Source organism: Pseudomonas sp. R4-39-08 (assembly GCF_003852275.1).
GTDB lineage: Bacteria > Pseudomonadota > Gammaproteobacteria > Pseudomonadales > Pseudomonadaceae > Aquipseudomonas.
Window position 1 is genome coordinate 3,593,745 of sequence record NZ_CP027733.1, and the last position, 115,343, is coordinate 3,709,087.

Consider the following 115,343-nt stretch of genomic DNA (forward strand, 5'->3'; position numbering starts at 1 on the left):
CCCCCGAGGAAGTGCCACGGGTCATGCAACACTTTGGCGTACGCACCCTCGTTCACGGCCACACCCACCGCCCCGCCATTCATAAGCTGCAGATTGGTGACCAGGCGGCCAGGCGCATTGTGCTGGGGGATTGGGACAAGCAAGGGTGGGCGTTGCAGGTGGATGAGCAGGGCTTTCAACTGGCGGCGTTTGACTTCGTCAACCCACAGTTGGCATTGCCTGGCGCCTAAACGTCAAACACCACCTATTGATTTAAACAGAGATCAAAATGTGGGAGGGGGCTTGCTCCCGATAGCAGCGGGTCAGTCAGCCAATCTGTAACTGACCCACCGCTATCGGGAGCAAGCCCCCTCCCACATTGGATTGCATTCCAACCTCCGCGGGTCAGTGCCCGGACGCCTCCGGCCCGGCCTTGGCGCCAAACGGCGGTTTGGCCAGCCACACCAACAGCATCAACCCCACGAAGACCCACCCCATCAACGTGAAGTAATCCACGGTAGACATCATGTACGCCTGGCTGGTGAGAATCTGGTCCAGTTGCGCATAGGCCTTGTGCCCTGCCCCACCCAGCGCCTGCACGGCATCGCGCGTGGTCGAGTCATAGACGGTCATGTTCTCGCTCATGTAGGCATGGTGCTGGTCCGCCCGGCGAATCCAGATCCAGGTGGTCAGCGACGCCGCGAAGCTGCCGCCCAGGGTCCGCAGGAAGGTCGCCAGACCGGCGCCGTCGGCAATCTGTTGCGGCGGCAGGTCGGACATCAGGATGCTCAAGGTCGGCATGAAGAACAGCGCCACGCCGATACCCATGAACAACTGCACCAGGGCGATGTGCTGGAAATCCACCTCGTTGGTGAAGCTCGCACGCATGAAACAGCTCAAGCCCATCGCCAGGAATGACAGCCCCGCCAGCAGGCGCAGGTCGAACTTGTGCGCGTACTTGCCCACGAACGGCGACATCAGCACCGGCAGAATACCGATCGGCGCCACCGCCAAGCCGGCCCAGGTGGCGGTGTAGCCCATCTGGGTCTGCAGCCATTGCGGCAGGATCAGGTTGATGCCGAAGAAACCCGCATAGCCGCCGACCAACACAATGGTGCCGATACGGAAGTTACGGTAGGCAAACAAGCGCAGGTTGACCACCGGGTGCTTGTCGGTCATTTCCCAGATGACGAATACCGCCAGGGCGATCACCGAAATGGCCGCACCGATGATGATGAAGTTGGACTCGAACCAATCCAGGTCATTGCCCTTGTCGAGGATGATCTGCAAGGCGCCGACGCCGACGATCAGGCTGAGCAGCCCGACGTAATCCATCGGTTGGTGGCTGGTCTGCACCGGGCGTTTCTTGAGCTGCGCACGCACCACCATCACCGCAAAGATGCCGATGGGCACGTTGATGAAGAAGATCCATGGCCAACTGTAGCTGTCGGTGATCCAGCCGCCGAGGATCGGCCCGGCAATCGGCGCCACCACCGTGACCATCGCCAACAGGGCCAGGGCCATGCCGCGCTTGGCCGGCGGGTACACCGCAATCAGCAAGGTTTGCGTCATCGGGTACAGCGGCCCGGCAACCAGGCCCTGCAGCACGCGAAAGCCGATCAACTCGGGCATCGAGGTGGAAATACCGCACAGGAACGACGCCAGCACGAACAGCAGGGTCGCCCACAGAAACAGCTTCACCTCGCCGAAGCGCCGGCTCAACCAACCGGTGAGCGGCAAGGCAATGGCGTTGCTCACCGCAAACGAGGTAATGACCCAGGTGCCCTGCTCCGAACTCACGCCCAGGTTGCCGGAAATGGTCGGCAACGCCACGTTGGCGATAGTGGTGTCGAGCACCTGCATGAAGGTCGCCAGCGACAGCCCGATGGTGGCCATCACCAGGCTTGGCGGCGTGAACGAGGCGTTATTGCTCATCAGCGTTGCGCAGCCTTGGGAGCGGCGACGCTGTTGTCATGGATCAACTGGTTGATCATGGCATCGGCTTCGGCCAATTGGCGGTCATACACGTTGGTGGTAAACGAGGCCTTCTGCGGCGCCTGTTGCGCCAGCACCGGGCCGCTCTGGTCGTGCAGGTCCACGTTGACCACGGTACTCAAGCCGACCCGCAACGGGTGCTTGGCCAGCTCTTCGGCGTTGATATGGATGCGCACCGGTACCCGCTGCACGATCTTGATCCAGTTGCCGGTGGCGTTCTGCGCGGGCAGCAAGGCAAACGCGCTGCCAGTGCCGGCGCCCAGGCTGTCGACGGTGCCGCTGTACTTCACATCGCTGCCGTAAATGTCCGATTCGATATCCACCGGCTGGCCGATGCGCATATCACGCAGCTGGGTTTCCTTGAAGTTGGCATCGATCCACAGCTGGTCCAGCGGAATCACCGCCATCAGCGCGGTACCCGGTTGCACGCGCTGGCCCAGTTGCACGGTGCGCTTGGCCACATAGCCTGTGACCGGTGCGATCAAGGTGCTGCGCGCATTGGCCAGGTACGCCTGGCGCAGTTGCGCGGCGGCGGCCTGCACATCCGGGTGGGACGAAATCACCGTGTCATCCACCAGGGCATTGCTGGTTTTGAGTTGCTGCTCAAGGTTGGTCAAGGCGTTTTTGGCGGCGGTCAGGCTGTCACGGGCGTGGGACAATTCTTCCTGGGAGATCGCCCCGCCCTGAGCCAGGGTCTTACGCCGGTTGTAGTTGTCCTGGGCGGTCTGCACGTCCGCTTTCTGCGCGTTGACCTGGGCTTTCATCCCATCGACATTGCTGTACAAGCCGCGGACCTGGCGCACGGTGCGGGCCAGGTTGGCCTGGGCACTTTGCAGGCCGACGGCGGCGTCGTTGGGATCGAAGTTGACCAGCACCTGGCCTTCATGGACCAGGTCGCCATCATCGGCGCCGATACTGACCACGGTGCCGGTGACCAGCGGGGTGATTTCCACCACGTTGCCATTCACATAGGCGTCATCGGTGCTTTCGTTGAAGCGCCCGTAGAGCTCGTACCAGGCCCAGACGCCGACGACACCGAGGATGACGATCAGCGCCAGGCCGATCAGCATGACTTTGCGTTTGCGCGGGTTGTTGTCTTTGGTTTGTTCGGGTGCGGTGTTGCTGTCGGCAGTGGCCATGACAAATACCTCAAATTATTCCGTGCGGTTGGCTGGGGTGGTCGCGGCCACGTTGCTGGCGTTGAACCCGCCACCCAGGGCCTGCATCAATTGAATCGACAGATCGATCTGCGCAGCATTCAAGGTCGCCAATTGACGCTGGGCCTGCAGCAATTGCTGCTCGATGCTGAGCACATCCAGATAGTTACCGATGCCGGAGCTGTAACGTTGCACCCCGGTGTCGTAAGACTGCTGGGCGATATCGGCGGCGTGTTGCTGCGCCTGGATCTGCCGCCCGGTGTCGCGCAGTTGCGACAGGGTGCTGCCGATGTCGCCCAGGGCTTGCACCAGGGTTTTGTTGTACTGGGCCACGGCCAGGTCGTAATCGGCGTCGCGGGCGTCGAGGTCGGCGCGCAGGCGGCCACCGTCGAAGATCGGCAGCGAAATCGTCGGCGCGATATTGAAGAAGCGGCTGGCCGAACCGAACATGGCGTCGCCCAACAACGATTCGGCGCCGGCGCTCGCGCTCAGGTTGAGGTTGGGGTAGAAACGGGTCTTGCTGGCGGCGATGTCCTTGCTCGCAGCTTCTACCCGCCAGCGCGCGGCGACCAGGTCCGGGCGCCGGCCGAGCAGCTCGGCGGGCAACACCGACGGCACGGCGACCGCCGTGGGTTTCAATACATTCGGGCGCGCCAGTTCGTTGCCACGGTCCGGGCCTTTACCGAGCAGCACGGCCAGGGCGATCTTGGCGCTTTGCAGTTGTTTTTCCGCATCGATCAACTGCGACTGGGAGCTGGCTTCCAGGCTTTCGGTTTGCTGGTATTGGTATTCGCTGTCGATGCCGGAACTCAGGCGGCGCTTGCTCAGGTCGAGCATCTGGCGGGTGCGCTTGAGGTCGTCGGCAGCCAGGTCACGCACGATATGCGCCTGGCCCAGATCGCTGTAGGCCTTGGCGACGTTGGCGGCCAGGGTCAGGCGCGCAGCCTGCTGGTCGACTTCGGCGGCGCGGGCCTGGCCCAGGGCGGCTTCCCAGGCGGCGCGCTGGCCGCCCCACAGGTCGAAGTTGTAATTGAAGCTGGCGCCGATGTTGCGCACCGTCGAATAGGCATCGCCCTCCCCGCGCGGGTCCTGGTCCTTGGCCAGCCGCGAACGGCTGACACCAGCGCTGGCATCCACGGTGGGCATGCGCGCGGCGTTGGCGGCATAGGCCGCAGCTTCGGCCTGGTGCGCACGGGCACTGGCGACCTGCATGTCGGGGCTGTGTTGCAGGGCTTCCTGGATCAGGCCGTCGAGCTGTGGGTCGCCGAGGCTTTTCCACCAGTCGGCGGCCGGCCAGGCGGCGCTGGACAGGCTGACACCGCTCAGGGATTTGCCGGTGTGCAAGCTATTGGCGTCGAGGCGTTTGCCTTGGGTATCAAGGCCGCTGTAGTTGGCACAACCGGCCAACGTCATCGCCATCAGCACCAGGCTGAATGCGCGTGTGTTCATCATTGTCCTACCCGCTGAAGGGTGATGGGATCACCCGCAGCTATCAGAATTTTCTTGAGGATCCGCTCCAGGGTTTCCAGCTCGCCCGCCTCAAGCACACCGGCCAGTTGGTTAAGGGCCTGGGCACCGATCTGCGGCAGCATGTCTGCCAGGCGCTGGCCGTCGGCGGTGAGCACCAACTGCACCTGGCGGCGGTCCAGGTCGGAACGCTTGCGGCTGAGCAGCTTTTTCTGCTCCAGCCGGTCGAGCATGCGCGTCATCGAGCCGCTGTCCAGGGACAGGTTGCGACATAGCTCGGCCGGTGTGTCGACACCGAACTGGGCCATGATGATCAACACCTTGAACTGCGCGGCGGTAATGCCGTGGGGTTCCATATGGGTGTCGATGATGCGGTCTTTGAGGATCGCAGCGCGGCCCAGCAACAGCCCGAGATGGCAGTTGTGGAAGTTTTCAGGGGTGAAATGCGGCATCGGAAGTCACCTTATTACTGCCTAGGCAGTGAATGTGTGACGAGATATTACTGCTTAGGCAGCGAATGTCAAATGGAATAGTTAGGTTGCTTGGTAACTGAATGGAATAAATTCCAATGTGGGAGGGGGCTTGCCCCCGATAGCGGTGGGTCAGCTGCAGATAAGCTGACTGACAGGCCGCTATCGGGGCATAGGTATCTACACAACTTTGGCGTAGCCCTGAACCTGTGGCGAGGGAGCTTGCTCCCGTGGCGACCTGGCGGCCTATAGCTATCTGACTGATGCCGCGCGATCCAAATGTGGGAGGGGCGGTGCGACGATTCGACTTGCCCCCGATGGCGGCCTGACAGCCGACCAGGATGTTGGATCAGAGCGAGTACATATCCGTTGCTGCGGTAACGGCGGCTTAGGGTTCCGCCCTTACGGCGTCTCACTTTTGAAAAGCGCAAAAGTAAGCAAAACGCTCTTGCCCCACCACTCGGCACCTCGCTTAGGCTCGGTGTGCCCGAAATCCGACAGTGATTTGGGGGGCCGCCGCCACGCGCCATCCATGCCGCGGGGCGGCTAAACCGGCATCCCTGCCGGTTTACCCCCCAAATCACTATCGGATTCCGGCCAGCGTGGTTTAACGGGGCGCCTAGATCAAAAGCAAGATCAAGAGCGACTCGCTTCGCATCGTGGTTACCGTAGGCTGCTACAAAGTTGTGTAGATACCAATGGCTATCGGGGGCTTGCCCTAATGCCAGTCAGTTAAGAAGTAGCAGGAGCGAGAACTAACTTGTGGCGAGGGAGCTTGCTCCCGCTGGGGCGCGAAGCGGCCCCAAACAATGGGACTGCTGCGCAGTCCAGCGGGAGCAAGCTCCCTCGCCACAGGTTCGGTGTCGCCTTAACTGACTGGCATTAGGGCAAGCCCCCTCCCACATTTTTAACCGAGTAGGGCTTAGAAATCGCGCTTGTAGAAGATGTCCAGCGAACTGGCGACGCCCGTGGCTACTTCCAGGTACACCTTCTTGCTCAGCAGGTAGCGCAACGCGATGGTGTTGGCCGGTTCGAACACCCCAACCCCGTAACGCAGGCTGAGTTTTTCGTTGATCTTGCCGCTGGCCACCACCGCCGTGCTGTTGCCGCTGCCTTGGGTATCCAGGTCGAAATCCTGGATGCCCAACTTGGTGGCGATGTCCGAGGTCACTCCGGCGCTGCCCATCAGGCCCAGGCCCAGGGCGGCTTCGGCGAGCATATTGTTGTCTTCACCGTTGTTGGTGCGCGAACGCCCCAGCACCAGGTAGGACAACGCGTCCTCCTGGGCCATGGCGGGCTCGGAGAAGATCTGCGTGGTCGGCTGCTCGGCACTGCCGCTCAACCGAATGCCGGCGGTGACCGTGCGGGAGGACTCGGTGGTCACGCGTACCGCCTCGATATCCAGGAACGGCTGATCCAACGGCCCGGCGAACAACAGGCGCGCACGGCGCACATTCAGGCGCTGGCCGTAGGCCCGGTAACGGCCATCGTTGAGCCACAGTTCGCCACGGGTGTCCATGTTGTCGCCGATATGCACGTGGCCTTGCACTTTGGCGGTGAGGCCGAAGCCGGCGAAGTTGAGTTGGTCTTCGCCCACCTCCACGTCGATATCCATGGCCATCGCCATCGGCGGCTTGCCCTCTTCGGTCTGGCTGCCGACGATCACCGTGTCATCGGACACCTTGACCGTCGACGGCGGCAGCTCGCGCACGGTGATATCGCCGCGCGGGATGTGCACCTTGCCGGCAATCGCCAGCTTGTCGTCCTTGAGGCTGATGTTCAGGTCGGGCGCCACTTCCAATACGGCATAGGGCTCGACCGTCACTGGCAGTTGCGAACCCTTGAGGCTCAGGTCCACCACCAAGGCGCGGCCCCAGTCGATCTGGCCCTTGAGGCTGCCCTGCCCGGCCTTGCCACTGTGCCAGGCGCCATTGAGCTGCACGCTTTCGCCGGCAATCAGCGCTTGCACGTTCAGGCCTTCCAGGCTCACTGGCAGCTCGGGCCCGGAGATTTCGCCATCGACCAGATTGACGCTACCGTTGACCTGGGGTGCGAGTAGGCCGCCGGAAATCCGTCCGTTGCCATTGAGCTTGCCGCTGAGTTTTTCCACCATCGGCACAAACGGCCGAGCCACCGCCAGGTCCAGCCCGGTGAGGCTGAAATTGCCGGTGATCAGCTTGCTGGCCGGCAGCGGGTTGATCTGCGCCTGCAACAGCAACTCGCCGAGCTTGCCGCCACGGAAGTTCAACTGAGTGTCGATGCGCTTGGGGTTGAGGGTGGTTTCCAGCTTGAGGGTGTCGTACGGGAAATCCAGCCACTGGTGCTTGTCCTTGACGCGCAGGGTGCCGCCACCGGCGTCCACCGACACCACGCCTTTGGGGCCGCTGGCCGGCAGATCGAGTTGCACGTCGGCATTGAGCCTGCCCTGCCAGGCGAAGTCTTTGGGCAAAAAGGCCGCGAGGCTGTCGAGGGGGAATTGCTTGAGGTGGTAACGCAGCTTCGGCTCGGGCATCAGGCGCTGGTCTTCGCCGCACAGGCTGGCGCCACCGGACACCCAGCAATGGGCGGCAAAGGTCAGCTTGCCATCGGCCAGGCGTTCGATTTTCGCCGGGGCTTGCAGCCGCCAGTCCTGGCCACCCGCTTGCACGTCACCACTGGCCAGGCGCCCGCGCCAGTTGCCTTTATCGAGGTTGCCGTCCAGGGCCAGGGCCAGCTTGAGCAAAGGACCGGCCAGATCCAGTTGGACCTTCTGGCTCTTGATATCACCCTGGGCGCTGGCGGTGAGGGTACCAACCTGGGTCTCGCCGCTCTGGATGCCGCTGCCCTTGAGGTCGATCCTGGCGCGCTGGGCGCTGTCCAGTGTCGCGTCGAGGCTGAGGTTTTGCAGGCGATTGTCGGCCAATGCCAGTTGCTGGCCCTTGAGATCGAGTTTGCCTTGCGGCGCCTTCAAAGTGCCGGTGACATCGACGCGGCCGTTGATCTGCCCACGCAGTTGCGGCCAGAGCTGGGCCAGGCGGGCCAGCTTGATGTCGATCTGCCCGGCCAGGCGTTGCTGCAGGCTACCGCTGCCGTTGATGCGGTTGTCGCCCAGGCGGATGTCCAGGTTGGCGAGGGTCCATTGTTCGCCCGCGCCTTCGGCCTTGGCGGCCAGCACGGCGGTTTGCCCGCGCAGACGGCCCTTGAGGTCAAGGTCGGCGTTGAGCTTGAGTTGCCCGTTGTTGAATTCGCCTTTGCTGCGCAGCGGCCCGGCCAGGGTGCCGGGCAATTCGGCGACCCAATAGGCCGGGTTCAACGCGGTCAAATCCAACGCGGTGTCCCAGGCGATGCCGTCCGCGAACTGTACGTTCAAACGGCCTTCGGCCTTGCCCTGGCCGGCCGTCAGCTTCAGCTCGGGCAGGAAGATTTGCTTGAGGTCGCCACTGAACGGTGTAACCACGTTGAACTTGCCCGCCGGGCCGTCGAGATCGGCCTTGAGGTTGCCCAGGTAGTTGCCGTCTTTATAGGAAACTTCACCGTTGAAGGTGCGCAAGGTCACCTGCGGTTCGTCGATCAGCGGGTACAAACGATGCCAGGGGAAGTCCAGCCAGGCGATTTTGGCCTCGGCGCTGAAGCCTTGTTGCCAGTCCAGATTGGCGCTGAGCTTGAGGCTTTGCTGGTCGCCAGCAGTCAGGTCCAGGCCGGCGATCTGCGCGCCCTTGGCGTCGACCTTGCCTTGCAGCAGCAGGTCCACCGGGCCTTTTTCCGCCGGTAACAGCGCTTTGCCCAGCAATTGGTAACCGTGTTTCAGGTCGCCCTTGGCGCTCAGGTCCAATTGATTGAGTTGCAAGGTGTCGGGCAGGTCGGCGCTGGGTTTGAAGGCGTCAGCGGTGATGCGCAATTGCGCCGGCAGATTGTCCACCAGCGGCTGCAACTCGCCACTGAGCTTGGCCGGCAGATAGCCGCTGCTGTCGGCGTCGAGCTTGAGGGTCTTGAGCAGGTCGCCATCGACCTTGAGGGCCACCGTCCACGGTGCGCCGCCCGGCGCGTAAGGCAGGCTGAGATTACCGCTGGCCGTCAAAGGCCAGTCGCCGACAGGTTGCAGCAGGCCGGCGAGGTCCAGCACCAGGCCGTCCCGTTGCAGGTGCACGGCGTCGATCTGCATACCTGCGGAGGTCCAGTGCGCAGCCAGTTGCAGGCCCTTGAGTTCTTCACTGCCGTTGAACAACAGGCTACCGACGCGAACGTCGCCCAACTGGATGGCCAGCGGCAGTTTCAGGTCGGGCAACGCGATGGGCCCGCCGCTGCTCGCTTCGGCGCTGGGGGGAAATTGCAGGCTGACCCGCTCCACATCCAGGCGATCGATACACAGGGTCATACGCAACAGGCACCCCGGCGACCACTCAAACGTGGGCGCATCAAGCTCGACGCGGCTGCTGTCTTGCTGCCATAGCAGGTGATCGGCGCTCCACTGTCCGCCCAGGCGCCCCTGGAAGTTCTCCAGGCTCAAACCCGGCACTTGGCCCAGTGCCCAGCGACTGCCCGCCTGGGTTCCCAATACCGACCACAGCGCCAGGACCACCACGGCGAGGATGGCCATCAGGACCAGCCCCGCTATTTTCAAACCACGCATCACAGCTCAGGCCCCATGGAAAAGTGCAATCGAATGCCGCCCGGATCTTCCAGCGCATGGGCCAGGTCGAGGCGGATCGGGCCAACCGGCGAGACCCAGCGCACGCCCACACCGACACCGGTTTTCAGGCTGGGCATTTCCAGGGTATTGAACGAGTTGCCCTGGTCGATAAAGGTCGCGATCCGCCATTTGTCGGCGATGGAATATTGATACTCGGCACTCAGCGCCACCATATAGCGGCCGCCGATGCGGTCACCGCGATCGTTTTCCGGTGACAGGGTCTGGTATTCATAGCCGCGCACGCTCTGGTCGCCACCGGCAAAGAAGCGCAGCGACGGCGGCACCGACTTGTAGCCGTTGGTGGCACTGCCGCCCACCTGCGCGCGGCCCAGGAACCGGTGGTTATCCCACAAGGTGGTCAAGCCCTTGATCGTGGCCGTGCCGTACAGCAGATTGGTGTCGGAACCGAGCCCTTCCTTGGCGACCTTGCTGTCGAACATCAGGCGATAACCGTTGTGCGGATCGATGCGGTTGTCGCTGCGCAGGTAGGAGTAGCTGATCCCCGGCATCACCAGGTTGCTCAGGCCCGAGTCATTGCCCAGGCGGTACTCTTCACGCTGGTATTTGAGCGAGATAACCCGTGTCCAGCCACTGGGCAATTTACTGTGCCATTCGGGCCCGACGGTGAGCAGCTTGCTCAGGGTGTCGGTGTTGGCCAGCTCTTCATTCTGGTAACCGCCGGCGAAGCGCAATTTGTCGGTGAGCGGTGGGTCGAGCGGAACGTCATACCACAGGCCGACGTTCTGCCGTGGCGCCGAAAGCTCGGCCTCCCAGCCATAACTGTGGCCCTGGGGATTGACCCAGTGCCGCGTCCAGTTGGCCTTGCCGCGCGGGCCGACATCCGTCGAAAAACCCAGGCCCAGGCCCATCGTGCGTGGCTTGCGCGTGTCCAGTTGCACGGCCACCGGAATTACGTCGTTGGTCGAGGCCGTGGGGCTGGCGTCCACGCGCACGCTGTCGAAGAAGCCACTGCCTTGCAGGTTCTGGTTGAGTTCGGCGATCAGTTCGGAGTCGTAAGGGGTGCCACTTTCAAAGGGCACCATGCGTTGCAGCAGTTCTTCATCGAATGGAGTGTCGCCGCTAAAGCTGACCTTGCCCATGCTGTAGCGTGGGCCGCTGTCGTAAACCAGCTCGATATCGGCGACGCCCGCCTGGGGATCGACGGAGAGTGTCTGACGCGTAAAGCGCCCGCTGAAAAAGCCGTAGCGCGAGGCCTGGTTCTGGATCAGACGCTTGGCATCATCGTAATGGCCGTGGTTGAGCACCGCGCCGGGCTTGAGATCGTCACTGGCAGGCACGCGAAACGCCTTGAGGTTCGCCGCCGGGCCGTCGACCCGCAGGGTGACGTTGCGCAAATGCACGGGCTCGCCGGGGTCGATGGTGAGAATCAGGCGCGGGTTCTTGCCGCCCTGCACATCGCTGGCGATCTGTGGCTGATAGAAGCCCAGGGCCTGGGCCGCTTTGCGCGCCTGCTCCTCGGCGCCGCGGCTGAACCGCAGCAGCGCTTCTTCATCACGATCGCCCACCCCGCCGATGTAGCCTTCGATGTTGGCTTTCAGCGCGTCGTTAGAGGGCTTGATCCGCACGTCCAATTCGCTTTGCGCCCATGCGCCGCAGCTTGTGAACAGCAGGATCAAGCCGCTGGTAAATCTTCCTGGAAACTTCATAGGCGCGGATGCTACACGAGCGAGAGAGGAACTTTGAACCCGGATTTGTCTGAATAATTCTGTCTCAAGTCGCTGCAGCACTTAACGGCTGGGGGTTGGGATGGAAAAACACATGCTCCAGCACAGGTCCTACGGCAATTTCACCGATTTCCTCATAGCCCTGGCGCTTATAGAACTCCAGGTAACGGGAATTGCCCGTGTCGAGCACCACGCCCGATGAGTGCGGGTCTTCGGCGCACCAATTGTGAACCGCTTCAAGCAATTGTTCGCCGTAGTGGTGGCCCTGCAATTGCGGGTGAATGCCCAGCAATGGCAACACATGCACCGACTCGCTGGGCAGGCACGCCAGGACGGCCTGATGGTATTCAAGATAACGCCGCGTGCCGCGTACTCCGGTGCTCAGCCACATGCGGATTTGCCAGGCCCAGCTCTCGGTGATGCCCAGGCGCCGTTGCGGCGGGGCGATCAGGGCAACGCCGACCAGACGGTCGTCGACGAACAGGCCAATGGCCGGAAGCTTCTGGAAAAAATGCTGCTTGACCAGCTCGCGCACGGTGGCGCGCACCCGCTGTTCATAACCGGGGCGCTCGGCTTCGAAGATGTAGGCGAAGGTCGGTTCGTGACGGTAGGCCTGGTACAGCAGGGAACGCGCTTCGCGGGAATAGCCGCTATTGAGCACACGAATTTCGGCAGCGGCCGTCGAAGTGTCAGGCATAACAGTCAATCTCCTGGACGCCACTCAAAAAGGTGGCGTTCTTATGGGTACGAACCTGCGCAGCGCCAGTCGTTCCCAGACATTAGCAGTGCATACGCCCTACCGCCACGCTGGCCCCCGTCCGACTTGTCGGCTAGCATCGCCCTTTTGCCAGACTGGACCGCCGACCATGAAAATCGTCTCCTTCAATATCAACGGGCTGCGTGCCCGCCCTCATCAGCTGGCGGCGCTGATTGAAAAGCATCAACCGGATGTCATCGGCCTGCAGGAAACCAAGGTCCACGATGACCAGTTCCCGTTGGCCGAAGTCCAGGCGCTGGGCTATCACGTTTATTACCATGGCCAGAAAGGCCACTACGGCGTGGCCCTGCTCTCGCGCAAAGAGGCGTTGAGCCTGCACAAAGGCTTTGCCAGCGATGAAGAAGACGCCCAGCGCCGTTTCATCTGGGGCACCTTCGCCGACGAGAACGGCCACCCGGTCACTGTCATGAACGGCTACTTTCCCCAAGGCGAAAGCCGTGACCACCCGACCAAATTCCCGGCCAAGCAGCGTTTCTATGAAGACCTGCAACAGCTGTTGGAGAGCCAGTTCAGCAATGACCAGGCACTGGTGGTGATGGGCGACGTGAATATTTCCCCGCAGGACTGCGACATCGGCATCGGCGCCGACAATGCCAAACGCTGGCTGAAAACCGGCAAGTGCAGCTTCCTGCCGGAAGAGCGCGAATGGATGGCCCGTCTGAAAAACTGGGGCCTGGTGGACAGCTTCCGGCACTTGAACCCTGAGGTGACCGACCGCTTCAGCTGGTTCGATTACCGCAGCCGTGGCTTTGAGGATGAGCCCAAGCGCGGGCTGCGCATCGACGTGATCATGGCCTCCACCGGCCTGGTGCCTCGGCTCAAGGACGCGGGAGTGGATTACGATTTGCGCGCGTTGGAAAAACCGTCGGACCATGCGCCGATCTGGTTGGAGCTGAGCTGATTTCTCTGACTCTACCCCCTCCCACATTTTGACCCATGGTGTGTCAGTCACATTGCTGCAATCCAACTGACTTAATCTCGCGGCACTCCCTTTGGCTGACGAAGGTGTCGGCATGATGCTGCGCGTTCTATTACTGCTGGCCCTTTTCCCTTTCTTCGCAGTGTCCGCCCCGCTGCCCCTGCCTGACCAAGGCCCGGCATTGCGTATCCAGGGCTCCAACACCATCGGCGCGGGTTTGGTCCCGGCATTAGTCAGGGGCTTGATGGAGCAGCAGGGTTTGCAAGGCGTGCACAGCGAACCCGCCGAGCGCGCCAATGAACAGCGTGTGACCGGCAAGACCCGTGAGGGCAAGACCGTGAGGGTCGACGTCGCCGCCCATGGTTCCAGCACCGGGTTTGCCGCGCTGAAAAACCACAGCGCCGACCTGGCCGCCTCGTCCCGCCCGATCAAGGACAGCGAACGGCTAGACCTCGCGCCCCTCGGCGACCTGAAAAGCCCCGGCGCCGAACACGTGATTGCCATTGATGGCCTGGCGATCATCCTTAACCCGCGTAATCCGCTGAACAGCCTCAACACCGAGCAACTGGCGCAGATTTTCAATGGCGAGATCAGCACCTGGGAAACACTCGGCGGCAGTGGCGCAGCTATTCATCTGTATGCGCGGGACGATCAGTCCGGCACCTATGACACTTTCAAGGAGCTGGTGCTGAACCGACGCGGCAAACCGCTGGCCGCGTCAGCCCAGCGTTTCGAGTCCAGCGAAGCGTTGTCCGATGCAGTCAGCCAAGACCCCCAAGGCATCGGTTTTATCGGCCTGCCCTACGTACGCCAAGCCAAGGCCGTGGCGATTGTCGATGGCGACTCGCAACCGATGCCGGCGCTGAACAGCCTGATCGCCACCGAGGATTACCCGCTGTCACGGCGGCTGTACTTTTATCTGCCGCCGGCGACGCGTAATCCTTGGGCCAAAGCCTTGGTTGACTTTGCCCAAAGCGATCAGGGCCAGGCGATCGTGGCGGCCAACGGCTTTGTCGCCCAGCACGTGCAGGCGATTGGCGTAGCCCCGCGCGCCTCGATGCCCGAGGCGTATCAGGCGATTGCGCGCAACGCCCAGCGCTTGACGGTGAATTTTCGCTTCGAGGAAGGCAGCGCCAGCCTGGACAACAAGGCGCGCCAGGATGTGCAGCGGGTGGTGGCGTATCTGCAAAGCCACGGCAAACTGCACAAGCAGGTGACGCTGGTGGGCTTTGGCGATGCCAAGAATGATCCGCAGCGGGCGGCCTTGCTGTCCAAGTTGCGCGCGATGGCGGTGCGCAGGGAACTGGTGAAAAGCGGCGTGGTACTGCGCGATATTCGCGGGTTTGGCGCGCAGATGCCGGTGGCGGCGAATACCGAGGATGAGGGACGGATCAAGAATCGGCGGGTGGAGGTTTGGGTGTACTGAATCTTGGGGTTTGTGGTGCTTGGACTGGCCTCATCGGGAGCAAGCCCCCTCCCACATTTTGACTGTATTCACAAATCTAAGTGTGGGAGGGGGCTTGCTCCCGATGGCAGGCGACGCGGTGCTACTGCCCGCCGCGCATCAACTCCTTGGGCACATACTTGCCAATCTCGAACTTGCCGATCGCCGCGCGGTGCACTTCGTCCGGGCCGTCGGCCAGGCGCAGGGTGCGTTGCATGGCGTACATATAGGCCAGCGGGAAGTCATTGGACACACCGGCACCGCCGTGAATCTGGATCGCACGGTCGATCACCTTCAGTGCCACGTTCGGCGCGACCACCTTGATCTGGGCGATTTCGCTTTTCGCGACTTTATTCCCCACGGTGTCCATCATGTACGCCGCTTTCAAGGTCAGCAGCCGCGCCATATCAATCTCCATGCGCGAGTCGGCGATCTTGTCGATATTGCCCCCAGGCGCGCCAGCGGCTTGCCGAATGCGCTGCGGCTGACCGAGCGCTTGCACATCAATTCCAACGCGCGCTCGGCCATGCCGATGGAGCGCATGCAGTGGTGGATACGGCCAGGGCCAAGGCGACCCTGGGCGATCTCAAACCCACGGCCTTCACCCAGCAGTACGTTTTCGTAAGGCACGCGCACGTTGTCGAACAGCACTTCGGCGTGGCCGTGGGGCGCGTCGTCGTAGCCGAACACCGGCAGCGGGCGCAGGATTTTTACGCCAGGGGTGTCCACCGGTACCAGAATCATCGAATGCTGTTGGTGGCGTGGCGCATCCGGGTTGCTCAGGCCCATGAAGATCAGGATCTTGCAGCGCGGGTCGCAGGCACCGGAGGTCCACCACTTCTTGCCGTTGATTACCCATTCATCGCCCTGGCGTTCGGCGCGGGCGGCCATGTTGGTGGCGTCCGAGGAGGCCACGTCCGGCTCGGTCATGGCGAAGGCGGAACGAATCTCACCGCGCAGCAGCGGTTCAAGCCAGCGTTGTTTCTGCTCTTCATTGGCGTAGCGCACCAGCACTTCCATGTTGCCGGTGTCGGGGGCGGAGCAGTTGAACGGTTCCGGGCCCAACAGCGAGCGGCCCATGATTTCGGCCAGCGGTGCGTATTCGAGGTTGCTCAGGCCGGCGCCCAGCTCGGATTCCGGCAGGAACAGGTTCCACAACCCTTCGGCTTTGGCCCGGGCTTTGAGTTCTTCCATGATCGCAGTGGGCTGCCAGCGATCACCTTCGCTGACCTGGCGTTCGAACACCGGCTCGGCCGGGTAGACGTAAGCGTCCATGAATGCGCTGACGCGTTCACGCAGTTCCTGAACCTTGGGCGAATAGGCGAAATCCATGAGCAGCTCCCTTCTCTGAGAGGTTGTTTAAGTCATGCAATCGATGCTAGAACAGCGCTGATAATTTACCTAGCCTATTCTCGGCGTGTATTAACATTCATCACCGATATATGATCGGCGCATGAATACCTAACAATAAGAGTGCAACGACATGAATCTGAGCAAGGTCGACCTCAACCTCTTTATCGTCTTCGACGCGATCTATACCGAAGCCAACCTGACCCGCGCCGGGCAGATTGTCGGCATCACCCAGCCGGCGGTGTCCAATGCGCTGGCACGCCTGCGCGAGACCTTCAACGATCCGCTGTTCGTGCGCACCGCCCAGGGCATGGTGCCCACGCCGATGGCACAGAACATCATCGGCCCGGTGCGTAATGCGTTGTCGTTGCTGCGGGTTTCAGTGCAGGAAAGCCGGATTTTCAATCCGCAACAGGCGGCCAAGACCTATCGCATCAGCATGACCGACCTGACCGAAGCGGTCATTCTGCCAGCGCTGTTCCAGCGCCTGCGTCGCCTGGCGCCGACGGTGGTCATCGAGAGTTTTTTGTCCAAACGCCGCGAAACCACCAAGGAGCTGGCCGCCGGGCGCCTGGACTTTGCCGTGGATGCGCCGCTCAACACCGACCCGCAGGTGCGCCACGTCAAGCTGATGGAAGACCGCTACGTATGCGCCATGCGCAAGGGCCATCCGATGGCAGGCAAGGACAAATTCAGCCTGGATGACTACCTGTCCCTGACCCATATCCATATTTCCAGCCGCCGCAACGGCCTGGGCCATGTCGACCTGGCTCTGGGCAAGATGGGCATCCAGCGCAAGATCGCCCTGCGCTCCCAGCACTACCTGATGGCGTCGCAGGTATTGCAGCAGACCGACATGGTCATGACCGTGCCCGAACGCTTCGCCCGCCGCCATGAACTGCACTGGTTCAACCTGCCGGTCAATGACGTGCCAGCGGTGGAAACCCACCTGTACTGGCACGAAAGCACCGACCAGGACCCGGCCAACCGCTGGATGCGCGAGCAGATGATCGAGTTGTGCCAGCAGGTAACGGCCCACGAAAAAAAGCTGGATAAACAACAAGCCTGAGGTGAAGGAGTTCCCCTGTGGGAGGGGGCTTGCCCCCGATGGGCTGCGCAGCAGCCCTTGACGTTTACGTCAACCTGCAATTAGCTTAGCGTCAAGACCTTCTCGAGCACCGCCATGAGCACCACCTACAGCATCTCCGACCTTGCCCGCGAGCTCGATATCACCACCCGCGCCATTCGCTTCTATGAGGAACAAGGCCTGCTGGCCCCGGAACGTCGGGGCCAGGAACGTATCTACTCGGCGCGGGACAAGGTCAGCCTCAAGCTGATTCTGCGCGGCAAGCGCATCGGCTTCTCCCTGGCTGAATGCCGCGAGCTGATCGAACTCTATGACCCCACCAGCGGCAACCACATCCAACTCAACAGCATGCTCGCAAAAATCGCTGAACGCCGCGAGCAGCTCGAGCAACAGTTGCTGGATATCGAACAGATGAAGCTGGAACTGGACACCGCCGAAGAGCGCTGCACCCAGGCCCTGGCAACTACCATGAGCCAGGCCGGCCATTGATCAGAAGGTAACCGTCATGTCCCTCCCCTCACACGTACGCCTGGTGGAAGTCGGCCCGCGCGACGGTTTGCAGAACGAAGCCCAGCCGATCAGCGTGGCCGACAAGGTGCGGTTGGTGGACGCCTTGAGCGGCGCCGGCTTGAGCTATATCGAGGTCGGCAGTTTCGTGTCGCCCAAATGGGTGCCGCAGATGGCCGGCTCCGCCGAGGTGTTCGCGCAGATCCAGCGCAAGCCTGGCGTGACCTACGGTGCGCTGGCGCCGAACCTGCGCGGCTTTGAAGATGCGCTGGCGGCTGGGGTCAAGGAAGTCGCGGTATTTGCGGCGGCGTCCGAAGCGTTTTCCCAACGCAATATCAACTGCTCCATCAGCGAGAGCCTGGAGCGGTTTGCACCGATCATGGCGGTGGCCCGGCAGCATGGGGTCAGCGTGCGCGGGTATGTGTCGTGTGTGTTGGGTTGCCCCTATGAAGGCGAAATCGCCGCGCAGCAGGTCGCGGCGGTCGCCCGCGAACTGTATGCCATGGGCTGCTATGAAGTGTCCCTGGGCGACACCATCGGCACCGGCACGGCCGGCGCGACACGGCGGCTGTTCGAGGTGGTCGGTGCACAGGTGCCGCGCGACAAGCTCGCAGGGCATTTCCATGACACCTACGGCCAGGCGATCGCCAATATCTATGCCAGCCTGCTGGAAGGTATCCAGGTATTCGACAGCTCTATCGCGGGCCTCGGCGGCTGCCCTTATGCCAAGGGCGCGAGCGGTAACGTCGCCACCGAGGATGTGGTGTACCTGCTCAATGGGCTGGGGATCGACACGGGTATCGACCTGGAGCGCTTGATTGACGCGGGCCAGCACATCAGCCAGGTGCTGGGACGGGCGAGCGGCTCACGGGTGGCGAAGGCGCGTAACGCCGGTTGAGTAGCACGGATGTGACAATGTGTTACCGCACGCCGACACAGCGGGTAACGAGGGAACAGAATCCGTCGCGTTTTTTGAAAGATATGACGTGCTAAAAAATCAACTGCTTGATTTTAAAGGAATTTAAAAAGTTGGCACGGCTTCTGCTATCTCTACTGCATAACAAAAATAAAAAGCGCCAAACCTAATAAAAATAAGACGAAACGACTCTGACATAACAAAAACAACACGGCAGAGACGCAGCTAACAGATTTTTTTGGAGAAGATGTGCTTCGCAGGGTACGGCATGCCGAAACCCGCAACCGGTCAGAGAAAAATAAAACTACCTCAGGTAGCTACCCACTGGTTGGATCGTTTACGAAGAAGCAGATCAGCGTTCAAAAAAATACGTTTGCTCTTGACCCCGGATGGGGGTCGCCAAAACAGCGGTAAAGGGTAACGGTTGCCAAAAACAACAATAGACCGCCCCTCAATAATAAAAAAAGAGCACGCAACGACAAATTAAAGGGGACCTTCGGGTCCCCTTTGTGCTTTCTGGCTGATCATTCCCACGCTCTGCGTGGGAATGTCTCCTGTGACGCTCCGCGTCGCGCCAGCCGCTGCACGTTTCGGCTACTGCGCTAAGGTGACGCAGAGCGTCAGGGGCTGCATTCCCACGCAGAGCGTGGGAACGATCTATCGGGCAGGTCGACCCGGCCATGATCCCGGTACGCAAGCTGGATAAGTCGAATTCGCCAAGGCGCGGGTGATCGAGCAGCGCAATGAACATGGTCGGCACGCCGTACAAGCCCGTGGCGCGTTCTTCGGCGACGGCGGTAAGCGTGAGCAGTGGGTCGAAGCCGTCATTGGGTAGATCATGGTAGTGCCGTGGGTGATGCAGCCGAACGCACGGGCATGCACTTCCACGGTCTCGGCCAGTTGCCGCCAGGTGTAGCGGCAGTGCTGATGACGCACCACCAGCTTCACCCTCGGGATAACGCGCGACAGTCCGATCAAAGGCCTGGCCAATGGTCTCGGCCAGCAAGGTCTTGTCCTGGGAGCCACGGCTGTAGCTCAGGTTCGGTTGATCCGTAACGGCCCCTGTTGTCTTTTTTGTAGGTTGACGTAAACGTAAACTACGATTGACAGCGCCTCAACGCAAGCTTACGTTAACGTAAAGGTGAGCGCCCTCCTCCGCGCCTCGCCGACACAACAACAAAAGCTCACATTAAGGTGCCTGTCCATGAGTTACCCGTCCCTGAACTTCGCCCTCGGTGAGACCATCGACATGCTGCGCGACCAGGTGCAGGCCTTCGTGGCCAAGGAAATTGCTCCCCGCGCTGCCCAGATCGACATCGACAACCTGTTCCCCGCCGACCTGTGGCGCAAGTTCGGCGATATGGGCCTGCTGGGCATCACCGTGCCGGAAGAGTACGGCGGTGCCGGCCTGGGTTATCTGGCGCACGTGGTAAGCATGGAAGAAATCAGCCGTGGCTCGGCCTCGGTGGCGTTGTCCTACGGCGCTCACTCCAATCTGTGCGTCAACCAGATCAACCGCAACGGCAGCCACGAACAAAAGCTCAAGTACCTGCCCAAGCTGATCAGCGGCGAGCACATCGGCGCGCTGGCCATGAGCGAGCCGAACGCCGGCTCCGACGTGGTCTCGATGAAACTGCGCGCCGACAAGCAGGGTGACGCTTACGTGCTCAACGGCAGCAAGACCTGGATCACCAACGGGCCCGATGCCCACACCTACGTGATCTACGCCAAGACCGACCTGGAAAAGGGTGCCCACGGCATCACCGCGTTCATCGTCGAGCGTGACTGGAAAGGCTTCAGCCGCAGCAACAAGTTCGACAAGCTGGGCATGCGCGGCTCCAACACCTGCGAGCTGTTTTTCGATGACGTGCACGTCCCCGAGGAAAATATCCTCGGTGTGCTCAACGGCGGCGTCAAAGTGCTGATGAGCGGCCTCGACTACGAGCGCGTGGTGCTCTCCGGCGGCCCCACCGGCATCATGCAGGCCTGCATGGACCTGATCGTGCCCTACATCCACGACCGCAAGCAGTTCGGCCAGAGCATCGGCGAATTCCAGTTGATCCAGGGCAAGGTCGCCGATATGTACACCCAGCTCAACGCCAGCCGCGCCTACCTCTACGCGGTGGCCCAGGCCTGCGAGCGCGGTGAAACCACGCGCAAGGATGCGGCCGGGGTGATCCTCTACAGCGCCGAGCGCGCCACGCAAATGGCCTTGGATGCGATCCAGATCCTGGGCGGCAACGGCTACATCAATGAATTCCCCGCGGGGCGCCTGCTGCGGGACGCCAAGCTGTACGAAATCGGCGCCGGTACCAGTGAAATTCGACGGATGTTGATCGGTCGCGAACTGTTCAACGAAACCCGCTGAGGAGCGCGCCCATGGCCACCCTGCACACCCAGCTCAACCCACGCTCGGCGGAATTTATCGCCAACAGCGCGGCGATGCGCCAACAGGTCGACGCGCTGCACAACCTGCTCGCCCAGGTCCAACAAGGCGGCGGCGCCAAGGCCCAGGAACGCCACACCTCACGCGGCAAGCTGCTGCCGCGTGAGCGCATCGATCGCTTGCTCGACCCGGGCTCGCCGTTCCTCGAATTGAGCCAGTTGGCCGCCCATCAGGTGTATGGCGAAGACGTGCCGGCCGCCGGAGTGATTGCCGGCATCGGCCGCGTGGAAGGCGTCGAATGCATGATCGTCGCCAATGATGCCACCGTCAAAGGCGGCTCCTATTATCCGCTGACCGTCAAAAAGCACCTGCGCGCCCAGACCATCGCCGAGCAGAACCGCCTGCCGTGCATTTACCTGGTGGACTCCGGCGGAGCCAACCTGCCGCGCCAGGACGAAGTGTTCCCGGACCGCGAGCACTTCGGGCGGATCTTCTTCAACCAGGCCAATATGAGCGCCCAGGGCATCCCGCAGATTGCCGTGGTGATGGGCTCGTGCACGGCCGGTGGCGCGTATGTACCGGCGATGGCCGACGAAGCGATCATGGTGCGCCAGCAGGCAACAATCTTCCTCGCCGGCCCGCCTCTGGTGAAGGCCGCCACCGGCGAAGTGGTCAGCGCCGAAGACCTCGGCGGTGCCGATGTGCACTGCAGGATTTCCGGCGTGGCCGACCATTATGCCGACAACGATGAACACGCCCTGGCCCTGGCCCGTCGCAGCGTGGCCAACCTCAATTGGCGCAAGCTGGGTGAGTTGCGCCAACGTCCGTCAGTGGCGCCGCTGTACAACAGCGAAGAGCTTTACGGCGTGATCCCGGCCGATGCCAAGCAGCCGTTCGACGTGCGCGAAGTGATAGCCCGGCTGGTGGACGGTTCGGTATTCGATGAGTTCAAGGCGCTGTTCGGCGCCACCCTGGTCTGTGGCTTTGCGCACCTGCACGGCTATCCGGTGGCGATCCTGGCCAACAACGGGATCCTGTTCGCCGAAGCCGCGCAGAAAGGCGCGCACTTTATCGAGCTGGCCTGCCAACGCGGGATTCCACTGCTGTTCCTGCAGAACATCACCGGCTTCATGGTCGGCCAGAAGTACGAAGCCGGCGGTATCGCCAAGCATGGCGCCAAGTTGGTCACGGCGGTGGCCTGCGCCAAGGTGCCGAAGTTCACGGTGATCATCGGCGGCAGTTTCGGCGCCGGTAACTACGGCATGTGCGGTCGCGCCTATGACCCGCGTTTCCTGTGGATGTGGCCCAACGCACGCATCGGCGTGATGGGCGCCGAACAGGCGGCGGGCGTGCTGGTGCAGGTCAAGCGCGAGCAGGCAGAGCGCGCAGGCTCGGCGTTCAGTGCCAGCGATGAAGCGGCGATCAAGCAGCCGATCCTCGACCAGTATGAAACCCAGGGCCACCCCTACTATTCCAGCGCACGCTTGTGGGATGACGGCGTCATCGATCCGCTGCAGACCCGCGATGTGCTGGCCCTGGCGCTGTCCGCCGCGCTGAATGCCCCTATCGAGCCGAGCCGCTTCGGCGTGTTCCGCATGTAACCTGTAGGAGCGAGCTCGCTCGCGAAAAACGTCCAGTCAACGCGTGCATCCTGGATACCCGCGTTATCGTTGACGACCTTCGCGAGCAAGCTCGCTCCTACAGGAGGCCTCTCATTTTCATGGAGCTTCTTGCATGAGCGAATTCAACACCCTCGAACTGATCACCGACAGCCGTGGCTTCGCCACGCTGTGGCTCAGTCGTGAAGCCAAGAACAACGCGTTCAACGCCCAGATGATCCGCGAACTGATCATCGCCCTAGACCAGGTACAGGCCGACCCTGCCCTGCGCTTTCTGGTCCTGCGCGGGCGCGGCAAACACTTCAGCGCCGGCGCCGACCTGGCCTGGATGCAGCAGTCGGCCGAGCTGGATTACCACACCAACCTGGACGACGCCCGTGAGCTGGCCGAGCTGATGTACAACCTGGCCAAGCTGAAAATCCCTACGCTGGCGGTGGTGCAAGGCGCGGCCTACGGCGGCGCGCTGGGCTTGATCAGTTGCTGCGACATGGCAATTGGCGCCGATGACGCGCAGTTCTGTCTGTCGGAAGTGCGTATCGGCCTGGCGCCAGCGGTGATCAGCCCGTTCGTGGTGCAGGCCATCGGTGAACGTGCGGCCCGCCGCTATGCCTTGACGGCCGAGCGGTTTGGCGGCCAGCGCGCGCGCGACATCGGTCTGTTGGCGGAAAGCTACCCGGCCGATACGTTGGACCAGCGGGTGGATGAGTGGGTCGCCAACCTGCTGCAAAACAGCCCGGCGGCGATGCGCGCCAGCAAAGACCTGTTGCGTGAGGTGGGCAACGGCGCCCTCACCCCGGCGCTGCGCCGCTACTGTGAAAACGCCATCGCGCGTATCCGGGTAAGTGTCGAGGGCCAGGAAGGCTTGCGCGCATTTCTGCAAAAACGCACGCCGAGCTGGCAATCCCGGGAGCCGCGCCCATGAGCACACTCACTACCGTGCTGGTGGCCAACCGGGGCGAAATCGCTTGCCGCGTCATGCGCACCGCCAAGGCGATGGGGCTGACCACCGTGGCCGTGCACAGCGCAATCGACCGCGACGCCCGGCACAGTCGCGAAGCGGATATTCGCGTCGACCTGGGCGGCAGCAAGGCCACTGACAGTTACCTGCAAATCGACAAACTGATCGCCGCCGCCCACGCCAGTGGCGCCCAGGCGATTCATCCGGGCTACGGCTTCCTCTCGGAAAACGCCGGGTTCGCCCGGGCCATCGAGGCAGCGGGCTTGATCTTCCTCGGCCCGCCCGCCTCGGCGATCGACGCCATGGGCAGCAAGTCGGCGGCCAAGGCGCTGATGGAAACCGCTGGCGTGCCGCTGGTGCCGGGCTATCACGGTGAGGCCCAGGACCTGGAGACCTTCCGCGAGGCCTGTGCGCGCATCGGTTACCCCGTGCTGCTCAAGGCCACGGCCGGCGGTGGCGGCAAAGGGATGAAGGTGGTCGAGGATGCCAGCCAGTTGGCGCAAGCCCTGGCCTCGGCCCAGCGTGAGGCCCTGTCGTCATTCGGCAACGGGCAGATGCTGGTCGAGAAATACCTGCTGCAACCGCGCCATGTGGAAATCCAGGTGTTTGCCGATCAACACGGCAACTGTCTGTACCTCAATGAGCGCGATTGCTCGATCCAGCGGCGTCATCAAAAGGTCGTGGAAGAAGCCCCCGCGCCGGGGCTCGGCAGCGAACAACGCAAGGCCATGGGCGAAGCGGCGGTCCGCGCGGCGCAGGCGATCGGCTATGTGGGCGCGGGGACGGTGGAATTTCTGCTGGATGCGCGCGGTGAGTTTTTCTTCATGGAGATGAACACGCGCCTGCAAGTGGAGCACCCGGTCACCGAGGCGATTACCGGCCTGGACCTGGTGGCCTGGCAGATTCGCGTGGCCCAGGGCGAGGTGCTGCCGATCACTCAAGCGCAGGTACCGCTGATGGGGCATGCGATCGAGGTGCGGCTGTATGCCGAAGACCCGGCCAATGATTTCCTGCCCGCAACCGGACGATTGGCGGTGTACCGCGAGCCCAACCCCGGTCCGGGTCGGCGCGTGGACAGCGGCGTCGAGCAAGGCGACAGCGTTTCGCCCTTCTACGACCCGATGCTCGGCAAGTTGATTGCCTGGGGCGAGGACCGTGAGCAGGCGCGGCTGCGCTTGCTGAGCATGCTCGACGAATGTGCGGTGGGTGGGCTCAAGACCAACCTGGGATTTCTGCGGCGCATCATTGGTCACCCGGCCTTTGCCGCGGCTGAACTGGATACCGGATTCATTCCGCGCTATCAGCAAGAGCTGCTGCCGGCGGCCGGCGCGCTGGACGATGAGTTCTGGCAGGCAGCGGGATCGGCCTTTATGCAGAGCCTGCCGGCCGGTGACGGGCCGTGGGCAGACACCCGGGGCTTTCGTGCGGGGTTGCCGGCGCAGGTTACACTGCATTTGAGCTGTAACGGGCAGGATCGCCTGGTCACACTGGCCGGGCAATCGTCGCAGCTCACCGGCGAGCAACTGGTGATCGAACACCAGGGCGTGCGCCGCTCCCACCTGGCCGTGCGCGATGAAGGCACGGTGTATCTGCGCTGGGACGGCGAGATGCAGGCGGTCAGCCTGTTCGACCCGATTGCGGCGGCCGAGGCCAGCCACTCCCCTCAAGGCGGCCTCACCGCGCCCATGAACGGCAGCATCGTGCGCGTGCTGGTGGAGGTCGGTCAACGCGTCGAAGCCGGCGCGCAACTGGTGGTACTGGAAGCGATGAAGATGGAACACAGCATCCGCGCACCTGAGGCGGGTGTGATCAAGGCGCTGTTTTGCCAGGAGGGCGAGATGGTCGCCGAAGGCAGTGCGCTGGTGGAGCTGGACACGGCGGACTAGAACTTCGCCGTGGCTTGCACGACGACGCCAAGGATGCGGCACTCGTCGGTGAACAGCAGCTTGGGATAGGTGGGATTGAGCGGCGCCAGGTAAAGCTGGCCGCTGTCTGCCTGCAACTGGCGAAAAGTCGCCTGGGGATTGTCGAGCCATTGCGCAACCACCAGTTTACCGGGCTCGGCCTCGATGGCCGGGTCGACCAGGATCAGCATGCCTGCGCTGATGCTCAGGCCACTGGGCGCGGTCATGGCGTCGCCGACCACCGGCAGCCAGAAGGCGTCGCCGTGGGCATGGTAATCCGTCAATTCGAAACGTGCCGGCCCATAGCTGGCGCGTTCTTCGCGCAGCTCGCACACGCCGTTCCAATCGCTGACCGGGTAGCGAAAGTACGGGTTGTGGTGGTGCTCCAGTGCCGCCTTGGTATCCGCCCTCTCGCGAATCTCCAGCGCGACCTCCAGATAGCCCAGCCCCAGTTCCGCCAGTACCCGGTTCATGTCCGCCAGGCTCGGCACGCGGCGCTTGTTGAGCCAGTGGCCCACGCCGCCCTGGGACATGCCCAGGCGCTCCGCCAGTTCATCCTGCGTGACCTTGCGGTCTTTCATGTTGGCTCGTACCAACGCTATCCAGTTATCCATGGCGCTGACAATACGTTGCGTATTTTCCAGGGCAATAAACAGTTTGTAGTAATCCATAAAACGACATAAATACGATACGTACTATCATCGACATAAGGTTTTCGACACCCACCCGGAGTACCGCCTCTTATGACGACGAGCCCGTATCATCTGCCTGAAACACCCGAACACACTGACCTGCATGACATGCGCTGCAGCGGCGCTGCCCAGCGCGCGCTGGACTATTACTTGAAAGAAGATATGTCTGCGCGAGACGTGGACGAGGCCTTTTTCACCATCAAGCCAGGCATCAGCCAGGAAGAAGCGCTGGTGCATGCCTCTGACCTGCTGCGCAGTGCTGCGGCAACGGCCTACGAATCGGCGAGCAGCCATCAAGGCAATCATCGCGACCTGGCGTTTTCGGTGGTTTACTTGATCGATATGGCGAAAGCGATGGTGGAGCGGTCGTTGCGAGCGACTGAGGCGCAGGCGAACATTTAAAGGACGTGCACGAAAAAATTTCTATCTAGCGGATAAAAACATTTGACTTGCAAATGATAATGATTATTATTGGACCCAGCTGATCGCGAGATCAGTCGATAGACCAAGAGACCTTAGGTCGGACTCTTGGAATATCTCCTCATCAGGCTAATCACGGTTTTTGACCCGGCTCTTTGGCCGGGTCTTTTTTTGCCAGTTTTTCCTGGCGTGGCTTCAGGCTAATGAAGACTGTGTGGTGCGTGATGGCGCGCATGGTAGCAAAAGCCCATTGCGAAAAGAAAGGCACAGCACCGCTCTAGCCCGGATCTTTGCGATTTAGCGCTTGAGAATCAATCTCACAAACCCTAAGCTGCCGCAGCGTCACGGATGACGCCCCCTCCCCCGTGCAACAATTTTGCTTCCAGAATGTGCCTACCGCCTGTGTAAGATAGCCGCCACATCCTCATATTCAGGCAACCAGACTATGACCGTGGCCTTGACCTCCATCAAGATCAGCACTGCTTTCGACAGCGGCAATATCCAGGTCCTGGATGCCAGCGATGCCTACCAGCTATTGCTGGCCATCAAGCCCGACAGTCGTAGCCAGCACTACCAGTGGTTCCACTTCAAGGCCGAAGGCATGCACGTGGGCCACACCCACACGTTTCGCCTGAGCAACGCGGGCCGCTCGTCTTACAAGCATGCCTGGAGCGGCTATAACGCCGTAGCGTCCTATGACCATGTCAATTGGTTCCGCGTGCCGTCGCGCTTTGACGGCGAAATCCTGCATATCAGCCTCCAGACCCGGGAAAAACACGCGTGGTTCGCCTACTTCGAGCCTTATAGCCGCGAACGCCACGACTGGTTGATCGAGCAGGCCCTGAAGTACGCTGGCGTCAAGCTATTGGCCACCGGCAAGAGTGTCGAGGGGCGCGATATCCAACTGCTGCGCCGTGGCAAAGGCGGCGAAGGTCGCCGCAAGGTCTGGATCATCGCCCAGCAACATCCCGGCGAACACATGGCCGAATGGTTCATGGAAGGCGTCATCGAACGCCTGCAACAGGACGGTGACGCCGAGCTGAAAAAGCTGCTGGCGGTGGCCGACCTGTACCTGGTGCCGAACATGAATCCCGATGGCGCGTTCCATGGTCACCTGCGTACCAACGCCATGGGCCAGGACCTCAACCGCGCCTGGCAGAGCGCCAGCCAGGAGCTCAGCCCGGAAGTGCTGTTCGTGCAACAGCAGATGGAAAAACATGGCGTCGACCTGTTCCTCGATATCCATGGCGACGAAGAAATCCCCTACGTCTTCACCGCCGGCTGCGAAGGCAATCCCGGCTACAACCCGCGTATCGAAGCCTTGGAAAACCGTTTCCGCAGCCACCTGAGCCACCTGACCCGTGACTTTCAGACCACCCACGGCTACACCCGCGACCTACCCGGCGAAGCCAATATGACCCTGGCCTGCAATGCGGTGGGTGAGAAATACGACTGCCTGTCACTGACCCTGGAGATGCCCTTCAAGGACAATGACGACGCACCCAACCCGAAAACCGGTTGGTCCGGCGATCGCTCCAAGCAGCTGGGCAAGGATGTGTTGAGCAGCGTGGCCGATATCATCGGCCACGTGCGTTAACGCTCGGTCAGTGTTTGGTGCCGGTCATGCTTTGCAGCACGCCGTCACGGCGGATCAACCCGTGAAACAGCGCGGCCGCCAGATGCACCAGCACCGTCAGGAACAACAGGTAGGCGAGATAACCGTGGGCCTTGCGCAATAGCGCAAACAACGGCGCATTCGCCGAGACCAGTGCCGGCAGTTGCACGGCACTGCTGAGCATCACCGGGTCGCCGGCGGCCGAAATCATTGCCCAGCCCAGCAACGGCAACACCAGCATCAACCCGTACAAAACCACGTGAGAAGCCTTGGCCGCCAACACTTGCCACAGCGGCAAGTCCGCCGGCAGCGGCGGTTGGCGCGTTGAAAAACGCACCACCAGCCGCACGATGACCAGCGCCAGAATGGCGATCCCCAGCGGCTTGTGCAGGTGAATCAACCACTCGTGGCGCTCGGAAACCGACGCCGCCAGCCCCGCGCCAATAAACAGCATGGCGATGATCATCAGCGCCATCAGCCAGTGCAGCAAACGCGCCAACGGGGCGAAAAACCTTGGTTGAACATTCATGGCTTCGACTCCTGGGAGGCACTGTGCAACGGGCCGACTTCACCGGCACGCCGCAGGTAGGAACTGGCATAGGCGGCTGAACGTGCAGCCAGCAGCGGGTCATTGGAGGCCTCGATACCGCTGGGCAGAATCAGCGGGTCGAAGTTGATATCGCGGCAATCGCCGTCGGCTTGTGGCTGGCTGCTCTGCAGCACCAGGGTGCCGGCATTGAGCACTTTGTGTTCACCGGTCCAGGTCTTGCTGGCGTCATCCAGCGGGTCGCCGGGGTTGGCCAGCACCATGTTCAATTGCCACTGCAGCGGCCCGGCAGCCAGGCGCTGCATCAGGTCTTTTTCCAGGAAGTCGCCGCCCTCGGGCGCAGTATCTCCGGCGGCGTCGCGGCTCTGCGGCACCACGGCCCAGCGCACGGCCTGGCGCTTGCCGTCGGCGCTCACCAGGTAAAACGCGTTGATGCCGTTGTAGGTTTCGGTGGCGTAGCTGGCCGATGGCTTGGCGGTTTTAACCCACGCCAGGAACGCTGCGGTCTCCGGGTGTGCGGCAAAAAACGCCGGCATGCTCGAAGGGTTCGGCTTGCCGGTGGCGGGGTCCGGCGCGCCGGCCTTGAGCAGTTGGTAGAACGCCTCGGGCGTGCCCACCGGGAACACCGGCATGCTGTTCATCCCGGTGCGCCACTGCTGACCGTTGGCCTGGCTGAATTGCAGGGCAAAACTGCGGATCGGCACGCTGTTGTCCGGTGCATAAGGGTTGCCGCTGGGCAAGGCAAACCGCCCGATCACCGGAGTTTTCGCCTCGTTGAACAGCTGGGCGCTGGAGTAGGCGCGCACCTCTGGGCTGCTCTGGAAGTAGCCGGCTACGCACACGCCCTTGGCATGGTTACGTCGAAAGCCAGGGTGCACACCGTTATTGGTTTCCAGGGCATTGACCAAGGTTTTTGGCCGCAGGCGTTGTGGGTCGAGGGTGCCGTTGACGTAGGCAAATGCCCCGGCAACAACGGCAACCACCGCACCAATACCCGCGAGCCGCGCGATAAGGCTCGCAGTGCTCAACGCAGGACGAGGCGGTGAAGAGTGATCTACCATGAAAGAACTCCAGGGCCAGAGGCCTTAGGGGGTAAAACATAAGGTCGGAACACTAAAGACGCACGCCGACAGGCTCTATTCCCTGGCCGCGTTTATTTTTCAGCCCCATGGAATAACCTTGAGCGCCGGACGTCTCCCTAGTCCCAGCGTAGCGACCAGCCGGCCTCCCATGCATGAACTCGACGAACAGTTACGTGAACTCATCCCCAGGCTGCGGCGCTTTGCCGTGTCCCTGACCCGTAACGCCAGCAGCGCCGACGACCTGGTGCAGGCAACCCTGGAACGGGCGATCATCGCGTGGGCCGACAAACGCATCGAAGGCGACCTGCGTGCGTGGCTGTTTTCGATCCTCTACCGGCAGTTCCTCGACGCCCACCGGCGCAGCCGCCGCTACGCCCGCATGCTCGAATTCTTCACCGGCCGCGACGATGCGCAGCCCTCGGTGGAGCGCACAGTGATGGCCCAATTCACCCTGCAAGCCTTCGACCAGCTCACTACCGAGCAACGCGCCCTGCTGCTGTGGGTGTCGGTCGAAGGCTTGAGCTACAAGGAAGTCGCCGAAATACTCGACGTGCCCATCGGTACGGTGATGTCGCGCCTGTCCCGCGCCCGCCAGGCCCTGCGTCAACTCAGCGATGGCGAAATTGCCAGCCCTTCCCTGCGGATACTCAAATGATCAGCCTGCCCCCCAGCGAACGCGACTTACACGCCTACGTCGATCACCAATTGCTCGACAGTGATCGCCGGGCACTTGAAACCTGGCTGGCGAGCCACCCCGACGTGGCTGCCCAAGTGCATGCCTGGCAACAGGATGCGCAATTATTGCGCGCCTCTTTAAGCGGTGCCCTGCAACAGCCGGGTAACCCGGCACTGGACCCGGCGCTGATTCGCCAGCGCATCAAGCGCCAGTCCCGCCGCCACCTCGCCACGGCCGCGCTGCTGCTGATTGCCATCAGCCTCGGCGGGATCGGCGGCTGGCACGCCCGCGACGCCGCCCAGCCAGCGCTGCTGCCGATGGCCGATGCCATGCAGGCGTATCGCCTGTTTGCCCAGGACGGCATCATGCCCGCCGACTACAGCGCCCAAGATCGCACCACGATGCAAGCCTGGCTCGACCGCTATTTCAACCAGGCCCATCGCTTGCCCGACTTGAGCCAGGCGGGGTTCACCCCGGTCAGCGGGCGCCTGCTCACCACCGACCAAGGCGCGGCGGCCATGGTGTTGTACGAAGACGCGCAAGGACGGCGCATCAGCTTCTACATTCGTCCGCCAGGCCCGAACAACGGCTTCCTGCCCCGTGGCAGTCGCAGCGCCGACGGTTTGCAGGCCGACTACTGGTCGGGCGGCGGGTACAACTATGCGATGGTCAGCCCGGTGGATCAGGCCGCCCCGCCGCAAATCAAGTTCTAGACGCCCACGTCCGGCCAGCTATGCACCGCCTTCTCTATTGGTCAAATCGCATCAGGCGCCCTAAAGTAAGCGACCAACGCAATAACGAGTGAGCTGTATTGGCCGTGCTTTCCCTGATCCGCCGCCTGCTGGGCAATACCCATCGAGTTTCGCACGCCTCGCCCGTTCCGGCGTTTTTCCACAACAAGGCCCGGCAACAGGGCTACACCCTCAGTGCCGGCCAGGTGCAGGCAATTGCGGCCATGGCCCGCGAGACCCAGCACCTGCTCGATGGCCGACCCACGCGCAGCCTGTACCTGCACGGCCCGGTGGGGCGCGGCAAAAGCTGGCTGCTCGACGGTTTTTTCCAGGCGCTGCCGATCACCAACAAGCAGCGCGTGCACTTCCACGACTTTTTTGCCGAACTGCACCGGGGCATGTTCCGGCACCGCGAGCAGAACGACGCGCTGGCAGTCACCCTCGACGAACTGCTGGCGGGCTGCCGCGTGCTGTGTTTCGACGAGTTCCATGTGCACGATATCGGCGATGCCATGCTTATCAGCCGCTTGTTCCAGGCCTTGTTCCGGCGCGGTGTGCTGGTACTGGTGACCTCCAACTATGCGCCCGAGGGCCTGCTGCCCAATCCGCTGTACCACCAGCGCTTCAAGCCGGTGATAGATCTGATCGCTGCGCGCATGGACGTGCTGGAAGTCAGCGCTCCCGAGGATTTTCGCCGCCTGCCCCAAGCGCATGCCGAGCAGCGCTTCAGCACTGGCCAGTACGTCTGGCCCGGCAGCGTGGCGCAACGTGCGGCGCTTGGCCTGCCCGCCGCCGATAGCCCGGCGCTGCCCTTGGCCGTCGGCAACCGACAATTGCTGTGCCGTCGCTGTGAAGCACGCAGCATCGCCTTCACCTTCAACGACCTGTGCGAACAGCTCACCGCCGTGATGGATTATCTGCTGCTGTGCCAGGACTACGACCACTGGGTCATCGACGGCCTGCCCCACCTCGCCGACTGCCCGATTGCCGTGCAGCAACGCTTCATCAACCTAATTGACGTGCTCTACGACCGCGACAAACAGCTGGTCCTGATCGGTGAACAACCCCTGGAGCACGCCTTGAGTGGCGAGGCCATCGACCTTGCCCGTACCGCCAGCCGCCTGGGGCAATTGCACGTGAGCAGCGTGCAACCGGCGCCCGACCCGGTATCATGAGCGCCTTTTCACGCCCCCTTGCCGAGTGACCGCGCCGTTGATCAATACCCTCGCCCAACTCAAGGCCGGCCAATTGGCCGGTGCGACACGCCTGGACCTAGCCTGCGGGCTGACCGAATTTCCCCGGGAAATCTTCGAACTGGCCGACTCGCTGGAAATCCTCAACCTCACGGGCAACGCCTTGAGCAGCCTGCCCGACGACCTGCACCGCCTCAAACACCTGCGCGTGCTGTTCTGCTCGGATAACGCTTTCACCGAACTGCCGGCATGCCTGGGCCAGTGCGCCGCGCTGAGCATGATCGGCTTCAAGGCCAACCAGATCCGCCACGTACCCGCCGCCGCCCTGCCGCCGCAGTTGCGCTGGCTGATCCTCACCGACAACTGCATCAGCCAGCTGCCCGACGAACTCGGCCAGCGCCCGCTGCTGCAAAAGCTGATGCTGGCCGGCAACCAACTGACGCACTTGCCGCCCAGCCTGGCCCAATGCGAAAACCTCGAGCTGATCCGCATCGCGTCGAACCGCCTGACGCACCTGCCGCACTGGCTGCTGACGCTGCCCAGCCTGACGTGGCTGGCCTATGCCGGCAACCCGGTGGAAATGGCCGTGGACGTGGCCGGTGACGATGAGACAGCGCAGATTCCCTGGGACGAACTGGAACTGGGTGACGTACTCGGCGAAGGCGCCTCGGGGATTATTCGCAAGGCCTTGTGGAAGCCCCGCGCGTTACCCGTCGCGGTCAAACTGTATAAAGGCACGATCACCAGCGACGGCTCGCCGCTGCACGAAATGCAAGCGTGCATCGCCGCCGGGCTGCACCCCAACCTGATCAGTGTGCAGGGGCGCATCGTCGGCCACCCCGCCGATCAGGCCGCGCTGGTGATGGACCTGATCGATCCGAGCTACCGCAACCTCGCGGCGTTACCGAGCCTGGCGTCCTGCACGCGGGATATCTACGAACCGAGCCTGCGCCTGAGCCTCGAGGTGGCGCTGCGCATGGCCCGCGGCATCGCCTCGGTGGCGGCGCACCTGCACCGGCACGGCATTACCCATGGCGACCTGTACGGCCACAATATTTTGTGGAACAGCGCGGGCGAGTGTTTATTGGGGGATTTCGGCGCGGCGTCGTTTCATGCCACGGCGGACACCCTCGAAACCAGGGCGTTGCAGCGCATTGAAGTGCGCGCGTTCGGGGTGTTGTTGGGGGAGTTGCTGGAGCGGGTTGATACGAAGATCGCTGCCGAACTGGAACAGCTGCAAACACGCTGCTGCCAGCCCGATGTGCTGGCGCGCCCGAGCTTCGAAGATATCGAAGCCGTACTGCAATCTTTCCAACACCACTAACCAATGTGGGAGGGGGCTTGCCCCCGATAGCAGTGGGTCAGACACAGATAGTGTGGCTGATACACCGCGATCGGGAGCAAGCCCCCTCCCACATTTTTTACCGCGTTTTAACCCGCCAGGCCGACGAACATATCCTGCACGTCATCGTGGTTGTCCAAGCCTTCCAGGAAGGCTTCGACTTCCGCCATCTGCTCCTCGCTCAAGCCGGTCACCGGGTTCTTCGAGATGTAGCCCAACTTGGCCGACAGCACGGTGAAACCCTGCTCCGGCAAGGCTTTCTGCACCGCATCCAGGTCGGTGGTTTCGGTGATGAACAGGCTGGTGCCAGCTTCTTCGCCGTCTTCGAAATCCTGGGCGCCGGCTTCGATGGCGGCCATTTCCGGGTCAGCGTCCGGGGTGTCCGGCGATGCTTCGATCAGGCCGACGTGGTTGAAGTCCCAGGCCACCGAGCCGGAAGCGCCCAGTTGCCCCTTGCGGAACGCCACGCGGATTTCCGCCACGGTGCGGTTGATGTTGTCGGTGACGCACTCGACGATCAACGGCACCTGGTGGGGGGCGAAACCTTCGTAGGTCACGCGGTGGTACTGCACGGTTTCACCGAGCAGACCGGCGCCCTTCTTGATTGCGCGGTCCAGGGTTTCCTTGGGCATCGAGGCCTTCTTGGCCTGCTCCACCACCAGCCGCAGGTGGGCGTTGGTCGAGGTGTCCGCACCGTTGCGGGCGGCGATGGTGATTTCTTTCACCAGCTTGCCGAAAATCTTGCCCTTGGCATTGGCTGCCGCTTCTTTATGTTTGACTTTCCACTGTGCGCCCATGACTCACTCTCTACTATCCATGGCGCCGAAACGTCTACTGGCCGGCGCTTTGGGGGCAGAGTTTATAGCGCAGCCACGCATCGTTCCACCAAAAAACCCTCAAGGCGCCAACTCGAAAAACGCCTGGATCAAGCGCAGCGACCGGCGCCGCTCCAGGCAGCCGAGACTGTGCCGGTTGAGTAGGCCATCGCCGAGGATCGGCACGGCGTGTACGCGCGGGTCCTGGCTGACCTCTATCGACGACACCACCCCCACCCCCAGCTCGGCGGCAACCGCCTCGGTCACCGCTTCCCGGCTGTCGAGTTCCAGCAGCACCCTGGGCCGCACCTGGGCGGCCAGACACGCGTCATCAAACGTACGCCGGGTGATGGAGCTGGGCTCGCGCAGCACCATGATCACCTCGTTCAACTGCGCCAGCTCAATGCCCTCGGCCTGCGCCGCCCACGGATGCGCGGCCGGCACCAGCGCGCAGATACGCGACTCGCCCAAGGGTTGCAGGTGCAGGCCATTGCGCGGTTCCACTTCGGTCAGCACCGCCACGTCTGCATGCTCCGACAACAAGGCCGCGAGGGTTTCCTGGGCATTGCCCAGGCGCAGGTTCACCGTGATCCCTGGATAGCAGGCCCGCAAGCGGGCGATCATCGGCATCACCAGATGCGGGCCGTCCGCCGCCACTTCCAGGCGCCCGGTGAGCAATTGGCGATTGGCTTCAAGCATGGCCTGCGCCTCGTCGACCAGACCGAAAATCGCGCGGGTGATCGCCGCCAGGCGCGCGCCCTCTTCGGTCAACTCCACTCGCCGCGCGGTGCGGCGCAGCAAGGGAATCTGGTAGTGCTCTTCCAAGGCTTTGATATGCCCGGTCACCGCCGGCTGGCTGATAAACAGCCGAGCTGCCGCCCGGGTAAAACTGCCCTCGCGGGCTACGGCATCGAATGCGCGCAGTTGAAACAGGTTCATGGCTATCGGCCTCACTGATAGCTCGCATAACAACAAACAATTTGATTGATGACAAGCCAAACTGCAATTTAGGCGCCGTAGAGTCGACCCGTTGTTTTACGAGGAGCCAAGATGAGCACTGCCGCGCCAATCCTGCTGACCCCCGGCCCCCTGACCACGTCAAACCGCACCCGTCAGGCGATGATGGTGGACTGGGGTTCATGGGATGAGCGTTTCAACCAACTCACCGCCAGCGTTTGCGAGCAATTGCTGGCGATCATTCAGGGTGCCGAGCGTCATCATTGCGTGCCGTTGCAAGGCAGCGGCACCTTCGCCGTCGAAGCCGCCATCGGCACCCTGGTGCCGCGCAACGGCAAGGTGCTCGTATTGATCAACGGTGCCTACGGCAAGCGCCTGGCGAAAATCTGCGACGTGCTCGGCCGGGCGTTCAGCACCTTTGAAACCCTGGAGGACGCACCCACCGCCGCCGCCGATGTGGACCGCCTGCTGCACGCCGACGCCGCCATCACCCATGTCGCGCTGATCCACTGCGAAACCAGCACCGGCATCCTCAACCCGCTGGCGCAGATCGCCGAGGTGGTCAAACGCCACGGCAAGCGCCTGATCATCGACGCCATGAGCTCCTTCGGGGCATTGCCGATCGACGCCCGCGAAGTGCCGTTCGACGCGCTGATCGCCGCCTCCGGCAAATGCCTGGAAGGCGTGCCGGGCATGGGGTTTGTCTTCGTCGAAAAAACCGCGCTGGCCGCCAGCCGAGGTCAGTCGCACTCCCTGGCGATGGACCTGTTCGACCAGCATCACTACATGGCCCAAACCGGCCAATGGCGCTTCACCCCGCCCACCCACGTGGTCGCGGCCCTGCACGAAGCGCTGCTGCAATACCACGAAGAAGGCGGCCTGCCCGCCCGCTATCAACGCTACGCCGATAACTGCCAGAGACTGCTGGACGGCATGGCCGAACTGCACCTGCGCAGCTTCCTGCCAGCGGCGATCCAGGCACCGATCATCGTCACCTTCCACGCACCGAAAGACCCGCGCTATCAGTTCACGGAATTCTACGAACGGGTCAAGGCCAAGGGTTTCCTCCTGTATCCGGGCAAATTGACCCAGGTCGAGACCTTCCGCGTGGGCTGCATCGGCCAGGTCGATGCCGCAGGCATGCAGGCCGCCGTCAACGCCATCGCCGAGGTATTGCAAGACATGAACTTGCTGGACATCTGACTTCCCCTTACCGACAGGATCTGCACCATGAACTATCAAAACCCCACCACCCTCCAGGCCGTCATCCTCGACTGGGCCGGCACCGTGGTCGACTTCGGCTCGTTTGCGCCCACGCAGATTTTCGTCGAGGCCTTCGCCGAGTTCGGCGTACAGGTTTCCATCGAAGAAGCCCGTGGCCCGATGGGCATGGGCAAGTGGGACCACATCCGCACGCTGTGCGACCAGCCGCAGGTTGCCGAGCGCTACCGCCAGGCGTTCGGTCGCACGCCCACCGACGACGACGTAACGGCCATTTACCAGCGTTTCATGCCGTTGCAGATCGAGAAAATCGCCGAGCACTCGGCGCTGATCCCCGGCGCCCTCGACACCCTTGCCGGGCTGCGCGCGCAGGGCATCAAGATAGGATCCTGCTCCGGCTACCCCAGGCAAGTGATGGACAAAGTAGTCGCCCTGGCCGCCAGCAACGGCTATGTCGCCGATCACGTGGTGTCCACCGACGAAGTCCCCAACGGCCGCCCGTGGCCGGCCCAGGCCCTGGCCAATGTGATCGCGCTGGGCATTGACGATGTGGCGGCGTGCGTGAAGGTCGACGACACCGTGCCGGGCATACTGGAAGGCCGCCGCGCAGGCATGTGGACCGTGGCGCTGACCTGCTCCGGCAACGCCCTGGGCCTGACCTACGAGCAATTTCGGGGCTTGGACAGTGCCACATTGGCCAGCGAGCGCCAGCGTATCGAAGCGCTGTTCGAAGGCTCACGCCCGCACTACCGGGTGGACACCATTACCGAGCTGCCGCAGGTGATCGCCGCTATCAACGCGCGCCTGACGCGTGGGGAAATGCCGCAAAGCGACTGACCGAGGTCAAGGCAACCGCATTCGCAACGGGCGAAGCGCTTGAAACAGGCATACAGTTACCCTACTCCGTCAAAGAACGGAGGCATGCCCTGACAAGTGAGGAACCCAGTAATGCCGTGGAAAAATTCCGATACACGCTACAGCACCATGTCGATTGCGTTGCACTGGTTGATGGTGGTGCTGCTGGCGGTGGTTTATGCCTGCATTGAACTGCGCGGGCAGTTCCCCAAGGGCAGCGGCGCACGCACGCTGATTGTCGAAATGCACTTCATGCTTGGCCTCACCGTGTTCGTGCTGGTGTGGTTGCGCCTGTTCGCGCGCAGCCTGGGCGTTGCACCGAAAATACTGCCGCAGCCGCCGCAATGGCAGAGCCTGCTGGCAACTCTGATGCACGCTGCGCTGTACGCCCTGATGATCGGCATGCCGATTGCCGGTTGGCTGATCGTCAGTGCCGAGGGGCATTCGGTGATGTTCTATGGGATGGAATTGCCGCCGCTGATTGGCGAGAACAAGGCATTGGCCAAGCAGATCGAAGGCTGGCATGTGTGGTTCGGCAAGGCGGGCTATTGGCTGATCGGGCTGCATGCATTGGCGGGGATCTTTCATCATTATGTGCTGCGCGATAACACGGCACTGCGCATGATGCCGGGCCGGAGTGTTCGCTGAGCTAGGCGTTGAAGCCTCGGCGGCCTTGCAAGCCGCCGGTGTGAATGAAGATCAGCCGAGTGCCGGCGGCAAAACGTCCGGCCTCGATCTGCTGCTTCAACGCCAGCAGCGCCTTGCCGGTGTAGAGCGGTTCCAGGGGTATGCCACACGCCTGTTGCGTGCTCTCGATGAATTCGAGCAATAGCGGGTCGACGCTGGCAAAGCCGCCACGGCTGGCGTCAAGCAAGTGGTAGCCGTGCTGCACGATGGCATTGACGTTCTGCGCCACGCCGTGATCAGCCGGCACCGCCATCGCCCCGTACATGGCATGCGCGCCCGCCTCGGCCAGCGCCAGGCCGGCCAGGGTGGTGCCAGTGCCGGCCGCCAGCCACCAGGCGTCGTAGTCGGCCCAGCCCAGGTTCGCCAATTGCGCCCGCGCCTGCTCGAGCAATACCGCGCAACCCAACGCTCCGGTCAATCCGCCACCGCCTTCGGGCACCGGGTACAAATGCGGATACTGCTCACGCCAAGGCAACCAGAACCCCGGCGCATGCCGCTCGCGATAACCGCCATAACCCAGCCAATGCAGGTGCATGCCGAAGGCTTTCAGGTCGAGCACGGTGGGGGTGTCTTGGGCATGGCCGCGCAGCAGGCCGACAGTGGCGAAGCCAAAGCGCTTGCCCGCCGCCGCCAGTGCATGCAGATGGTTGGAGTAAGCCCCGCCGAGGCTGATGATGCCGCTGGCGCCGGCCTGTTGCGCCTGGGCCAGGTGGCCGCTGAGCTTGAACCATTTGTTGCCGCTGATCAGCGGGTCGATGCGGTCCAGGCGCAGTACGGCCAACTCGACGCCTTGCAGCCAGTCCAGTTGCACCGGTTCAAGAGGAGCATGGGGGAGCCAGTCGAAAGGACCCATGAGCGCGCATCTGCCTGAAAAAAGAGCGGCAGTCTATCACCGCTCCCGTTCTTCACAGCTCCTGTGCTTCAAAGCTCGGCGGCGAGACGCGAGCCCTGGTTGATGGCGCGCTTGGCGTCCAGTTCGGCCGCCACATCGGCACCGCCAATCAGGTGCACGTGCTGCCCGGCGGCGACCAGGCCGTCGTGCAGTTCGCGCAGCGGGTCCTGGCCGGCGCAGATGACGATGTTGTCCACCGCCAGCACCTGGGGCTCGCCCTCGGCACCGATGCGGATGTGCAGGCCTTCATCATCGATCTTCAGGTATTCGACGCTGTTAAGCATCTGCACCTGTTTGTTCTTCAAGCCGGTGCGGTGGATCCAGCCGGTGGTCTTGCCCAGGCCGTCGCCGACCTTGGACGCCTTGCGTTGCAGCAGGAACACCTCACGCGCCGGCGCATGCCGCTCGGGCTTGATCCCGGCCACGCCGCCACGGGCCTCAAGCAGGGTGTCGATGCCCCACTCCTTCCAGAACGCTTCACGGTCCAGGCTGGTAGACACGCCCTGATGCACCAGGAATTCCGACACGTCGAACCCGATGCCGCCAGCGCCGATCACCGCCACACGCTTGCCCACCGGCTTGCGCTCGAGGATCACATCCAGGTAACTCAGCACCTTGGCGTGCTCCACACCGGGGATCGCCGGGGTACGCGGCGCGATACCGGTGGCCAGGATCACCTCGTCATAACCGCCCGCCACCAGTTGCGCCACGTCGACACGGGTGTCGAGGCACAGCTCGACATGGGTGGTCTGCAATTTGCGCTTGAAGTAACGCAGGGTTTCAAAGAACTCTTCCTTGCCCGGCACACGCTTGGCGATGTTGAACTGGCCGCCGATCTCGCTGGCGGAATCGAACAGCGTCACCTGGTGGCCGCGCTCGGCGGCCACCGTTGCCGCCGCCAGGCCTGCGGGGCCGGCGCCGACTACCGCGATTTTCTTGATCTGCTTGACCGGCAGGTAGTTGAGCTCGGTTTCATAGCACGCCCGCGGGTTGACCAGGCAAGTGGTCAGCTTGCCGCCGAAGGTGTGGTCCAGGCACGCCTGGTTGCAGCCGATGCAGGTGTTGATCTCGTCGGCGCGCCCGGCCGCGGCCTTGTTGACAAACTCCGGGTCGGCGAGGAACGGCCGCGCCATGGAGACCATGTCGGCATCGCCTTCGGCGAGGATCTGCTCGGCGACTTCGGGAGTGTTAATGCGGTTGGTGGTGATCAACGGGATCTGTACCGCCCCGCGCAATTTGGCGGTGACCTTGCTGAACGCCCCGCGCGGCACCTTGGTGGCGATGGTCGGAATGCGCGCTTCATGCCAGCCGATGCCGGTGTTGATCAGGGTCGCGCCGGCCTGCTCGATGGCCTTGGCCAGTTGCACGACTTCGTCCCAGACGCTGCCGCCCTCGACCAGGTCGAGCATCGACAGGCGGAAGATAATGATGAAATTCGGGCCTACCGCTTCACGCACCCGGCGCACGATTTCCACGGCCAGGCGCATGCGGTTTTCAAAGCTGCCGCCCCAACGGTCGGTGCGGTGGTTGGTGTGGGCGGCGAGGAACTGGTTGATGAAGTAGCCTTCGGAACCCATGATTTCCACGCCGTCGTACTCGGCGACCTGGGCCAGCAGCGAGCAGGTGACGAAATCCTGGATCTGCTTCTCGATGCCCTCCTCGTCCAGCTCCTTGGGCTTGAACGGGTTGATCGGCGCCTGGATCGCGCTCGGCGCCACTTGCTTGGGGCCGTAGGCATAACGCCCGGCGTGCAAAATCTGCATGCAGATCTTGCCACCGGCGTCGTGCACGGCCTGGGTGACGATCTTGTGTTTTTGCGCTTCCTCGTCGGTGGTCAGCTTGGCCGCACCGGCATACACGCCGCCTTCATCGTTCGGGCCGATGCCGCCGGTCACCATCAGGCCGACGCCGCCACGGGCACGCTCGGCGAAGTAAGCCGCCATGCGCTCGAAACCGCCGGGCTTTTCTTCCAGGCCAGTGTGCATGGAGCCCATCAGGGTGCGGTTGCGCAGGGTGGTAAAACCCAGGTCCAACGGGGCCAGCAAATGCGGGTAGGCAGCAGCGGTCATGGTACAGCTCCACAACGGATCATCACGGGACGTGGAGGGCTCGAATGGCACCCCATCGGTTATGTCCCACAGACTAAGAGGCGATCACCTACCGCTCAATGACTGAAACTGACAAGTTATTGATCCAAATGCACAGCACCCCTTGGCAAGCCAGGCCATGGGCCCTACCCTAGTCGCGAACCCTGCCCCCGGTGTGTTGTCTGTTGCCCCATGCGTAAATTACTCGTGTTCACCGTCTCCATGGCCCTGGTTGCCGCCCTTGCCGCGTATCTGGTCTGGACCCAGGAGCGCCCCGTGGGGCATTACCTGTCAGACCTGCGCATCACCCTCGCCGTCAACGAAGGCCAGCCGGCCGAGCGTGGCAACCTGCTGGGCATCCAGCCGGAGCTGTTCCCTGCCGACTACCAGAGCCTGGAACGCCTGCACTTGAAGCTCTCGGCCTATCTGCAAAAGGCCCGTGAGCTGGGCTTGATCAACGACAAGACCATCGTGGTGCTGCCCGAGCACATCGGCACCTGGCTGATGCTGGGCGGCGAGAAAAACGAGCTGTACCAGGCGCCTCATCTCAGGGACGCGATGAACTGGTTGTCCGTCAGCAACCCGGTGCAGTTCATGCGCGCCTGGATCAGCGCCACCGGCGAGAACCGCATGGACGATGCGTATTTGCGCATGAAAGCACCGGGCATGGCGCGTGATTACCAGGTGCTGTTCGGTGGCCTGGCCAAGGAGTTCGGCGTGACCCTGGTGGCCGGCTCCATCGCCCTGCCCAACCCGAGTGTGAGTCTGGGGCAACTGCAGGTCGGGCACGGCGCGCTGTACAACGTCAGCCTGGTGTTTGCCGCCGATGGTTTGCCCCTGGGCCAGCCGCAACGTCAGCTGTATCCGATCTACGACGAACGCGGCTTTATCGAGCCCGGCGATGAAAACATCGTCAGCGTGGTCGACACCCCGGCCGGGCGCCTGGGCATCCTGATCGGCAGCGACAGCTGGTACCCGGATAACTACCGCAAGCTCAACGATCAAGGCGCCCAATTGATTGCAGTGCCGGCCTACGTGACCGGCCGCGACACCTGGGACCGCCCGTGGCGCGGTTTCAAGAGCGTGTCGACGCCGTCGGAAGTCAGCCTCAAGCCCGAAGAAACCAGCGAGGGCGAAGCCTGGCGTCGCCTGACGTTGATCAGCCAGCCACCGATCAGCCAAGCCACGGCGGGCATGAGCGTGTTTTTGCGTGGGCAGTTCTGGGACCTGGGCAGCGCCGGGCAAAGCTTTCTCAGCCGCAACGGGCAACTGTTCGCCGATGGCGATGCCCGTGGCGCGCGCCTGCTGAATATCTGGCTGTAACCGCGTGAAGCCGGTGCGCCTGGGGGATTTGTCGGTGGGCTTCGTGCACACCCTGGCCGATGCCGTGCACAGCCACGGCCTGGACCCGCAACCCCTACTGCTGCAATACGGCCTGGACCCAGCCCGCTTGGCCGAAGCGGGCGCGCGCTTGTCGATCCCGCGCTATATGCGCCTGGGCCATGCGGCCATTCAGCTGACTGGCGACCCAGGCCTGGGCCTGCGCATGGGCCAGCTCAGCCGCCTGAGCCAGGCCGGGCTCGCCGGTGTCACCGCGGCCCAGGCGCCGAATGTGCGCGAAGCCGCGCGTACGCTGACGCGTTTCGAACCCTTGTATGGCTCCAACTACCGTGGGCAATCGAGTTTTCATGAGGACGCCGAAGGTGCCTGGCTGCGGTTCTATTCGATCAGCCCCTACAACGCCTACAACCGCTTTGTGGTGGACTCGATCATCGCCGGCTGGCTGCATCAACTGTCGAGCCTGGCGCAACAAAGGGTGCAGGCCCAGCGCATCGAAATCGAGTTCGAAGCTCCCGAGTACAGTGAGCGGTATGACGTGCTGGGGGCCGCACCGTTGCAGTTCGGTGCCGAGAACAATCAACTGCGCCTCAGCCAACCTACCCTCGCCCTGCGCAACCCGCACCACTGCCCGAGTACCTGGCAGCTGTTGCTGCAACTGTGTGAACGGGAACTGGAGCAGCTGACCCGCACCCGCAGCCTGCGCGAGCGCATTACCCGGTTGCTCGGGCCGATGCTCAATGGCGGCCGGGAACCCGACCTGGAAGAAGTGGCGGCACGCTTGAAGCTGCCCACCTGGACACTGCGCCGCAAACTGGCCGACGAGGGCACCCAGTTCCGTGCGATTCTCAACGACACCCGCCGCGACCTGGCCATGACCTACATTCGCGATACGGAACTGGCTTTCGGCGAGATCGCCTACTTGCTCGGTTTCGCCTCAGCCCAAGCCTTCCAACGCGCCTTCAGGCGCTGGAACAACCAGACCCCAGGGGAATTTCGCCGCAGTCAGCGGCATTCCGCCTGAAGTCGGGCTTACAGCTCGGTGGCATCGTCGACCGGGTCCAGCGGGTCGAATTCGAATGCCTGGTACTCCAATAGTTCTTCCTGGTAATCGTCCATGGGGGACTCCTTGTTGAGTTAAAAGCAGCCGCACGATTAATGACCTGCACGATCAGCCTAAAGTGCCGTCATGACGAAAAAATGTCTGCGCCATGACGTTCCTGCACTCGAAGATTAAACGCGTCGGCGGCGGACAGATTTAGCGGATTAGCGCTGACGCGCAATTGCAATCATTGCAATTGCAATTACAAGTCGAATTCCATTAGGGTAGGCCCTCTGTTGTCAGGAGCCACGCCCATGCCCGCCTCTACCGCGAATGCAGCGCAATTGTGCATCGACGCACTCACCCCCTGCGCGCACGCGCGCAACTCGCCGCTGTACACGGTCATGACCATGGCCAACACCTTGGAATCGAGCCGCCAGGCCTGGGTGATTCGCGGGCAGTCACGCAGTCGGCGCGTGGGCAGCTGGCCCACCTGGTTTGCGCGCAACACCGGCGAAAAACCGCTGCTCTACCTGCACAGCGTGACGTCGTCCGCGCAGCTGTGCGCATTGTCAGACCAGACCGCCCAGCGCGGCATCTTGTGCAACGACAGCGAAACCCAGCCATCGCCTTGGCCGAAGGGCGCGCAGCCGTCGTTGCCATTGTGGCTGTCGGCCAATCCACGCTGCACGCCCTACGACCCCGCCTCAGGCGAAGAAGCACAGGCGATCGTGCTGGCGGGGTTGCGCACGTTATACGTCGATGGCACGCCGGGTTTTTATTACCTGGCGTTGCATGATCAGCAAAGCGCCATCGCATCGCAGACGCTGGACTGTGAAAGCACGGTCAAGGGCATGTACTCCGTGCGGCGACCGGGCGCAGGGGCGGCAGTGCGCCTGCTCGGTGCCGGCCGGGCACTGGAGGAGGTGATACACGCGGCGCAGTTGCTGGAAGATGAATGGGGCATTGCGGCGCACGTCTGGAGTTGCCCCAGTTACACCCGGTTGGCTCGCGAGGCGGCGGCCGCTGAGCGCTGGAACCGCCTGCATCCGCGCGCGCCCAGGCGCAGCTGCCATCTGCGCGACTGCCTGGCGGGGAGCCGGGCCCCGGTGGTTGCCGTCACCGGCTACCCGCAGGCGGTTGTCGATCAGTTGGCGGCGCATGTGGATACGCGCTTCGTGGCGCTGGGCGCAGGCTCGGTACAGGCAGCCGCACCGAACCGGTATTGGATTGCGGTGTTGGCGCTCAAAGCGTTGGCCGATGAGGGGCATCTGGACACACAAAGGGTGGAAAACGCCCTGCAGCGCTATCACTTGAAATGACGGGAATGCAGCCTCTTTCTCACTTCATCAGGTTTTGCGCCGGCCACGAGTTTGCACAGCGGCACCCATCGCCAACCCTGCCGTACGCTCCAGCGCATCGGCAAAGGCCTGGCGATGCTCGGGCTCGATCTGCGACAGGAACAGCTCGTCCACGGTGCTTTCGTAGATTTTCCACATTTTTTTGCGCAGGGTACGGCCCGCCTCGGTGATCGAGGCAAACGCCGCCCGGCCATCGCCGTCGGAACGCGAGCGCACCACCAAGCCGTCTTTTTCCAGGCGGTCGACCAGGCGCGTGAGGTTGTAACGCTCGATGGCCAGTACATCGGCCAGTTCATGCATACGGCGAGTGCCCTCAGGACCGCTCTCCAGTCCCCACAACGCGTCGTACCAGGCGTACGGCGGCAGTTGCGCCTCGGCCAACCGGCGCTCGATTTCACGGATGACCGTCCTGTGGGCCCTGACAAAACGGAACCATACATCAGGCTCTTTCGACGACATGCAACACCATCCGGGGAATTTCAAGAAGGTTGCAATAGTAGCTCATCCCGGGCTAAATTCGGACATGTCGTTGCAATTGCAACTATAACCGCGCCACGCCCACAAGGCATTCGCCGCCTGGAATCCGCTTACCCTGGAGCCTCATATGAACCCGAATAACGCCGCGTCCCTGGACAACGATCCACAGGAAACCCGCGAGTGGCTGGACTCCATCGAATCGGTGCTGTCGGCCGAAGGCCGCCCCCGCGCCCACTACCTGATCGATCAGTTGCTGGATTTCGACGTCGCGCGCCACGGCGACTTTTACGGACGGGTGACCACCCCTTACGTCAATACCATTGCCGTCGATCGCCAGGTGCCCTACCCCGGCAATCTGGACATCGAACGCCGGACCAATGCGTTTATCCGCTGGAATGCCATGGCGATGGTTTTGCGTGCAGGCAAACACTCCGGCGTGGGTGGGCATATCGCCACCTATGCGTCAGCCGCAGTGCTGTACGACGTAGGCTTCGACCATTTCTTCCGTGGCCGAACCGACACCTTCGACGGCGATCTGGTGTACATCCAGGGCCATTCCTCCCCTGGTATCTATGGCCGCGCATATCTGGAAGGCCGTATCAACGAAGCCCAACTGGATAACTTTCGCCGCGAGGCCGGCGGCGAAGGCCTGTCGTCATACCCTCACCCACGGCTGATGCCGGACTTCTGGCAATTCCCTACGGTTTCCATGGGGCTCGGGCCGATCACTGCCGCGTACCAGGCGCGCTTCATGCGTTACCTGGAGTTTCGCGACCTCAAGCCACACCAGGGGCGCAAGGTCTGGGCGTTCCTGGGCGATGGCGAAATGGATCAGCCGGAATCCCTGGCCGCCATTTCCGTCGCGGGCCGTGAAAAACTCGACAACCTGATCTTTGTGGTCAACTGCAACCTGCAGCGCCTGGACGGCCCGGTGCGCGGTAATGCCAAGGTGATCCAGGAGTTCGAGAGCCTGTACCGCGCCGCAGGCTGGAATGTGATCAAGGTAATCTGGGGCGGTGGCTGGGATGCGCTGCTGGAAAAGGACCACAGCGGCCTGCTGCGCCAACGCATGATGGAATGCGTGGACGGCGACTACCAGAATTACAAATCCCAGAATGGCGCCTACGTACGCGAACATTTCTTCGGCAAATACCCGGAGTTGCTGGCGCTGGTTGCAGATATGTCCGACGACGATATCTGGAAACTCTCACGGGGCGGGCATGACCCGGACAAGGTCTACAACGCTTACGCCGCCGCCGTGCGGCACAAGGGCCAGCCCACGGTGATCCTGGCCAAGACTGTAAAAGGCTTCGGCATGGGCGAAGCCGGCGAAGGCCAGAACATCAACCATCAATTGAAAAAGATGGGGGCCGACGCGGTGAAAGCCTTCCGTGACCGCTTCGGGCTGGAAGTGGCCGATGACCAGCTCGACGAAATCCCCTACCTCAAACCCGCCGCCGACAGTGCCGAAGCCCGCTACTTTGCCGCCCGACGCCAGGCCCTGGGCGGCTATGTGCCCGCTCGGCACAGCGGCGTCGCACCGTTGACGATCCCGCCGCTGTCCGCCTTCGCTACCCAGCTCAAGGACACCGGCGAGCGTGCGATTTCCACCACCATGGCGTTCGTGCGCATCCTCGGCACGCTGCTCAAGGACCCACATCTGAGCAAGCTGATCGTCCCCATCGTGCCGGATGAGTCACGCACCTTCGGCATGGAAAGCCTGTTCCGGCAGATCGGCATCCACTCCGCCGTCGGCCAGCTGTACACCCCGCAGGACGCTGGGCAACTGAGCTACTACAAGGAGAGCAAGGACGGACAGATCATGCAGGAAGGCCTGAATGAATCGGGTGCCATTTCCTCATGGATCGCGGCAAGTACGTCCTACAGCAACCACGGCCTGATGACCGTGCCTTTCTATATCTTCTATTCGATGTTCGGCTTCCAGCGCGTCGGCGACCTGGCCTGGGCGGCCGGTGATGCGCGGGCCCGCGGTTTTCTGCTGGGGGCCACGGCCGGGCGCACTACCCTGATGGGCGAAGGCTTGCAACATGACGACGGGCATAGCCATATCCTGGCGTCAGTGATTCCGTGCTGCGTGGCCTATGATCCGACCTTTGCCTACGAGCTGGCGGTGATCATTCGCGAGGGCATGCGCCGTATGTATGTCGAGCAAGAAGACATTTATTACTACATCACCTTGCTCAACGAAAACTACCCGCACCCGGCGATCCCCGAAGGCGTGGAGGATGGCATTCTCAAAGGTATGTACCCGTTGAGCACACACCCCGACGCACAGGTGCAATTGATGGGCAGCGGTTCGATTTTGCGCGAAGTGATCGCCGCAGCGGCCCTGCTTGAGCAGGATTTTGCCGTGCACAGTGACGTATGGAGCGCCACCAGCCTGACTGAGCTGCGCCGTGACGGGCACGCAACAGAACGCTGGAACCTGCTGCATCCGGAGGGTGAGCCACGCCTGAGCTACGTGGAGCAGTGCCTCGTCGGTAAAGCCGGGCCAATGGTGGTGGCAACGGACTACATGAAGTTATTCGCAGACCAGATCCGCCCTTTCGTACACGGCCGCCGCTTTGTGGCATTGGGAACCGATGGTTTCGGGCAGTCGGATACGCGGGAAGCTTTGCGCGAGTTTTTTGAAGTGGATCGACACTTCATTGTGCTGGCGGCCCTGAAAGCACTGGCAGATGACGGCGTGATAGGCCGTGACAAAGTCGTGGAGGCCATCAGCCGCTACGGGATCAATGCCGACAAGGCAGACCCCGTAGCGGTGTGAGTCACTGCGCAGGCGTTGGCAGGGGTGGAATCGCCTCCGTCGGCGCTGGCAGGTTCGGGTTGGTCGGTGCCGGCGCGGGTTCTGCTGCCGGGGCCGGTGCGGTGTCCGGTACGGGCTCCGGCGCTACGCTCGGCGCGATCGGTGCGGCTTCGGCTGGCGGTGCGAGCGGTTGCGCAGCGGCAGGCGTTGCCGGTGTCTCCTGGGGCGCCTCGACCTTCTCGGCGGCCGGTGCGGCCTTGGGTTCAGGCATGCCAAGCTCATCCTTGGGCTTTTCGGGGATGTGCGCAGCCTGCTTCACTTCCTGGGGCAGGAACACATCCACCAACGCAAAGTAACGCTCATAGAACTTGGGCGCCGAAACGGTCTCGCTCGCCACCTTGACCATCGAGTCATCGGTGGAGCCGATCGGCATCGACACCGAACCCAGTACCCCTACCCCGAGACTCGCGGAGTTGTTGACCTTCTTCAGCGCATAGCGATCCTGCAAGGCGTTGGCAAACATCGTCGAATGATTGCTGCCTTTGCCATCCGCGGCGCACACCACGTTGAAGCTGATCTGCAGGTGGCTTTCGCCGGTCTGCTGGAAACTCTTGTTACCGGCCACCAGCTTCGGGTCGCTGCTGGTGATGATATAGCCCTGGCTCAGCAGGGCACGGCGCGCGGCTTCACAGGCCGCCACATCGCTTACCGGGTAATCGCGGGAAAACGTACCGGAATCGTCGAAATTCTCATGTTCGTAAATAGCGGTCTTGGGCGACGAGCAACCCGCCGCGCCCGCCAGCACCAGCGCCAACCCTAGGTTTCGCAAGTGAAATGATGTCGACATCGAAAATCCTGAGAAAAACAGTCCGGGCGGTATTGTGCAACAGAACGAGGCGCTGGCGCGCGCATTCCTGTCGGTAAAACGTCACAGGCCTTGGGACCGGTGCCGCTGACTATGACAAGTTTGTTTACAACTTATTCCCCAACTTCCTATTATCGCCCTGGGTGCGCTGCTGCATACGGCACAGCGCAGGTTAAAGGATAAGCGTTGGTCGGGCCGCCAATGGAGATTTGTCGTGCCTGATAAACACCCCGCCATCCCTCGCCCTCAGCGTTTGACCGAGGGCGCACTGTCGGCCCTTGAGCGCTTTTCACGGATTGAAGCCGTCAGCGGCATCGTTCTGCTGCTGGCTGCCATCGTCGCGTTGATCTGGGCCAACAGCCCGGCGGCCGACACCTATGAGCACTTCTGGAATACGCCGGTCACCCTTGGGTTGGGCGAATACAGCGTGTCGCGCTCCCTGCATTTTCTGGTCAACGATGGCCTGATGACCATCTTTTTCCTGGTGGTGGGCGCCGAGATCCGTCAGGAAATCAAGGACGGCGCGCTCGCCAGCCTGAAGCTGGCCACACTGCCATTGGGCGCTGCGCTGGGCGGCGTACTGATGCCGGCGCTCATTTACACCCTGCTCAACCACGGCACCGCCGCCGCCAGTGGCTGGGCCGTGCCCACCGCGACAGATATCGCGTTTGCCGTCGGCGTGCTGGCACTGTTGGGCAAGTCGATTCCCGGCGGCGTGCGTATTTTACTGCTGGCCCTGGCGATTATCGATGACATCGTGGCGATCCTGATCATTGCCGTTTTCTTCACCGCCAGCCTCGATTACATGGGGCTGGTGATTGCCGTCGCCGGGCTGGCGCTGGTGCTGGTTTTCCAGCGCATGGGCATCAGCAAGGCCGCGATCTACCTGTTGCCTGGAGCGATTGTGTGGTTCGGCCTGCTCAAGACCGGCGTTCACCCGACGCTCGCCGGCGTGATCCTGGGGCTGATGACGCCCGTCAACTCCAAGCCCACCACCGAACGCCCGCTGGACACCATAGGCCGCACGCTCAACGAATTGATGGAGCGCTTTTCCCAGTCGCCTGAAGGCCCAGGGCACGTTACCCAGCCGTTGAAGCAATTGCGCGAAGCACAGCGGGAAATATTACCGCCAGTGCAGCGGGTCCAATCGGCGCTGCATCCATGGGTGGCGTTCGGCGTGATGCCGTTGTTTGCCCTGGCCAACGCGGGTGTCAGCTTGAGCGGCTTCAACCTGGACGATCCCCTGCCCCAGGGTGTGTTCATGGGCGTCATCTTCGCCCTGGTGCTGGGCAAACCCATTGGCGTGATGCTGGCAAGCTTCACGCTGGTCAAGCTCAACCTCTGCAAGCTGCCGGACGGCGTTACCTGGACGGGTGTGGGCCTGGTGGGTCTGCTGGCGGGGATTGGTTTCACAATGTCGATCTTCATCTCCTCCCTGGCGTTCTCCGACCCGGCTTTGCTGGCGGCGGCCAAGCTGAGCGTATTGACGGCCTCGACCCTGGCGGCGGTCATCGGCCTGAGCTGGGGCAAGCTCAAGTTCTCGGGCAAGCGGACTTGAGAACGAAGCGTCGCGGGCTTTAACGCGCGCAAAAAAAGACCCCGGCCTTTTCAGGACGGGGTCTTTTCATTCAAGCCGGCATCAGAACTTCTTGATGTCTGCCTGGGTTTCCAGCTGCTTGCGGTAGGCCGCAAAATCCTGCTGGCCAATACGCGAAGCGAGGGCGCGGCGGTATTGCGCCTTTTCTTCGTCCGTAGGCGAAGCAGCTTCGTTGACGCCATTCAAGCGCACGATCACCTGGCTGCCATCGCGCAGGCTGACAGTGGTGAAGCTCGGCTTGTCCTTGCCCGCAGGCTTGGGCATGCGGAACAGCGCTTGCAGCACGGCAGGGTCGACAGCTTCCTGGCCACGGGTAGCGGCTTCAGTCACCTTCCAGGCCTGGCCGTCAATCGGCTGGCTCAGGGCGATCTTGCCATCACGCAGGCCGGCGATCAGCTCGTCGGCATGGGCTTTGGCGGCAGCGCTCGCACGCTCCTTGGTCATCTGTGCGCGAATCGCCGTGGCAACCTTTTCCAGCGGAATCTGGGCAGGCTTGAGGTGCTCTTTGGCGCGCAGCACGATGATGGTTTCCGGGTCGAGCTCAATGGCGCTGCTGTTGGCACCCTCATCCAGCACTTCCGGGCTGAACGCTGCGGTGACCACGGCACGGTTGGCCGCGACGCCTTCGCCACCTTCACGGCCGAACGGCGCGGAAGTGTGTACCGTCAGCTTCAGATCGGACGCCGGCTGGGCCAGGTCGGACGCTTCGAACGCCGCATCTTCCAATTGCTTGGTAGCTTCGACAAACCGCTGTTCAACCTGCTGGGTCTTGAGTTCGCGGGTCAGCTTGTCTTTCAGGCTGGCGAACGATGGCACCTCGGGTGCTTCAACGCCCAGCAGCTTGATCAAGTGCCAACCGAAGGACGTGCGCACCGGCACCGACACCTGGTCCTGCTTGAGGCCGTACAGCGCCGTCTCGAAGTCTGGATCGTAGACGCCAGGACCGGCAAACCCGAGATCGCCGCCATTGCTGGCCGAACCCGGATCCTGGGAAAACTCCTTGGCCAGGGCTTCAAACTGCTCGCCCTTGGCCAGGCGCGCCTGGATGTCTTCGATCTTGGCCTTGGCTTGCGCCTCGGTGACCTTGTCGTTGACCTCGATCAGAATGTGCGCAGCACGACGCTGTTCAGCGAGGTTGGCGGTTTCTTTCTCGTAGGCAGCCTGAAGTTCATCGTCCTTGACGGTAACCTGGTCGAAGAACGACGACTTCTTCAGCTCCAGGTAGTCGATGACCACCTGGTCCGGGGTCATGAACTCCTTGGCGTGCTGGTCGTAGTAGGCTTTGACTTCGTCATCGGTGAGTTTCACCGCTGCCGGGTCGGCTTTAACGTTGACGGTGGCAAAATCGCGCGTCTGTTTTTCCAGACGGGCAAATGCCAGCACCTCGGCATCGGTCACGAAACCACTGCCAGCGATGCCTGCGCGAACCTGGCCGATCAGCATTTCCTGAGTCAGCATCTGACGGAATTGCAGGCGGGTATAGCCCAGTTGGCGGACCACCTGGTCAAAGCGTTCGGCGCTGAACTTGCCGTCCACCTGGAACTCCGGCGTCTGCAGGATCACCTGGTCCAAGGCCGCTTCCGAGAAACCGAACTTGGCATCAGCAGCGCCTTGCAGCAGCAGCTTGCGATCGATCAGGCCCTTGAGGGCCGCGTCGCGCAGCAGTTTTTCGTCCAACAGGGAAGCATCGAAATCCTTGCCTAGTTGTTGCATCAGCTGGCGCCGTTGCATATCGACGGCCTGGCTCAATTCGGTCTGGGTGATTTCCTCACCGTTGACCTTGGCCACGTCCTGCTTGTTATTACCCGAAGCCTGGAAAATAGCCTCGATACCGGTGAACGCCATCAATGCGACGATGATCCCGATAATGGTCTTGGCAATCCAGCCTTGTGAATTGTCCCTGATATTTTGCAGCATGCGTCCCCCAGAAACGGTTGAACATCAAAATAGGCAACCGTGGAGCGTGGGTAGAATCCGGATAGAAGAAAGGCGCATCCGAGGATGCGCCTTCTCGTAACTGGCGGAGCGGACGGGGGTTTTAACTCTGCCCCCCGGCGTGGCGACCCAATGGATACGTGGGTCAGCTACCGCTCCGCTGCCAGGCCAGACCTGCGTCTGACCCGGGTAAGCAAAGGCTTGATCGAAGCTTAGTTGACGGCTTCTTTCAGGGCTTTACCGGCTTTGAAACCTGGTTTCTTGGCAGCAGCGATTTGCAGTGCTTTGCCGGTCTGTGGGTTACGGCCAGTGCGAGCTGGGCGGTCAGTCACAGAGAAAGTACCGAAGCCTACCAGTACCACGGAGTCGCCGGCCTTCAGAGCGCCAGTGACGGATTCGATTACTGCGTCCAGCGCACGGCCGGCAGCAGCTTTCGGGATATCAGCGGATGCAGCGATAGCATCAATCAGTTCCGACTTGTTCACTCTAAGTCCCCTTATATATCTATGAGTATGATTCTAAGTTTTTTGGTAAAAAGCAAAAACCAGTGCTGAATGGCCTACAGACACTTAAGAGCCGCTTTATAACAAGGGCTCTAAAAAGCTGTCAAGGAAGCCCCCAGGCTTCAACACCTTAATGCGTGCTAATTCTTTCCTTGGAATCCGACTCGCGTTTTTCGTCCTTCGCGACAATCTCCGGAGCCACATCCGGCAAGGGCTCCGGCGCGTATTGCAGCGCAATTTGCAGGACTTCGTCAATCCATTTAACCGGTTTAATCTGAAGATCCTGCTTGATATTGTCAGGAATTTCCTTCAAGTCGCGAACATTCTCTTCAGGAATGATCACGGTCTTGATTCCACCTCGGTGTGCAGCGAGTAATTTCTCTTTCAGCCCACCGATGGCCAATACCTGGCCGCGCAGGGTAATTTCCCCGGTCATCGCCACATCGGCGCGCACCGGAATACCGGTCAATGCCGACACCAGCGCCGTGCACATGCCTACACCGGCGCTCGGGCCGTCCTTCGGCGTCGCGCCTTCCGGCATATGGATATGGGTGTCGTGCTTCTCGTGGAAGTCCAGGGGAATCCCCAGGCTTCTGGCGCGACTGCGCACCACGGTCTGTGCGGCGGTGATCGATTCGACCATCACATCGCCGAGAGAGCCGGTCTTGATCAACTGGCCCTTGCCAGGGATCACGGCAGCTTCGATGGTCAGCAACTCGCCGCCCACCTGGGTCCATGCCAGGCCAGTCACCTGCCCTACCTGGTCCTGCTGCTCGGCCAGGCCGTAGCGGAATTTACGCACACCCAGGAAATGCTCCAGCGCATCGGCCGTCACCTTCACCGAGAAGCGTTTTTCCAAGGAATGCTCCTTGACCGCCTTGCGGCAGATCTTCGCGATCTGACGCTCAAGGCCCCGCACACCGGCCTCGCGGGTGTAATAGCGCACGATGTCACGAATAGCTTCAACGTCAAACTCGATCTCGCCTTTCTTCAGGCCGTTGGCCGCAGTCTGCTTGGGCGCGAGGTATTTGACGGCGATGTTGATCTTCTCGTCTTCGGTGTAACCCGGCAGACGAATCACCTCCATCCGGTCCAGCAATGCTGGCGGAATGTTCATGGAGTTGGAGGTGCACAGGAACATTACGTCAGACAGGTCGTAGTCGACTTCCAGGTAATGGTCGTTGAAATTGTGGTTCTGCTCGGGATCGAGCACCTCGAGCAACGCCGACGCCGGATCGCCACGCATGTCGCTGCCCATCTTGTCGATTTCATCGAGCAGGAACAGCGGGTTGCGCACGCCCACTTTTGTCATCTTTTGAATCAATCTTCCTGGCATCGAACCGATGTAAGTCCGACGATGGCCACGGATTTCCGCTTCGTCACGCACGCCGCCGAGGGCCATGCGCACGAACTTGCGGTTGGTCGCACTGGCAATCGACTCGGCCAGCGAGGTTTTACCCACCCCAGGCGGACCGACCAGGCACAACACCGGGCCGCGAATTTTCTTCACGCGCTTTTGCACCGCGAGGTATTCAAGGATACGTTCCTTGACCTCTTCAAGGCCGTAGTGGTCGGCATCGAGGATTTCTTCGGCGCGGGTCAGGTCCAGGCGTACCTTGGTCTGAGCCTTCCACGGCACCTGCACCAGCCAATCGATGTAGGAACGAACCACAGTGGCTTCGGCCGACATCGGCGACATTTGCTTGAGCTTGTTCAGCTCGGCCGTGGCCTTGGTCAGCGCGTCTTTCGGCAGGCCGGCGGCATCGATACGCTTTTTCAGCTCTTCGATTTCGTTGTGGCCTTCCTCGCCGTCGCCGAGTTCTTTCTGAATGGCCTTCATCTGCTCATTCAGGTAGTACTCGCGCTGGCTGCGCTCCATTTGTTTCTTCACGCGGCCGCGGATGCGCTTCTCAACCTGCAGCAGGTCGATTTCGCCATCCAGCAGCGCCAGCACATGCTCGACACGGGCCGACAGATCGATGATTTCGAGAATGTCCTGCTTCTGCTCGATCTTCAGCGCCATGTGCGCAGCCATGGTGTCGACCAGGCGACTTGGCTCATCGATGCTGTTGAGCGACGAGAGGACTTCAGCCGGGACTTTCTTGCCCAGCTGCACATACTGCTCGAACTGCGAAAGCAGGCTGCGCACAAACACTTCGGATTCACGTTCAGGGGCTTCGACTTCGTCGATCAGCGCCACTTCGGCGCGCAGGTGACCATCCACCTCCATGAAACGCTCTACCGCGCCGCGCTGCTCGCCTTCCACGAGTACCTTGACGGTACCGTCAGGCAGCTTGAGCAATTGCAGGACAGTCGCAACGGTGCCGACCCGATACAGGGCGTCTTCGCCTGGATCATCATCAGCAGGATTCTTCTGGGCCAACAGCAGGATCTGCTTGTCGCCCGTCATCGCAGCCTCGAGGGCTTCGATAGACTTCTCGCGCCCCACGAACAGCGGGATAACCATGTGCGGATAGACGACGACATCACGCAACGGCAGGAGAGGCAATTCGATGGTTGTCTTCATGATTTCGCCTCTATGACAGTTGAAAAATAAGCTTGAAACCAAGATGGGGGTTGCATGCAAAAAAAACAAGCGCAATGCCAGCACTTAAACGCATGAATAAACGCGATTTAATCTGCCACCCCGCAAAAACACCCGAAAAAAACAAGGGGCCCCGAAAGGCCCCTTGCTTGTACCGCCACTGCAAAGACGCTTACGCGTCAGGTGCAGCCTTGGCAGCCGGCTCACTGTTTTCGTAGATATACAGTGGCTTGGACTTGCCTTCGATAACGCTTTCGTCGATCACCACCTTACTCACCTCGGATTGCGAGGGGATTTCGTACATGGTGTCGAGCAACACGCCTTCGAGGATCGAACGCAGACCACGTGCACCGGTCTTGCGCTCCAATGCCCGCTTGGCCACTGATTTGAGTGCGTCGGTACGGAACTCGAGGTCCACACCTTCCATCTCGAACAGCTTGGCGTATTGCTTGGTCAGGGCGTTTTTCGGCTCGGTGAGGATCTGAATCAAAGCCGCCTCATCCAGCTCGTCCAACGTGGCCAGGACCGGCAGACGACCAACGAATTCCGGGATCAGGCCGAACTTGACCAGATCGTCAGGTTCGACTTCACGCAGGGACTCGCCTACCTTCTTGCCTTCTTCCTTGCTACGCACTTCCGCGCTGAAACCGATGCCGCCACGGGTGGAACGCTGCTGAATAACCTTTTCCAGCCCGGAGAACGCACCGCCACAGATAAACAGGATGTTACGCGTATCGACCTGCAGGAATTCCTGCTGCGGGTGCTTGCGGCCGCCCTGGGGCGGTACCGAAGCGACCGTGCCTTCGATCAGCTTCAACAGTGCTTGCTGCACGCCTTCACCGGAAACATCCCGAGTGATGGACGGGTTGTCCGACTTGCGCGAGATCTTGTCGATTTCGTCGATGTAGACAATACCCATCTGGGCCTTCTCTACGTCGTAGTCGCACTTCTGCAGCAGCTTCTGAATGATGTTCTCGACGTCTTCACCCACGTAGCCAGCCTCGGTGAGGGTGGTGGCGTCGGCGATGGTGAACGGAACGTTCAGCAGGCGAGCGAGGGTTTCCGCAAGCAGGGTTTTACCCGAGCCTGTAGGGCCGATCAGCAGGATGTTACTCTTGCCGAGTTCGACTTCGTCGCCTTTCTTGTCACGCTGGTTCAAGCGCTTGTAGTGGTTGTACACCGCTACGGCCAGAACCTTCTTTGCACGCTCCTGACCAATTACATACTGGTCAAGGATGCCGCTGATTTCTTTAGGCGATGGGAGTTTGTGCGCACTGCTCTCGGCCTGGGCTTCCTGCACCTCCTCGCGGATGATGTCATTGCACAGGTCGACGCATTCGTCGCAGATAAACACCGAGGGGCCGGCAATCAATTTGCGTACTTCATGCTGGCTTTTGCCACAGAAGGAGCAATAGAGCAGCTTGCCGTTGTCCTCGCCGTTGCGGGTGTCAGTCATTCGTTCGATCCAAATCCGATAGGCTTGCAACACAAGATGAAGGCTTATGCGGGCTTTTTCAAGCCCGCCAGTGGTCGGACATGCCGACCAGCCCTATTTTGAGCGGCTTATATTAAGCGGGGCGCTTTTCGATCACTGCGTCGATCAACCCGTACTCACGGGCGGCTTCAGCGCTCATGAAGTTGTCACGGTTGGTATCACGCTCGATTTCTTCAAGTGTGTGCCCGCTGTGCTTGGCCATCAGCGTGTTGAGGCGCTCACGAATGAAGAGGATCTCCTTGGCATGGATTTCGATGTCCGATGCCTGGCCCTGGAAACCACCCAGTGGCTGGTGAATCATCACGCGTGAGTTCGGCAGGCAGTAACGCTTGCCCTCGGCGCCGGCGGTCAGCAGGAATGCACCCATGCTGCAGGCCTGGCCAATGCAGGTAGTCGACACGTTCGGCTTGATGAACTGCATGGTGTCGTAGATCGACATGCCCGCAGTCACCGAACCGCCCGGCGAGTTGATGTAGAGATGGATGTCCTTGTCCGGGTTTTCCGCTTCAAGGAACAGCAGTTGCGCACAGATCAGGTTGGCCATGTAGTCCTCTACCGGGCCAACCAGAAAGATCACTCGCTCCTTGAGCAGGCGCGAGTAGATGTCGTAGGCGCGTTCACCACGAGCGGACTGCTCGACAACCATCGGGACCAGGCCGCCAGCGGCCTGGATATCAGAGTTCTGCTGAATATAGGAATTACGGAACATGCTCTGCAGTTACTCCCAAATAGTCATGTCTTGAAAACGCATAAGCCAGCGCGAGGCTGGCTTATGGTTGAATTTCCAACGAGTTGGACAATCAGTCGGCTTGTGCTGCTTCCGCCGGTTTGACTGCTTCTTCGTAAGAGACCGCTTTATCGGTCACCTTAGCCTTCTGCAGAACAGTATCCACAACTTGTTCTTCCAGCACAACCGAACGTACTTCGTTCAGCTGCTGGTCGTTCTTGTAGTACCAGGACACGACCTGCTCAGGTTCCTGGTAGGCCGATGCCATTTCCTGGATCATTTCGCGAACACGGTCTTCGTCTGGCTTGAGGTCGAACTGCTTGACCACTTCAGCCACGATCAGGCCCAGCACGACGCGACGCTTGGCTTGCTCTTCAAACAGCTCGGCCGGCAGTTGGTCAGGCTTGATGTTGCCACCAAACTGCTGAACCGCTTGTACGCGCAGGCGATCCACTTCGTTGGACAGCAGGGCCTTAGGCACTTCGATCGGGTTGGCGGCCAGCAGACCGTCCATGACCTGGTTCTTGACCTTGGACTTGATCGCTTGACGCAGCTCACGCTCCATGTTCTTGCGAACTTCGGTGCGGAAGCCTTCGATACCGGTTTCCTTGATGCCGAATTGCGCGAAGAACTCTTCGTTCAGCTCTGGCAGCTTAGGCTCGGAAATGCTGTTGACGGTCACGGTGAACTCGGCGGCTTTGCCGGCCAGGTCCAGGTTCTGGTAGTCAGCAGGGAATTCCAGGTTCAGAACGCGTTCTTCGCCGGCTTTGGCGCCAACCAGGCCGTCTTCGAAACCCGGGATCATGCGGTTGGAACCCAACACCAGCTGAGTGCCCTTGGCGGAGCCACCAGCGAATACTTCGCCGTCGACCTTGCCAACGAAATCGATGTTCAGTTGGTCTTCGTTCTGGGCGGCACGTTCGACCACTTCGAAACGGGTGTTCTGCTTGCGCAGGATTTCGAGCATGTTGTCCAGGTCCGAATCAGCCACTTCGGCGCTCAGGCGCTCGATAGCGATACCGTCGAAGCCCGCTACTTCGAATTCCGGGAACACTTCGAATACGGCTACGTATTCCAGGTCCTTGCCGGCTTCCAGGGACTTGGGCTCGATCGAAGGCGAGCCAGCCGGGTTCAGCTTTTGCTCGACAACGGCTTCGTAGAAGGAAGCCTGGATCACGTCACCTACAGCTTCCTGGCGCGCATCGGCACCAAAACGACGCTTGATTTCGCTCATTGGCACTTTGCCTGGACGGAAACCAGCGATCTTGGCCTTTTGGGCAGTCTGCTGCAGACGCTTGTTGACCGCAGTCTCGATACGCTCTGCCGGCACGGTGATGCTCAGGCGGCGCTCGAGAGCAGTAGTATTTTCAACAGAAACTTGCATGGATATTCCTCGTTGCACAGACATTAGCCGGCCATTTCCGACCCCAATCAAGGGCATGCATTCTAGTGGGTCAAACTCAAGAAGTCACCCTACTGAAAATGCACCCGTAAATAGCCGGCAATTTATCGGTACGAAGGCACTGAAGTACCTCGCCCCGGTGACAAATACAGCCAATTGCGCCAGGGCTCTGCGCCGCCCTTCTATATATAGAAGAAGCCGCCATTCATCTCCCTGACGGCCCGCCCCGCGAACGGAGCGGACAGGCAACGCGGCATCATCGAGACACACAAATACGACGAAACGCGCTGCCGATGCGGCCCAGTACCTGCGACCGCCGAGATAATCAAACCGCCAAAACCAAAAAAGGCGCCAGACTGTTAAATCTGGCGCCTTTCGAATATGGGGTGGACGAAGGGGATCGAACCCTCGACAACGGGAGTCACAATCCCGTGCTCTACCAACTGAGCTACGCCCACCATATTGCGTTAACAAAGAAACCAAACCACTTCTTTGTTGAACCCTGCCCTGCCTGACGGCCGAGCAACGTTTTATTTGGTGCGGATGAAGAGACTCGAACTCTTACGCCTCGCGGCGCTGGAACCTAAATCCAGTGTGTCTACCAATTCCACCACATCCGCGCTTGAAGCTCTTAAAGCAAAGGCGCCAGACGATTAATCTGGCGCCTTTCAAATATGGGGTGGACGAAGGGGATCGAACCCTCGACAACGGGAGTCACAATCCCGTGCTCTACCAACTGAGCTACGCCCACCATCTAACGCTACTTGTGCCAAAGCTGCCTAATGGCGCACCCGGCAGGACTCGAACCTGCGACCATCCGCTTAGAAGGCGGATGCTCTATCCAGCTGAGCTACGGGCGCCTGATTAATCTGTACTCTTGGAGGATTACAAACTAAGTGTTTCCAGCCTTGCAGCACAACAATTCTGCTCGACCTTCTAACCAGTGCTAGGCTGTGCCCGACAAGTGCGACGAATAGTATAGAGGGTCCCGAAACCCGTCAAATCTTTTTTAAAAAAAACTGATTTTATTTAAGGGGTTAGGGCAATTTGCAGACCAAGCGCCTTTGCCCTCGCGCCCTGGCGTGCGAGAATGCGCGCACTTTTCTTCCCCCTCTCGATGGTTAATCACGCGTAATGACTGCACAACTTATCGACGGCAAATCAATCGCCGCCAGCCTGCGCCAGCAGATCGCCAAACGCGTCACCGAGCGTCGCCAGCAAGGCCTGCGCACGCCTGGCCTCGCGGTGATCCTGGTCGGCAGCGATCCTGCCTCTCAGGTTTATGTCTCGCACAAGCGTAAAGACTGTGAAGAGGTCGGCTTTATTTCCAAAGCCTATGACTTGCCTTCGGAGACCACTCAACAGGCCCTGACCGACCTGATTGACAGCCTCAACGATGACCCGAACATGGACGGCATCCTGCTCCAGTTGCCGCTGCCCGAGCATCTGGACGCCTCCAAACTGCTGGAACGCATCCGCCCGGACAAAGACGTCGATGGCTTCCACCCTTATAACGTCGGCCGCCTGGCCCAGCGCATCCCACTGCTGCGCCCCTGCACGCCCAAAGGCATCATGACTCTGCTGGAAAGCACCGGGGTCGATCTGTATGGGCTCGACGCGGTTGTGGTTGGCGCATCGAATATCGTCGGCCGCCCGATGGCGATGGAATTATTGCTGGCCGGCTGCACCGTGACCGTTACCCACCGCTTCACCAAGGACCTCGCCGGCCATGTGGGCCGCGCTGATCTGGTGGTGGTCGCCGCGGGCAAGCCGGGCCTGGTGAAGGGTGAGTGGATCAAGGAAGGCGCAATCGTGATCGACGTCGGCATCAACCGCCAGGATGACGGCAAGCTGGTGGGCGACGTGGTGTACGAGACCGCCCTGCCCCGCGCAGGCTGGATCACCCCGGTTCCCGGCGGCGTAGGCCCGATGACCCGAGCGTGCCTGCTGGAAAATACGCTGTATGCAGCAGAAACCCTGCACAGCTGATAACCAGGCGTACTGAAAAAGCCCTGCCTTATCGCGGGGTTTTTTATTGCCCGAATAAAACCTGTTTATTCATAGTTTTTAAGTACTTTCGTCCGGTTCTGGAAGAACATTCGACAGTTTCTGATCCATACTCCTAAAATGTAACGCCATTTGTCACCAAACCCGTTCCCAAACGGTACTTCTTACTTTTTAGCGAGTTCATCCGCGTGAAAATTCGTCTTTCCATTGTCAGCCTATTTTTTGCACTGACAGGCACTTTCGCTAACGCCGCCGAAACCACCCTGGCCCCGCGTGACGCCTCCAAACTGCAAATCGCCTCCGGCAGCGCCATGCTCGTGGATTTGCAGACCAACAAGGTCATCTATTCCAGCAACCCCGATGTGGTGGTCCCCATCGCTTCCGTCAGCAAGCTGATGACCGGCCTGATCGTGCTGGAAGCCAAGCAGGACATGGATGAATACATCGATATCAACATCACCGACACCCCGGAGATGAAGGGCGTGTTCTCCCGGGTGAAGATCGGCAGCCAAATGCCGCGCAAGGAAATGCTGCTGATCGCGCTGATGTCCTCGGAAAACCGCGCCGCCGCGAGCCTGGCCCACCATTACCCGGGCGGTTACGCGGCGTTCATTGCCGCGATGAACGCCAAGGCCAAGGCGCTGGGCATGACTAGCACCCATTACGTGGAACCTACGGGGCTGTCGATCCATAACGTGTCGACCGCACGCGACCTGAGCAAGCTGCTGGCCTATGCGCGCAAGTTTCCGATGTTGAGCCAGCTGAGTACCACCAAGGAAAAAACCGTGGCGTTCCGCAAGCCCAACTACACCCTGGGCTTCTCCAACACCGACCATTTGATCAACCGGGCCAACTGGGACATCAAGCTGACCAAGACCGGTTTTACCAACCAGGCCGGGCATTGCCTGGTGCTGGTGACCAGCATGGGTAACCGCCCGGTGTCGCTGGTGATCCTGGATGCTTTCGGCAAATTCACCCACTTCGCCGATGCCAGTCGTATTCGCAGCTGGGTCGAAACCGGCAAGGGCGGCGCGGTGCCGGATGTGGCGTTGCGCTACAAGGCTGACAAGAACCTGAAGAACCGTGCAGGTGTGACAGAAGTGCGTCGCTAGTCAACTGACAGCACCGATCAAATGTGGGAGGGGGCTTGCCCCCATATGCGCTAACCAAACCCCAAAAGATATAATCAAGTCTGACTCTTTAGGATGCGAGAGCAGTGACAATAGACCCAACACAAAAACTGAATGAAGACTGGCCCAAGCTCCTGGCACTACTACCGCCTGGATGGGAAGCCAAGGCAAAAGAGCTGGGGGCCCTGAAGTTCGGTCGCCGATTCAGCGGGCCAGAGAGTCTATTGCGCACGTTATTGATGTACATGAGCGCCGATTGCTCGATGGTCGAAACGGTAGAGCGAGCGCGTACAGGGAAATTGCTGGAGTTATCAGACGTGGGCCTTCTCAAGAGGGTCAACAAATCGGGGGCCTGGCTAGGTTGGATCACAGAGCAGTTGATCCAACAATCGCCGGTCGCGGCCATGCAATGCCCGGCGCTGCTGGGGAGACGGATACTGGCTGCTGATGGCAGTGTCGTAATGGAGCCTGGCGCGGTCACCTCAACATGGCGGCTGCATTACACGATGGATATCAGCACGTTGCGTTGCTGTGAAGTGCAAGTGACACCGTCCAAAACAGGCGAATCGTTGACTCGGTTTTCGGTGCAGCAGGGCGATGTTTTCATCGCGGATCGAGGGTTTGCCAACCGGCGTGGAGTCAATCATGTACTCAATGCAGGCGGTGACATCCTGGTACGAATGAACCTGAGCAGCCTGCCGCTTAGCGATGAGCAAGGGTCGCCTTTTGAGCAACTGGCGCGACTACGGACCTTGCAGCCAGGGCAAACGGGCGAGTGGGCAGCTGTGATGAAAGGTTCAAAGGGGGATATTGCAGTACGTGTGTGCGCCTATCGAAAAACCGACGAGCAGCGATCGCAAAGCGAGTGCAAGCTCAAGAGAGTCGGGCAAAAAAAGCAGAAGCAATTGAAACCTGAAACGATGGAAGCGGCCGGTTACGTGGTGCTGGTAACAACCTTGGACTGCCTGGATACGCAGGAGGTTTTGGCTCTCTATCGGCACCGTTGGCAGGTGGAGTTGGCGTTCAAGCGGATGAAGTCATTGCTGGGGTTATCCCACCTCAGAAAGAAAAATCCGGAAGGCGCAAAAGCATGGTTGCAAGGGAAATTATTAGTGGCTTGCCTGATTGAGCGGTTAATCGCAGCGGGCGAGCATTTTTCCCCTATCGAGGGAGACGAGACAGAAAAAGGAAGTGCCGCCACTCCGTTGTCACTGGCGTGAGATGGCCTTTATTTACTGGCTACTTTGCAGCGCGATCAATCCCCACTTGTCGTTGTTTACGTGTATCGAGAAGTGGGGAGATATCAGCCAGGCACTGCGTGAATCCCCGCGAAAACGAGGACGCCAGCAGGACGAGTTGTGGGGAGGGAGGTTTGGTTAGCGCATATGGGGCTTGCCCCCGATAGCGGTGGGTCAGATACATGAATATCTACTGATCCAGCGCATCGGGGGCAAGCCCCCTCCCACATTTATTATTTTCGTTCTGCCAGGACCTTGATAGCCTGGGCCGCCGCCCCTTCCTGCCCGGCCTGGGCCGTAGCATTCGCCGCCTCGCGCCAGCGCTGCGCATCCACATTCGCCGGCAACTGGCTCGGACGCTGGGTAAGAATCGCCCAATTCCCCGCGCTCTTCCACGCCGACTCAAAGTCGCTGAAGCCCATCATCAATCGCCGCTCCCTGCCGGAACGCAACAGCACCGTGCTCTTCTGCTGGTTGAATCCCACCACCACGACATAGCGCGGGTCGGACCAGAAGCTTGAGTTGATCCGCGCCATCACCGGGTAGCCCGCCGCCACTTGCGCCAGCACGGCGGTCAGCCTGGCTTCCAGTGGATACACCATCAGCCCGTACTCGCGCGCCAGCTTCTGCATGTTGCGCTCAAGGTCCGCTTCGGCGCCTGGCAAGTGCAGCGGCTTATCCAGCAACCCCGGTGTCATGACAATGCCTTGTTGCGACAGCATGCTGGCCAAAGCCGTAGGACCGCTCTGATAAGCCTCGCTGCGAAAGGTCGGTACGCCGTTGAGTTCAACCCGCTCCGGCAGGCCGGGGAGTTTCGAAGGATGGCTGGAACAGGCCGTCAGCCCCAGGGCGCAGGCCAGCAGGATGGATGCTTTAAGGTTCGACCGTAAGCGCAATTTTTAACTCTCTTGATCAACTGCCGGTGAGGGCCCCGATCATAGGACGCTCTTGGGCAGGGGTATAGCCTCCAGTGTCGGTAAAATGCCCGCGATAGAGCAAACGAGTTGGACAGACACGACCATTGGTCAATAGCAGGCAACCACCGGGTAGCTAGACTGTCCATTGGGAAGACTGTGTATAGACCCCGGATGGGGCGAAGGGAGGCCTGAATGAGCCTTGCAACGACGATTTTCATGCTGATCTGCGGTTGGCTGGCGGTGGCCGCCGCCATGTTGTGGGGGGTCATGCGCGTGACCCGCCGCCATCATCACCCCCACGTCAAACCCACTGCGCCCGCCAAGCCGAGCAAGGCGACGGCGCATCACGCTTAGCCGGGCATGCACGTGAAGTCTTGCGTGGCGGCAACCTCCTTGCCATGCCCATCCTTGAGCGCTGCGCGCACGGTGGTCCCGAGGCTCGACTCTTCCAGGGTGTAATGCTCACCCGCCTTGAAATGCCTGTACTCGACCCGGCCCTGGCAGTCCTGCTGGTTGTCGTCACCGGGCTCTTCTTCAAACAGCGTCACGTCCAGGCGATGGTCCCCGGGGCTCACTTCAAAGTAGCGCCCGTCATCCACGCGCTGACCGTCGACGCGCTCGGCCAACAGGTCATTCGGTGCTTCTTCTTTCAAGCCGATCCAGGCTTCGCTCGGGTCGGCCTGGGGTATCGGGCCGGCACACGCGGACAACACCAAGGCGGCAGCCAGGGCGGGAATCAACAACAGGGTTTTCGGTGACATGGCAGGGCTCCAAAGCACATCAGTAAAAAAGGCATATCCGATGGCTGACAAGCTTGAAGAGCTGCTGTTTGTAGAACAAATGAATACACATGAAAGGATCTTCAGCCGTTACCTAAATCTTCCTTCACCTGGCTGAAAGGTGCGTGTTAGGTGGGTCGGGCAAGACTGCCGGGGTTTGCAACCCTGCTTTTCTCGGAGATCCACGCATGCTCGGGCTGGTAAAGACCGCACTGCACAAGCCGTACACCTTCATCGTGTTGGCCATTTTCATCTGCATCATCGGGCCGATGGCGGCCCTGCGTACGCCAACGGATGTGTTCCCCGATATCGGCATCCCGGTGGTTGCCGTGGTCTGGCAGTACAACGGCCTGTCGCCGGACGCCATGGCCGGGCGGGTGATCTACACCTACGAACGCTCCCTGAGCACCACCGTCAACGACATCGAACATATCGAGTCCCAATCCCTGCCCGGCATGGGCATCGTCAATATTTTCTTCCAACCCGGCGTGGATATCCGCACCGCCAACGCCCAGGTCACGGCGGTGTCACAGACCGTGCTCAAGCAGATGCCACCGGGCATTACGCCGCCGCTGATCCTCAATTACAGCGCCTCCACCGTACCGATCCTGCAAATGGCGTTCTCCAGCCCGAGCCTGTCGGAAGCCAGGATCCGCGACCTGGTGCAGAACAATATCCGCCTGCCGCTGAGCGCCCTGCCCGGCTTGGCGATGCCCACGCCGATGGGCGGCAAGCAGCGCCAGATCACCCTCGACCTCGACCCCCAGGCCCTGGCCGCCAAAGGCCTGTCGGCCCAGGACGTCGGCAATGCCCTGGCGCTGCAGAACCAGATCATCCCGGTGGGCACCGCCAAGCTCGGCCGCAACGAATACACGATCCTGCTGAACAACAGCCCCAAGGCCATCGATGAGCTCAATGACTTGCCGATCAAGAATGTCGACGGCGCGATCATCACCATCGGCCAGGTCGCTCACGTGCGGGATGGCTCGCCACCGCAGACCAATATCGTGCGCGTCGACGGCCATCGAGCCGTGCTGATGCCGGCGTTGAAGAACGGCAGTATTTCCACCCTGTCGATCATCGACGGCATCCGCCAGATGCTGCCGCGCATCAACGAAACCCTGCCGCCGTCGCTGAAAACCTCACTGCTGGGCGATGCGTCGGTGTTCGTCAAGCAGTCGGTGGGCAGCGTGGCCCAGGAAGGCATCATCGCCGCCCTGCTGACCAGTGCGATGATCCTGCTGTTTCTCGGCAGCTGGCGCTCGACGCTGATCATCGCCGCCTCGATTCCCCTGGCGGTGCTGTCAGCCATCGCGCTGTTGGCGGTCAGCGGGCAAACCCTGAATGTGATGACCCTGGGCGGGCTGGCCCTGGCGGTGGGCATTCTGGTGGACGACGCCACGGTGACCATCGAAAACATCAACTGGCACCTGGAACAAGGCAAGGCGGTGAAGACGGCGATCCTCGACGGCGCCGCGCAAATCGTCGGTCCGGCGTTCGTCTCGCTGCTGTGCATCTGCATCGTGTTCGTGCCGATGTTCTTGCTGCAAGGCATCGCCGGGTATCTGTTCCGGCCGATGGCGCTGGCGGTAATTTTTGCCATGGCCAGTTCATTCATTCTTTCGCGCACCCTGGTGCCGACACTGGCGATGTACCTGCTCAAGCCGCACACGCCGGAGCAAGGTGCAGGGCATCATCCGGAAGATGAATTCATCAATCACCATGAAGGTGATCAGCACAAGAAACCGCGCAATCGAGTGCTGCAAGCGGTGCTGAATTTCCAGCAGGGATTCGAGCGGCATTTCTCGAACATCCGCGACACTTACCACGGCCTGCTGCTGCTCGCGCTGGGCGCGCGCAAACGCTTTATCGTCGGTTTTCTCGCCTGCGTGCTGGCCTCGTTCGTGTTGCTGCCGAGCCTGGGCGAGGATTTTTTCCCGGCGACCGATGCCGGTGCGCTGGCACTGCATGTGCGCCTGCCGCTGGGTACGCGCATCGAGGAAAGCGCCGCTGCGTTCGACCGCATCGAAGCGCGGATTCGCGAAGTGATCCCGGCCCAAGAGCTGGACACCATTGTCGACAACATCGGCATCCCCCTCAGCGGCATCGACATGGCCTACAGCAGCAGCGGCACCATCGGCCCGCAGGACGGCGATATTCAGGTCACCCTGAAAAAAGACCACGCGCCCACCGCCGACTACGTAAAAAAACTGCGTGAAGCCCTGCCGCAAAGCTTCCCCGGCAGCCATTTTGCGTTCCTGCCGGCGGACATCAGCAGCCAGATCCTCAACTTCGGCGCGCCGGCACCGCTGGACGTGAAGATTTCCGGGCGCAGCGATGCCGAAAACCGCGCCTATGCCATGGAGCTCGAACGGCGCCTGCAACACGTGCCCGGCATCGCCGACCTGCGTATCCAGCAATCCACCGGTTATCCGTCGCTGCAGGTGAATGTGGACCGCCTGCGCGCCAATGGCCTGGGCATCACCGAGAAAGACGTGACCAACAGCATGGTCGCCTCCCTCGCCGGCAGTTCCCAGGTGGCGCCGACGTTCTGGCTGAACCCGGCCAATGGCGTGTCCTACTCGATCGTCGCCGCAACGCCGCAATACCGCCTCGACAGCCTGCCTGCGCTGGAGGCGCTGCCGGTAACCGGTGCCGACGGCCAGTCGCAAATCCTCGGCGGCGTCGCGAGTATCTCGCGGGTACAAAGCCCGGCGGTGGTCACGCACTACAACATCGAACCCACCCTGGACCTGTATGCCAACGTGCAGGGCCGCGACCTCGGCGGCGTCGCCCGTGATGTGCAAAAAGTGCTGGATGACACCGCGTCCATGCGCCCCAAAGGCGCGACGATCAGCCTGCACGGGCAGATCGATGCGCTGCATGAGGCGTTCAGCGGGTTGAGCTTCGGCCTGCTCGGCGCGGTGGTGCTGATCTACCTGCTGATCGTGGTCAATTTCCAGTCCTGGGCCGACCCCTTCGTGATCATCACCGCGTTGCCCGCCGCACTGGCGGGGATCGTGTGGATGCTGTTTCTCAGCGGCACCTCGTTATCGGTGCCGGCCCTCACCGGCGCGATCCTGTGCATGGGCGTGGCCACCGCCAACTCGATCCTGGTGGTGAGCTTCTGCCGTGAACGCCTGGCCGAACACGGCGATGCCTTGAAAGCCGCCATGGAGGCCGGTTACACGCGCTTTCGCCCGGTGTGCATGACCGCCCTGGCGATGATCATCGGCATGCTGCCCCTGGCGCTTTCCGAGGAGCAGAACGCGCCGTTGGGCCGCGCGGTGATCGGCGGCTTGATCTTCGCCACCATCGCCACCCTGTTGTTTGTTCCCGTGGTTTTCAGCCTGGTCCACGGCCGTCACCCTACCCGCGCAACTGCTGGAGAAATGCCCCATGTCGTCTGATCACAAACCCTCGCGCAAGCGTCTGATGCTCCTGGGTGTCGGCGGCCTGACCCTGGCCGCCCTGTTGGTCGCCAACGGCTTGCATGCCCGTGCGCTGCATGAACAGTCGGTCAGCGCCTGGACGGAAACCGCGGCCATCCCCCAGGTGCTGGTGTTCCAACCCAAACAGAATGCCGTCGGCGATACCCTGCGCTTACCCGCGCACCTGGAGGCCTGGAGCAAAGCGCCGATCCATGCGCGGGTCAGCGGCTACCTGAAAGACTGGAAGGTCGACATCGGCAGCCAGGTCAAGGCCGGGCAGGTCCTCGCGCAAATCGACAGCCCGGACCTGGACCAACAACTGGCGCAAACCCACGCCCACCTGGTTCAGGAGCAGGCGAATGCGCGCCTTGCCGCCACCACCGCAACGCGCTGGCAAAACCTGTTGGCCAGTCATTCGGTATCGCGCCAGGAAGCCGATGAAAAAACCTCGAACGCCGCCGCCGCCAAAGCCAATGCCCAGGCTGCCGCCGCCGACTATGCGCGGTTGTGCGCGCTGGAAAGCTACAAGACGATCCGTGCGCCGTTCGCCGGCACCATCACCGCGCGCAACACCGATATCGGCCAGTTGATCAAGGCCGACACCGACAGCGATCCGGAACTGTTCAGCATCGCCGACACCCACCAACTGCGCCTGTACGTGCCGGTGCCACAGAACTACGCGGCGGTGATCCGCCCCGGCCTGGAAGCCGAGCTGAGCGTGCCCGAACATCCGGGCGAACACTTCAAGGCGCACCTGATCGGCGACTCCACCGCCATCGACCGGCGTTCCGGCACCCTGCTCGCGCAGTTCGTCGCCGACAACCCGAACGGTGAGCTGCTGCCCGGCGATTACGCCGAAGCCACCCTGCCGATTCCGGCGGACACCCACGGCGTGAGCATCCCGGCCAGTGCCTTGATCTTCCGTGCCCAGGGCACCCAGGTCGCGGTGCTGGACCAGCACAACCATGTGCACCTGCAAGACATTCATATCGGCCTGGACCTGGGCGAACGCCTGGTGATCGACCAGGGCCTGCAACCCGCCGACCGCATCATCGACAACCCGCCCGACGCCCTGCGCGAAGGCGACCCGGTACAACTGGCCGACGCCACAGGGGGTGCCCATGCGCCCAAGGCTTGAACCTTTTGCGGCCTGCCTGCTGCTGGCGTTGCAAGGCTGCTCCCTGGCGCCCAGCTATCAGGTGCCGTCGATTGACCTGCCAGCGGGTTACCGCGAACACACCAGCGATGGCCCGTGGCACAGCGCGCAGCCGTCCGATCAACTGAGGCCTCAGTGGTGGAAACTGTACAACGATCCAACCCTCGATGAGCTGCAACAGCGACTGCTCAAGGCCAACCCGGACCTGGCCGCGGCGCTGGCGCATTTCGACGCGTCCCAGGCGTATGCCAGTCAATTGCATGCCGGGCTTTTCCCACAGATCAGCGCCAGCGCGCAGCCGTTGCGCCAGCGGCAATCGGATTCCAGACCCTTGCGCGGCACGACACAGCCGTCGGTGTACAACAGCGACACCGCCGGGTTTTCGTTGAGTTACGACTTGGACCTGTGGGGCAAAATCCGCAACCAGGTCGCGGCCGGCGACGCCCAGGCCCAAGCGTCCGGCGATGACCTGGCGGTGGCGCGATTGAGCCTGCAACGCCAGTTGGCGACGCTGTATGTGCAGCTCAACGGGCTGGATGCGCAGAGCCGGATTCTCGCCCACTCGCTGGAGGATTTCAGCCAGGCGCTGCAACTCACCCGCAGCCGCTATGAAGGCCAGATTGCGTCGGAACTGGACCTGACCCGTGCGCAGAGTCAACTGGCCGAGGCCAAGGCGCAGCTGGATGACGTGTGCGGGCAGCGCAACCTGACCGAGCATGCCATCGGTGAACTGGTCGGCGTGGCGGCCAGCGATTTCTCCCTGCCGCCGAGCCCGCAATTGATTGCCTTGCCCGGTATTCCCTCACAGCTGCCGAGCCATCTGCTGCAACGTCGCCCGGATATCGCGGCGGCGGAGCGGCGCGTGTTTGCGGCCAATGCCAACATTGGCGTGGCCAAGGCGGCCTGGTATCCGGACTTCAGCCTGACCGGGTTGATCGGCGGCCAGACCCAGGGCGTGGGCAACCTGCTTGCGGCGGGTAATCGGTATTGGGCGCTGGGGCCGTTGATGAACCTGCCGATTTTTGATGGCGGGCGCTTGAGTGCCAACGAACGCCAGGCCAAGGCCGAGTTTGAAGAAGCGTCGGCGCAGTACCGCAGCCAGGTGCTGAAGGCCGTGCGCGAGGTCGAAGATAACCTGGCGCAACTGCGGGATTTGCAGCAGGAGGCGCAGGATGAACAAGCGGCGGCGGATGCGGCGCAGCACACGCAAGTATTGGCAATGAACAGCTATCAGGCCGGAGCCGTGAGTTATCTGGATGTGGTCACCGCGCAAACGGCGGCGTTGCAGGCGCAGCGGACGTTGCAGGCGGTGCAGACGCGGCAGTTGCAGGCGAGTGTGGGGTTGGTGACGGCGCTGGGGGGTGGCTGGGAATCGGGCGGCTGAGGCTGCACGTTCGGCGGCGTTAGTTCCGGCCTCATCGGGAGCAAGCCCCCTCCCACATTGGTTCTGCGCTAGACACACTTTGCATGAATGCCGCAGAGCCCATGTGAGAGGGGGCTTGCCCTAATGCCAGTAAGTTAAGGCTTTGTAGGAGCGAGCTTGCTCGCGAAAAACTCACAGGCACCGCGTTCATTCAGAAAGCACGCGTTATCGTTGACGTTTTTCGCGAGCAAGCTCGCTCCTACAGACGGCGGTGTACGCTTAACTGACTGGCATTAGGGCTTGCCCCCTCCCACATTTTTTAACCGCATTTCAGGCCGCGAGCTTGCCGCTGGCGATGGCCGCCGAAGCGGCCAGCATGGCGCGCAACAGCACCGCACACCCCGCTGCCAGATCATCCGGCGCGGCGTTCTCGATTTCGTTATGGCTGATGCCACCCTCACACGGCACGAAGATCATTCCCGCCGGGCCCAGTTCGGCGAGGAAAATCGCGTCGTGCCCGGCCCCGCTGACGATGTCCATATTCGACAAGCCCAAGCCATTCGCCGCATCGCGCACGGCGTCTACGCAGCCTTTGTCGAAGTACAACGGCGGGAAGTCGGCGGTGGGTTCCAACTCGAAACTCAACCCATGTTTGGCGCAGGTCTCATCAATCACCGTGCGCACCTGGGCAATCATCGAATCCAGCCGCGCCGGCTCCAAGTGACGAAAATCCAGGGTCATGCGCACTTCACCGGGAATGACATTGCGCGAACCGGGATACGCCTGCAGGCAACCCACGGTCCCACATGCGTGCGGCTGATGCCCCAGCGCCGCCGCATTCACCGCAGCCACCACCGCTGCCGCGCCGACCAAAGCGTCCTTGCGCAAGTGCATCGGCGTAGGCCCCGCGTGTGCTTCGACGCCGCGCAGTTTCAGGTCGAACCATTTCTGCCCGAGTGCGCCGAGCACCACGCCGATGGTCTTTTTCTCATCCTCCAGGATCGGCCCCTGTTCGATATGCGCTTCGAAGTACGCCCCAACTTTGTGCCCGCTGACCGGCCGCGTGCCGGCATAGCCGATCGCATTCAACGCATCGCCCACGCTGACGCCGTCTGCATCGACCTTGGCCAAGGTCTCGGCCAGGGTGAATTTTTCGGCAAACACCCCGGAGCCCATCATGCAGGGTGGAAAGCGCGAGCCTTCTTCGTTGGTCCACACCACCACCTCCAGCGGCGCCTCGGTTTCAAGCTTGAGGTCGTTAAGGGTGCGCAGGACTTCCACTCCGGCCAGCACGCCGAAGCAACCGTCGAACTTGCCGCCCGTGGGCTGGGTGTCGATGTGGCTGCCGGTCATCACCGGCGGCAGGTCGGGATTGCGCCCCGGACGCCGGGCGAAAATATTGCCGATACCGTCGACGGTGACCGTGCAACCGGCCTGCTCGCACCACTGCACGAACAGGTCGCGGGCCTTGCGGTCGAGATCGGTGAGGGCCAGCCGGCACACCCCGCCTTTTGGGGTGGCACCGAGTTTGGCCAGGTCCATCAGCGACTGCCACAAGCGGTCGCGGTTGATGTGCTGATGGGTCGATTGCAGGACGTCGAGGGCAGCGTTCATGGGGATCTCCTCAGGCTACATTTCTTATGATTGGACCGCATTCCAATGGCGTTATAGCGGGGATTTGGCGGGCATCGGGGTGATTGCGCGCCGGGCATTCAGACCGTAATACAACACCCCGCCCAATGCCGAACCGGTGAACCAGCCGTAGCTGTAGAACCAACTGAATGCATCGCTGCCCAGGGACAGCAAGGTCAGCACCACCGGCACGCCAAAGGCGACGAAGCCGCTCCAGTTCCACGCCGGGTACACGTCGTCGCGGTACAAACCGGCCAGGTCCAGCTGCTGTCTGCGGGTGATGAAGTAGTCCACCACCATGATCCCGGCGATCGGCCCCAACAGGCTGGAGTAGCCGAGCAGCCAGTTGGAATACACCGTCTCCAGGCTGACATCGGACACGATCAGCCCGAGTTTTTTCAGCAGCTCATGGGCCATCAACGCCAGCCCCACCACCCCGGTAAGAATCACCGCCGTGGTGCGGTTGATCAACTTGGGCGCAATGTTCTGGAAGTCGTTGGTCGGCGAGACAATGTTCGCCGCCGTGTTGGTGGACAAGGTGGCGATGATGATCAGCGCCATGGCGATGGCGACCCACACCGGGCTCTGGATATGGCCAATCAGGGTGACCGGGTCGGACACGCTGACCCCCACCAGTTTCACCGAAGCCGCCGTCATGATCACGCCCAGCGCGGCGAACAGGAACATGGTCAGCGGCAGGCCGAAAATCTGCCCGAGGATCTGGTCCTTCTGGCTTTTGGCGTAGCGGCTGAAGTCCGGGATATTCAGCGACAAGGTGGCCCAGAACCCGACCATGGCAGTCAGGCCCGCCATGAAATAACCGGTGAGGCTCGCGCCTTCGGGGCGCTTGGGTGGAATCGCCATCAGCTCACTGAGGGACACATTCGGCATCGCCCACACCAGCAGGCCGATACCCACCGCGACCAGCAGCGGCGCCGACAGGGTTTCCAGGCGCTTGATCGACTCGGCGCCGCGCAGCACCACCCACAAATTCAGGCACCAGAAAATCATGAAACCGATCACCTCACCGGTGCCGCCAAGGGATTTCCAGCCCTCGAAAATCGAGCCCAGGAACAAGTGAATCGCCAGGCCGCCAAACATCGTCTGGATGCCAAACCAGCCGCACGCCACCAGCGCACGAATCAGGCATGGCACGTTGGAGCCGAGAATGCCGAACGATGAGCGCAACAGCACCGGAAACGGGATGCCGTATTTCGTACCGGGAAATGCATTGAGCGTGAGGGGGATAAGCACCACGATGTTGGCCAGCAAAATCGCCATCAGCGCCTCGCCCACCGACAACCCGAAATACGCGGTGAGCACACCGCCCAACGTGTAGGTAGGCACACAAATCGACATGCCGACCCACAGCGCAGTGATGTGCCATTTGTTCCAGGTGCGTTCGTGCACCTTGGTCGGTGCCATGTCGTGGTTGTAGCGAGGGCTGTCGAGGACGTCGGGGCCGGCGTCGAGTTCGTACAGGCCGTTACGTTCGATGACTTGCGATCTGTTCTGTTGCATGGCCGCTCCACGGTTTTTTTAAAATTATTCTTGCTCACCTGCACGGTTAGGGCAGGTGGCCGGAGTACCTCGTCGACAACATGACATCTCGGGCCCGGCCAGCCGCCACTGCACTCAATAACCGTGCCGACAACTGCTTCCCGACCCACGCTGCATCTATAACTGGCTGATGTTTATCAGCTTTATCCGGTTGACCGATTGCGTCTTCGGAACTTGCCCTGGGAACTCAGGGTGAATAGCAAGGAAGTTGTCCGAACCTTCAGGACTCAATCTGGTGCAACACAATTATTTTTATTTCCCGGCCCCGTCAAGCGCCATCGTTCAACCGGCTGATTTGCAATAAGAAATGCTGTTCAAATTGACAACCTGTCAAGTGCGTCAAAATGGTGTTTGGGTGCTTCATTTTGGTGAATTTTAATTTTTATTGTTTTAAATCAAATAGTTATATTAGTTATAAGCTTAATAAAAATATTCTTGCCCAATCGAAAAACTCGGGCTAGTTTCTATTCCTGTCACCGATGACAGGAATCAACCGGTTATCGGCGAGCCGTATTACAACACTTAGAACTGGCACAAGCCGGTCAAGCCTGTGAGGAACTCGACATGTCGCTGTTGATCCGTGGCGCTACCGTTGTTACCCATGATGAAAGTTACCGCGCCGATGTGTTATGCGCAGGCGGTCTGATTCGTGCTATCGGCACGGACCTGGATATTCCCGCCGGCACTGAAACACTCGATGGCAGCGGCCAGTACTTGATGCCCGGTGGCATCGATCCCCATACCCATATGCAACTTCCGTTCATGGGCACCGTGGCCAGTGAAGACTTTTTCAGTGGCACGGCGGCGGGGCTGGCCGGTGGCACCACGTCGATCATCGACTTCGTGATCCCCAACCCGCAGCAGTCGTTGATGGAGGCGTTCCACCAGTGGCGCGGCTGGGCCGAAAAGTCGGCGTCCGACTACGGCTTTCATGTGGCGATCACCTGGTGGAGCGAACAGGTCCGCGAGGAAATGGCCGAGCTGGTCAGCCATCACGGCATCAACAGCTTCAAGCATTTCATGGCCTACAAGAACGCGATCATGGCGGCCGACGACACCCTGGTCGCCAGTTTCGAACGTTGCCTGGAACTGGGCGCGGTGCCCACGGTGCATGCGGAAAACGGCGAGCTGGTCTATCACCTGCAACGCAAGCTGATGGCCCAGGGCATCACCGGGCCGGAAGCGCATCCGCTGTCGCGTCCTTCCCAGGTGGAAGGCGAAGCGGCCAGCCGTGCGATCCGCATCGCCGAGACCATCGGCACGCCGTTATACCTGGTGCACGTTTCCACCCAGGAGGCGCTGGACGAAATCACCTATGCCCGGGGCAAGGGCCAGGCGGTCTACGGTGAAGTGCTCGCCGGCCACCTGTTGCTGGACGACAGCGTCTACCAGCACCCCGACTGGCAGACCGCCGCTGGCTACGTGATGAGCCCACCGTTCCGCCCGCGCGGCCACCAGGAGGCGCTGTGGCACGGTTTGCAATCGGGCAACCTGCACACCACCGCTACCGACCACTGCTGCTTCTGCGCCGAGCAAAAGGCCGCCGGGCGTGACGACTTCAGCAAGATCCCCAACGGCACCGCCGGTATCGAAGACCGTATGGCGCTGTTGTGGCACGAGGGCGTCAACACCGGGCGCCTGTCGATGCAGGCATTCGTCGCGCTGACCTCCACCAACACCGCAAAGATCTTCAACCTCTACCCGCGCAAAGGCGCGATTCGCGTCGGCGCCGATGCCGACCTGGTGCTGTGGGACCCCGAAGGCACGCGCACCATTTCCGCCAAGACCCACCATCAACAAGTCGATTTCAACATCTTCGAAGGCAAGACCGTACGCGGCGTGCCGAGCCACACCATCAGCCAGGGCAAGCTGGTCTGGGCCGATGGCGATCTGCGCGCCGAGCGTGGGGCCGGGCGGTATGTGCAGCGGCCGGCGTATCCGGCGGTGTTCGAACAGTTGCGCAAGCGGGCGGAGCATTCCAGGCCCACTGCGGTGAAACGCTGAACATACAGCGCACATGATCATTCCCACGCTCTGCGTGGGAATGCAGCAAGGGACGCTCCGCGTTCCAAGAGCGGACGCAGAGCGTCCAGTGAGGCATTCCCATGCAGAGCATGGGAACGATCGCCCATCAGAGGCAGCACCTCAATAACCGTGAGGCCACCACCGTGATCCAGACCCTGACCCACCTCCCCCATCCCCATGACGACGGGCCCACCCTCGCCAGCCATTTCACCGACCTGGCGCCGCCCCTCAATGCCCGCCAGGCCCAGCTGGAAGCCTCGCGCTGCCTGTATTGCTACGACGCCCCGTGCGTGAACGCGTGCCCCAGCGAAATCGACATCCCCTCGTTCATCCGCAATATCCACACCGACAACGTCCAGGGCGCAGCGCAGAAAATCCTCTCGGCCAACATCCTCGGCGGCAGTTGCGCTCGAGTCTGTCCCACGGAAATCCTCTGCCAGCAAGCATGCGTGCGTAACAACGCCGAAGAATGCGCCCCGGTGCTGATCGGCCTGTTGCAACGCTATGCCATCGACAACGCGCAGTTCAGCCAGCACCCGTTCCAACGCGCCGCGCCCACCGGCAAACGCATCGCGGTGGTCGGCGCCGGGCCGGCGGGCCTGGCCTGCGCCCACCGTGCGGCCCTGCACGGTCATGACGTAGTGATCTTCGAAGCCCGGGAAAAAGCCGGCGGCTTGAATGAATACGGAATCGCCAAGTACAAACTGGTGGACGACTTCGCCCAGAAGGAACTGGATTTCCTCCTGCAGATCGGCGGCATCGAGATCCGTCACGGCCAGCGCCTGGGCGACAACCTCACTCTGAGCGAGTTGCACGCGCAATTTGACGCGGTGTTCCTCGGCCTCGGCCTGGCGGCCAGCAAACGCCTCGGCCTGCCCGACGAAGACGCCCCCGGCCTGCTCGCCGCCACCGACTATATCCGCGAACTGCGCCAGGCCGATGACCTCACCCAACTGCCGCTGGCCGACCGCTGCATCGTGCTCGGCGCCGGCAACACCGCCATCGACATGGCCGTGCAAATGGCGCGCCTCGGTGCGCGCGATGTGAACCTGGTGTACCGCCGTGGCCTGGATGACATGGGCGCGACCCACCATGAGCAAGACATTGCCAAGGCCAATCAGGTTCGCCTGCTGACCTGGGCCCAGCCCGAGCAGGTGCTGCTCGATGACCAAGGGCATGTACGCGGCATGCGCTTCGCTCGTACGCGCATGGAGAACGGTCGCCTGCACCCCACTGGAGAAACCTTCGAATTGGCCGCAGACGCCATCTTCAAGGCCATCGGCCAGGGTTTTGACAACGACGCGCTGCACGACCCGCTGGCCCAGCAGTTGCACCGCGTGGGCGAACGCATCTTCGTCGACGAACAACTGCGCACCAGCATTCCCGGGGTGTATGCCGGCGGCGACTGCGTCAGCCTTGGCCAGGACCTCACCGTGCAGGCGGTGCAACACGGCAAGCTGGCCGCCGAGGCCATGCACGCTCAACTCATGCTCAACGTGGAGGCCGCGTAATGGCTGATCTGTCGATTGTGTTCGCCGGCATCAAAGCGCCCAACCCGTTCTGGCTGGCCTCCGCACCGCCCACCGACAAGGCCTACAACGTGGTGCGCGCGTTCGAGGCCGGCTGGGGCGGCGTGGTGTGGAAAACCCTGGGGGAAGACCCGGCGGCGGTCAACGTGTCGTCGCGCTACTCGGCTCACTACGGGGCGAATCGCGAAGTGCTGGGTATCAATAATATCGAGCTGATCACCGACCGCTCCCTGGAGATCAACCTGCGCGAAATCACCCAGGTGAAAAAGGACTGGCCCGACCGCGCGTTGATCGTGTCGCTGATGGTGCCCTGTGTTGAAGAATCCTGGAAAAACATCCTGCCGCAGGTGGAAGCCACCGGCTGCGACGGTATCGAGCTGAATTTCGGCTGCCCCCACGGCATGCCCGAACGCGGCATGGGCGCGGCGGTTGGCCAGGTGCCTGAGTACGTGGAGCAGGTGACGCGCTGGTGCAAGACGTATTGCTCGCTGCCGGTGATCGTCAAGCTCACGCCCAACATCACCGACATCCGCGTGGCCGCGCGGGCGGCCTATCGCGGCGGCGCGGATGCGGTGTCGTTGATCAACACCATCAACTCCATCACCAGCGTCGACCTGGAACGCATGGTCGCCCTGCCGATGGTCGGCACCCAGAGTACCCATGGCGGCTACTGCGGCTCGGCGGTCAAACCGATTGCGCTGAACATGGTCGCCGAAATCGCCCGCGACCCGCAGACCCAGGGCTTGCCGATCTGCGGTATCGGCGGCATCGGCAACTGGCGTGACGCCGCTGAATTCGTCGCCCTGGGCTGCGGCGCGGTGCAGGTGTGCACGGCGGCGATGCTGCATGGGTTCCGCATCGTTGAAGAAATGAAGGATGGCTTGTCGCGATGGATGGACAGCCAGGGTTACACCAGCTTGCAGGAATTTTCCGGGCGCGCGGTGGGCAACACCACGGACTGGAAGTACCTGGACATCAACTACCAGGTGATCGCCAAGATCGACCAGGCGGCGTGCATCGGCTGTGGGCGTTGCCATATCGCCTGTGAGGATACCTCGCACCAGGCCATCGCCAGCTTGAAGCAGGCGGATGGTACGCATAAATATGAGGTGATCGATGACGAGTGCGTGGGCTGCAACCTGTGCCAGATCACCTGTCCAGTGGCCGATTGCATCGAGATGGTGCCGGTCGAAACGGGTAAGCCGTTTTTGAATTGGACCCAGGATCCGAGGAATCCCTACAGGGAGGCTGTGTAAGTCCTTCAGACCGCTATCGGGAGCAAGCCCCCTCCCACATTGGAATGCATTCCAAATGTGGGAGGGGGCTTGCTCCCGATGGGGCCCTAAACCTCACCATACTATTCAGGGCTCCAGCCCAATCCCGCGCAATATCACCCCGGTCACCGTCTGTATCGCCCGCTCAAACTGCATATCCGACAACGGCTGGTGATCATTCAAAATGTTCACCTGATGATCGAAGTCGGCGTAATGCTGGGTCGATGCCCAGATCATGTACAGCAGGCTCGACGGCTCCACCGGCAGGATGCGTTTGTCTTGCACCCAATGGCGAATTTTCGCTTCCTTCATCTTGGCCCAGTCGTACAGGCTTTCATCCAGCGCCTCACCCAGGGTGGGCGCACCGTGGATGATTTCATTGGCCCAGACTTTCGAGCCATACGGCCGTGTGCGCGAGCGCTGCATCTTGGCGCGAATGTAGCTGCTGAGCACCACCCTTGGGTCATCGAAGGTCTCGAAGCTCAGGGCGTCCTGTTTCCACAGGTCCAGCAGGTCGAACAGCACCGCGCTGTACAGCTCGCTCTTGGTGGTGAAGTAGTAATGCAGGTTCGAGCGCGGCAGTTGTGCCTCTTTGGCGATGTCGGCCATGGCGGTGCTGCCATAGCCTTTTTCAGCGAAGACTTTCTCTGCGGCCAGCAGGATTTTCTCGACGTTGATCCGCCGAATTCCGATCTTGTGATTGCCCATAAGGGCTCCCTGACAACAACACGACCTAGAGACTACCATCCGCTCTAGATCGGGGCGACACGCCGAACCGAAACTTCGTACACTGCCCGCTTCTATCCTCTGATTGGTATTGAACAATGTTGATCAAGAAGTCCCTGACCATCGTCGCCCTGCTCGCCTCCCTGCTGGGCGCGTCTGCAGCCTTTGCCCACGCGCACCTGAAAAGCGCCACGCCAGCGGCAGACAGCAATGTTGCCGCACCGACAGACCTGCGCCTGACCTTCAGCGAAGGCGTCGAAGCGACGTTCACCAAGGTGTCCCTGAGCAAGGACGGCACGGAAATCGCGATCAAGGGCCTGGAAACCCCGGACGCCGACAAGAAGACCCTGGTGGTCACCCCGGCCGCTCCGCTGGCGGCAGGTACTTACAAGGTCGAGTGGCACGCCGTGTCCGTCGACACCCACAAGAGCGAAGGCACTTACAGCTTCAAGGTTGGCCAATAATCCATGGCGACCCTGCTGGTGCTGTGCCGTTTTGTACATTTCATCGTGGTGCTGCTGCTGTTCGGGGTCTGTGTGTTCAGGCCTCTGTTGCTCGGTACGGCTGCGCAACCGGCACTCGACCGGCACCTGCTGCGCTTGACCCGAGGCCTGGCCTGGCTGGGGCTGGGCTCCGGGGTCGCGTGGCTGTTGCTGATCACTGCGAGCATGGCCGGCGGGTGGGGCGCCGCACTGCAACCGGCCACGGTGATATTGGTGTTGAGCAGCACCTTTTTCGGGCAGGTCTGGGTCTGGCACCTGCTGCTCAACCTGTTGCTGGTGATCGTATTGACCAAGCCGTGGCCGGCCCTGCGCCTGCCGCTGATCGCGCTGGTGCTGGCGACCCTGGCTCCGGTGGGCCACGGCGCCATGCTCGATGGCCTCAGCGGGCGACTGCTGATCCTCAACCAAGTGGTGCACTTGGCGTGCGTCGGTGCCTGGCTGGGCGGCTTGCTGCTGCTGGTGTTGATCCTCAGACAGCCACAGCCGCTGACCCTGCAGCCGATCCTGCGACGCTTCAGTGGGGTGGGTTATGGCCTGGTTGCCGGCCTGCTGGTGACCGGTTTGGTCAACGTGCGCGTGCTCACCGGGCAGCTGTGGCCTACCCCGCCGTTTGAAGGGTTTGCCTTGATTCTGCTGATCAAGGTGCTGCTGGTAGCGGGCATGTTGGTGCTGGCCTTGCTGAACCGATTGCGCCTGGAACAGTGTGAACAGCGGGTGGGCAGCTTGAAGGCCAGTGTCCTGCTGGAATGGCTATTGGGTATTGCAGCAGTGGCAGCGGTTTCCCTGCTGGGCACCCTGCCGCCAATGGTCATGGCCGGCTGAGTCCCCGCCATTCTTATGATTGGTCACCAATCAAATGTGGGAGAGGGCTTGCTCCCGATGGCAGTGTGACAGTCAACTTATGTGTAGCTGACCCGCCGCTATCGGGAGCAAGCCCCCGCCCACATTTTGACCGTGTCCACATTTAGCTAGGCCGAGCAAGTCATCCTATAACTTCTGCTTGACACTCCTTTAAAACCCCGTAAATATCGCGCCCAGCGTTGTACGACAACGTATGACGAATAATAAAAACAACAAAAGAAAAGGGAGCCTCACTGTGAGTCAATTCGCCCGTCATTTGTCCTCGCGTCTCGGTTTGATCAGCCTCGGCAGCCTCGCATGTACCTTACCCCTCACGGCTCACGCCGATGGGTTCGTCGACGATGCCAAGGCCACGCTCAACCTGCGCAACGCCTACTTCAACCGTAACTTCACCAACCCCGCCAATCCCCAGAGCAAAGCCGAAGAGTGGACGCAGAACTTCATTCTCGATGCCAGGTCCGGCTACACCCGTGGCACCGTGGGTTTCGGCATTGATGTCCTGGGCCTGTACTCGCAAAAGCTCGATGGCGGCAAAGGCACCGCTGGCACCCAATTGCTGCCGGTGCATGACGATGGGCGCCCCGCCGATAATTTCGGACGCCTGGGCGTGGCGTTGAAAACCAAGTTATCGAAGACAGAGTTGAAGGTCGGCGAATGGATGCCGGTGCTGCCGATCCTGCGCTCCGATGATGGCCGCTCCCTGCCCCAGACCTTCCGCGGCGGCCAGGTAACGTCCAACGAGATCGCCGGCCTGACGCTCTACGGCGGCCAGTTTCGCGGCAACAGCCCGCGCAACGACGCGAGCATGGAAGACATGTTCATGAACGGCAAAGCCGCATTCACCTCCGACCGGTTCAACTTCGGCGGCGGCGAATACACGTTCAATGACAAGCGCACCCAGGTCGGCCTGTGGTACGCCGAACTCACCGATATCTACCAGCAACAGTACCTCAACCTCACCCACAGCCAGCCGGTAGGTGACTGGACCCTGGGCGCCAACCTCGGCTTCTTCAATGGCAAGGAAGACGGCAGCGCCCTGGCCGGCGACCTCGATAACAAGACCGTGTTCGCCCTGCTGTCGGCCAAGTACAACGGCAACACCTTCTACGTGGGCCTGCAGAAACTCACCGGCGACAGTGTGTGGATGCGCGTCAACGGCACCAGCGGCGGCACGCTGGCCAACGACAGTTATAACTCCAGCTATGACAACGCCAAGGAAAAATCCTGGCAGCTGCGCCATGACTTCAACTTCGTGGTGCTTGGCATTCCTGGCTTGACCATGATGAACCGCTACATCAGCGGCAGTAACGTGCACACCGGGGCAATCACCGACGGCAAGGAATGGGGCCGCGAATCGGAACTCGCCTACACCGTGCAGAGCGGCGCACTGAAGGACCTGAACGTCAGGTGGCGTAACTCGACCATGCGTCGGGATTTCAGCAATAACGAGTTCGATGAGAACCGGATCTTTGTCAGCTATCCAATCTCACTGCTTTAAACGTTGTTGGTGATCTAAAAGCCACTGCAAAACCAATGTGGGAGGGGGCTTGCCCCCGATGAGGGAGTGTCTGTGAATACATTTCTGACTGGGCCACCGCTATCGGGAGCAAGCCCCCTCCCATATTTGAATCTCACTCGCCTGCAAGAACGTTGACAACCTGGGGATCCCTAACAATACTTCGACCTAGTCATACGACAACCTACAACAAAAAATTGGACTACCCATGACCACCACTACTCCCGTTCCTTTCAACCGCATCCTGCTCACCGGCGCCGCCGGCGGCCTGGGTAAAGTGTTGCGCGAGCGCATGCGCCCCTACGCCCAGGTGCTGCGCCTGTCAGACATCGCTGATATGGCCCCCGCCGCCGCCCATGAAGAAGTACAAACCTGCGATCTTTCCGACAAACAAGCCGTGCACCATCTGGTGGAAGGCGTCGATGCGATCCTGCACTTTGGCGGCGTGTCGGTGGAGCGCCCTTTCGAAGAAGTGCTCGGCGCCAATATCAGCGGCGTTTTCCACATCTACGAAGCCGCGCGCCGTCATGGTGTGAAGCGCGTGATCTTCGCCAGCTCCAACCATGTGATCGGCTTCTACCCACAGGACGAAAAGCTCGACGCCCACTCACCGCGCCGCCCGGACAGCTACTACGGCCTGTCCAAGTCCTATGGCGAAGACATGGCGAGTTTCTACTTCGACCGCTACGGCATAGAGACCGTGAGCATCCGTATCGGCTCCTCGTTCCCGGAACCGCAGAACCGCCGGATGATGCACACCTGGTTGAGCTTCGACGACCTGACCCAACTGCTCGAACGCGCGCTGTACACGCCGAACGTCGGCCATACCGTGGTCTATGGCATGTCGAATAACCAGGACACCTGGTGGGACAACCGCTACGCCGCGCACCTGGGTTTTGCGCCCAAGGACAGCTCCGAAGTGTTCCGCGCCCAGGTCGAGGCCCAGCCGCCGGTGGCTGACAACGACCCGGCCAAGCTCTATCAGGGCGGCGCGTTCTGCGCAGCAGGGCCGTTCGGTGACTGAGTTCACAGCAACCCAAGGGAATGAGTGGCCATGAGTGCAGAATTGATTGTCGACGCCCGCAACGCCGTGGGTGAATGCCCGGTGTGGGTGCCCGAGGAAAACGCCCTGTACTGGGTGGATATTCCCAACGGTCGCCTGCAGCGCTGGGACGCGACCACAGGCCAGGTGGCAGCCTGGCAGGCCCCGCAGGTGCTCGCCTGTATTGCTCGCACCGATAAAGGCAACTGGGTCGCCGGCATGCAGAGCGGTTTTTTCCAACTGACCCCGCACAGCGATGGCAGCCTCAAGACCACGCCGCTGGCCGGCGTCGAGCACCCGCGCGCGGATATGCGCCTGAACGACGGCCGCTGTGATCGCCAGGGCCGCTTCTGGGCTGGCAGCATGGTGCTGGACATGGGCTTGAACGCCGCCGAGGGCATTCTTTATCGCTACGCGTCAGGTGCGGCGCCCCACGCACAGCTGGACGGTTTCATCACTATCAACGGCCTGGCGTTCAGCCCCGATGGCCGCACGATGTATGCCTCCGATTCTCATCCGTTGGTGCAGCAGATCTGGGCCTTCGACTACGACATCGAGACCGGCACGCCGTCCAACCGCCGCGTGTTCGTCGACATGCATCACCACCTCGGTCGGCCCGATGGCGCAGCGGTAGACGCCGACGGCTGCTACTGGATCTGCGCCAACGACGCCGGGTTGGTCCATCGCTTCACCCCGGACGGCCGCCTCGACCAGTCGCTGCCCGTACCGGTAAAAAAACCCACCATGTGCGCCTTTGGCGGCAGTCGCCTGGACACCCTGTACGTCACCTCCATCCGTGACGACGCGAGTGAACAATCGCTGTCCGGCGGCGTGTTTGCCCTCAACCCTGGCGTGCAGGGATTGCCCGAACCCAGCTTCATCCTCTAGCTGCATCGCTGTGCCTTGAATACAACAATAACAAGACAGGAATGACCGCCCATGGACTTCAAACGCACCTTGCTCGCCGCCACACTCGTGGCCCTCAGCAGCGCCGCCCACGCGCTGGAAATCAAGTTCGCCGACATCCACCCCGCCGGCTACCCCACCGTTGTCGCCGAAGAAAACATGGGCAAGGCCCTGACCAAGGAAAGTAACGGCGAACTGACCTTCAAGTACTTCCCAGGCGGCGTTCTGGGCTCTGAAAAGGAAGTGGTCGAACAGGCCCAGGTCGGCGCCGTGCAGATGACCCGCGTCAGCCTCGGCATCGTCGGCCCGGTGGTACCGGACGTCAACGTGTTCAACCTGCCCTTCGTGTTCCGTGACCAGGCGCACATGCGCAAGGTCATCGACGGCGAGATTGGTGACGAGATCCTGGCCAAGATCACCGATTCCGAGTTCGGCCTGGTCGCCCTGGCCTGGATGGACGGCGGCACGCGCAATCTCTACACCAAGAAACCGGTGCGCAAGATCGAAGACCTCAAGGGCATGAAAATTCGCGTCCAAGGCAACCCGCTGTTCATCGACGCCTTCAATGCGATGGGCGCCAACGGCATCGCCATGGACACCGGCGAGATCTTCAGCGCATTGCAGACCGGCGTGATCGACGGCGCGGAAAACAACCCGCCGACGCTGCTCGAGCACAACCATTTCCAGAACGCCAAGTACTACACCCTCACCGAGCATTTGATTTTGCCCGAGCCCATCGTGATGTCGAAGATCACCTGGAACAAGCTCAGCCCCGCGCAGCAGGACATGGTCAAGAAAGCCGCCAAGGCCGCCCAGGCTGACGAGCGGGTGCTGTGGGATGCCAAGTCCGCCAGCAGTGAGGAAAAACTCAAGAAGGCCGGGGTCGAGTTCATCACCGTCGACAAGAAACCCTTCTATGACGCCACCGCACAGGTTCGCGCCAAGTACGGCGCGCCTTACGCCGACATCATCAAGCGTATCGACGCCGTTCAATAACGCCCTCCTTCCTGACAAGGCCCGGCGCGGCCCGCTGCTCATGCAGGGGGCCGCGCCCGGTTACGGTGAACGCCATGAAGAATCTACTGCTGCGCATCAACGACCGCATCTACATGACCTGCATCTGGGTCGCCGGCCTTTCGGTGCTCGGGGTCGCACTGATCATTCCCTGGGGCATTTTTGCCCGCTATATCCTCGGCACCGGCTCAAGCTGGCCGGAGCCCACCGCCATCCTGCTGATGCTGGTCTTCACCTTTATCGGCGCCGCCGCCAGCTATCGCGCCGGGGCGCATATGTCGGTGGCGATGGTCACCGACCGCCTGCCGCCCGCCCAACGCCGCATCGTCGGCATTGTTTCGCAACTGCTGATGGGCACCATCTGTCTGTTCATGACGATCTGGGGCACCAAGCTGTGCCTGTCCACCTGGAACCAATTCATGAGCGCCATCCCGACGCTGCGGGTCGGCATCACCTACATGCCGATTCCGATTGGCGGCTTGCTGACCTTGATATTCGTGGTGGAAAAACTGCTGCTGGGCGACCAGAGCAACCGGCGCGTGGTGCGCTTCGACCTGGTTGAAGAAAGCGAAGGGGCCGCCTGATATGGACGCGTTTATTCTGTTGGGCAGCTTTATCGCCTTGATCCTGATCGGCATGCCGGTGGCCTATGCCCTGGGCTTGTCGGCGCTGATCGGCGCATGGTGGATCGACATTCCGTTCCAGGCCCTGATGATTCAGGTGGCGGGCGGGGTCAACAAGTTTTCGCTGATGGCGATTCCGTTCTTCGTACTGGCCGGCGCGATCATGGCCGAGGGCGGCATGTCGCGGCGGCTGGTGGCGTTTGCCGGGGTGCTGGTGGGCTTCGTGCGCGGCGGGCTGTCGCTGGTCAACATCATGGCCTCGACGTTTTTCGGCGCGATCTCCGGCTCGTCGGTGGCCGACACCGCGTCGGTCGGCTCGGTGCTGATTCCGGAGATGGAACGCCGCGGCTATCCGCGCGAGTTTGCCACTGCGGTGACGGTCAGCGGCTCGGTGCAGGCGCTGCTGACGCCGCCCAGTCATAACTCGGTGCTCTACTCTCTGGCGGCAGGCGGCACCGTTTCGATCGCCTCGCTGTTCATGGCCGGCGTGGTGCCAGGCCTGTTGATGAGCGCGTGCCTGATGGTGCTGTGCCTGATCTTCGCGAGAAAGCGCGATTACCCCAAAGGCGAAGTCATCCCCTTGAAGCAGGCGCTGAAGATCGCCGCCGACGCGCTCTGGGGCCTGATGGCCATGGTGATCATCCTCGGCGGCATCCTGTCGGGAATCTTCACCGCCACCGAGTCTGCCGCGATTGCGGTGCTGTGGGCGTTCTTCGTGACCATGTTCATCTACCGCGACTACAAATGGAGTGAGCTGCCCAAGCTGATGCACCGCACGGTGCGCACCATTTCCATCGTGATGATCCTGATCGCCTTCGCCGCCAGCTTCGGCTACATCATGACCCTGATGCAGATCCCGGCGAAGATCACCACGCTGTTCCTGACCCTGTCGGACAACCGCTACGTGATCCTGATGTGCATCAACGTGATGTTGCTGTTGCTCGGCACGGTGATGGACATGGCGCCGCTGATCCTGATCCTCACGCCGATCCTGTTGCCGGTGATCCTCGGCATCGGCGTCGACCCGGTGCACTTTGGCATGATCATGCTGGTGAACCTGGGGATCGGCCTGATCACCCCGCCAGTGGGCGCGGTGTTGTTCGTGGGCGCCGCAGTGGGCAAGGTCAGCATCGAGAAGACCGTGAAGGCGCTGCTGCCGTTTTATGCGGTGCTGTTCCTGGTGCTGATAGCGGTGACCTACATTCCGGCATTGTCGCTGTGGTTGCCGAGCGTGGTGCTGTAGCGGACGCAGAGCGTCCAGGGCGGCGTTTCCACGCGGAGCGTGGGAACGATCAAAGGGGTGAAGATGATAGAACTTGAAGATAACCTGACCCACCTCACCTTGAACTCGACCGTGGGAGGCAGCATCGTCAACTGGACGGTGCGCTCCACCGGGCAGCCGCTGTTGCGCCATAGCGATGAACAGGCAATCAACACCGGCCTGCCGGGCAAATTAGGCTGTTACCCATTGGCTCCCTGGTCCAACCGGATTGCCGAAGGCGGGTTCGACACTCCCAGTGGCTGGCTCACACTGGCTCCGAACAGCCTCACCGATCCCCTGCCGATTCACGGTTCGGCCTGGCAGCAAGCGTGGCAGGTGGTCAGCCAGTCGGCGGATGAGGTGCTGCTGCAAGTGCTCTGTGACACGCCGTTCGCCTATCGCGCCGAGCAGCGCATCCGCTTGAGCGGTGGGGTGCTGAGGATCGAGTTGCGCGTCACGCATCTGGCCGAAACAGCCGCATGGCATGGCGTAGGCTTGCACCCGTACTTCCCGCGTCGGCCGGGTACGCGGTTGCAGGCCAAGGCGGCGCAGGTGTGGATGAGTGACGCGGCCAAGCTGCCGACGGGGTTGGCGCCGGTGCCGCAGGAGTGGGATTTCAGGCAGCCCCAAACCCTGCCGCAAAGCCTGGTGGACAATGGATTCTGCGAGTGGGATGGGTACTGCTTGATCGAACAACCGGAGCTCGGTTATACGCTGGAATGCCAGGCCACCGGCGCCGATTACTTCCTGCTGTACGGCCCGCCGGGGCTGGGGTTTTTCTGCATCGAACCGGTAAGCCATCCGGTCAATGCCCATCACTTACCGGGCAGACCGGGCCTGAAGCTATTGGAACAGAACCAGTCGATCCACCTCGATTTCACCCTGAAATACAGTGCAAATGTGGGAGGGGGCTTGCCCCCGATAGCTGTGGGTCAGTAATAAATGGGGTGACTGATACACCGCAATCGGGGCATAGGTATCTAGACAACTTTGGCACGGCCCTGAACCTGTGACGGCTCAGGAGCCGAAGCCTCTCTAACTGGTGCCCCGCGACCAAAATGTGGGAGGGGGCTTGCCCCCGATGGCGGCCTGACAGCCGACCAGGATGTTGGATCAAGGCGAGTACATATCCGTTGCTGCGGTAACGGCGGCTTAGGGTTCCGCCCTTACGGCGTCTCACTTTTGAAAAGCGCAAAAGTAAGCAAAACGCTCTTGCCCCACCACTCGGCACCTCGCCCCGGCTCGGTGTGCCCGTAATCCGACATTGATTTGGGGGGCCGCCGCCACGCGCCATCCATGGCGCGGGGCGGCTAAACCGGCATCCCTGCCGGTTTACCCCCCAAATCACTATCGAATTACGGCCAGCGTGGTTTAACGGGGCGCCTAGATCAAAAGCAAGATCAAGAGCGACTCGCTTCGCATCGTGGTTACCGTAGGCTGATGCTAGTTGTGTAGATACCTATGGCCATCGGGGGCAAGCCCCCTCCCACATTGACCGAGTTCCTTCAGGGCGGGCTGTTTTTGAGCCTTCCTGCCGTGTCGATACTCACCACCACCGACAACCCCGGCCGCAGCCGCTCGCTCTCGGCCTGGTCGGGGTCGACCGTGATCCGCACCGGCACGCGCTGGGCGATTTTCACGAAGTTGCCGGTGGCGTTGTCTGCCTGCAACAGGCTGAACTCCGACCCGGTCGCCGGGGAAATATGCTGCACCGTGCCGTGAAACTTGCGGTGGCTCAGCGCGTCCACGGTGAAGGTCACCGGCTGGCCGACCTGCACATTGTCCATCTGGGTTTCTTTCATATTGGCGATCACCCACAACTGCTTGGGCACCAGCGCCATCAACTGCGCGCCGGAGTTGACGTAGGCCCCCAGGCGCACGCCAATCTGCCCCAGTTGGCCGTCCCGTGGCGCAGTGATGCGGGTATTGGACAGGTCGATCCGCGCCAATTCCACCGCCGCCTCCGCGCTGGCCACTGCCGCTTCCAGGGAGCCGCGATTGACGATCACCGTTTGCAGGTCCTGCCGGGCGATTTCCAGGCTGGCCTGGGCCTGGGCCACGGCAGCGATAGTCTGGGCATTGGCGGCACGGGTCACGTCCAGTTCGCGCTTGGACACCGAGCCGTCGCTGATCAATTCCTCGTTGCGGCGCAAGTCTGCGGTGCTTTTGCGCGCCTGGGCCTGGCTGTCGACCAGCGCGGCCTGGCGCAATTTGATGGTCGCTTCGGCGCTGTTGCGTTGCTGCACCACATTGGCCAACGACGCTTTCTGCACCGCCAGTTGCGCCAGGGCCTGGTCCAGGCGTTGCTTGTAGATACGGTCGTCGAGGCGCACCAGCAGGTCGCCCGCTTTCACATACTGAAAGTCCTGCACCGGCACTTCGAAGACATAGCCGCTGAGCTGTGGGCCGATAATCGTCACCTGCCCGCGCACCAAGGCATTCTCAGTGGTTTCCACCGCGCTGCTGAATGGCGGCAGTTGCCAGGCATACAGCACGATCAGCACGCCGACGATGGCAATCGCGGCAAAGCCCAGGGACGAAAGGATGCGCACCCGCAACGAGCGCGGTTCGGTCACCGCAGCGCCCGGCGGCGTGGTGCCCTCGGGGGTGGAGGCGATCGCATTGGTAGTGGTGGTCGTGGGTTCGGTCATGAAGAGGCGCCGACAGGTTGAACGGGAGGGGTTGCCGCTTTGGTGGTGCTCATCAGCCACAGGCTGCGGATAAAGATCCAGATCATGGTCAGGATCGCGATGATCGCGATCAGCATGAACACATCGTTGTAAGCCATCACGTTCGCCTCACGGGTGGCCGCCGTGGCCAGGCTGCGGATGCCCATGAGGTTGCGCAACTCCGGGTCGGCGACGATACCGCCATAAGCCGAGCCACCACTTTGCACCCGCGCCGCGACACGGGGGTCAAGCAGGGTCAGGTGCTCGGTGATCAGGCTTGAATGATATTTCTCGCGCACGATCTGGAAGGTGCCGAGCAACGCAGCGCCGATCAGGCCGCCGAGGTTCTGGCAAATCCCGAACATCACCGAGAAACTCACCAGGTTGCGCGGGTTGGTCAACACATTCTTGGTGCCCAGCACCATGGTCGGCCCGAGAAAGAAGGTACCGCCAAAGCCTAGCAGGAACTGGCTGATATACAGGTTCTGCGGCCGTGTCAGGTTGCTGGAAAAACTGTCCATCACCGACCCGGTCGCCATCAGCGCCAGGGAAATCACCAGCGGCATCAACAAGTGCGCCGGGTTGATCGTCAAGGCGCTGACCACCAGCCCGGCAATCGCCCCGGCCAGCATCACCACGTACAGCGTATGCATCTGCTGGTAACTCATGTTCAGCATCTGCATGAAACCTACCGCGCCGGTGGATTGTTCGGACAGCACCATGCGAATCAGGATCACCGCCAATGCCAGGCGAATCATGGTGCCGCTGCCCAGCCAGCGGGTCATCAGCAGCGGGTTGGCGCGGTTATGCTCAATGGCCAGCCCGGCCATGATCAGCACCAGCGAACAGGCCGAGGCGACGCCGATCCACGGCGCTTCCAGCCACCAGTCGATGCGCCCCAGGGACAACACCGCGCAGAGCAAGGCGACGCCGGTGGCCAGGATCGCGAAGGTGAGGAAATCAAGTTTTTCAAAGGTCTTGAAGCGGTCGCCGGGCGGCAGCTTGAGCAGGAACACACAGCCCAGGCAAATCAACGCCAGGCCCAGCTCGAACAGGTACAAGCCACGCCATTCGGCGATCTGCAGCAAATCCTCGGAGAACAGCCGCGCCAGGGGTAATGCCAGCTGCGCCGTGCCCAGCCCCAACACCAAGGCTTTCAAGCGCCATTTGGCCGGGAACGCCTGGATCATGTAGTACAAGCCCAACGAACTCAGCGCGGCCCCCACCATGCCATGGGCCGCGCGCACGGCGATGGCCGAGTTGAGATCGTTGACGAACAAGTGGCCGAAGGTCACCAGCGCATACAGCACCAGGAACACTTCGGTAAACGCGCGCAGGCCGAACTGCTGGCGAAACTTCACCAGCAGCAGGTTCATGCACACGTTGGTCATCACGTAGGCGGCGGGCAGCCAGGCCATTTCCGCCGTGGTCGCACCCAGAGCGCCTTGCAGGTATTGCAGGTTGGCGATGACCAGCGCGTTGCCCAACCCGCCGGTGATTGCCACCAGTACGCCGACCAGCGCAAACAGCCAGCGCTTGTGAGTGGGGTGCAACGGCGTCGACGGCGAGCCGGGCAGGCTCGGCCGCTCGTGGGGTTGCCAGGCGTGTGGTGTGTATTTATCCATTCGGTGACCTTGATGAACCGACGCGCAAGGCCGGTGAAGCCATGACTCAGAGAACAGTAAACCTGAGCGGGGTTCATTTTGTCACTTTTGAGCGCATAACTGAGGGTCCCTAGAAAGCCTTGAGCAGCATGCCTGCGGCCACAATCACACACAGACTGGCGAAGCCCACCTGCAGCGCACGCGCAGGCATCACCGAGCACAAGCGGCGCCCGGCCAACATGCCGACGATACTCGCGCCGATAAAGGCCCAGCCCACCGGCTCGATGCTCACCCCGGCGTGAAAGGCCCCGACCACGCCGATCAACGACAGCAGGCTGACGACCATCAACGAGGTGGCGACAATCCCGCGCATCTGCACATCGGTGAGTTGCTTGAACGCCGGCACGATCAGGAAGCCGCCGCCCACACCGAGCAGCCCCGACACGGCGCCCGTCACCGCACCCAGCGCCGCCAGGGTCGCGCTGCACTTGGCGGTCCAGGCCAGACGGCCGGTCTGCTGGTTGAGCATGCAATTCTTCTGGCCCCAGGAGGCGGCGCCATGGTCGCTCGGCCCGGCCTCGACCTTTTCGCGCCGCAACATGCGCCAGGCCACCAGCACCATCAATGCGCTGAACAGGCCCATCAGCACCGGCTCCGACAGTTGATGGGCGACGAACACCCCCAGCGGCGAAAACAGCGCGCCCAGCAACGCGATCAATAAGGCCGCGCGGTAACGCACCAGGCCGTGGCGCAAGCCGTCAATCGCGCCCACCGCCGCCGCCGCGCCCACCGCGAGCAATGACACCGGCGCGGCCTGGGTCATGGTCAGTCCCAACCCCAGCACTAATGCCGGCACCCCGAGGATGCCGCCGCCCGCACCGGTCAGGCCCATGACCAGGCCCATCAATACACCCAACACACTCGCCAGCAGCATTCAGTCCACCTTGCTCAGGCGGGTCAGCCACTCGCGGCCCTTGAGCATGCCGTTCCAGTAGAACCATGGCAGCAACGTGGCCTTAAGGAACCACATCGAGCGGCGTGCCTGGGTCGGGTCGAGAGGAAAAGTCGGCAGCAGCTTGCCGCCATAACCGAACTCGGCCAGCACCACCTTGCCCTTCTCCACCGTCAACGGGCAGGAGCCATAGCCGTCGTACTTGAGCGGCAGCGGCGCCTGCTTGCGCAGGGCCAGCAGGTTCTCGGCAACCACCACGATTTGCTTGCGCACCGCCGCAGCGGTCTTGGCGTTGGTAGTGCCGCACACATCGCCGAGGCCGAAGATATGCGGGTAACGCAGGTGTTGCAGGCTGTGGGGGTTCACTTCGCACCAGCCGCCGGCGTCGGCCAGCGGGCTTTGGCGGATAAAATCCGGGGAGACTTGCGGCGGTACCACATGCAGCAGATCGAAGGTTTTTTCAACGAGGCTGACGTTGCCTTCCGCGTCCTTGACTTCAAACCAGGCCTTGCGTGCCGGGCCATCGACCTTGATCAGGTTGGCATTGAACGCCAGGCGTGCGTTGTATTTCTCGACGTATTTCATCAACGGCGGCACAAAGGCCGGCACGCCGAACAGCGCGGCACCGGCCAGGTTGAATTCCACCTCGATGTTTTTCAGGGTGCCCTGCCTGAGCCAATGATCGCAGGACAGGTACAGGGCCTTCTGCGGTGCGCCGGCGCATTTGATCGGCATGGCCGGCTGGGTGAAAAGCGCCTTGCCGCCGTTGAGTTGCTGCACCAGTTGCCAGGTGTAGGCGGCATGCTCGTAGCTGTAGTTGGAGGTGACGCCATGGCGGCCGAGGGTATCTTGCAGGCCTTCGATCTTTTCCCAGGCCAGGCGCAGGCCGGGGCAGACGATCAAGTGGCGCCAACTGACACGCTGGCCGTTGTCGAGCACCAGGCTCTGCTCGTCAGGCAGCAACTGGCTGACCGCGGCCTGGATCCAGGTGACGCCGTTGGGCAGTACGTCGGCCAGCGGGCGCCGGGTCTTTTGCAGGTTATAGGCGCCGCCGCCGACCAGGGTCCAGGCGGGTTGATAGCAATGGAAGTCGTTGGGTTCGATCAGGGTGATGTTCAGGTGCGGGTCGCGCTTGAGCAGGCTGGCCAGCAGGCCGATGCCTGCGGAGCCGCCACCGATGACTACGATATCGCCACTGATGGTAGGTCCCCAGTGTTGTTCGGTCATTGTCTGCTGCCTTTTTGAGTCAGTGCACACAAGGGTCGCTGCCGGATGGCGTCACGCCCAGCTTTTTATGACCGCGCCGCAGTACAGGCCGGACAGGGTCTTCATCACTTGAATCACTTCGTGGCTGGCCAATCCGTAGAAGATGTATTTGCCTTCCCGACGGGTGGCAACCAACCCTTCGTCACGCAGGATGCCCAACTGTTGTGACAGCGTAGGCTGACGTACGCCGGTCAGCGCTTCCAGCTCGCCGACGTTGCGCTCGCCCTGGGTCAGCTGGCACAGGATCAACAGGCGGTCTTCGTTGGCCAACGCCTTGAGCAGGGAACAGGCCTTGGACGCCGATGCACGCAACTGGGCGACTTCGCCCTCACTCAACGTAGATTCCATTTGCCTCGGCTCCTTTGTCTCACTTAAGCTCAAAACATTATGTGTAAACGTAAACTGATTGTAACCACTTTTTTCCGTATCGGGGACAGCCGCCATGCCAGCGTTGATTCAAGCCTTTCTGGACGAGGCATCGTCGACCTATACCTACGTCGTCTATGAAGCGCACGGCGGTGCCTGCGCCATCGTCGACTCGGTGCTCAACTACGACCCGGCTTCCGGGCGCACCGAGACCACGCAGGCCGATCAGGTGATTGCGTTTGTCCAAGAGCATGACCTCAAGGTGCAATGGCTGCTGGAAACCCATGCCCATGCCGACCACCTGTCCGCCGCGCCTTACCTGCGACGCACCCTGGGCGGCAAGATTGCCATCGGCCAGTCCATCAGCCAGGTGCAGGGCGTGTTCAAGCACCTGTTCAACCTGGAGCCGGAGTTTCGCGTCGATGGCTCGCAGTTCGACCACTTGTTTGCGCCGGATGAGATCTTTCACATTGGCGGCCTGCAGGCCCAGGCGCTGCATGTGCCCGGGCATACCCCGGCGGATATGGCTTACCTGATCGACGGGCGCTTGATCCTGGTGGGCGACACCCTGTTCATGCCCGACGTCGGCACCGCGCGCTGCGACTTCCCCGGCGGCGATGCGCGCCAGTTGTACGCATCGATGCGCAAGTTGCTGGCCTTCCCTTCGGATACCAAATTGTATGTGTGCCACGACTACCCACCCGAGGGCCGTGAGGCCAAGTGCCTGACCACGGTGGCGGAACAACGGGCGGGGAATATCCATGTGCATGACGGGGTCGACGAAGCGGCATTTGTAGCGATGCGCACCGCCCGTGATGCGGGGCTGGGAATGCCGACGCTGCTGTTGCCGGCGATCCAGGTGAATGTGCGGGCGGGGAATATGCCGCCGGCGGAAGAAAACGGCGTGACCTATCTGAAGATTCCCCTCAACCAGCTTTAGGAACACGGGACCAAATGTGGGAGGGGCTTGCTCCCGATAGCGGTGGGTCAGCTACAGATAAGTTGACTGTCACACCGCCATCGGGAGCAAGCCCCCTCCCACATTTTGTTCCGTGTTGAGTCAGGTACCTAGGCTGATGCCGTTGGCTGGCAGTGGCAGTGCGGTTTTGTAGCGCACTTGCTTCAAGGCAAAGCTGGAACGGATGTTCGCCACCCCCGGCACCTTGGTCAGAAAGTCCATCATGAAGCGCTCCAGGGCCTGGATCGTCGGCACCAGCACCCGGATCAGATAATCCGGGTCGCCGGCCATCAGGTAACACTCCATCACTTCCGGCCGGTCGGAGATCGCCCCTTCGAACTGCTGCAACGCCAGTTCATTCTGCTTTTCCAGGCTCACATGGATGAACACATTCACATGCAATCCCAGCAGGTCGGCGTCCAGCAGCGTCACCTGCTCGCGAATCAGGCCCAACTCCTCCATCGCCTTGACCCGGTTGAAGCACGGCGTGGGCGACAGGTTGACCGAGCGGGCCAGGTCGGCGTTGGTGATGCGCGCGTTCTCCTGCAGGGCGTTGAGAATGCCGATATCGGTACGGTCCAGTTTGCGCATGAGACAAAATCACCTGTTTATTATGTTTATGCAGATTTTTTATCCGCAAATGATCCTGAGCGCAACGAAACACAGATAAATATTCTTCTACGCCACGCCTATGATTGTTGTAGGACAAGATTTCTTCTACCCGAAGACTGACTGTCAGCTAGCGCGCCCACTACAAGAAATTCACAAGATCGAGCGTAGAAGCCATGACCCAGCCGTACGAACCGCTGCGCCTGCACGTCCCTGAACCCTCGGGCCGTCCAGGCTGCAAGACCGACTTCACCTACCTGCGCCTGACCGACGCCGGCCTGGTGCGCAAACCCGCCATCGATGTAGAGCCGGCCGACACCGCCGACCTGGCCAAGGGCCTGATCCGCGTGCTCGACGACCAGGGCCAGGCCTTGGGCCCGTGGGCCGAGGGTGTCAGCGCCGACATCATGCGCAAAGGCATGCGCGCGATGCTCAAGACGCGCATCTTCGACAACCGCATGGTGGTCGCCCAGCGCCAGAAAAAAATGTCGTTCTACATGCAGAGCCTAGGCGAAGAAGCCATTGGCAGCGCCCAGGCCCTGGCCTTGAACATCGACGACATGTGCTTCCCCACCTACCGCCAGCAAAGCATTCTGATGGCCCGCGACGTGCCGCTGGTCGACCTGATCTGCCAATTGCTGTCCAACGAGCGCGACCCGCTCAAGGGCCGCCAGTTGCCGATCATGTACTCGGTCAGGGACGCCGGCTTCTTCACCATTTCCGGCAACCTCGCCACCCAGTTCGTACAGGGCGTGGGCTGGGGCATGGCCTCGGCGATCAAGGGCGATACCAAGATCGCCTCGGCCTGGATCGGCGACGGCGCCACCGCAGAATCGGACTTCCACACCGCCCTCACCTTCGCCCACGTCTACCGCGCCCCGGTGATCCTCAACGTGGTGAATAACCAATGGGCCATCTCGACCTTCCAGGCCATCGCCGGTGGTGAAGCCACTACCTTCGCCGGACGCGGCGTGGGTTGCGGCATCGCTTCCCTGCGGGTCGACGGCAACGACTTTATCGCGGTGTACGCCGCGTCTGCCTGGGCCGCCGAGCGTGCGCGCCGTAACCTGGGGCCGAGCCTGATCGAGTGGGTCACTTACCGCGCCGGCCCGCACTCGACCTCGGATGATCCGTCCAAGTACCGCCCTGCCGATGACTGGAGCCACTTCCCCCTGGGCGACCCGATTGCCCGTCTCAAGCAGCACCTGATCCGGATTGGCCAGTGGTCCGAAGAGGAGCACGCGGCAGTCAGCGCCGAACTTGAAGCCGAAGTGATCGCCGCGCAAAAACAGGCCGAACAGTACGGCACCCTCGCCGGCGGCCAGATTCCAAGCGCCGCGACCATGTTCGAAGACGTTTATAAAGAGATGCCGGAGCACTTGAAGCGCCAGCGTCAAGAGCTGGGGGTCTGACATGAACGATCACAACAACAGCATCGAACTGGAAACCGCCATGACCACCACCACCATGACCATGATCCAGGCCCTGCGCTCGGCCATGGATGTGATGCTTGAACGTGACGACAACGTGGTGGTGTTCGGCCAGGACGTCGGTTACTTCGGCGGCGTGTTCCGTTGCACCGAAGGCCTGCAGACCAAGTACGGCAGCTCACGGGTATTCGACGCGCCGATTTCCGAAAGCGGCATCATCGGCGTGGCGGTGGGCATGGGCGCCTACGGCCTGCGCCCGATCGCGGAAATCCAGTTCGCCGACTACGTCTACCCCGCCACCGACCAGATCATCTCCGAGGCCGCGCGTCTGCGTTATCGCTCGGCCGGTCAGTTCACCGCGCCCTTGACCATGCGCATGCCGTGCGGCGGCGGCATCTACGGCGGCCAGACCCACAGCCAGAGTATCGAAGCGGTGTTCACCCAGGTCTGCGGCCTGCGCACGGTGATGCCGTCCAACCCTTACGACGCCAAGGGCCTGCTGATCGCCTCCATCGAAAACGATGACCCGGTGATCTTCCTTGAACCCAAGCGCCTGTATAACGGCCCGTTCGATGGCCACCACGACCGCCCGGTGACGCCGTGGTCGAAACACCCGCAAGCGCAAGTGCCGGACGGTTACTACACCGTGCCGCTGGACGTGGCCGCCATCGTGCGTCCGGGTTCGGCCGTGACCGTGCTGACCTACGGCACCACCGTGTACGTGTCGCAAGTCGCCGCCGAAGAAACCGGCATCGACGCCGAAGTCATCGACCTGCGCAGCCTGTGGCCGCTGGACCTGGAAACCATCGTCAACTCGGTGAAAAAGACCGGCCGTTGCGTCGTGGTGCACGAAGCCACGCGCACCTGCGGATTTGGCGCCGAGCTGGTGGCGCTGGTGCAGGAACATTGCTTCCACCACCTGGAAGCGCCGATCGAGCGCGTCACCGGCTGGGACACCCCCTACCCGCACGCGCAGGAGTGGGCGTATTTCCCAGGCCCGTCCCGAGTGGGCGCGGCGTTGAAACGGGTCATGGAGGTCTGAATGGGCACGCACGTAATCAAGATGCCGGACATTGGCGAAGGCATCGCGGAAGTTGAACTGTCGCAGTGGCATGTCAAGGTCGGCGACATGGTCGTCGAAGACCAGGTGCTGGCGGATGTGATGACCGACAAGGCGATGGTGGATATTCCCTCGCCGGTCCACGGCAAGGTGATTTCCCTCGGCGGCGAGCCGGGTGAAGTCATGGCGGTGGGCAGTATTTTGATCAGCATTGAGGTGGAAGGCGCGGGTAACGCCAGGGAAGCGCCAGCCGTGGCCGCACCGGTAGAAAAAGCCGCGCCGGTGGTGGAGAGCAAACCGGCACCGGTTGAAGCCAAGCCCGCGCCTGTCGCCACCAAACCTCAAGCCCCCGTGGCCCGCGATGCGGCTGACCGCCCGCTGGCTTCTCCCGCCGTGCGCAAGCGTGCGCTGGATGCGGGTATTGCGTTGCGCCTGGTACAGGGCACAGGCCCGGCCGGGCGGATTCTGCATGAAGACCTCGACGCCTACCTTCAGCAAGGCACGAGCAACACCGCGACAGCGGCCAACCCCTACGCCGAACGCAACGACGAGCACCAGATTCCGGTGATCGGCATGCGCCGCAAGATCGCCCAGCGCATGCAGGACGCCACCCGCCGCGCTGCGCATTTCAGCTATGTGGAAGAAATCGACGTCACGGCGCTGGACGAGCTGCGCGTGCACCTCAATGAAAAACACGGCGCCACCCGCGGCAAGCTGACCCTGTTGCCGTTCATCGTGCGCGCCATGGTGGTGGCACTGCGCGATTTCCCCCAGATCAACGCGCGCTACGACGACGAAGCCCAGGTCATCACCCGCCTCGGTGCGGTGCATGTGGGCGTCGCCACCCAGAGCGACGTTGGCCTGATGGTGCCGGTGGTGCGCCACGCCGAAGCCCGCAGCCTGTGGGGCAATGCCGAAGAAATCGCACGCTTGGCCACGGCTGCGCGCACTGGCAAGGCCAGCCGCGACGAGCTGTCGGGCTCGACTATCACCCTGACCAGCCTCGGCGCGCTGGGCGGGATTGTCAGCACGCCGGTACTGAACCTGCCGGAAGTCGCCATCGTCGGCGTCAACCGCATCGTCGAGCGGCCCATGGTGATCAAGGGCCAGATCGTGGTGCGCAAGATGATGAACCTCTCCAGCTCGTTCGATCACCGCGTGGTCGATGGCATGGACGCGGCGCAATTCATCCAGGCCATTCGGGGCCTGCTCGAACAACCCGCCAGCCTGTTCCTGGAGTAAGGGCATGACTCAGACATTACACACCACCCTGCTGATTATCGGCGGCGGCCCGGGCGGTTATGTGGCCGCGATTCGCGCCGGCCAGCTGGGCATCCCGACCATTTTGGTGGAAGGCCAGGCGCTGGGCGGTACCTGCCTGAACATCGGCTGCATTCCGTCCAAAGCCTTGATCCACGTGGCCGAACAGTTCCAGCAAAGCGTTCACCACAGCCAGGGCTCGCCCCTGGGCATCGAAATGGATGTGCCCACCCTGGACATCCGCAAAAGCGTGGAATGGAAAGACGGTATCGTCGACCGCCTGACCACCGGCGTCGCCGCGCTGCTGAAAAAACACAAGGTGCAGGTGGTTCACGGTTGGGCCAAGGTGGTGGACGGCAAGACGGTCGACGTGGGCGACCAGCGCATTCAGTGCGAACACCTGCTGCTGGCCACCGGTTCGAAAAGCGTCGAGCTGCCGATGCTGCCGCTGGGCGGGCCGGTCATTTCGTCCACCGAAGCCCTGGCACCGACCCGTGTGCCGAAGCGGCTGATCGTGGTGGGCGGCGGTTATATCGGCCTGGAGCTGGGGATTGCCTACCGCAAGCTCGGGGCCGAGGTCAGTGTGGTCGAGGCCCAGGAGCGCATCCTGCCGGCCTATGACGCCGAGCTGACCCAACCGGTCGGCGAGTCGCTCAAACGACTGGGCATCAAGCTGTACCTCCAGCACGCCGTCACTGGGTTTACCGACAACCGCCTGCAGGTGCGCGACCCTAATGGCGACACGCTGGCGCTGGAGACCGACCAGGTGCTGGTGGCCGTGGGTCGCAAACCCAACACCCAGGGCTGGAACCTCGAAGCGCTGAACCTGGCGATGAACGGCGCGGCGATCAAGATCGACAGCCGTTGCCAGACCAGCATGCGCAACGTCTGGGCTATCGGCGACCTGAGCGGCGAGCCAATGCTGGCGCACCGCGCCATGGCCCAGGGCGAAATGGTTGCCGAACTGATCAGTGGCAAATCCCGCGAATTCAACCCGGCGGCGATCCCGGCCGTATGCTTTACCGACCCGGAACTGGTGGTGGTCGGCAAGACGCCTGACGAAGCCAAGGCGGCCGGTGTGGAGTGCATCGTGTCGAGCTTCCCCTTCGCCGCCAACGGCCGGGCCATGACCCTGGAGTCGAACACCGGTTTCGTGCGGGTGGTGGCGCGGCGTGACAATCACCTGATTGTCGGCTGGCAGGCGGTGGGCGCTGGCGTGTCCGAGCTGTCCACAGCGTTTGGCCTGAGCCTGGAAATGGGCGCGCGCCTGGAAGATGTGGCCGGCACCATCCATGCCCATCCGACGCTGGGTGAAGCCGTACAGGAAGCGGCGCTGCGCGCCCTGGGCCACGCGTTGCATCTATAGCTCTTGTGGCGAGGGAGCTTGCTCCCGCTGGGGTGCGAAGCGCCCCCAAAAGCCGGCGACTGCTGCGCAGTCGAACGGGAGCAAGCTCCCTCGCCACAACAAGCTTGCAGATACAGGGGATGCGAACGGGCCCGCGAATGAAGTATTGTTGCGCCCATCCAGAAAAAATCCGACTTGACCAAGATAGAGGGTGTCATGGGTAACGAGAGCATCAATTGGGACACGCTGGGTTTTGACTACATCAAGACCGACAAGCGGTTTCTCCAGGTCTGGAAAAACGGCGAATGGCAAGACGGCACCCTGACCGACGACAACGTGCTGCACATCAGCGAAGGCTCCACCGCGCTACACTACGGCCAACAGTGCTTTGAAGGCCTCAAGGCCTACCGCTGCAAGGACGGCTCGATCAACCTGTTCCGTCCGGACCAGAACGCCGCGCGCATGCAGCGCAGCTGTGCCCGCCTGCTGATGCCGCATGTGACGACCGATGCGTTCATCGATGCCTGCAAACAAGTGGTCAAGGCTAACGAGCGCTTCATCCCGCCTTACGGCAGCGGCGGCGCGCTGTACCTGCGCCCCTTCGTGATCGGCACCGGTGACAACATCGGTGTGCGCAGCGCGCCGGAGTTCATCTTCTCGGTGTTCTGCATCCCGGTCGGCGCCTATTTCAAAGGCGGCCTGGTGCCCCACAACTTCCAGATCTCCACGTTCGACCGCGCCGCGCCACAGGGCACCGGTGCCGCGAAAGTCGGCGGTAACTATGCCGCCAGCCTGATGCCAGGTTCGGAAGCGAAAAAATCCGGCTTCGCCGACGCGATCTACCTGGACCCGATGACCCATTCGAAAATCGAAGAAGTCGGCTCGGCCAACTTTTTCGGCATCACCCATGACAACCAGTTCATCACGCCGAAGTCGCCTTCGGTACTGCCAGGCATCACCCGCCTGTCGCTGATCGAACTGGCCCAGAGCCGCCTGGGCCTTACCGTGGTCGAGGGCGAAGTGTTCATCGACAAGCTGGACCAATTCAAGGAAGCCGGCGCCTGCGGCACCGCTGCGGTGATCTCGCCGATCGGAGGCATCCAGTACAACGGTAAACTGCATGTATTCCACAGCGAGACCGAAGTGGGCCCGGTTACCCAGAAGCTCTACAAAGAGCTGACGGGCGTGCAGACCGGTGACGTTGAAGCGCCAGCAGGTTGGATCGTCAAGGTCTAATGGCCACAACGCAAAACCCAATGTGGGAGGGGGCTTGCTCCCGATGGCGGTGTATCAGTCAACATCTTCGGTGACTGACACATTGCTATCGGGAGCAAGCCCCCTCCCACATTTTGATTCCCGGTATTTTCAAGATTGGGGGATGTTACTGGCAATCTTCTTGCCCATGCTGATCCTCTGTTCCACCCCATACCCCAACGCCTCGTAAAACCCCGCTACCGCATCATTGCCGCTGGTGATCTGCAGGTTGATCTTCATGCAACCCAGCGCCGTCAACGCCTGTTCCGCGTGACGCACCAACGATGATCCCAGGCCGTGGCGACGATAGTCGGCGTGCACCGCCACCGAATACAGCCAGCCACGATGGCCGTCGTACCCGGCGAGGATCGTGCCGATCACGGTTTTTTTATCGGTGGCGACAAAAAACAACCCGTCATTGACCGCCAGCTTCTTATCGATCGCCAGGGTCGGCAGGTTATGCGCGGTGTCATAGCCGAACGCTTCCTGCCATAAGGCAACCACCTGCGCACGGTGCTGGCGGTCGCGATACGGGCCGATGGGGTGCCGAGACAGCAGCGCCTTTTCCATGACCAGCGTGCGCTCGTTGCCGTGGTAGACATCGCGCACGGTATGAAAACCCAGCTTGCTATAGAACGGCTCGGCGGTCAGCGAAGACGGCACACTCAACACGCTGACCCCGGCTTCACGGGCGCGCAGTTCGATCTCGATCATCAGCAGCCGGCCAATGCCCTGCCCTTGCAGCGCTGGGTTGACGAATACCGAGCGCACCACATTGGCGTCCAGCGCCGCCGTGGCGACGATCACATCGGCTTTTACCGCCACCAGCACCACACGACGCTTGAGCAGTTCCAAAACCGCCTCGGGTGTGAAATTGCTCGCCACGCGAGCGATCACATCCGCCGGGTAATCCCGTGCATTGCTGCCGTGCAAGGCGGCGAGGATGACTTGGCTGATGCCTTCGGCATCTGAGGCTTGGGCACTACGAACGACGGTAGACATGCTTGCTCCTGGCTGACGGCGCTATAACAAACACCACAATACCAATGTGGGAGGGGCGGTGCCCTAACGCCAGTCAGTTAAGGCGACACCGAACCTGTGGCGAGGGAGCTTGCTCCCGTGGCGGCCTGGCGGCCTATAGCTATCTGCCTGATGCCGCGCGATCCAAATGTGGGAGGGGCGGTGCGACGATTCGACTTGCCCCCGATGGCGGCCTGACAGCCGACCAGGATGTTGGATCAGAGCGAGTACATATCCGTTGCTGCGGTAACGGCTGCTATGGGTTCCGCCCTTACGGCGTCTCACTTTTGAAAAGCGCAAAAGTAAGCAAAACGCTCTTGCCCCACCACTCGGCACCTCGCCTAGGCTCGGTGTGCCCGTAATCCGACAGTGATTTGGGGGGCCGCCGCCACGCGCCATCCATGGCGCGGGGCGGCTAAACCGGCATCCCTGCCGGTTTACCCCCCAAATCACTGTCGAATTCCGGCCAGCGTGGTTTAACGGGGCGCCTAAGATCAAAAGCAAAAGCAAAAGCAAGAGCGGCTCGCTTCGCATTGTGGTTACCGTAGGCTGCTGCTACAAAATCGTGTAGATACCTATGGCCATCGGGGGCAAGCTCTAATGCCAGTCAGTTAAGAAGTAGCAGGAGCGAGAACTAACTTGTGGCGAGGGAGCTTGCTCCCGCTGGGGCGCGAAGCGGCCCCAAACAATAGGACTGCTGCGCAGTCCAGCGGGAGCAAGCTCCCTCGCCACAGGTTCGGTGTCGCCTTGACTTACTGGCATCAGGGCAAGCCCCCTCCCACATTTTCTAACCGTGCCCACTTGAAATACGTTTGCCGGGCTTGGCGCCAACCAGCTTGGCCTGCCCATCTTTCTGCTTGCCCGTACGCGCCTCGCTGATAAGCCCCGGAATCAACTTGCCCTCCGGCAGGTTCTTCCAGAACCGGCTCGGCAAATGTCCTTCCATCACCTTGGGGTTCAACCGCGCCGGGTTGAAGATGTGGCTGTAGTAGGTCAACCACATGGCGCTGTGCGGATCCTCGACATTCTGCGCCAGTTGCTGCCAAGCCTCGGGGCACTGGCGTTGGTGAATCAATTGCTCGCCGTCGTAATACACCCCGTCCAGGGGCGTTGCGATCATCCAGCGATGCCGGCCCATGCGCCCGACAAAATGCTGGCTGGCGCTGTGCAGAATATCGTGGGCCGGTTCGTGCCAGGCCACGTACTCCGGCAGCTCCGGCCCTGCCCCCGGCGGCAATGCGATAAACCGTACAAATGCGTGCAAGTGGTGGGCTTCACGACTGACCTGCTTGATGCGTCGCTGCAACTCGCTGCCCAACTTGTCACCGGCAAGCATCGCCGTGCGATCGCCATGGCTGACCCGCCACAACACCTCGTACAGCAAACTCCAGCGCTGGTCGCCGTGGTAGCAGGCGGCCGACTCCAGCAAGTGCAGCAATACCTTGGGAATGCGCGCCTGGAACGGGCCAGGCCCAGGCGGAATCGGCTCGTCGGTGGCAAACAGATCCGCCACCTCGGCTTCGCCCCAACTCACCTGGCTGGGGTCGACCTGATGGCTGAGCAGCCAGCGCGCCTGTTCGCGCCAGGTGCTGAACAGGTTGTCGCATTCCAGGCTGATCATCCCCACAACCCCATCTGTTGCGGTTGCGGGCGATCACGCAGCTGCTCGCGCAGCAAAACGCTGGTGGTGTCCGCTTGTTGGGGGTGGTAATCGCTGGTGATGAAAAACGGCTTGGCCTTGGCCAGCACGCAGCGCATGCGCGCCAGGTCTTCGAAGCGGATCTTGCGTTCGCGGCGCAGGTCGACCAGGCGCTGGGTGGTGCGCAGGCCAATGCCGGGGATGCGCGCGATCAAGGTCGGTTCGGCGCGGTTCAGGTCCAGAGGGAACACCTCGCGATGTTCCAGGGCCCAGGCCAGCTTGGGGTCGATATCCAACGCCAGGTGGCCGGGGCCTTCGAACAGCTCGTTGGCGCTGAAACCGTAGCTGCGCAATAGAAAATCGGCCTGGTACAAACGATGCTCGCGCATCAGTGGCGGCGCGGCCAAGGGCACGCTTTTCGGGCTGTTAGGGATGGGACTGAAGGCCGAGTAATACACGCGGCGCAGCTTGTAATTGCCATACAGGGCTTCGGCACCGTGCAGGATGGTGCTGTCGTCGGTGTCGTCGGCGCCGACGATCATCTGCGTGCTCTGCCCGGCCGGGGCGAAGCGCGGCGCGCGGGGTTCGTTGAGCACGGTCTGCTCACCGGTGTAGATGGTTTGCATGGCCTGCTTGATCGAGACGATCTGCTTTTCCGGCGCCAGGGTTTGCAGGCTGGCATCGGTGGGCAGTTCGATATTCACGCTCAGGCGGTCGGCATAACGCCCGGCCTCGGCGATCAGCGCCGGGTCGGCTTCGGGAATGGTCTTGAGGTGGATATAGCCGCGAAAGTCATGCTCCTCGCGCAACAGCCTGGCGACCCGCACCAATTGCTCCATGGTGTAGTCGGCCGAACGGATGATGCCGGAACTGAGAAACAGGCCGCTGACGCAGTTGCGCTTGTAGAAGTCCAGGGTCAGGGTGACCACCTCCTCCGGGCTGAACCGCGCACGGGGCACATCGCTGGAACGGCGGTTGACGCAATACTGGCAGTCGTAGAGACAGAAGTTGGTGAGCAACACCTTGAGCAGCGACACGCAACGGCCGTCTGGCGTATAGCTGTGGCAAATCCCCATGCCATCGGTGGAACCCAGCCCCGCCTTGCCTTCGGAGCTGCGCTTGGGTGCGCCACTGCTGGCGCATGACGCGTCGTACTTGGCGGCGTCGGCGAGGATGCTGAGTTTTTCGATCAACTGCATGGAGAACTACCAATACTGGTTTTTTGTACAGTACCAGCAGCCACCCCCAGTCACAAGTGCCGTCTGTAGGAGCGAGGCGGGCGGCTAGCCCTTGCTCGCGAAGAACGTCAACGATAACGCGCCTTGTCTGGATTAACGCGGCGCTCTTGCGTTCTTCGCGAGCAAGCTCGCTCCTACAGAGGGACAGGTCAGCTGGCAGTAGCCAACAGCACGTCCTGCACCGAACGCGCCTTGCCACGGTGATGGTCCAGCGCATACAACGACGCCGCAATCTCATCCGCGCGAATCGGCAGTACCGACAGCAACGTATCGCTCAAGCCATGGCTGGCCTGGCTGAATCCCTGGATATAGATACCCGCCTTGCAGCGCTCATCGGTGACGATACGGTAGTCGCGGGCCACGTCGAAGTCGCCCATGTAGGCGTGCAGCGGCGCGAGCAGTTCGCGGTGCATCTGGCGCTCGTAACCGGTGGCGAGGATCACCGCGTCGTAGTGGCCGACGCTGGTTTCGCCGCTGGCGTTGTTGCGCAGCACCAGTTCGATGCCGAGCGGGCCGGGGCTGGCCTTTTCGACGACGGTCATGGTGCGGAACGCCTGGCGTGCGATGCCGGAGACTTTCTGCCGATAGAAAATGCCGTAGATACGTTCGATCAGGTCCAGGTCCACCACCGAGTAGTTGGTGTTCTGGTACTCGGCAACCAGCCGCTCACGCTCGGCGCCGACTTGCTGGAACACCAGGTCGGTAAAGGCCGGCGAAAACACTTCGTTGACGAACGGGCTGTCGTCGGCGGGTTTGAGCGCCGAGCCGCGCAGGATCAGGTCGACCTGCACCGAGGGGAAGCTGTCGTTGAGGTCGATAAAGGCTTCGGCCGCGCTCTGGCCGCCGCCGATCACCGCGATGCGCATGGCCTTGCCGTCGACACAGGGCTGGCTGGCCATGCGCTCCAGGTACTGGGAATGGTGGAACACCCGGCTGTCGCCCTTGAGCGCCTTGAACGCTTCGGGAATACGCGGCGTGCCACCGGCGCTGACCACCACCGCGCGCGTGGTGCGCACATGCTGTTCACCCTGGGCGTCACGGGAGATCACGCGCAGCGCTTCCACCTGCTGCTGGTGCAGGATCGGCTCGATGGCCAGCACTTCTTCGCCGTAGCGGGCCTGGGCCTGGAATTGCCCGGCGACCCAGCGCAGGTAATCGTTGTACTCCATGCGGCACGGGTAGAACGTGCCCAGGTTGATAAAGTCCACCAGGCGGTCGTGGGCCTTCAGGTAATTGACGAAGGAATACGGGCTGGTGGGGTTGCGCAGGGTCACGAGGTCCTTGAGGAAGGAAATCTGCAGTTCGCTCTGGGTCACCAGGGTATTGCCGTGCCAGCGGTAGTCGGCTTGTTTGTCGAGGAACAGCACGTCCAGTTTGCCCTGGGCCCTTTCACGCTCCTGCAGGGCGATGGCCAGCGCCAGGTTCGAAGGGCCGAAGCCGATACCGATCAGGTCGTGAACCGCGGGCGAAGCAATTGCCTGTGTCATTCCAGTGTCCTCTGGATAAGCCCCTTGGCGGTTGGGGCGGGAATACCTTCATGGCCTGCACAACAGGCCGTGTGTTGATAGGAAACGAGGACAGTGAAATAAAATTTAACTAATGCCGCTTCAGTGGGCTTCCCACTCACGCATGCGTGACCGGCAGTGCTTCATGGCATTGACGATGTGCTTTTCCACCAGGCTGCGCGAAATGCTCAGGCGCTCGGCGATTTGCAGATGGGACAGGCCGTCGAGTTTGCGCAGCAGGAAACTGTCGCGACAGGCCGCCGGCAGCTCGGCCAGGGCGCGCTCGAGCAGCTCCAGGCGCTGGCCCTGGTCGTGGCTGGCGTGGGGTGAACACGGGGCGAAGCGTTCTTCGTTGTCCAGCACCTCCAGCGGTTCGACCTGGCGCAGGGCGTTGCGCCGATGGCCGTCGATCACCAGGTTCAACGCGGTGCGATACAGGAACGCGCGCGGCTGTTCGATCGGGGTGTCACTGGAACGCTCCAGCACCCGCACATACGCGTCATGCACCACATCCTCGGCCACCTGACGGTTGCCCAGCTTGGCGTTGAGGAAACACACCAGCTCACGATAGTAGTTTTCCAACATGACTCCTGGCCCCATGGCCGTGGTGCTAACGATGCCAGTCCGTGTAGGAACAGGCCCATCGATGATGGCAGTTTGAGTAGGTGCAATTTATAGTAATTCTCATCTACTTTTAAAGAAGTCTCGCATCAACGGCCGGTTTTTTTCGCCGCGCGAGCTGTAACCGCGCGTGTAACCGCCTAAATCCTCCGGCATTTTCTTCGTTTAACTGTCAGCTCTGCGCGACTGCGCCCCGATCTTTCCTGGCTGGAACCTACGCATGAAACGCCCTCGACCTGCCCGACGCGCCCTGCTTGTGGTGGCGTGCCTGATTCCCATCGTTGCGTTTGCCACCTGGCAAGGCCTGGCGCCGGGTCGCGACACCCTGGCCACCGTCACCGTCACCCGTGGCGATATCGAAAACAGCGTGACGGCCCTGGGCACCCTGCAACCGCGGCGTTATGTGGATGTGGGCGCCCAGGCTTCCGGGCAGATCCAGAAGATCCACGTCGAAGCCGGCGACCAGGTCAAGGAGGGCCAATTGCTGGTAGAGATCGACCCCTCGACGCAAAAGGCCAAGCTCGATGCCAGCCGCTACGCCATCGAAAACCTTGAGGCGCAGTTGCAGGAGCAACAGGCCCAGCATGCATTGGCGCGCCAGAAGTACCAGCGCCAGCAGCGCTTGAGCGCCGGCAACGCCACGCGCGAAGAGGATGTACAAACCGCCAGGGCCGAACTGAGCGCGACCCAGGCGCGGGTCGAGATGTTCCAGGCCCAGATCCGCCAGGCGCGGGCCAGCCTGCGCAGCGACGAAGCGGAACTGGGTTACACGCGTATCTATGCGCCGATGGCCGGTACCGTGGTCGCGGTGGATGCGCGGGTCGGCCAGACGCTCAACGCGCAACAACAAACCCCGCTGATTCTGCGCATCGCCAGGTTGTCGCCGATGACCGTGTGGGCCGAAGTCTCCGAGGCGGATATCGGCCACGTCAAACCCGGTATGAGCGCGTACTTCACCACCTTGAGCGGCGGCAGCCGGCGTTGGACCAGCACCGTGCGCCAGATCCTGCCGATCCCGCCCAAACCCTTGAACGAAACCCAGGGCAGCGGCAGCCCGAGCAGCGCCAGCAAAAGTGGCAGCGGCCGCGTGGTGCTGTACACGGTGCTGCTGGACGTGGACAACGCCGATAACGCGCTGATGGCGGAAATGACCACCCAAGTGTTTTTCGTCGCAAACCAGGTCAAGGACGCCCTCACCGTACCGGTCGCCGCGCTGCAGGGCACGCCCAACGCGGATACGCAAATCGCCCGGGTGGTGGCGAAGAACGGCAGCATCGAGCAGCGCACGGTGCGCCTGGGTGTCAGCGACCGCCTGCGCGTCCAGGTGCTCGACGGCCTCAGCGAAGGCGATCACCTGTTGATCGGCCCGGCCGACAGCAGCGGGGGTTGAATTGACCACGCCCCTGATCGAACTCAAGCACATCCGCAAATCCTACGGCGGCGGCGACAGCCCGCAGGTCGACGTGCTGCGCGGCATCGACCTGGCGATCCATGCCGGGGAGTTCGTCGCCATCGTCGGCGCGTCCGGCTCCGGCAAGTCCACATTGATGAATATCCTCGGTTGCCTCGACCGTCCGAGCGACGGTGACTACCTGTTCGCCGGTGAAAACGTTGCCCACCTGGGCAGCGACGAACTGGCCTGGCTGCGCCGCGAAGCCTTCGGCTTTGTGTTCCAGGGCTACCACTTGATCCCGTCGGCATCGGCCCAGGAAAACGTCGAGATGCCGGCGATCTATGCCGGCATCAGTGCCAGCGAACGGCACGCCCGCGCCACCGCCCTGCTCACCCGCCTGGGCCTGGCCGACCGCACCGGCAACCGTCCGCACCAGCTCTCCGGCGGCCAGCAGCAGCGGGTGTCCATCGCACGGGCGCTGATGAACGGCGGGCATATCATCCTCGCCGACGAACCCACCGGCGCCCTCGACAGCCACAGCGGCGCCGAAGTGATGAGCCTGCTCGACGAACTGGCGAGCCAGGGCCATGTGGTCATCCTGATCACCCATGACCGCGAAGTGGCCGCACGGGCCAACCGCATCATCGAGATTCGCGACGGCCTGATCATCAGCGACTCGGCCGGCGCCCAGGCCTGCGTGCCTGCCGAAGCGGACAGCACTGCGCTGCAGGCCGTGGACCTGCGCCAGCGCCTGGTCGACGGCGCCGAACACAACGGCGCCTGGAAGGCCGAACTGCTCGACGCACTGCAAGCGGCCTGGCGCGTGATGTGGATCAACCGTTTTCGCACCGCGCTGACCTTGCTCGGAATCATTATTGGCGTGGCTTCGGTGGTGGTCATGCTGGCCGTGGGGGAAGGCAGCAAACGCCAGGTCATGGCGCAGATGGGCGCGTTCGGCTCGAACATCCTGTATGTCAGTGGTTCGTCGCCCAACCCGCGCACGCCCCTGGGCATCATCACCCCCCAGGATGTGGCCGCCCTGGCCACCCTGCCCCAGGTAAAACGGATCATGCCGGTCAACGGCGCCGAAGCCGGCGTGCGTTTCGGCAACATCGACTACATCGCCTATGTCGGCGGCAACGACACCCAGTTTCCGAGCATCTTCAACTGGCCGGTGGTCGAGGGCAGCTACTTTACCGAAGCCGACGAACGCAACGCCGCCACCGTCGCGGTGATCGGCGCAAGGGTGCGTGACAAGCTGTTCAAAGGCCTGGTCAACCCCATCGGCCAGTACATCCTGATCGAAAACGTGCCGTTCCAGGTGGTGGGCGTGCTCCAGGAAAAAGGCTCCAGCTCGGGCAACAAAGACAGTGACGACCGCATTGCCATCCCCTACTCCGCCGCCAGCATCCGCCTGTTCGGCAGCTATAACCCGGAGTACGTGGTGATTGCGGCCGCTGACGCCACCCGGGTGAACGCCGCCGAGCAGGCCATCGACCAGTTGCTCAATCGCCTGCACCAGGGCAAGGACGATTACCACCTGACCAACAACGCCGCGATGATCCAGGCCGAGGCGCGCACGGCCAACACACTGTCGTTGATGCTCGGTTCGATTGCGGCGATTTCCCTGTTGGTGGGCGGCATCGGCGTGATGAACATCATGCTGATGACCGTGCGCGAACGTACCCGCGAGATCGGCATCCGCATGGCCACCGGTGCCCGTCAGCGCGACATCCTGCGCCAGTTTCTCACCGAGGCGGTGATGCTCTCGGTGGTCGGCGGGCTGCTCGGGATCGGCCTGGCCTTGCTGGTGGGCGGCGTGCTGGTACTGGCCGAGGTGGCGGTGCAGTTTTCCCTGATGGCGGTGCTTGGCGCCTTTGGCTGCGCGCTGGTCACCGGTGTCGTATTCGGCTTTATGCCGGCCCGTAAAGCTGCCCGGCTCGATCCGGTTAAGGCGTTGACCAGTGAATAAACGACCCCTCGCACCGCCGCTGGCGCTGCTCAGCCTGTGCCTGTTGCTCAACGCGTGTGCGGGTAATGCGCCCGCCGGCGACAGCGGCATCGCGCCGCCCGCCGCCTGGCAATACGCCGAGCGCGCGGCCAACCAAGCCGCCAACCAGCGCTGGTGGACGCAATTTGGCAGCCCCTCGCTCAACCGCCTGATCGACCAGGCCCGCCGTGACAGTTTCGACGTTGCCGCCGCCATGGCCCGCGTGCGCCAGGCGCAGGCCACGGCGGTGATTGCTGGCGCGCCGCTGCTGCCCGAGGTCAAGTTCAACCTCACCGCCACCCGAGAAAAGCTGCTGCGCGGCAGCGGCAACTCGGACCTGAACGCCACCGAGAGCAACAGAACCGTCAGCAGCTATGACGCCAACCTCACGGCCAGCTACGAACTCGACTTCTGGGGCGGCCGCGCCGCCGCACGGGACAGCGCACTGCAGAGCCTGCAGGCCAGCCAGTTCGACCAGGCCAACGTCGAGCTGACCCTGCTCAGCAACGTGGCTGACCGCTACGCGCAAACCCTGGCCGCGCGCCAGCGCCTGCAGATCGCCGAGCTGAACCTGGCGAATGCGCGCAATGTGCTGAAGCTGGTGCAAACCCGCTACGACGCCGGTTCCGCCACAGCCCTGGAGCTGGCGCAACAGAAAAGCCTGGTGGCCAGCCAGCAACGGCAACTGCCGCTGATCAAGCAGTTGGCCGAAGATTCGCGGATCACCCTTGCCGCGTTGCTCGGCCAGCCCGTGCAGGCACTGGCGCTGGGCAACGAGGCGTTCCAGGTACTGACCTGGCCAAGCATCGGGCCCGGCGTGCCGAGCCAGTTATTGAGCCGGCGCCCCGACCTGGCCCAGGCCGAGGCACAACTGGCGGCGGCGAGTGCCGACGTGCGCGTGGCCCGTGCGGCGATGTTGCCTGCCGTTACCCTGGGCGCGACCCTGGGCTCGGGCGCGTACAGGGCCGACGACATCCTGCGCAGCCCGTTCTACACCCTGACCTCGGGCCTGGTAGCCCCGATTTTCAACAACGGTCGTTTAAGCGCGGAACGCGACAAGGCCCGCGCGCGCCAGGATGAGCTGCTGCACACCTACCGAGGGGCGATCATCAACGGCTTTGCCGACGTGGAAAAAGCCCTCAGCAGCATCACCCGCCTGGACCAGCAACGCCAATGGCAAGCCGAGGAGCTGCAACAGGCACAGACCGCGTTCCAGATCGCAGAAAGCCGTTACCAGGCCGGTGCCGAGGATTTGCTCACGGTGCTGGAAACCCAACGCACCTTGTACGCGGCCCAGGACTTGAACGTGCAACTGCGACTGTCGCGCTTGCAGGCCAGCATCGCGTTGTATAAAGCGCTGGGCGGTGGCTGGAGCAGCGGCAACTGAAAAACGAAACTCCAGTTTCGTACACAAACCGTTTAATCGCCTTACATTATTAGACCCAAGGTCCTTGGTAAAAAAGCCGCCTTCACACGGCTCTTCCAGGACCTTTTAATGAAACCCAGCGTTGTTGGAAAATGCCTGGTTTGCCTCGGCGCCTGGCTGATCGCCCACCTGGCCCTGGCCGACCCCTTGATCACGCCCACCGCCATCGACTGGTTACTGGATTGCCCCTTCCCGGCGTTTGAACGGCTCGACCCAGAAGTCCTCGCGCGCACCCAATGCGGCCAAGTGACGGTACCCCGCGACTATGCCGCACCCGACCGCGGCCGCCTGCGCCTGAGCGTGACACGCGTCGGCGCACGCGACCCGCTCAACCGTGAGGGCGTGGTATTTATCCAGTCCGGCGACCCGCGTGCAGCTAAAAACGCCACCTTTGCCCTGCATCTCGTTGGCCGCTGGGAGTCTTATGCCACCCAGGCTTACCGCACGTTGGTCGACCGCTACGACGTAATCGAACTGAGCCCCCGCGACCTGCAACAGGCCACCGCCGTCGAACAGGCGGCGCGGGATATGGAGTATGTCCGTGTGCAATTGGGCGAGGCCCAGCTCAACTACGTCGGCAATGCCGACGCGGCGCGACTGGGCAACCGCTATGCCACGCTGTTTCCCGAACGCATCACGCGCATGGTGCTGGTCAACGCCGGGCGCGGCGAGCCGGTGGCTGCCGGCGTCGAGCTGCTGCTGCTCAAGGAACCCGCCCAGGCCAGCGGTGACGGCTGTGTCAGCCGCTGGCTCGGTGATTTTCTGGTTTTCGGCAAACAGCCACCGACGAACACACGGTGCCTGGACCGTGGCGGCTGGGACTGACCCTGACGTTTACGACCTGTTGATGCCAGAAACGACACCCTGCGTTGACGCTGCGGCCCGATCGTTATTAAGTGCTATTTATCCGCATTAATACGATAAATCGAAACCATGCTGAGCCGTCCGCTACGCCGCAAACGCCAGAAGCTGTCCGATGTGATCGTCGAGTCGGTCAAGCGCTCCATCGTCACCGACGCCTTGAAGCCCGGCGACCGCTTGCCCACCGAACGCGAGCTGATGGAAAGCTTCCAGTGCTCCAAGGGCTCGGCCCGCGAAGCGCTCAAGGCGCTGGAAGTCGAAGGCCTGGTGAGCACGCGCACCGGCCCCAGTGGCGGCGCCTACCTGAACCAGGCTGGCACCGAACCCGCCAGCCGCGCGCTGCGCAACTACCTGCACTTCCAGCACCTGGACGGCGAGCAGGTGTACCAACTGCGCAAGGTCATCGAAGTGGAGCTGGCGCTGTCGGTGCTCGGGCGCTTGAGCGAGAGCGACTACCAGGCCTTGCAGGACAACGTGGACTTTTGCAGCGCCCCCGAAGACAGCGAAGCCGGCCAGCGCGAACAGCGTCTGGCGGAACTGGAATTTCACAACTTGCTGGCCAAGGCCTGCCCCAACCCGCTGCTCGGTTTCATGGCGCAGTTCCTCAACGACCTGCTGCGCGACCTGGTGGTGCTGAAAAAAGCCTACAAGCCCAAGCGCAAGCAGTTCGATGCGGCCAACCTCGACTACCACAAGCAATTGCTGATCGCCTTTCGCGCCGGGGATGAAAGCGCGGTGCGCAGCTTGATGCATGAACACATGTGCGATGCCGAACACCACATGACTGCACTGGAAGGCCAAGTCAGCCCGCACTTCCTGCTGGAGTTCGATCACTCCTAAACCACCACAAATCCAATGTGGGAGGGGGCTTGCTCCCGATAGCGGTGGATCAGCCACCCGATGCAGTGACTGACACTCAGTCATCGGGAGCAAGCCCCCTCCCACATTGGGTTTGCATTCCAACCGATAGACCCGCGTCACCTCAATAAAAAACGCCTGCCCACAGGCCCTTGCTCCACCGTATCGCCCTTGCCGCTCCTGCCAATAACTAAACCAGGGAGTCACCCCATGCAGCGTCGTACGTTATTGAAAGCCAGTCTCACCTTCGCCTCCGCCCTCAGCCTCCCGCTGAGCGTGCGTGCGGCATTCGCCGCCGAGCCCTTTACCTTTTACGGCCTCAAGTCCATGTCTGGCGCCTTTGCCAGCTATGGCAAGTTTGCCGACATGG

General features: G+C 61.9%; 93 protein-coding genes, 4 tRNA genes and 2 pseudogenes (2 of these 99 cut by a window edge). 55 read left to right on the plus strand and 44 right to left on the minus strand.

The features are described from left to right. Positions 1–230, plus strand: partial view of a UDP-2,3-diacylglucosamine diphosphatase gene (gene lpxH, locus C4J88_RS16625; protein WP_124407585.1) — the end only. The gene continues 520 nt to the left of window position 1, outside the view; only the last 230 of its 750 coding nucleotides appear in the window; the start codon falls outside the window, past its left edge; the stop codon is at positions 228–230. Positions 231–384: 154 nt separating this feature from the next. On the opposite strand, the gene C4J88_RS16630 is transcribed toward lpxH, so the two are convergent. From C4J88_RS16630 to C4J88_RS16660, 7 genes are all read right to left on the minus strand, one after another. Continuing rightward, positions 385–1,914: a DHA2 family efflux MFS transporter permease subunit gene (locus C4J88_RS16630; RefSeq protein ID WP_124367467.1), complete on the minus strand. Its 1,530-nt coding sequence runs from the start codon at positions 1,912–1,914 to the stop codon at positions 385–387. Further along, complete coding sequence (locus C4J88_RS16635) at positions 1,914–3,113, minus strand: efflux RND transporter periplasmic adaptor subunit (RefSeq protein ID WP_124404577.1); 1,200 nt, start codon at positions 3,111–3,113, stop codon at positions 1,914–1,916. The genes C4J88_RS16630 and C4J88_RS16635 overlap by 1 nt, the downstream gene beginning before the upstream one ends. 15 nt (positions 3,114–3,128) lie before the next feature. Further along, entirely contained in the window at positions 3,129–4,580 is a 1,452-nt protein-coding gene (locus C4J88_RS16640) for an efflux transporter outer membrane subunit (RefSeq protein ID WP_124407586.1), read from the minus strand. Further along, on the minus strand, positions 4,580–5,050 hold the full coding sequence (locus tag C4J88_RS16645) for a MarR family winged helix-turn-helix transcriptional regulator (RefSeq protein ID WP_124371113.1): 471 nt from the start codon (positions 5,048–5,050) through the stop codon (positions 4,580–4,582). The genes C4J88_RS16640 and C4J88_RS16645 overlap by 1 nt, the downstream gene beginning before the upstream one ends. A 940-nt stretch (positions 5,051–5,990) precedes the next feature. Beyond that, positions 5,991–9,677, minus strand: coding sequence for a translocation/assembly module TamB domain-containing protein (locus C4J88_RS16650; protein WP_124407587.1), 3,687 nt, complete (start codon positions 9,675–9,677; stop codon positions 5,991–5,993). Continuing rightward, a complete protein-coding gene (locus C4J88_RS16655) occupies positions 9,677–11,404 on the minus strand; it encodes an autotransporter assembly complex family protein (protein WP_124367472.1) in 1,728 nt (575 codons plus the stop codon). The genes C4J88_RS16650 and C4J88_RS16655 overlap by 1 nt, the downstream gene beginning before the upstream one ends. A gap of 64 nt (positions 11,405–11,468) precedes the next feature. Further along, positions 11,469–12,119 (minus strand): N-acetyltransferase, encoded by a 651-nt coding sequence (locus C4J88_RS16660; RefSeq protein ID WP_124407588.1) that lies wholly within the window; start codon positions 12,117–12,119, stop codon positions 11,469–11,471. Between the two features lie 169 nt (positions 12,120–12,288). On the opposite strand from C4J88_RS16660, the gene xthA reads away from it, so the two are divergent. Further along, a complete protein-coding gene (xthA, locus tag C4J88_RS16665) occupies positions 12,289–13,101 on the plus strand; it encodes an exodeoxyribonuclease III (RefSeq protein WP_124363347.1) in 813 nt (270 codons plus the stop codon). 112 nt (positions 13,102–13,213) lie between these two features. After that, positions 13,214–14,545, plus strand: a complete 1,332-nt coding sequence (locus C4J88_RS16670) for a substrate-binding domain-containing protein (protein WP_124407589.1) — start codon at positions 13,214–13,216, stop codon at positions 14,543–14,545. Positions 14,546–14,666: 121 nt separating this feature from the next. On the opposite strand, the pseudogene C4J88_RS16675 reads toward C4J88_RS16670, so the two are convergent. After that, positions 14,667–15,895: pseudogene (locus C4J88_RS16675) on the minus strand (acyl-CoA dehydrogenase). Positions 15,896–16,046: 151 nt separating this feature from the next. Between C4J88_RS16675 and C4J88_RS16680 the strand changes: the two are divergent. From C4J88_RS16680 to C4J88_RS16690, 3 genes are all read left to right on the plus strand, one after another. Further along, complete coding sequence (locus C4J88_RS16680) at positions 16,047–16,982, plus strand: LysR family transcriptional regulator (RefSeq protein ID WP_124404584.1); 936 nt, start codon at positions 16,047–16,049, stop codon at positions 16,980–16,982. 114 nt (positions 16,983–17,096) lie between these two features. Further along, positions 17,097–17,489, plus strand: coding sequence for a MerR family DNA-binding transcriptional regulator (locus C4J88_RS16685; protein ID WP_124363351.1), 393 nt, complete (start codon positions 17,097–17,099; stop codon positions 17,487–17,489). Positions 17,490–17,505: 16 nt separating this feature from the next. Beyond that, complete coding sequence (locus C4J88_RS16690) at positions 17,506–18,405, plus strand: hydroxymethylglutaryl-CoA lyase (RefSeq protein ID WP_124407590.1); 900 nt, start codon at positions 17,506–17,508, stop codon at positions 18,403–18,405. A 469-nt stretch (positions 18,406–18,874) separates the two neighbouring features. Here the strand turns inward: C4J88_RS16690 and C4J88_RS28130 are convergent. Beyond that, positions 18,875–19,287 (minus strand): annotated as a pseudogene (locus tag C4J88_RS28130) (AMP-binding protein); the annotation flags it as partial. A 340-nt stretch (positions 19,288–19,627) separates the two neighbouring features. Here C4J88_RS28130 and C4J88_RS16700 point away from each other — a divergent pair. The 4 genes from C4J88_RS16700 to C4J88_RS16715 all read left to right on the plus strand — a co-directional run bounded on the left by C4J88_RS16700 (position 19,628) and on the right by C4J88_RS16715 (position 25,272). Next, positions 19,628–20,791, plus strand: coding sequence for an isovaleryl-CoA dehydrogenase (locus C4J88_RS16700; RefSeq protein WP_124367478.1), 1,164 nt, complete (start codon positions 19,628–19,630; stop codon positions 20,789–20,791). Between the two features lie 11 nt (positions 20,792–20,802). Then, on the plus strand, positions 20,803–22,410 hold the full coding sequence (locus C4J88_RS16705) for a carboxyl transferase domain-containing protein (protein WP_124407591.1): 1,608 nt from the start codon (positions 20,803–20,805) through the stop codon (positions 22,408–22,410). A 133-nt stretch (positions 22,411–22,543) separates the two neighbouring features. Then, entirely contained in the window at positions 22,544–23,350 is an 807-nt protein-coding gene (locus tag C4J88_RS16710; protein WP_124367480.1) for a gamma-carboxygeranoyl-CoA hydratase, read from the plus strand. Beyond that, complete coding sequence (locus C4J88_RS16715) at positions 23,347–25,272, plus strand: acetyl/propionyl/methylcrotonyl-CoA carboxylase subunit alpha (RefSeq protein WP_124407592.1); 1,926 nt, start codon at positions 23,347–23,349, stop codon at positions 25,270–25,272. Before C4J88_RS16710 ends, C4J88_RS16715 begins: the two co-directional genes overlap by 4 nt. On the opposite strand, the gene C4J88_RS16720 is transcribed toward C4J88_RS16715, so the two are convergent. Continuing rightward, on the minus strand, positions 25,269–25,904 hold the full coding sequence (locus C4J88_RS16720) for a LexA family transcriptional regulator (RefSeq protein ID WP_124368983.1): 636 nt from the start codon (positions 25,902–25,904) through the stop codon (positions 25,269–25,271). The genes C4J88_RS16715 and C4J88_RS16720 overlap by 4 nt on opposite strands. A 129-nt stretch (positions 25,905–26,033) precedes the next feature. Between C4J88_RS16720 and C4J88_RS16725 the strand changes: the two genes are divergently transcribed. Together C4J88_RS16725 and C4J88_RS16730 are read left to right on the plus strand one after the other, a co-directional pair. Next, on the plus strand, positions 26,034–26,384 hold the full coding sequence (locus C4J88_RS16725; protein ID WP_124363358.1) for a DUF6124 family protein: 351 nt from the start codon (positions 26,034–26,036) through the stop codon (positions 26,382–26,384). Between the two features lie 463 nt (positions 26,385–26,847). Continuing rightward, positions 26,848–27,999, plus strand: coding sequence for a M14-type cytosolic carboxypeptidase (locus C4J88_RS16730; protein WP_124407593.1), 1,152 nt, complete (start codon positions 26,848–26,850; stop codon positions 27,997–27,999). 7 nt (positions 28,000–28,006) lie between these two features. Here C4J88_RS16730 and C4J88_RS16735 read toward each other — a convergent pair whose 3' ends face one another. Beyond that, positions 28,007–28,546, minus strand: coding sequence for a cytochrome b (locus C4J88_RS16735; protein ID WP_124404592.1), 540 nt, complete (start codon positions 28,544–28,546; stop codon positions 28,007–28,009). Then, a complete protein-coding gene (locus C4J88_RS16740; protein ID WP_124407594.1) occupies positions 28,543–29,625 on the minus strand; it encodes a catalase family peroxidase in 1,083 nt (360 codons plus the stop codon). The genes C4J88_RS16735 and C4J88_RS16740 overlap by 4 nt, the downstream gene beginning before the upstream one ends. Positions 29,626–29,794: 169 nt before the next feature. Here C4J88_RS16740 and C4J88_RS16745 point away from each other — a divergent pair, with 169 nt between their 5' ends. From C4J88_RS16745 to C4J88_RS16760, 4 genes are all read left to right on the plus strand, one after another. Beyond that, complete coding sequence (locus tag C4J88_RS16745; RefSeq protein ID WP_124367485.1) at positions 29,795–30,301, plus strand: RNA polymerase sigma factor; 507 nt, start codon at positions 29,795–29,797, stop codon at positions 30,299–30,301. After that, positions 30,298–31,035: an anti-sigma factor gene (locus C4J88_RS16750; protein WP_124407595.1), complete on the plus strand. Its 738-nt coding sequence runs from the start codon at positions 30,298–30,300 to the stop codon at positions 31,033–31,035. The genes C4J88_RS16745 and C4J88_RS16750 overlap by 4 nt, the downstream gene beginning before the upstream one ends. A 98-nt stretch (positions 31,036–31,133) precedes the next feature. Further along, positions 31,134–32,228 carry a cell division protein ZapE gene (gene zapE, locus C4J88_RS16755; RefSeq protein ID WP_124367487.1) on the plus strand — a complete coding sequence of 365 codons (1,095 nt, stop codon included), beginning with the start codon at positions 31,134–31,136 and terminating at the stop codon, positions 32,226–32,228. 40 nt (positions 32,229–32,268) lie between these two features. Beyond that, positions 32,269–33,570 carry a protein kinase gene (locus tag C4J88_RS16760; protein ID WP_124408640.1) on the plus strand — a complete coding sequence of 434 codons (1,302 nt, stop codon included), beginning with the start codon at positions 32,269–32,271 and terminating at the stop codon, positions 33,568–33,570. A 107-nt stretch (positions 33,571–33,677) separates the two neighbouring features. Here the strand turns inward: C4J88_RS16760 and C4J88_RS16765 are convergent, their stop codons facing one another. After that, positions 33,678–34,385: a YebC/PmpR family DNA-binding transcriptional regulator gene (locus C4J88_RS16765; protein ID WP_124367488.1), complete on the minus strand. Its 708-nt coding sequence runs from the start codon at positions 34,383–34,385 to the stop codon at positions 33,678–33,680. A 99-nt stretch (positions 34,386–34,484) separates the two neighbouring features. Next, on the minus strand, positions 34,485–35,342 hold the full coding sequence (locus C4J88_RS16770) for a LysR substrate-binding domain-containing protein (RefSeq protein ID WP_124407596.1): 858 nt from the start codon (positions 35,340–35,342) through the stop codon (positions 34,485–34,487). Positions 35,343–35,453: 111 nt separating this feature from the next. On the opposite strand from C4J88_RS16770, the gene C4J88_RS16775 reads away from it, so the two are divergent. From C4J88_RS16775 to C4J88_RS16785, 3 genes are all read left to right on the plus strand, one after another. Beyond that, on the plus strand, positions 35,454–36,563 hold the full coding sequence (locus tag C4J88_RS16775) for a 2-aminoethylphosphonate--pyruvate transaminase (RefSeq protein WP_124407597.1): 1,110 nt from the start codon (positions 35,454–35,456) through the stop codon (positions 36,561–36,563). Between the two features lie 27 nt (positions 36,564–36,590). Further along, positions 36,591–37,418, plus strand: a complete 828-nt coding sequence (gene phnX, locus C4J88_RS16780; protein WP_124407598.1) for a phosphonoacetaldehyde hydrolase — start codon at positions 36,591–36,593, stop codon at positions 37,416–37,418. Positions 37,419–37,529: 111 nt separating this feature from the next. Beyond that, positions 37,530–38,084, plus strand: a complete 555-nt coding sequence (locus C4J88_RS16785) for a cytochrome b (RefSeq protein WP_124363371.1) — start codon at positions 37,530–37,532, stop codon at positions 38,082–38,084. 1 nt (position 38,085) lies between these two features. Here C4J88_RS16785 and C4J88_RS16790 read toward each other — a convergent pair whose 3' ends face one another. After that, complete coding sequence (locus C4J88_RS16790) at positions 38,086–38,976, minus strand: 1-aminocyclopropane-1-carboxylate deaminase/D-cysteine desulfhydrase (protein WP_124407599.1); 891 nt, start codon at positions 38,974–38,976, stop codon at positions 38,086–38,088. A gap of 68 nt (positions 38,977–39,044) precedes the next feature. Beyond that, positions 39,045–41,084 (minus strand): NADPH-dependent 2,4-dienoyl-CoA reductase, encoded by a 2,040-nt coding sequence (locus C4J88_RS16795; RefSeq protein ID WP_124407600.1) that lies wholly within the window; start codon positions 41,082–41,084, stop codon positions 39,045–39,047. Between the two features lie 210 nt (positions 41,085–41,294). Between C4J88_RS16795 and C4J88_RS16800 the strand changes: the two genes are divergently transcribed. The 3 genes from C4J88_RS16800 (at position 41,295) to C4J88_RS16810 (ending at position 44,804) form a co-directional block, all read left to right on the plus strand. Further along, positions 41,295–42,425, plus strand: a complete 1,131-nt coding sequence (locus C4J88_RS16800) for a carbon-nitrogen hydrolase family protein (RefSeq protein WP_124407601.1) — start codon at positions 41,295–41,297, stop codon at positions 42,423–42,425. Between the two features lie 4 nt (positions 42,426–42,429). Further along, a complete protein-coding gene (locus tag C4J88_RS16805) occupies positions 42,430–43,464 on the plus strand; it encodes an AraC family transcriptional regulator (RefSeq protein WP_124407602.1) in 1,035 nt (344 codons plus the stop codon). Between the two features lie 332 nt (positions 43,465–43,796). Then, positions 43,797–44,804, plus strand: a complete 1,008-nt coding sequence (locus C4J88_RS16810; RefSeq protein ID WP_124407603.1) for a pyruvate dehydrogenase — start codon at positions 43,797–43,799, stop codon at positions 44,802–44,804. 27 nt (positions 44,805–44,831) lie between these two features. Here C4J88_RS16810 and C4J88_RS16815 read toward each other — a convergent pair whose 3' ends face one another. After that, positions 44,832–45,302, minus strand: a complete 471-nt coding sequence (locus C4J88_RS16815; RefSeq protein WP_124404605.1) for a MarR family winged helix-turn-helix transcriptional regulator — start codon at positions 45,300–45,302, stop codon at positions 44,832–44,834. A 145-nt stretch (positions 45,303–45,447) separates the two neighbouring features. Between C4J88_RS16815 and aceE the strand changes: the two genes are divergently transcribed. Continuing rightward, positions 45,448–48,108, plus strand: coding sequence for a pyruvate dehydrogenase (acetyl-transferring), homodimeric type (gene aceE, locus C4J88_RS16820; RefSeq protein ID WP_124407604.1), 2,661 nt, complete (start codon positions 45,448–45,450; stop codon positions 48,106–48,108). Between the two features lies 1 nt (position 48,109). Here the strand turns inward: aceE and C4J88_RS16825 are convergent, their stop codons facing one another. Continuing rightward, entirely contained in the window at positions 48,110–48,934 is an 825-nt protein-coding gene (locus C4J88_RS16825) for a DUF2242 domain-containing protein (RefSeq protein ID WP_124363379.1), read from the minus strand. Between the two features lie 232 nt (positions 48,935–49,166). Here C4J88_RS16825 and nhaA point away from each other — a divergent pair, with 232 nt between their 5' ends. After that, entirely contained in the window at positions 49,167–50,510 is a 1,344-nt protein-coding gene (gene nhaA / locus C4J88_RS16830; protein ID WP_124407605.1) for a Na+/H+ antiporter NhaA, read from the plus strand. 81 nt (positions 50,511–50,591) lie between these two features. On the opposite strand, the gene C4J88_RS16835 is transcribed toward nhaA, so the two are convergent. The 10 genes from C4J88_RS16835 to C4J88_RS16880 form a co-directional block, all read right to left on the minus strand. Continuing rightward, a complete protein-coding gene (locus C4J88_RS16835) occupies positions 50,592–52,466 on the minus strand; it encodes a SurA N-terminal domain-containing protein (protein ID WP_124407606.1) in 1,875 nt (624 codons plus the stop codon). Positions 52,467–52,696: 230 nt separating this feature from the next. Next, positions 52,697–52,969 (minus strand): HU family DNA-binding protein, encoded by a 273-nt coding sequence (locus C4J88_RS16840; RefSeq protein ID WP_003174819.1) that lies wholly within the window; start codon positions 52,967–52,969, stop codon positions 52,697–52,699. 148 nt (positions 52,970–53,117) lie between these two features. Further along, entirely contained in the window at positions 53,118–55,514 is a 2,397-nt protein-coding gene (gene lon, locus C4J88_RS16845) for an endopeptidase La (RefSeq protein WP_124367501.1), read from the minus strand. A 190-nt stretch (positions 55,515–55,704) separates the two neighbouring features. After that, complete coding sequence (gene clpX, locus C4J88_RS16850) at positions 55,705–56,988, minus strand: ATP-dependent Clp protease ATP-binding subunit ClpX (protein WP_010209414.1); 1,284 nt, start codon at positions 56,986–56,988, stop codon at positions 55,705–55,707. Between the two features lie 112 nt (positions 56,989–57,100). After that, a complete protein-coding gene (clpP, locus tag C4J88_RS16855; RefSeq protein ID WP_003174822.1) occupies positions 57,101–57,736 on the minus strand; it encodes an ATP-dependent Clp endopeptidase proteolytic subunit ClpP in 636 nt (211 codons plus the stop codon). 91 nt (positions 57,737–57,827) lie between these two features. Continuing rightward, entirely contained in the window at positions 57,828–59,138 is a 1,311-nt protein-coding gene (tig, locus tag C4J88_RS16860) for a trigger factor (RefSeq protein ID WP_124407607.1), read from the minus strand. A gap of 400 nt (positions 59,139–59,538) precedes the next feature. Beyond that, a tRNA-His gene (locus C4J88_RS16865) sits at positions 59,539–59,614 on the minus strand. A 77-nt stretch (positions 59,615–59,691) separates the two neighbouring features. Continuing rightward, positions 59,692–59,776, minus strand: a tRNA-Leu gene (locus C4J88_RS16870). A 55-nt stretch (positions 59,777–59,831) separates the two neighbouring features. Then, positions 59,832–59,907: transfer RNA gene (locus C4J88_RS16875), tRNA-His, on the minus strand. 32 nt (positions 59,908–59,939) lie between these two features. Then, positions 59,940–60,016 (minus strand) — tRNA-Arg (locus C4J88_RS16880). 274 nt (positions 60,017–60,290) lie between these two features. On the opposite strand from C4J88_RS16880, the gene folD reads away from it, so the two are divergent. The 3 genes from folD (at position 60,291) to C4J88_RS16895 (ending at position 63,513) form a co-directional block, all read left to right on the plus strand. Beyond that, the gene (folD, locus tag C4J88_RS16885; protein ID WP_124371143.1) at positions 60,291–61,145 is read left to right on the plus strand and encodes a bifunctional methylenetetrahydrofolate dehydrogenase/methenyltetrahydrofolate cyclohydrolase FolD; all 855 of its coding nucleotides are present in this window, start codon (positions 60,291–60,293) and stop codon (positions 61,143–61,145) included. 206 nt (positions 61,146–61,351) lie between these two features. After that, positions 61,352–62,275, plus strand: coding sequence for a D-alanyl-D-alanine endopeptidase (gene pbpG, locus C4J88_RS16890; protein ID WP_124363392.1), 924 nt, complete (start codon positions 61,352–61,354; stop codon positions 62,273–62,275). A gap of 104 nt (positions 62,276–62,379) precedes the next feature. Continuing rightward, a complete protein-coding gene (locus C4J88_RS16895) occupies positions 62,380–63,513 on the plus strand; it encodes an IS4 family transposase (RefSeq protein ID WP_124370322.1) in 1,134 nt (377 codons plus the stop codon). A 251-nt stretch (positions 63,514–63,764) separates the two neighbouring features. On the opposite strand, the gene C4J88_RS16900 is transcribed toward C4J88_RS16895, so the two are convergent. Further along, positions 63,765–64,427: a peptidase C39 family protein gene (locus tag C4J88_RS16900; protein WP_124407608.1), complete on the minus strand. Its 663-nt coding sequence runs from the start codon at positions 64,425–64,427 to the stop codon at positions 63,765–63,767. Between the two features lie 213 nt (positions 64,428–64,640). On the opposite strand from C4J88_RS16900, the gene C4J88_RS27440 reads away from it, so the two are divergent. After that, positions 64,641–64,802: a hypothetical protein gene (locus C4J88_RS27440; RefSeq protein ID WP_164485263.1), complete on the plus strand. Its 162-nt coding sequence runs from the start codon at positions 64,641–64,643 to the stop codon at positions 64,800–64,802. Here the strand turns inward: C4J88_RS27440 and C4J88_RS16905 are convergent. Further along, positions 64,799–65,209, minus strand: a complete 411-nt coding sequence (locus C4J88_RS16905; protein ID WP_124371145.1) for a hypothetical protein — start codon at positions 65,207–65,209, stop codon at positions 64,799–64,801. The two genes, C4J88_RS27440 and C4J88_RS16905, sit on opposite strands and share 4 nt — an antisense overlap. A 206-nt stretch (positions 65,210–65,415) precedes the next feature. Between C4J88_RS16905 and C4J88_RS16910 the strand changes: the two genes are divergently transcribed. From C4J88_RS16910 to C4J88_RS16920, 3 genes are read left to right on the plus strand one after another with little or no spacing between them, the layout of a single operon-like run. After that, positions 65,416–68,637 (plus strand): efflux RND transporter permease subunit, encoded by a 3,222-nt coding sequence (locus C4J88_RS16910; RefSeq protein ID WP_124407609.1) that lies wholly within the window; start codon positions 65,416–65,418, stop codon positions 68,635–68,637. Further along, complete coding sequence (locus C4J88_RS16915; protein ID WP_124407610.1) at positions 68,627–69,796, plus strand: efflux RND transporter periplasmic adaptor subunit; 1,170 nt, start codon at positions 68,627–68,629, stop codon at positions 69,794–69,796. The genes C4J88_RS16910 and C4J88_RS16915 overlap by 11 nt, the downstream gene beginning before the upstream one ends. Continuing rightward, positions 69,780–71,198 (plus strand): efflux transporter outer membrane subunit, encoded by a 1,419-nt coding sequence (locus tag C4J88_RS16920; protein WP_124407611.1) that lies wholly within the window; start codon positions 69,780–69,782, stop codon positions 71,196–71,198. The genes C4J88_RS16915 and C4J88_RS16920 overlap by 17 nt, the downstream gene beginning before the upstream one ends. Positions 71,199–71,507: 309 nt before the next feature. On the opposite strand, the gene C4J88_RS16925 is transcribed toward C4J88_RS16920, so the two are convergent. Both C4J88_RS16925 and C4J88_RS16930 read right to left on the minus strand, forming a co-directional pair. After that, positions 71,508–72,791 carry a Zn-dependent hydrolase gene (locus tag C4J88_RS16925; RefSeq protein WP_124407612.1) on the minus strand — a complete coding sequence of 428 codons (1,284 nt, stop codon included), beginning with the start codon at positions 72,789–72,791 and terminating at the stop codon, positions 71,508–71,510. A 51-nt stretch (positions 72,792–72,842) separates the two neighbouring features. Then, positions 72,843–74,330, minus strand: a complete 1,488-nt coding sequence (locus C4J88_RS16930; RefSeq protein ID WP_124407613.1) for an NCS1 family nucleobase:cation symporter-1 — start codon at positions 74,328–74,330, stop codon at positions 72,843–72,845. Between the two features lie 603 nt (positions 74,331–74,933). Here C4J88_RS16930 and hydA point away from each other — a divergent pair. The 3 genes from hydA to preA all read left to right on the plus strand — a co-directional run bounded on the left by hydA (position 74,934) and on the right by preA (position 79,179). Further along, complete coding sequence (gene hydA, locus C4J88_RS16935; protein WP_124407614.1) at positions 74,934–76,373, plus strand: dihydropyrimidinase; 1,440 nt, start codon at positions 74,934–74,936, stop codon at positions 76,371–76,373. A 164-nt stretch (positions 76,374–76,537) separates the two neighbouring features. After that, a complete protein-coding gene (locus tag C4J88_RS16940) occupies positions 76,538–77,905 on the plus strand; it encodes an NAD(P)-dependent oxidoreductase (RefSeq protein ID WP_124408641.1) in 1,368 nt (455 codons plus the stop codon). Continuing rightward, entirely contained in the window at positions 77,905–79,179 is a 1,275-nt protein-coding gene (gene preA / locus C4J88_RS16945; protein WP_124407615.1) for an NAD-dependent dihydropyrimidine dehydrogenase subunit PreA, read from the plus strand. Before C4J88_RS16940 ends, preA begins: the two co-directional genes overlap by 1 nt. A gap of 105 nt (positions 79,180–79,284) precedes the next feature. Here preA and C4J88_RS16950 read toward each other — a convergent pair whose 3' ends face one another. Further along, positions 79,285–79,905 (minus strand): TetR/AcrR family transcriptional regulator, encoded by a 621-nt coding sequence (locus C4J88_RS16950; RefSeq protein WP_124407616.1) that lies wholly within the window; start codon positions 79,903–79,905, stop codon positions 79,285–79,287. Between the two features lie 116 nt (positions 79,906–80,021). On the opposite strand from C4J88_RS16950, the gene copC reads away from it, so the two are divergent. The 9 genes from copC (at position 80,022) to C4J88_RS16995 (ending at position 88,588) form a co-directional block, all read left to right on the plus strand. Next, positions 80,022–80,387 carry a copper homeostasis periplasmic binding protein CopC gene (gene copC / locus C4J88_RS16955; RefSeq protein ID WP_124407617.1) on the plus strand — a complete coding sequence of 122 codons (366 nt, stop codon included), beginning with the start codon at positions 80,022–80,024 and terminating at the stop codon, positions 80,385–80,387. A gap of 3 nt (positions 80,388–80,390) precedes the next feature. Continuing rightward, the gene (copD, locus tag C4J88_RS16960) at positions 80,391–81,248 is read left to right on the plus strand and encodes a copper homeostasis membrane protein CopD (protein ID WP_124407618.1); all 858 of its coding nucleotides are present in this window, start codon (positions 80,391–80,393) and stop codon (positions 81,246–81,248) included. 274 nt (positions 81,249–81,522) lie between these two features. Next, positions 81,523–82,785, plus strand: a complete 1,263-nt coding sequence (locus C4J88_RS16965; RefSeq protein WP_124407619.1) for an OprD family porin — start codon at positions 81,523–81,525, stop codon at positions 82,783–82,785. 226 nt (positions 82,786–83,011) lie between these two features. Beyond that, a complete protein-coding gene (locus C4J88_RS16970) occupies positions 83,012–83,827 on the plus strand; it encodes an NAD(P)-dependent oxidoreductase (RefSeq protein ID WP_124363408.1) in 816 nt (271 codons plus the stop codon). Positions 83,828–83,857: 30 nt separating this feature from the next. Next, entirely contained in the window at positions 83,858–84,733 is an 876-nt protein-coding gene (locus C4J88_RS16975; protein WP_124407620.1) for an SMP-30/gluconolactonase/LRE family protein, read from the plus strand. Positions 84,734–84,784: 51 nt separating this feature from the next. Next, the gene (locus C4J88_RS16980) at positions 84,785–85,747 is read left to right on the plus strand and encodes a TRAP transporter substrate-binding protein (protein WP_124404625.1); all 963 of its coding nucleotides are present in this window, start codon (positions 84,785–84,787) and stop codon (positions 85,745–85,747) included. Positions 85,748–85,821: 74 nt separating this feature from the next. Continuing rightward, entirely contained in the window at positions 85,822–86,349 is a 528-nt protein-coding gene (locus tag C4J88_RS16985) for a TRAP transporter small permease (protein ID WP_124407621.1), read from the plus strand. A gap of 1 nt (position 86,350) precedes the next feature. Next, positions 86,351–87,631, plus strand: a complete 1,281-nt coding sequence (locus C4J88_RS16990) for a TRAP transporter large permease (protein WP_124367520.1) — start codon at positions 86,351–86,353, stop codon at positions 87,629–87,631. A gap of 63 nt (positions 87,632–87,694) precedes the next feature. Beyond that, positions 87,695–88,588 carry an aldose 1-epimerase gene (locus C4J88_RS16995; RefSeq protein WP_124407622.1) on the plus strand — a complete coding sequence of 298 codons (894 nt, stop codon included), beginning with the start codon at positions 87,695–87,697 and terminating at the stop codon, positions 88,586–88,588. A 566-nt stretch (positions 88,589–89,154) separates the two neighbouring features. Here the strand turns inward: C4J88_RS16995 and C4J88_RS17000 are convergent. The 5 genes from C4J88_RS17000 to C4J88_RS17020 all read right to left on the minus strand — a co-directional run bounded on the left by C4J88_RS17000 (position 89,155) and on the right by C4J88_RS17020 (position 94,488). Further along, on the minus strand, positions 89,155–90,300 hold the full coding sequence (locus C4J88_RS17000; protein WP_124407623.1) for an HlyD family secretion protein: 1,146 nt from the start codon (positions 90,298–90,300) through the stop codon (positions 89,155–89,157). Then, positions 90,297–91,943 carry an MFS transporter gene (locus C4J88_RS17005; protein WP_124367521.1) on the minus strand — a complete coding sequence of 549 codons (1,647 nt, stop codon included), beginning with the start codon at positions 91,941–91,943 and terminating at the stop codon, positions 90,297–90,299. The genes C4J88_RS17000 and C4J88_RS17005 overlap by 4 nt, the downstream gene beginning before the upstream one ends. A 109-nt stretch (positions 91,944–92,052) precedes the next feature. Beyond that, the gene (locus C4J88_RS17010) at positions 92,053–92,856 is read right to left on the minus strand and encodes a sulfite exporter TauE/SafE family protein (protein ID WP_124407624.1); all 804 of its coding nucleotides are present in this window, start codon (positions 92,854–92,856) and stop codon (positions 92,053–92,055) included. Beyond that, positions 92,857–94,101 carry an FAD/NAD(P)-binding oxidoreductase gene (locus C4J88_RS17015; RefSeq protein WP_124407625.1) on the minus strand — a complete coding sequence of 415 codons (1,245 nt, stop codon included), beginning with the start codon at positions 94,099–94,101 and terminating at the stop codon, positions 92,857–92,859. Positions 94,102–94,152: 51 nt separating this feature from the next. After that, positions 94,153–94,488 carry a helix-turn-helix transcriptional regulator gene (locus C4J88_RS17020; RefSeq protein WP_005789341.1) on the minus strand — a complete coding sequence of 112 codons (336 nt, stop codon included), beginning with the start codon at positions 94,486–94,488 and terminating at the stop codon, positions 94,153–94,155. 94 nt (positions 94,489–94,582) lie between these two features. On the opposite strand from C4J88_RS17020, the gene C4J88_RS17025 reads away from it, so the two are divergent. Further along, positions 94,583–95,446 (plus strand): MBL fold metallo-hydrolase, encoded by an 864-nt coding sequence (locus tag C4J88_RS17025; RefSeq protein WP_124407626.1) that lies wholly within the window; start codon positions 94,583–94,585, stop codon positions 95,444–95,446. 120 nt (positions 95,447–95,566) lie between these two features. Here the strand turns inward: C4J88_RS17025 and bkdR are convergent, their stop codons facing one another. Further along, positions 95,567–96,055, minus strand: coding sequence for a Bkd operon transcriptional regulator BkdR (bkdR, locus tag C4J88_RS17030; RefSeq protein WP_122489983.1), 489 nt, complete (start codon positions 96,053–96,055; stop codon positions 95,567–95,569). 194 nt (positions 96,056–96,249) lie between these two features. On the opposite strand from bkdR, the gene C4J88_RS17035 reads away from it, so the two are divergent. The 5 genes from C4J88_RS17035 to C4J88_RS17055 all read left to right on the plus strand — a co-directional run bounded on the left by C4J88_RS17035 (position 96,250) and on the right by C4J88_RS17055 (position 102,404). Beyond that, entirely contained in the window at positions 96,250–97,485 is a 1,236-nt protein-coding gene (locus C4J88_RS17035) for a 3-methyl-2-oxobutanoate dehydrogenase (2-methylpropanoyl-transferring) subunit alpha (RefSeq protein WP_124367525.1), read from the plus strand. 1 nt (position 97,486) lies between these two features. Beyond that, positions 97,487–98,545 carry an alpha-ketoacid dehydrogenase subunit beta gene (locus C4J88_RS17040; RefSeq protein ID WP_124407627.1) on the plus strand — a complete coding sequence of 353 codons (1,059 nt, stop codon included), beginning with the start codon at positions 97,487–97,489 and terminating at the stop codon, positions 98,543–98,545. Next, positions 98,546–99,805, plus strand: a complete 1,260-nt coding sequence (locus C4J88_RS17045; RefSeq protein WP_124407628.1) for a dihydrolipoamide acetyltransferase family protein — start codon at positions 98,546–98,548, stop codon at positions 99,803–99,805. A gap of 4 nt (positions 99,806–99,809) precedes the next feature. After that, complete coding sequence (gene lpdA / locus C4J88_RS17050; protein ID WP_124407629.1) at positions 99,810–101,189, plus strand: dihydrolipoyl dehydrogenase; 1,380 nt, start codon at positions 99,810–99,812, stop codon at positions 101,187–101,189. A gap of 195 nt (positions 101,190–101,384) precedes the next feature. Then, positions 101,385–102,404, plus strand: a complete 1,020-nt coding sequence (locus C4J88_RS17055; RefSeq protein ID WP_124371172.1) for a branched-chain amino acid aminotransferase — start codon at positions 101,385–101,387, stop codon at positions 102,402–102,404. A 129-nt stretch (positions 102,405–102,533) separates the two neighbouring features. Here the strand turns inward: C4J88_RS17055 and C4J88_RS17060 are convergent, their stop codons facing one another. The 5 genes from C4J88_RS17060 to C4J88_RS17085 form a co-directional block, all read right to left on the minus strand. Continuing rightward, a complete protein-coding gene (locus tag C4J88_RS17060) occupies positions 102,534–103,424 on the minus strand; it encodes a GNAT family acetyltransferase (protein ID WP_124407630.1) in 891 nt (296 codons plus the stop codon). Between the two features lie 805 nt (positions 103,425–104,229). Continuing rightward, positions 104,230–105,063: a TIGR03915 family putative DNA repair protein gene (locus C4J88_RS17070; RefSeq protein WP_124367530.1), complete on the minus strand. Its 834-nt coding sequence runs from the start codon at positions 105,061–105,063 to the stop codon at positions 104,230–104,232. Then, positions 105,060–106,280 (minus strand): putative DNA modification/repair radical SAM protein, encoded by a 1,221-nt coding sequence (locus C4J88_RS17075; protein ID WP_124371175.1) that lies wholly within the window; start codon positions 106,278–106,280, stop codon positions 105,060–105,062. The genes C4J88_RS17070 and C4J88_RS17075 overlap by 4 nt, the downstream gene beginning before the upstream one ends. A gap of 188 nt (positions 106,281–106,468) precedes the next feature. Next, positions 106,469–107,806 carry a lysine N(6)-hydroxylase/L-ornithine N(5)-oxygenase family protein gene (locus tag C4J88_RS17080; RefSeq protein ID WP_124407631.1) on the minus strand — a complete coding sequence of 446 codons (1,338 nt, stop codon included), beginning with the start codon at positions 107,804–107,806 and terminating at the stop codon, positions 106,469–106,471. A 120-nt stretch (positions 107,807–107,926) separates the two neighbouring features. Continuing rightward, on the minus strand, positions 107,927–108,409 hold the full coding sequence (locus C4J88_RS17085; protein ID WP_124367533.1) for a sigma-70 family RNA polymerase sigma factor: 483 nt from the start codon (positions 108,407–108,409) through the stop codon (positions 107,927–107,929). Positions 108,410–108,665: 256 nt separating this feature from the next. On the opposite strand from C4J88_RS17085, the gene C4J88_RS17090 reads away from it, so the two are divergent. From C4J88_RS17090 to C4J88_RS17115, 6 genes are all read left to right on the plus strand, one after another. After that, on the plus strand, positions 108,666–109,835 hold the full coding sequence (locus C4J88_RS17090; RefSeq protein ID WP_124367534.1) for an efflux RND transporter periplasmic adaptor subunit: 1,170 nt from the start codon (positions 108,666–108,668) through the stop codon (positions 109,833–109,835). A gap of 1 nt (position 109,836) precedes the next feature. Beyond that, positions 109,837–111,810, plus strand: a complete 1,974-nt coding sequence (locus tag C4J88_RS17095) for a MacB family efflux pump subunit (RefSeq protein ID WP_124407632.1) — start codon at positions 109,837–109,839, stop codon at positions 111,808–111,810. Continuing rightward, positions 111,803–113,215 (plus strand): efflux transporter outer membrane subunit, encoded by a 1,413-nt coding sequence (locus tag C4J88_RS17100; RefSeq protein WP_124407633.1) that lies wholly within the window; start codon positions 111,803–111,805, stop codon positions 113,213–113,215. Before C4J88_RS17095 ends, C4J88_RS17100 begins: the two co-directional genes overlap by 8 nt. Before the next feature lie 108 nt (positions 113,216–113,323). Further along, on the plus strand, positions 113,324–114,079 hold the full coding sequence (locus tag C4J88_RS17105) for an alpha/beta hydrolase (protein ID WP_124407634.1): 756 nt from the start codon (positions 113,324–113,326) through the stop codon (positions 114,077–114,079). Between the two features lie 108 nt (positions 114,080–114,187). Then, entirely contained in the window at positions 114,188–114,955 is a 768-nt protein-coding gene (locus tag C4J88_RS17110; RefSeq protein WP_124367538.1) for a FadR/GntR family transcriptional regulator, read from the plus strand. A 228-nt stretch (positions 114,956–115,183) separates the two neighbouring features. Continuing rightward, positions 115,184–115,343, plus strand: partial view of an ABC transporter substrate-binding protein gene (locus C4J88_RS17115; protein ID WP_124407635.1) — the 5' portion only. It continues 1,043 nt past the right edge of the window; only the first 160 of its 1,203 coding nucleotides appear in the window; its start codon is at positions 115,184–115,186; its stop codon lies off the right edge, out of view.

Coding starts and splice junctions, on each gene's coding strand:
- C4J88_RS16630 (WP_124367467.1), bottom strand. CDS start 1,914: ATGAGCAATAACGCCTCGTTCACGCCGCCAAGCCTGGTGATGGCCACC.
- C4J88_RS16635 (WP_124404577.1), bottom strand. CDS start 3,113: ATGGCCACTGCCGACAGCAACACCGCACCCGAACAAACCAAAGACAAC.
- C4J88_RS16640 (WP_124407586.1), bottom strand. CDS start 4,580: ATGAACACACGCGCATTCAGCCTGGTGCTGATGGCGATGACGTTGGCC.
- C4J88_RS16645 (WP_124371113.1), bottom strand. CDS start 5,050: ATGCCGCATTTCACCCCTGAAAACTTCCACAACTGCCATCTCGGGCTG.
- C4J88_RS16650 (WP_124407587.1), bottom strand. CDS start 9,677: ATGCGTGGTTTGAAAATAGCGGGGCTGGTCCTGATGGCCATCCTCGCC.
- C4J88_RS16655 (WP_124367472.1), bottom strand. CDS start 11,404: ATGAAGTTTCCAGGAAGATTTACCAGCGGCTTGATCCTGCTGTTCACA.
- C4J88_RS16660 (WP_124407588.1), bottom strand. CDS start 12,119: ATGCCTGACACTTCGACGGCCGCTGCCGAAATTCGTGTGCTCAATAGC.
- xthA (WP_124363347.1), top strand. CDS start 12,289: ATGAAAATCGTCTCCTTCAATATCAACGGGCTGCGTGCCCGCCCTCAT.
- C4J88_RS16670 (WP_124407589.1), top strand. CDS start 13,214: ATGATGCTGCGCGTTCTATTACTGCTGGCCCTTTTCCCTTTCTTCGCA.
- C4J88_RS16680 (WP_124404584.1), top strand. CDS start 16,047: ATGAATCTGAGCAAGGTCGACCTCAACCTCTTTATCGTCTTCGACGCG.
- C4J88_RS16685 (WP_124363351.1), top strand. CDS start 17,097: ATGAGCACCACCTACAGCATCTCCGACCTTGCCCGCGAGCTCGATATC.
- C4J88_RS16690 (WP_124407590.1), top strand. CDS start 17,506: ATGTCCCTCCCCTCACACGTACGCCTGGTGGAAGTCGGCCCGCGCGAC.
- C4J88_RS16700 (WP_124367478.1), top strand. CDS start 19,628: ATGAGTTACCCGTCCCTGAACTTCGCCCTCGGTGAGACCATCGACATG.
- C4J88_RS16705 (WP_124407591.1), top strand. CDS start 20,803: ATGGCCACCCTGCACACCCAGCTCAACCCACGCTCGGCGGAATTTATC.
- C4J88_RS16710 (WP_124367480.1), top strand. CDS start 22,544: ATGAGCGAATTCAACACCCTCGAACTGATCACCGACAGCCGTGGCTTC.
- C4J88_RS16715 (WP_124407592.1), top strand. CDS start 23,347: ATGAGCACACTCACTACCGTGCTGGTGGCCAACCGGGGCGAAATCGCT.
- C4J88_RS16720 (WP_124368983.1), bottom strand. CDS start 25,904: ATGGATAACTGGATAGCGTTGGTACGAGCCAACATGAAAGACCGCAAG.
- C4J88_RS16725 (WP_124363358.1), top strand. CDS start 26,034: ATGACGACGAGCCCGTATCATCTGCCTGAAACACCCGAACACACTGAC.
- C4J88_RS16730 (WP_124407593.1), top strand. CDS start 26,848: ATGACCGTGGCCTTGACCTCCATCAAGATCAGCACTGCTTTCGACAGC.
- C4J88_RS16735 (WP_124404592.1), bottom strand. CDS start 28,546: ATGAATGTTCAACCAAGGTTTTTCGCCCCGTTGGCGCGTTTGCTGCAC.
- C4J88_RS16740 (WP_124407594.1), bottom strand. CDS start 29,625: ATGGTAGATCACTCTTCACCGCCTCGTCCTGCGTTGAGCACTGCGAGC.
- C4J88_RS16745 (WP_124367485.1), top strand. CDS start 29,795: ATGCATGAACTCGACGAACAGTTACGTGAACTCATCCCCAGGCTGCGG.
- C4J88_RS16750 (WP_124407595.1), top strand. CDS start 30,298: ATGATCAGCCTGCCCCCCAGCGAACGCGACTTACACGCCTACGTCGAT.
- C4J88_RS16765 (WP_124367488.1), bottom strand. CDS start 34,385: ATGGGCGCACAGTGGAAAGTCAAACATAAAGAAGCGGCAGCCAATGCC.
- C4J88_RS16770 (WP_124407596.1), bottom strand. CDS start 35,342: ATGAACCTGTTTCAACTGCGCGCATTCGATGCCGTAGCCCGCGAGGGC.
- C4J88_RS16775 (WP_124407597.1), top strand. CDS start 35,454: ATGAGCACTGCCGCGCCAATCCTGCTGACCCCCGGCCCCCTGACCACG.
- phnX (WP_124407598.1), top strand. CDS start 36,591: ATGAACTATCAAAACCCCACCACCCTCCAGGCCGTCATCCTCGACTGG.
- C4J88_RS16785 (WP_124363371.1), top strand. CDS start 37,530: ATGCCGTGGAAAAATTCCGATACACGCTACAGCACCATGTCGATTGCG.
- C4J88_RS16790 (WP_124407599.1), bottom strand. CDS start 38,976: ATGGGTCCTTTCGACTGGCTCCCCCATGCTCCTCTTGAACCGGTGCAA.
- C4J88_RS16795 (WP_124407600.1), bottom strand. CDS start 41,084: ATGACCGCTGCTGCCTACCCGCATTTGCTGGCCCCGTTGGACCTGGGT.
- C4J88_RS16800 (WP_124407601.1), top strand. CDS start 41,295: ATGCGTAAATTACTCGTGTTCACCGTCTCCATGGCCCTGGTTGCCGCC.
- C4J88_RS16810 (WP_124407603.1), top strand. CDS start 43,797: ATGCCCGCCTCTACCGCGAATGCAGCGCAATTGTGCATCGACGCACTC.
- C4J88_RS16815 (WP_124404605.1), bottom strand. CDS start 45,302: ATGTCGTCGAAAGAGCCTGATGTATGGTTCCGTTTTGTCAGGGCCCAC.
- aceE (WP_124407604.1), top strand. CDS start 45,448: ATGAACCCGAATAACGCCGCGTCCCTGGACAACGATCCACAGGAAACC.
- C4J88_RS16825 (WP_124363379.1), bottom strand. CDS start 48,934: ATGTCGACATCATTTCACTTGCGAAACCTAGGGTTGGCGCTGGTGCTG.
- C4J88_RS16835 (WP_124407606.1), bottom strand. CDS start 52,466: ATGCTGCAAAATATCAGGGACAATTCACAAGGCTGGATTGCCAAGACC.
- lon (WP_124367501.1), bottom strand. CDS start 55,514: ATGAAGACAACCATCGAATTGCCTCTCCTGCCGTTGCGTGATGTCGTC.
- clpX (WP_010209414.1), bottom strand. CDS start 56,988: ATGACTGACACCCGCAACGGCGAGGACAACGGCAAGCTGCTCTATTGC.
- clpP (WP_003174822.1), bottom strand. CDS start 57,736: ATGTTCCGTAATTCCTATATTCAGCAGAACTCTGATATCCAGGCCGCT.
- tig (WP_124407607.1), bottom strand. CDS start 59,138: ATGCAAGTTTCTGTTGAAAATACTACTGCTCTCGAGCGCCGCCTGAGC.
- folD (WP_124371143.1), top strand. CDS start 60,291: ATGACTGCACAACTTATCGACGGCAAATCAATCGCCGCCAGCCTGCGC.
- C4J88_RS27440 (WP_164485263.1), top strand. CDS start 64,641: ATGAGCCTTGCAACGACGATTTTCATGCTGATCTGCGGTTGGCTGGCG.
- C4J88_RS16905 (WP_124371145.1), bottom strand. CDS start 65,209: ATGTCACCGAAAACCCTGTTGTTGATTCCCGCCCTGGCTGCCGCCTTG.
- C4J88_RS16910 (WP_124407609.1), top strand. CDS start 65,416: ATGCTCGGGCTGGTAAAGACCGCACTGCACAAGCCGTACACCTTCATC.
- C4J88_RS16915 (WP_124407610.1), top strand. CDS start 68,627: ATGTCGTCTGATCACAAACCCTCGCGCAAGCGTCTGATGCTCCTGGGT.
- C4J88_RS16920 (WP_124407611.1), top strand. CDS start 69,780: ATGCGCCCAAGGCTTGAACCTTTTGCGGCCTGCCTGCTGCTGGCGTTG.
- C4J88_RS16925 (WP_124407612.1), bottom strand. CDS start 72,791: ATGAACGCTGCCCTCGACGTCCTGCAATCGACCCATCAGCACATCAAC.
- C4J88_RS16930 (WP_124407613.1), bottom strand. CDS start 74,330: ATGCAACAGAACAGATCGCAAGTCATCGAACGTAACGGCCTGTACGAA.
- hydA (WP_124407614.1), top strand. CDS start 74,934: ATGTCGCTGTTGATCCGTGGCGCTACCGTTGTTACCCATGATGAAAGT.
- preA (WP_124407615.1), top strand. CDS start 77,905: ATGGCTGATCTGTCGATTGTGTTCGCCGGCATCAAAGCGCCCAACCCG.
- C4J88_RS16950 (WP_124407616.1), bottom strand. CDS start 79,905: ATGGGCAATCACAAGATCGGAATTCGGCGGATCAACGTCGAGAAAATC.
- copC (WP_124407617.1), top strand. CDS start 80,022: ATGTTGATCAAGAAGTCCCTGACCATCGTCGCCCTGCTCGCCTCCCTG.
- copD (WP_124407618.1), top strand. CDS start 80,391: ATGGCGACCCTGCTGGTGCTGTGCCGTTTTGTACATTTCATCGTGGTG.
- C4J88_RS16970 (WP_124363408.1), top strand. CDS start 83,012: ATGACCACCACTACTCCCGTTCCTTTCAACCGCATCCTGCTCACCGGC.
- C4J88_RS16975 (WP_124407620.1), top strand. CDS start 83,858: ATGAGTGCAGAATTGATTGTCGACGCCCGCAACGCCGTGGGTGAATGC.
- C4J88_RS16980 (WP_124404625.1), top strand. CDS start 84,785: ATGGACTTCAAACGCACCTTGCTCGCCGCCACACTCGTGGCCCTCAGC.
- C4J88_RS16985 (WP_124407621.1), top strand. CDS start 85,822: ATGAAGAATCTACTGCTGCGCATCAACGACCGCATCTACATGACCTGC.
- C4J88_RS16990 (WP_124367520.1), top strand. CDS start 86,351: ATGGACGCGTTTATTCTGTTGGGCAGCTTTATCGCCTTGATCCTGATC.
- C4J88_RS16995 (WP_124407622.1), top strand. CDS start 87,695: ATGATAGAACTTGAAGATAACCTGACCCACCTCACCTTGAACTCGACC.
- C4J88_RS17000 (WP_124407623.1), bottom strand. CDS start 90,300: ATGACCGAACCCACGACCACCACTACCAATGCGATCGCCTCCACCCCC.
- C4J88_RS17005 (WP_124367521.1), bottom strand. CDS start 91,943: ATGGATAAATACACACCACACGCCTGGCAACCCCACGAGCGGCCGAGC.
- C4J88_RS17010 (WP_124407624.1), bottom strand. CDS start 92,856: ATGCTGCTGGCGAGTGTGTTGGGTGTATTGATGGGCCTGGTCATGGGC.
- C4J88_RS17015 (WP_124407625.1), bottom strand. CDS start 94,101: ATGACCGAACAACACTGGGGACCTACCATCAGTGGCGATATCGTAGTC.
- C4J88_RS17020 (WP_005789341.1), bottom strand. CDS start 94,488: ATGGAATCTACGTTGAGTGAGGGCGAAGTCGCCCAGTTGCGTGCATCG.
- C4J88_RS17025 (WP_124407626.1), top strand. CDS start 94,583: ATGCCAGCGTTGATTCAAGCCTTTCTGGACGAGGCATCGTCGACCTAT.
- bkdR (WP_122489983.1), bottom strand. CDS start 96,055: ATGCGCAAACTGGACCGTACCGATATCGGCATTCTCAACGCCCTGCAG.
- C4J88_RS17035 (WP_124367525.1), top strand. CDS start 96,250: ATGACCCAGCCGTACGAACCGCTGCGCCTGCACGTCCCTGAACCCTCG.
- C4J88_RS17040 (WP_124407627.1), top strand. CDS start 97,487: ATGAACGATCACAACAACAGCATCGAACTGGAAACCGCCATGACCACC.
- C4J88_RS17045 (WP_124407628.1), top strand. CDS start 98,546: ATGGGCACGCACGTAATCAAGATGCCGGACATTGGCGAAGGCATCGCG.
- lpdA (WP_124407629.1), top strand. CDS start 99,810: ATGACTCAGACATTACACACCACCCTGCTGATTATCGGCGGCGGCCCG.
- C4J88_RS17055 (WP_124371172.1), top strand. CDS start 101,385: ATGGGTAACGAGAGCATCAATTGGGACACGCTGGGTTTTGACTACATC.
- C4J88_RS17060 (WP_124407630.1), bottom strand. CDS start 103,424: ATGTCTACCGTCGTTCGTAGTGCCCAAGCCTCAGATGCCGAAGGCATC.
- C4J88_RS17070 (WP_124367530.1), bottom strand. CDS start 105,063: ATGATCAGCCTGGAATGCGACAACCTGTTCAGCACCTGGCGCGAACAG.
- C4J88_RS17075 (WP_124371175.1), bottom strand. CDS start 106,280: ATGCAGTTGATCGAAAAACTCAGCATCCTCGCCGACGCCGCCAAGTAC.
- C4J88_RS17080 (WP_124407631.1), bottom strand. CDS start 107,806: ATGACACAGGCAATTGCTTCGCCCGCGGTTCACGACCTGATCGGTATC.
- C4J88_RS17085 (WP_124367533.1), bottom strand. CDS start 108,409: ATGTTGGAAAACTACTATCGTGAGCTGGTGTGTTTCCTCAACGCCAAG.
- C4J88_RS17090 (WP_124367534.1), top strand. CDS start 108,666: ATGAAACGCCCTCGACCTGCCCGACGCGCCCTGCTTGTGGTGGCGTGC.
- C4J88_RS17105 (WP_124407634.1), top strand. CDS start 113,324: ATGAAACCCAGCGTTGTTGGAAAATGCCTGGTTTGCCTCGGCGCCTGG.
- C4J88_RS17110 (WP_124367538.1), top strand. CDS start 114,188: ATGCTGAGCCGTCCGCTACGCCGCAAACGCCAGAAGCTGTCCGATGTG.